Below are 91,959 nucleotides of genomic sequence, written 5' to 3'. Positions count from 1 at the left end.
TCGGGAGTTCGAACCTCTCCACACCCACCATATCGTTAATTATTCCCTATTTATTTTCCTACCTAATCAAAAATCTTATTCAGCTCAAAAATTTACCTTCCTTCGTATTTTTTATGGTAAATCCCTCAAAATTATTTTTTATATTGTAAGTTTATCTATTACTTATCATTATTTTTCCTTTTTAGCCTAATATTGTGTAAATATTGTATTGCGTAAGAAATACTTGCTGGTAATATCAGGCTATGTGCTTCTATACTTGAAGCGTATAAGTGACACAATGATAAAAAATAAAATTTCCAATAAAAATAACAATGGAGCTTATTTATGACTACTTCCTCAAAATTCATGTTTAGAGCAAGTCTTGTTGCGGTCTCTGTGGCAGCAGCGTCATCAGCTTATTCTGCAGGTTTTGCTTTAAATGATCACAGTGCTACAGCTTCAGGTAAGGCCTTAGGTGGTGTAGCGGCTTCTAATGAAGATATTTCTGCCAGCTTCTGGAACCCTGCGCTCTTTGTAAATGCTAAAGAGACAACAGTTTATGCATCGGGTGCTTATGTCATGCCAAGTATGGATGTGACAGTAAATTCTGCATCAGATGCTCAGGGTACAGATTTAACTGCAGATGGCGCGACAAATGATTCTGTTGATAATACTTTAGTTCCTGCTTTCTATTTTGCGAAACCTATTAATGATAAGACTGTGGCTGGCATCTCGTTAAACGTACCGTTTGGTTTGTCGGGTGATTATGGTCAAGATTGGGCTGGCCGTTTTCATGCTACGGAAACAGCAATTCAAGATATTGCATTAAGTTTTGCTCTTGCACATCGTATGAATGATTGGGTGTCATTAGGTGCGAGTATTCAAGTGCATCGTGCGGAAGTTGTCTTAGAATCGTCTGTAGGTGCAGTTAATGCTCCTTTAAGAGAGGGCGTTGGTCGCATTGAGGCGGACGATATAAGTTACGGATATAGTTTGGGTGTGGCATTAGAACCAAGAAAAGGTACACGTGTAGGTTTAGGGTATCGTAGTGAAGTGGATTTTGATTTCAAGGGTGATGTAAAATATACTGATGTGAATAGCGCTTTAGCAGGATATGCTAAACTTTCTGATGCTTCTGTAAGTGACTCAATTACTTTTCCCTCAGTACTGGCATTGAGTGTTGAGCAGGATTTGACACCCAAATTAGTGTTAGGTCTTACTGCTATTAGAACGGGTTGGGGGTCAATGGATGGTATTAATATTGACTTTGATAGCGCGCAAAGTAACTCAGTACTTACTTTTGGTTTTGAAGATCAATGGATGTATTCTGCGGGCTTGACTTACTTCTACTCTGATAAGTTGACCTTACGGACTGGTGTTGCTATGGATAATTCGCCTGTTACTGATGAGTATCGTTCTGCTCGTACACCGGATGGTGATCGTAAATGGATCTCTATTGGCGGGACTTATAACTTCAATGATATGACATCGGCTACCTTCGCCTTTACCCATGTGATGATAGAGGATGTTTCAGTTAATCGTAGTGGTTTAACTGAAGATTCTGCTCGTGGGAAGTTAAACGCAGATTATGAATCCTCAGCCAATGTTGTCTCTGTTGCTATGAACATGGCGTTCTAAGTCATCCCTTCATAGTTATTGCACTTTAAAAAAGCCAGAATTCAATTTGAACTCTGGCTTTTTTGTGTCTGGCATTTGATGATATTTTGAGGAGGGCGTTGTTTTTATTACTTTTGATAAAGTGTCTTAATATACCATGCGCAGTTCTTTTGCTTTGGCGTTATCTCTTTCTGTCCAGTCTGACATAGGGGAAGGTTTGGCAAAGTAATAGCCTTGTAGTGTCTGGCAGCCTAGTGCTGCCAGCAGATTAGCTTGTTCTTTGGTTTCGATACCTTCTGCAATCACTTTCATGCCAAGTGATTCTGCTAGTTGTATGGTGGATTTCACTATATCTACATGACGTTGATCGCCAGGCAAGGGAGAAACAAAACGACGGTCTATTTTGAGAATGTTAGCGGGAATGTCTACAAGCTGTCCCAGTGACGCCTGACCTGTGCCAAAGTCATCAATGGCAATTGAGTAGCCATATTGAGATAAGCTTCTTAAACGCTTGTGTATAAGCGGGTGAGTCATTACTGGGCTGGTTTCTGTAATCTCAAGTTCTAACATATCACTCAACCATGGGTTATCAGCAATCAATGCCATCAACAGAGCAAAAAATGAATCATTCATAAGTTCTTGCCCAGCCAGATTAAAGGCTATTGGAGTATGAATATGCTCTTTATGCCATTCTGTGAGAGTGCTTACGAGTTCGCGTACTAGGTTTTCGGCAAGTAGCGGAAGTAAGCCTAATTTTTCTGCGATTTTAATGAAAGTGGTAGGTGGAACAAATTGTCCATCACATTGCCATCTAGCGAGAGCCTCAAAGGAGCGGATTTGTCCATTTGGCGATACTTGTGGTTGTAGCCATAATACTATTTTTTTATTTTTAATGGCTGTACTCAACTTTAGGCCAAGCTTGTGTTCTTCAATGAGTTTTTGTTCGAGGCTGTGGTTGTAGTATGAGAATCTATCTGTACTTGTCGAATACTCTAATGCCATTTCACAGTGTTCTAATAGTTCTTCTGCCGTTTTACCGTCGGTATGGTAATAGGCTATACCAACTTGATAGTCCATATTTAATCTATTGCCATCAACTGTTATCTGGCTAGGTAGTACAGAATGTATGAGGGCAGATAGGTTTTTTTGAATTAAATAAGCTTGTCCTAATGGTACAAAACAGGAAAATTTTACGCCTCGTAAGCGACCAATAATGGCTTGTTCGGATAGCTTTTTTTGCAGTGTTTTTGAGAAATTGAGAATAACTTTGTTGGCGTTATCTTTACCGTATTGTTTATTTAGTAATTTAAACTGGCTGATACGGATAATGAACATAGCACCAGTTAAGTGATTGTCTTGCTCATCAATGCGTTGATTTACTTGTCTACAGAAGTGTCTATGGTTAGGTAAAAGTGTGAGTAAATCAAAGTGTGCTAAACGACTGTTAGTTTGTTGTGTGTTTTCAAGTTCTTGCTGTATTGCTTTTAATTGAGTCGTGTTTTGCAAATGAAGAACATAATAACCATGTTGGGTTAACGATGCTCTACGTATCTCAATGTGTATGTTTGTTTTTTGCTTTAGTGTGCATTCCGCTATGTTTGATTGCCAAAAAAAACGACCAGTTTCACCAAGAGGAGATAGCCAATCAGTAATGGTTGAATCTGATATGTTTTTTTGTGGGGAATCTGTAAGTAACTCACGAACTAATTGATTAGCTTTGAGGATTTTGCCTCGTTGATCGCAAAGTAAAGTAGGCGTCCCTGTGTTCTCAAAAAATTCCTCATACATGGCGTAATTATCATTAAGTTTTTGATAAAGCAATCGCATGTGAGAGGTGTTGTTTTCGAGAGTTTGAATAATTCTTGAGACTGCGAAAGGTAAGCCAATGTTCAGTGTAACAAACGTGAGTAACTGAAAATAGAAAGAAGATGCGATGTCTATTTGGGTGTTATCACTAGTCACCAAGTAAAAAGGATAGATATTAATAATCATCGCTACTAAGGAGGCTTTAAAGCTGAAAAGCAAGCGAGTAATGAGTGGCAAAGAATATAGAGATACTAAAGCGTATTTTTCAGCATGAAATTCATCGCTGAACGCCAGTAGCAGAAAGCTTGTTGTGATTAGAGTGATAAGAAATAAAACTGCTGTAATCTTTGTGTGTTTTTTACTGAAGTAAAGTAGCCCTCCGAGAAGACATAAATACACGCTATTGATTCCTAAAAAGGAGAGGTCTCTTGGGATAAATAACGAATGTATTTCTGACACTATAAAGATGCAGGTCGTCAGCGCGAGTAAAATTCGTAAAGCGTTTTGCTGGAGTGCTTTTTCATCGCCTCCTGCAGATTGCGCTGAATCAACCAAAAAATAATTTTTAAGAAAATTGATAAACATTAATAAACTTCATAATGCGAAAAAATAAGCCGCAGTTATTTGCGGCTTTCAATAGACAGTACCTAAAAATCAAGAATTTGACTATGCCAGTTTATAATTTAAATTAAAAAATCATGTGTTTATTTGTCGTAAATGATTGTCCCAATGTAAGGTTGTGTATTTTTTGAGCTCTTTGCTGACGTTTTGTACAGGATTGCTTTTTAGTTGAGAGCCAATACCGCTTGTTAGTAAAAATTCATGGGCGTTGTCTGTAGCAACCAGACCGCAAACATCTCGGCAGTTTTCCACTCCTAAGAAGGTTTTTGAGCTCACATGCCAGTAGGCAACTAATCCACCTCTAGGTGTACTTATAGCAAGTATTTCACCTGAGCTATCGAAGCAAACGCTGCCACAGTACTGTTTAAATCTAACTCTCACTTCTTCTGGAATAGGCAGATATTCTAGTTCTAACTGATCAAGACGAGATAGGGCAACTAATGGTACTTGGTCCCACATTTCGCCTTGATATTGAAAACCTAATGCAACGATTCCTTGTTGGTTTACATCAAGGTGTCGGATGCTCAATTGGTGTAAATCATCGCTATTGGCAGACTGATTTAAAATGCTACCATCTTTTAGATTTAGATAAGTAACGTTTGGCTTCATGGTATCCAGATTTAAGATTTTTCGGTCTTCGTCTGGATGAGTCATCAATCCACCATTGGCAATCACTAATACTTGGTCATTTAAAAGAACGGACTCATGAGGGCCAATACCATTACTGTTAAAAGATTGAATCACCTGGCCACTTGGCCAATCGCGCACAAATATTTTACCTTGTCCGGATGGGTAGTGGTTTTCTTGAGTGATTAGGTGTTTGCCATCAGTGGTAAAAAGAGCGTGACCATAAAAATGATGTTCTTTAATAGGCTCGATTCTCGTTATTCTTTGATGAGTCGATACATTAAAGAAATCTATAAAAAAACCAGGCCTTCGGGCAACAATACCAACAATGCTTTGGCTAGGGTGGACAACCGGAGCGTGTGCTCTATCTAAAAGTTGAACATTCCATACTATGTCGCCTTTTTCATCGAATAGACCAAAAAAATGTTCTTGTTTATTCAAGGAATATGCGGAGGCGTAAAGTTTCTTACCTGCATCCTGTTGGGTTAATGTTGCCCATGATGGTGCAGTAATGACTGCGCCACTCATCGCAAGGAAAGACCGTCTTGAAAGCATCTATGGTTAGTCTCCGTCTCTGCTATTAAAGCCTATCTGGAAGCCTAGTTGAGTAACCATACTGGCGAGATAAGACTGGCTATTAGATATCGATTTCACTAAAGGTTTCGCTAGAGCAATACGATCTTCTTGTGTATGGTTTGCATGGAAAAAATCACTCGGTAATTGAAGTGCTAATTTAATATTCTGCGTTAGTTGTACTTCAAACTGTTCAGCTAGCTCAGGATTTTTCTGTTTGGCGATTTCATACAAAGACGGTGAGCCTGCATGATAAATCTCACGATATGACTGCAAATTCTTTTGGATGGCTCTTAAGGAAAGATCGCTTCGGTAAAATTCGGCAAGTTTTAGGTTTTCACGGCTGTTATAGCCTATCGGGGTTTCAAGCTTGGCGTCTTTAACCGCCGACATATGCTCGATCCATTGCTGTAAAAACAATTCTAGTGCGACTTTTTCTGGATCAAAGCCAGTACCTTCTTCGTCAAATACCCAATCTTGTGCTGTTCCGTTTTGCCATTGCTTTGCGACAGCGTCAGCACTTTCTAAGTGATGAGCTGTGACTTTTTCAAGCAAACGACAATGCTCGGCAGATTGTATTGGCTCGAAATCAGGGTGGTAAAGCAAACTTTCGATTGCCGTTAAGCCGCGTACCGCAATACTCGCTGATGTCCAGAATTTTGGTGCATCCATAACTGCAGGATCGCCTTGTGCTAGAGCTCTTAGTTGACGTTGAGTGACGCCTTTTTTGTCGGGCCAATACTCAAAAGCGTAGTAACGCATAAAGTAAGTGACGGGGCCAAAGTTTAGCCACTGAACCTGCTGCCAATCCAACGCATTGGTCTGGAACGCGTCTTGCGCGTCATGAAGTGTTTCTTTAGATGGTGAAGCACAGAGTGCATCTGTGCGTTGTTGTAATGTCTTTGATGATTCAGAATAGGATTCATAGCCTTGTTTGACCACGTTGGCTACGATGCCGTCGAGTGGACCTTCCCACTGACCAGCTAAGGCAAGCAGAGGTGTGGAAGCGCTAATGGCTAGGGCTATTAGCTTAGGAAAATGTTTCATTAAAGCGACTCCAAAAAGTAAATGAGTTTTTTGCGTTGTTCTTTGTTTAGATTCTTATAAAATTCTTTGCTACGTTTAGCTTCTCCGCCATGCCAAAGAATGGCTTCTTCTATTGTTCGAGCACGACCATCATGCAAGAAGCCAACACGGCCTGAGATTTTTTCAGATAATCCAATGCCCCATAATGGCGCTGTTCGCCATTCGCTCGAGGATGCTGAAAAGCTTGGAAATCCACTAGCGAGTTCTGGTCCCATATCGTGTAATAGCATGTCTGTAAAAGGGTAAAAAGTACGATTATTTAATACCGCAAAATCTGAATTATTGCCCGTTTTCATTTTGGGAATGTGACAGCTAGCGCAACCTCCTTCTTCAAAAAAGCGCTTTCCGTCTAAAAAAATGTCGCTGGTTAGATTACGCATTGCTGGAGGTGAAGACAATGATACAAAAAGATCGACCAATCTAGCTTGCTGTTTATCGACTTCCAAATTATCTAAATGTGGACTGTTACCATTTGGGCTTTCCATGCAATCGCGTTGAAAAGCAGTGCAGTCGCCCGACGGTGACGGATTAAGCGGCGTCGATAGTCCTAAATCGGTATTAAATGCAGACTGATTTTGCGCGCTAACACTTGCCACAGAGGCTTTATAGCCAAAACGACCAATGACCTTTTTTTCACCATTGAATATCCAGCTGACACGTCCACTAATGCCATCGTTATTTGTATCGTCAGGATCGGCGCCAGATATAATTATTTCGTCAGGAATGTTATCTAATAACCCCATTCCAACCAAAGCTGGTGATACCAGCATGGTAAAGCCAGTGTTGCTTTCGAAGTCGCCATAATTAAGCTTGCTCCAATGAAGTTTGGGTTTTCTTAGTTTGACTTCTGTACCATCGTCTAGTGTTTCAGTGTACGTACTGTAGGTGAGGTAATAATCGCCTTCAGGCGAAATACCTGGAGAGCTTTGGCCTTGTAACTGATGTCCATAACGTTTGTCGCCAATGTGAGGATAGATTTTATTGGTCTTGTTGTCGTAAGCAGGGTAAGACTTTCCTAGCTTAATTAAAAAAGAAGGAACGGATGCGCCACTTATATTCGCTTCTGGAGCGTGACCACGACCATTATTGACATGGCAATTATTGCACGAGCGAGTATTAAATAGCGGACCTAAACCATCGCTAGCGGTCGTCGAAGAGGGTGCTGGTACCCAAAACTTTTGAAATACACCTTCGCCAATATGAAAGTCGAGTTTGTCTTCAACCTTAATTCCTACAAGAGGTGTTGAATAATCACTGGCTACAGCTGTGTTCTGAAAACAAAAAAAGCTGGCGTAAACGCCAGCTACTAGAAAAATACCATTTCTTACATTTGCTGTCATAAATAGACAAATACCATTAACTGACTAAATGACACATCTTCCTTGGTATCCCATTCGTTAATTTTATAGGGTGGCAGATTATTCTGCTCTCTATTGAAATACCGCACTTGGGTTGTCTAAGCTGTCTGACCCTTCAAGAGCAATACCTTCAAGGTTCAACTCATGAATGACTTCTTCAGTAGTACGTGTTTCATTAACTAATGAATCAACAAAGTTTTGTACCAGTTGATTGCCTTTAGTGTTATTCATCGCAATTAGAACATCAAAGGTCTGGCCTTTTTTAGCGGCATCTACCATTGCCTGTGCAGCAGCTTCTGTTTCGTTTAGCTTTTGCTTCATTTCTGTGTCTAACTGAGGGTTTTGCTTAGCGACAAGATCAGATAGAGATGCACCTTTAACCCAGCTACCGTCTACACGTTTGTACTCACCTAGATAGGCATTTTTGATGCCTTTAGCGTCATAGTAGTGTGACCAATGTGTATTGTCAGAGAAGCAGTCATGTTCTTCTTCTGGGTCGTGCAACATCAAACCAAGTTTAGTTCTTTCGCCACCTAATTCGCCATATGCCAAACTTCCCATACCGGTAAGAATAGTAGATAGGCCTTGTTCTGGTGATTGTTCCAATAATGCAACACGTGCAGCGCCACCTTGTTTCCAATTATTCGCCATTTCTTCTAAATCGGAAATAAGCAAATCGGTAGCCGCTACTAAATAGTCACGGCGACGATCGCAGTTGCCATTTGAACAATTATTTAGATCAAAATCCGTAGCAGGACGTTCGCCCGCTCCAGGATTAGTGCCGTTTAGATCTTGACCCCATAGTAAAAACTCAATGGCGTGATAACCACTAGCGACATTTGCTTCTACGCCATCAGCTTCTTGAAGGCTGTCGGCAATAAGTGCAGGAGTAATATTGGTTGTATCTATTTTCACGCCGCCAATCATCAAACTTGTAGAGGCGATAACATTTGCAGCATAAAGAGGGTTTAAATCGGATTCGGTTCCGTAGCTGTCTGCTGCAACGTAATCGATCAGGCCTTCGTCTAATGGCCAAGCGTTAACTTTACCTTCCCACTCATCCACAATTGGATTGCCGAAGCGATAGACTTCGCTTTGCTGATAAGGAACACGAGCAGCAACCCATGCAGTACGAGCGGCTTTCAAGTTTACTTCTGTAGGATTAGCTAAGAATGTATCAATAGAGGAACGAAGTGTTTTTGCAGTTGTTAAAGAGTCACCATAAACAGCTTCGGCAATATCAGCATAATGAACGACAACTGAATCTGCTGTGATAACGCTAGATTCTTTTTTTACGGTAGCTGGTCCGCAGGCTGTAAGCATCGCACCTGTAACGCAAATTGCGATGGGGGTTAACAATCGTTTCATGTCTGAAGCTCCAATATTATTTTGTTAAAGTATAATATTAGAAATGAAAACGATTATCAATGACTGTCTTTGCACATTTTTTACATTAATAGTGGGGAACTATTAATTCCCACACTGATATTGAAAGGTATTGCCTGCCGTATTGTGAAGATCATATTCACATGCTTTATCTCTTAAAAGATTCTGTCCTTCCCAAGAAACACTCATGCTGATTGGTGATTTGTTCTTATAGCTAGGAATGAATCGATACGCTGCAACTACATCAATACTGCTGTTAGCCCCTAACTGAATTGACTGCCCAATAAGTCGCTGACGAGTTTCAGTGTTATATAAGGTGTAATCCGTAGTGTATTCCTGATCACCGTTTGCGTGAGAGAAATTCAACCAAATCTTACGATAGGTTTGTGGTTCAGACGTCGGATTAGTAAAGCGTAATTTCGTATAGATAATTTGAGAACTGGATAGGCTTGTTTGTGCATTTTGGCTGACTTTAACATAAGAAGAGCTTGCTTCCTGCCAAGGCATATTAGTACCAAATGATGCATCAACAATCTGAATGCTTTCTTTTGCAAAATGTGTTTCTGCAAATTCAACTAGATCCTTTGCTGGCGCGTACAAAGCTAAGGCGATGATGCCAAAAAGTGCAACTTTATGAATAGTATGAGTAGGGCTTATTAGCTTGATCATATCCACATCCTTAAAATATCTTTACTGTTTATTTATACAGTACTGTATATTCAGACAGTGTATTTGTACAGAGTCTTTTTTAAAAATAGTTTGCATTTCTCAAAAAAATTTCTTGGTTTTGGTCTGTTTGATGTTTTTAAAAAAATTAATAAATAATGTTTGATTTTATTTAGTGCATTGAATTTTAAGGGAATATTCATGATTCCCACAGCCTTCTTAACGGTTTCTGTGGACAAGATTTTGTAATTCTTTTTTTGCTTTTATTTGGCGAAAAACACACCCGATTCGATGGTAATAAATGACCCAGACACTATAATGCAGCCACAAATAAGTGATGGGGTAGGTTGTGGATAAAGTTGATGTGATCGTAATTGGTGCCGGAGCGTCTGGTTTAATGTGTGCGGCAACAGCAGGCTACCGAGGTAAAAAAGTGGTGGTGTTGGATCACGCAAATAGAGCAGGTAAAAAAATTCTTATGTCTGGTGGAGGTCGTTGCAATTTTACTAACATGGATGCTGCTCCTAAACATTTTTTATCTGACAACCCATACTTCTGTATTTCTGCGCTACGTCGTTTTTCGTCGCAAGACTTTGTTGATCTAGTGGATCGTCATGGTTTAGATTATGTGGAGAAAACTCCAGGACAATTATTTTGTGAACATTCCGCAAAAGACCTGCTTGATATATTGCTGACAGAGCTTGAATGGTCTGGGGCAGAGTTAAAGTTAAATACAAAAATTCATAATATTGATTTTCAAGACGGGCAGACCGTTATTAAAACTAACCAAGGGGACTTTACTTGCGAATCCCTCGTGGTTGCCACTGGTGGTTTGTCGATTCCAACCATGGGTGCAACAGGCTTTGGTTACGACATCGCTAAACAAGTCGGACACAATATTTTACCAACTCGTGCTAGCTTAGTGCCTATTACGGTACAACCAGATCGTAAAGCACAACTAGCTGAATTGTCAGGTATTGCGTGCGAGATCTCCGCAACAGCAAGTGGTGTGACTTTTCAAGAGCCAATGCTGTTTACTCATCGTGGCGTAAGTGGCCCATCTATTTTGCAAATAACCAATTTTTGGCAACCGGGCGAAGCGCTCAACATTAATATCGCACCGACTTTATCGTTAGACGACTTACTTGCTGTGCGCCAAAGTACTCCGAAAAAAAGCTACGAAGGATTCTTATCAAATTTATTACCAAAGCGATTGGTAGAGCTAATTAAAATAGAATTCCCTTGGTTAACCGAGCGAAGCGCACAAACATCCAACGATCAAATCGACAGCCTGTTTCATTATCTTGCCAACTTTGACATCGCTCCTAATGGTACCGAAGGCTATCGCACCGCAGAAGTAACTCTAGGTGGCGTAAACACCAACGAAGTCTCCTCGAAAACCTTCGAATCACAAAAACAAAAAGGGCTTTATTTTATTGGTGAAGTGCTCGACGTAACAGGTTGGCTTGGTGGTTATAACTTCCAGTGGGCATGGGCGAGCGGGTTTTGTGCAGGACAGTATGTTTAAAAAAAAGCCGACATTTCATTGTCGGCCCTTTGATGCTTATTTAATTATATCTATTAAGCTGTTTTGATTTGTGACTTGCTTTGGCTTTTCACAAACAAGATACAGCCAGCTAATACGAGTAAGGGTAGTACAGGATCGTAGATGCTGCCTAGGCTGCCGAATATTAGGTTCAGGATCATGATAAGTGATCCACCAATAGCCCAAGCTATTGTTGTTGGAACAGTCCAGATCACCAACTGTTTTTTCACTTCAGTAACGCCCATCAAACGGTTAACAATGTGGAATAGGCTGTCATTAAAGTAACCAGCGAACAAACTCCCCATAGTTGCGGCAGACGCAGCAAACAGCATGTTAACGCCTTGCATTTCTGCTAGTACTGGCGCTGAGATAGAGGCTGCAGTAATCATCGACACCGTGCCGCTTCCTTGGATGATTCTAACTAAGGTCGCAATAATGAACGGGATCATGATTGGCGATATAGAAAGAGCAACAATTTGGTTAGCAATTTCTGCACCTGCGCCAGATTCACGTAATACGCTGCCTAATGCACCACCTGCGCCTGTTACCAAAAGAATGATGCCACAAGTAGATATGCCTTCTTCTAGTTTCCGGGTTGTTGTCTCTTTATCCAAATAAGGCGTTAGCGTATACACAGCAAGTAATGTACTGATTGAAAGCGCAATAATAGGATTACCAAGGAAGTTAAAAGCAACACCAACGACGCTAGTAGATAAGCCTTCCATACCAAATTGTTTCTCGGCAAGACTCATAAGCGACTTAATCAAAATTAGGACGATTGGAACCACAATCGGCATGATTGATTTAATCAGCGAAGGAAGTTCTTTTGACTCCTTAGAAGCCATGTAATCATCATGGATTTTCTTAAGATCATCATCAGCGGCTAAAGTTGGTGAAACTGAAAATTCAGGGAAGTGCTTTTCCAACCAGCGAGCATACAAAACAATACCGTATACACAAGGAATGGCGATTAACAGACCAAAACCAAGCATAGAGGCCAAGTCAACATTAAAGATACTTGCTACACCCAATGGGCCAGGTGTTGGTGGAATACAGTGATGGGCAACAACCAAACCACCAGCAAGCGCTACTGTTAAGGTTAAGATAGAGCGATCGGATTTTTTTGCTAAAGACTTAGCAATCGGGTACAAAATTATCAGTGCGCTGTCCACAAAAACAGGAATACTGACGATGTAGCCTGTAATGGCTAAAGCCATTTCCTCTTTTTTCTTCCCTAGCCATTTGATGAAGTGATAGGCAATCGATTCACCGGCACCAGAGGTTTCTAAAATCGCTCCCATCATGACGCCCAAACCGATAACAATACCGATACCGCCTAATGTTCCACCAAATCCTTTACTGATGGCTGACATGGTTTCATCAACACTCAACCCACCGATTAAACCGGCAATGCATGCTGCAATTAGCATGGCAATTAACACATGAACTCTCGTTCTTAATACTAAAAATATTAAAACGAATACAGCTATTATTAAGCCGATTACAGATATAGGTAGCATGGTTTTATTTCCTTTATTTTTATTAGAGATTGTTTTTTATTTTACTGATTCTACATATTCACTGAATATCGAATTGAAGTTGTTATCTTTTATAAAACCTAGAGATAACTCTTTTTCGTTATTAATGGATTTTGGCCAGCTTGAAACGATTTTTTCGATCTTTGAGTCTTTTTCATAAGAAATAAAATCAAGATAAGATTCGCCATGTTCGCTGGAAAGGCACTCAATCATTTCTTTTGGAGATGTTTGTAAGCCCGGTAGATTAATGGTTCTAAATCCATCTAAACGATCTGAATTGATCTGGCTGGCATGAACAATATTTTTAATGACAGTGTTTGGGCTGGATACCCACAGCGGTAGATTTAGATCGACTGGACAGTTGGTTTTCTCATGCTTTAGTGGCTCTCGAATGATGCCACTAACAAAAGAAGACGCTGCTTTATTTGGTGCTCCTGGGCGTATGCAAATGGTAGGTAAGCGCACAGATACAGCATCAACAAAGCCTTTTCGCGTATAGTCATTCACTAATAATTCACAGATGGCTTTTTGAGTGCCATAAGATGAACTAGGTTGCATCGCTGTCATGTAATCGATTTTTTCTGGTAGTTGTCCGCCGAATACAGCAAGAGAACTTGAAAAAACAAAGCGAATATTTGTGTTGGCTTCGCGGCAACGATCCAATAAAAGTTGAGTCGCTTTTAAATTAACCAACATACCAAGTTCAAAATCTTCTTCCGCATGGCTTGATACGATTGCCGCAAGATGAAAAACATGAGTTGTTTCTTTATCAATGATCTTTTTAACTTCTTCTGCAACGGTAATATCAGCAATAATAGATTGGATTCTGTTACTTGTTATCAAACCTGGATTTAATGAAACTCTATCAACAATTTTAATACTGTTTATTGTATGGAAGTTTTCCAATAAATTTTTTAATAGTTCAGTACCTAAAAAACCAGCTCCGCCAGTAATGACAATATTCATATTTTTATCCTTATACTTTTTATTTTGACTTTTTTATAAATAAGGTTTTACCCAAGCTAAGCCACTTTCTGTGGTGTTTTTTGGATTGTATTCACAGCCAATCCAGCCCTTATATCCAGACTCGTCCAATATGTTGAATAAATGCGGATAGTTGATTTCGCCTTCAGATGGTTCATGTCTTTTAGGGACAGAAGCGATTTGAATATGACCGGTGACATCGGCCAGATCTTGGATGAGACGAGTAAGATCCCCATCCATAATTTGGGCGTGATAAATGTCTAATTGAAGTTTAACGTTCGGTCGATCTACTTGTCGGATTAGCTCGGCGGCTTCTCGTTGATGAGCAATGAAATAGTTAGGAATATCACGATTGTTCAAGGGCTCAATCATCAGCTCGATACCGTGTTTAGCAAATTCGTCTGCGGCAAAGCGAATGTTATTGATGAATGTGTTGATGTGTTCTTTACGGCTGAAGTTAGGATCAACAATGCCAGACATAGCATGCACTTTTTTGCAGTTAAGTGCCTGTGTGTAGGCTAAAGCGGTTTCTACACTTTGCTGGAATTCTTTTTCACGACCTGGAATAGCCGCAAAGCCTCGTTCGCCTGCATCCCAGTTACCAGGAGGCATGTTAAACAAAGCCTGTTCAAATCCGTATTGTTGCAATTTAGACGCTAAAACATCAGCGTCAAAAGCATAAGGAAACAGATATTCAACGGCTTTAAAGCCCGCATTATGTGCACGCTCAAAGCGTTCCAAAAAGGGAACGTCAGTGAACAGCATGGTTAGATTTGCTGCAAATTTAGCCATTATTTTCCTCTCCCTTTTAGATCGGTTACTTCATCATCGGTTAAGTAGCGCGTGGGTTTGTTTGCTAATAAAAAAAACAACTTCGCGGTTTCTTCTAGCTCTTCTGCATTATCAACAGCGTCTAAGAAATCGCTGCCAGTGATGATTGGCCCATGATTAGCTAGCAAAAATGCTCGATATTTGCCCGCCAGTTTTGCAAGGTCTTCAGCAATATGTGGGGAGCCTGGGCGATAGTAAGGGACGACCGGAAGCTCACCGACTCGCATCACGTAGTAAGGTGTAAATGCTTTGATGGCGTTACTAGGATCCAGATTTTCTAGACAAGAAAGTGCCGTTAAATAAGTAGAGTGCAAATGCACGATAGCGTTGCAGTTTGGATCTTTCTCATAAATGGCTAAATGAAAAGCCACTTCTTTAGAAGGTCGATTACCAGATAGATGGTTACCGTCTTTATCAACGACAGACAGGTCTTCTGCAACTAAGCGACCAAAAGACGACCCCGTCGGCGTCGCTAAAAAATGACCATTAGGTAATTTCAACGATAAATTACCGGCACCACCTGTTGCGTAGCCACGATCGAACATAGAGCGAGCTAAGTCGACCATCTGTTGTCTCAATTCAGCTTCATTCATTAAAAGTACCCCTGAGCCGTGGTGAAAAAGTTCTCGTCGCCAAAATTGCCAGATTTAAGCGCCAGCGATAAATCTTGATTGATGGCTTTTACCCAAGGCACGCCAGGGGCAATTTGAGGACCGATGTGAAAGCTATCGACTTTTAGGCTTTGAGTTACAACGCCTGACGTCTCGCCACCTGCAACAATAAAATTACGTATGCCGAAATCTTGCAGCTTGATAGCCAACAAACTAAAGAGAGTCTCAACTGCTTGACTGGACGCCTCTGCACCGTATTGCTGCTGAATTGTTTTGAGTTTTTCAGCATCCGCCGTGGCATAAACGATAGGTGCCAATGACTCGTTAGCGTGGCTGATAACCCAATCAAACACTTCGTTGACGTAGTTTTCATTGCTCATGCACTGCTCAATATCAAGGGTAAAGAAAGGCGCTTTGGTTTTATAAAGCTCAACTTGCTTGTTGGTCATGACAGAGCATGAGCCTGAAAATATGACGGTTGGTGCTATGGCTGGGTGACCTGCTTGTTTTGCTTGGGTTTGGTCTTGTAAGTGTTCCCCCCAGTTTTTTGCAATACCTGATGCTAACCCTGAACCGCCAGTTACTAATTTCAATGAGCTAACTGCTTTGCCAATCTCATTAAGGTGTTCCGTTGTAAAAGCATCGACAACGGCGTAACGTTTTCCTTGTGCTTTTAGCTCAGCAAATTCACCAATAATGGCGTCTGCGCCTTGCTCAATACTTTGATGATTAATCAGTCCCGTTTTGCCTTTAGATTGCGCGTCCATCAAATCCATAAGATTAGAATTAGTCATTGGAGTGACTGGGTGGTTACGCATACCTGATTCACTGAGCAACTGACCAAGCACAAAAAGATGGCCGTTAAAAACAGTGCGTCCGTTAACTGGCAGGGCAGGGCAGACAATAGTAAAGTCTTCGCCTAAGACATCCAGAAGCGCATCCGTTACTGGACCGATGTTGCCTTTAGCCGTGCTATCAAAGGTTGAGCAGTACTTAAAATAAAATTGTTTGCAGCCCTGTGCTTGAAGCCATTTCAGAGCCGCAACAGATTGTTCAATCGCTTGTTCGGTCGGGCATGAGCGCGACTTTAAACTAACGACGACAGCGTCTGCATTTATCTCCGTATTTGCTGAAGGGATGCCGTTCACTTGAATAGTACGCATGCCATTTTCAACAAGAAAACCTGCAATATCGGTAGCACCAGTAAAGTCGTCGGCAATAACACCTAATAACATATTACTTCTCCACGCCTGGTAAATTGATTCCATCAAAGATCTTGATAACCGCACTGTCATCTTCTTGGCCGAAACCTGCGTTACTAGCAGAAAGGAACATATTTAAAGCAGTGCTAGATAAAGGAAGAGGGAACTTAAGTTCTTTGGCGGTATCTGCAACAAGGTTTAAGTCTTTAACAAAAATATCCACCATAGATTTAGGTGAATAGTCGCCATCGACAACATGTTTCATGCGGTTTTCAAACATCCAAGAGTTGCCAGCAGCATTTGTGACAACGTCATACATAAGATCAAGCGGGATGTTTGCACGAGCAGCAAGCGCCATCGCTTCTGCACCAGCAGCAATATGTACACCAGCGAGCAGTTGATGGATGATTTTAACCGTCGCACCAAGGCCAATCTCTTCGCCAATGTTGTAGACTTTAGCCGCTGTCGCATCTAGGACAGGCTGTAGTTTCTCGAAGGCTTCTAGCGATCCGGATGCCATGACAGTCATGTCACCTGTTGCCGCTTTCGCTGCACCGCCAGACACGGGCGCATCGAGCATCAATAATTGGTATTGAGAGAGTTTTTGGTGAATGGCTTTAGCATCTTCTGCGGAAATAGTCGCAGACACCATGACGGCAGTTTGTGGTTTTAGTGCGGCGGCTAAGCCGCTGTCAAAAAGTACAGCGTTTACTTGTTTTGCGTTTACAACAAGCACTAAGACAGCGTCTAATTGCTCGGCAAAATCTAAAGCGCTGCTAGAAACTGCTTTAGCTCCTGCTAGGCTTAGTTCTTCCAAGGCTTTAGGGTTTAAGTCAAAACCATAGACGTCCAATCCTGCGTTAATACAAGACTTAGCTGCGCCCATGCCCATTGAGCCTAGTCCGATCACACCGACGGATTTCGCTTTATTTGTCATACAATACCTACTGAATTATTGTTAGTTTATGTTCAGATTTGTGATTTTATAATTGATGGGAATGATTAAAACGCTTTATTTCACATATTTCAACAATATTTAACACTCTGTCTGAAAGGTTTTTGTGTTTTTTGCCTATTTGCTGTGTTGCTACTGTGATTGAGGGCGTGAAAACTAGTGCTTTCATGCAATGTATAGATACTTTTTCACATAAATTCACATGGCGGTTTTTTTTTGTTAAGCTGCAGTGGAAGTAATTTTGCGAATTGAACGGCGGAAAGATGATTCCAGTAGAGCGGCAAAGAAAGATCCTGACATTATTAAAGAATCAAGAAGTAGTGAGTATTTCAGAGCTGGTTGATTTATTTAATGTGTCTCATATGACTATTCGCCGAGACATTGAAAAACTTGAGGCTATTGGCAAAGTTAGTTCAGTTTCTGGAGGCGTGCAGCTAGCAAGAAACATTCATATTGAGCTCTCGCATGATATTAAAATTACTCAGTTTGCCTCTGAGAAAGAGCAAATTGGCAAGTTGGCTTCGAGTATCATTGCTCCAAATATGACGATATACCTTGATGCAGGAACCACAACGTTAGAAATTGCTCATCAAATAACGCAAAGAAATGATCTGCTCATTATCACTAACGACTTTGCTATATCGGCTTTCCTAATGGCAAATTCTGCTAACGATATTTACCATACAGGCGGAAAAATCGACCGACAGAACCAGTCTACCGTTGGATCAAAAGTGGCCGATTTTTTATTAAGCATGAACATCGATATCGCCTTTATCTCGACTTCGTCTTGGAATTTGAAAGGGCTATCTACACCAAATGAAGATAAAGTCATTGTTAAGCATGCTATTGCTAAATCATCGAAAGCTGTCTGTCTGGTTTCCGACACCTCTAAATATGGGAAAATTGCCGCCTTTCATGCATTGGATATGGAGCGAATTGATACCATTATCACCGACTCAGGATTGCCAGAAAGCGCGTTTAATGAATTGAAAGATAAAGGTATAGATATTTTAACTGCTTGATTTCTCAGTTGCCGATCTCTAGCTAGAAAGAAATTTGAAATGAGCGTTCTAGCGTGCATTTTGATTGTGATTTCACTGATTGAAAAGTGTCTTCATTCTATTATATTTTATGAATTTATTTTATATCTATGGTGCCTTGTTATTTATTTATGATTATATCTTGTATGTCAGGCATATTTGATTTGGTAGGTATATCCTTTACATAAGTTATATTATGTAAATAGGCAGTCTGATATGAAAGTCATTAAACATCTAATTAAAATTTTATTCTTATTTTCTTTAATTACTGCATTAGGTGCATGTGTTGCACCTCCTCCGCCTCCTGGGAGTTATGGTGCCTCGAGATATTACCATGCGACACCTCCGCCCGTACTATTGCCGCCACCTCCGCCACCTTTACTCTCACCTCTGCCTCCGAGACGTTATTGAAGTGTACGGGGGCTTAAGTCAAAAGATTACAAAAGACTGTTTAGTCAGTAAATCAGAAGAGAGGGCTAGGGAACTTTGAGTCTTTAGTTAAGCACTGGCCTCAAGCTAGTAATAGGAAAAAAACGTTTCCTGCCCTCTTGAATTGTGACTATTTTTTAATTTTATAAATCGCAGCAATGTCTTCCTCCGCAAAGCCTGCTTTTATTGCTTGTTTAAAGGCTTCGTTGGCAATTGCTGCAGTTGGCAAAGGTTGCTCAAGTTGATCGCCTAGGGCAATCGCAAGGCGCATATCTTTTTGCATGTGTTTAAGCGGAAAGCTGGTGGTGTAGTTCTCATTCAGCAGCATGGCGCCTTTGCCTTTAAACATCGGATTCGACATGGCGCCAGCATCGACGATGTCTAAAATCTGCTGACCGTCTAAACCAGCTTTTTGTCCCAAAGACATGCCTTCGCTGAAAATGCTTAACATGCCGCCCATCATCATATTAACGACTAGCTTCATGTTAGCGCCTTGGCCGACATCGCCAAGATACGGTGACATTTTACCCATCACCTCAAACGCAGGTTTAACATCGTCATAAAGGGATTGATCGCCAGCGGCGAGAATGATCAAAGTACCGTCTTCAGCGGGCTTTTTCGTACCAGAAACCGGTGCTTCCAAAAAACGTCCGCCAGCTTGGCTGATTAAACCAGCAATGGTTTTAGAGGTTGTGTCGTTTACTGTCGACATATCAACATAACCACGACCAGCGCCAATACCTGCTACAACACCATCCGGACCTTGGCAAAGCGCTAACGCAGCTTCAGGATCAGACACCATCGCAAAGGTAACATCGCAATTAGCAGCAACGTCTTTTGGTGTTGAACCTTGGCGAGCTCCCAATGCGACTAACTCAGCACATTTTTCTGAATTGCGATTCCATACCGTCACATCGAATCCAGCCTTAACCAAATTCGCTGCCATCGCCTTACCCATGATGCCTAAACCTAAAAACCCAACACTAGCCATAAAACTCTCTCTTAATCGGTGTTATTTCTGACAGTGTAACAAATAGAAAAGGTGGAGTTGCTCAAAAATGGGATAGGAAATGAAAAATGGCTTAGCTTTTAGATGGCTTCTATCTCCAAACCAAAAAAAACCAGTCATTTATCATGACTGGTTTTCTGGGGGTTCTATTTGCTAAGCGCTTAGTTTCTGTTGTTTAGCGCGGTGCTGCCGTTTTTGTCTACGCTATAGATTGTCCAACGTTCGTTGGCAAACTGTTGTTTGGCGAAGACTTCAGCCACAACTCGACGGTTTAGTTTTCTACCGTCTTCTGTGTCGTTATCTGCGATAGGGCGGGTTGCGCCATAACCAATACCTTTTACACGGTCTGCTTGGATTCTAAAACTATCTACCAGCACGTCAGCAATCGCTGAGGCGCGTTGTTGAGATAACTCTTGGTTTAGCTCTGCTGAACCTTGGCTGTCTGTGTGTCCTTCAATGACCACTGTGCTTGCTGGGTGTTCTTTTAAAAACTTAGCAAGATCTTTCAGCTCAGAATAAAAGCGCTGTTTAATATCAGCTTTACCCGTATCAAATAGAATGTTTAGTTCTACTGAGAGTAGTTTGGTAGTTTGGTTAGGGCAGCCATAGTTGTCTACAGCTGCGCCTTCAGTGGTGCCTGGGCAAAGGTCTCGAGCATCAATAACGCCATCTCGATCTGCATCAGCCAATCGAGACTGTACATTGGAAGCATATAGGCTTTCGGCAGCAGATAGATGCCCGTAAACCAGTAATGTTCCTGTTAGTGCGATGGTTTTAATGAGAGTCTTCATGGCGCTATTGCTACCCTTTAAGTTCTACGATTCTGTTAGCTTAAGAAATACAAGGCAATAAGACTATCGTATTTTTGTAGCGTTGTTTAATAAATCGCTTTTTTTGTAAACTTATGTAATTACCAGCTACCGGTATTTTCCATGGATGCCCATGGTTCAGCGCTTTCAAGGGAGCCATCTTTTTGCAACAATTCGATCGAAATGCCATTGGGATCTTTAATAAAAGCCATATGCCCATCGCGAGGTGGTCGTAAAATGGTTACTCCCATAGATTGTAGCTTTTCACATACTTGGTAAATGTTGTCTACTTCAAAGGCTAGATGGCCGAATTGGTCGCCGCCAGTGTAAGTGCGATCACTCCAGTTATGAGTTAGTTCTACTTCTGGCGCACCTTGCTCAGTAGCGTAGTAGATAAGCGAAAATTGACCTTTCTCACTGTCCATACGTCTTGTTTGAATGAGGCCTAGGCCTTCAGTATAGAAGGTATGACTTTCTTCTGGTTTATCTGTTCTTATCATGGCATGTAGGTATCGAATAGACATGATCACTCCCTATTTTGGTGAAAATATTCGGGAGTATTATTGCAGTATCAGCTTGGCATTTCAAAACAATAGACAGAAGACTCCTTTTTAATTGGAGTGGTAAGTCTTGTTATTCTTCCCAGACCCAACGAAGAGGGTCACCAAAGTCATCATAGATGATTTTTTTCTTAGGGCGCTTTTTGGTTGGTGCTGGTGGAGGGGATTTGCTGTGTTTTCGTTGTTGAATAGCGGCAACAACGTGATTTAATGGTGTGCGATCTTGTTTTGGCTCGTTAAAGCCCATATGGCTCGTGTTATACTTGCCATCAACTAAACCGGATTCCCCCATGTTGACTTGCTGGATCGTTCCGTTTTTCTTGATAAATTGATCTACCAGAGACTCAAGTTCTTTTCGTGTGTCTCTTTTTGTGGTTTTTGGTTTTATCATAGTGTTTTGGTTTGGGGAGATCCTTTAGTAAGTCGATGGGTTAAAAATTGATCGTAATCATCCATATTAAACGTAAGAGGTAGCTGGTGTCTATTAGCAACTTAATTGTGCACGAGATTCAAAAGCATGAAGGCGAGCGTAAAGCGATACTTATTGCGCGTCCAAATGAGAACCCAGTTGATGGGCAAGCCGAAGCCCTGTCTGCTCAGGTGACGAATCTATTTAATCGTTCTGGTATGAATACAGGGCGTTTTGTTAACCCTCAGGGAAGTGAGGAGGGCGCGCAATTACCCGCTCTACTTTTTAAGAATTTTAAAAACGATACCTTTGTGGATTTTGCGGGATTTACCAAAGATTGTGCGGCGGAGTTCCTAAAATATTTAGAGCCTGTTGAAGAAGCCGAAGGTGGTTTGTTGTGGTTTAACCATTACGAGCTTCACGATACGCATTTCTTGTACATAGTGATGCTGAAACGCAAAAAAGGCATAGGCCTTGGTGCGGATCTTAGTTTGTCTCAAATTGAGCAGATTGAGATGGAAAAGCTTCACATGTCGTTGCGTATCAATTTGACAGCGTGGCAAGCTGGCGATGAAGGTCGTTATATTTCGTTTCGTTTTGGTCGTGCGCCAAAATTCGAGAGTGAGTATTTTACTCAGTTTATTGGTTGTGATGAACCTAAAGTCGCGGCAAAAGAAACGCGTAAGCTAGTAGATTTGACGGCGGCGTTTTGTCAGTCAGAAGGGTTTCCCTCTAAGCAGGCGAATGAATTCAAGAAAGTGGTTTCTGAGCATTGTCAGGCGAAAGCGCAAGACCGTGAACCTCTGGCGATTAAAGATATTGCTTCTCAGGTTGAATCTCGATTTTCTGTTGAGCAGGCAAATAAGTTTTTAGAAATTGCCGATTCAGATAGCTTTAAGATGGAAAAAGAAATTTTTGTCGAAAAAGCCGCACTGAAAAAATTGACGCGTTTGTCCGGCAGTTCTCGTGCTTTGACGATTAGTTTTGATAGCGAGCTGCTGGCTGAGTCGATTGTGTTTAATGCAGACTCTGGCACGCTTACTATTAAAGACTTGCCGAAGAGTCTGCTGAAACAATTGCAGGCAATGTCTAACTGATTTTTTGTTAGACAAGTCGAACTAATTTGAATGAACGTTAGAAGGTTTGTTAAAGACCCAACAAGCCTTCTAGTTCTTTCATGGTTTTAAAGCATTCAGTCGCACCTGCGGCAGCTTGCATTTTCTCATCAAGGGTTTCGCTAAAAGCGAGTACTCTCATTCCAGCAGCTAGTCCTGCCGTAATTCCTGCAATAGAATCTTCAATTACTAAGCAATCTTTCGGATCGACATTTAATGCTTGAGCTGCTTTTAGGTAAAGATCTGGCGCTGGTTTGCCATTTGCCACATCTTCGACACAGAAACGAGTAGAAAATCGCTCAGACAATTGAATTTTGTCTAATTTGAAGTTCATTTCTTGGCGTCGTGCATTGGTCGCCATGGCAATGGGGGCTGTTATTTTACTGAGTAAATCTCGCACACCGGAAATAGGTTCTAGATCAGCTTCGATGATGGCATGAAAACGCTGTCTATAATCTTCATCAAAGTTCGCTGGTAATGGCTTACCAAGTAATTTTTCGGCATTGATGAGGTTTTCTTTGTTGGTGAATCCGGTGAATTTTGCGTGCAAAGTCTCGTCGTCGAGTTCAAGGCCGCATTCACTAAGCATGGATTTTAAAATAGTATTGGATATGTTTTCTGTGTCGACAATGACACCATCGCAATCAAAGATTATTGCTTTGTAAGAGTAAGTCATAAAGAAGATATTTTGTTGTGAATGAGTATTGATGATAACGAATTTGAGGGGGGTTAAGGAAGGGAGGGGGTTTTATTATTTTTCTCCCCTTAAAAAGATCTATTTACGATACACTAACACCCAATTATTATGGGCTTATTCTTGTGGAGCTTAGTTACTTGTTTGACCAAGTTGCTGAGGACGAGCGCTTACTTTTTTGATTGCTTTTACAGTTGTTTTAAAGAAAGTAACAACAGCTTTAACACGGCGAGCACGTCTTTGACGGCGAGCGTGGTCTTCAACTGTAGTATCTGCGTAGCCCCATTTTGCTAAAAGTGCTTCGTATTGTTGTTGAGAGTCCATAGTATTCTCCTGATTTGCTAATTAAGAAATGTTGTTTTATTACAACAATACTAATATTAGTTAAGCTTGACCGATTGAACAAACGATCCTTTTTCACTTGTTAGGTTAGTTTTTTTCATCATTTTTTATATCTATTAGATAAGAACACATTTAAGGAAACCTCCTTGTACCAATCGTTAGAACAGTTTTCAAAGAGTTGGATTTTTAAACGTAATGATCCAAAAGTTGAGCCAGAAGACTTGCAAGAAATTCGCTTGTTAAGTGAGCAGCGTGCAGGCCAGATTTGGCGCGATTACATTAGTGATGAACAAATACATCCCGATCATTTTTCGGATCGAGAATGGTTAAAGAAAGCCAGCACACAGGCTCCAGATGGTAAGCTTCAGTGGGAAAAAGCGTGGGATAGTGAACAGGCATCATTGCCGGAGGGGATCTTGGCGCATTTTTCTGCTTGGGGTGATGATACTACGGTGTTTTTTTGCTGCCATAACGAGTTAGTTTTTGAACTTCCTTGGGGCGTTTTTAAACGCACATGGAAAGCATTTTTGTTCCTCGATAATGGGCCTGTTTTGGTCGGTAAAAAGAAAAAACAAGCAGTACAGTTTCATTCTAATGGTTGGGTAAATTTGCTGTTTAGAGAATCTTAATTAGCAGATTCATGTATTTCATTGTTTTGGCAGGCTTTCTTTTTTTGTAATTATCTTTCACAAACGCTCGTTGTTACCACGTTTTCGACTGATCATGCAATGCTCGTTGAACGCTTGGTAGTAGCTAAGTAGCTGTTGACTGTGTTCGCTATGCCCTAGTGCGTCGAACAACATAGCGGTAACTTCAGCGGTGGCAAATTGCATTTGATGGCTTGAGTGTCTAACAAGAAAAGAGCGCTGCGCTTCGCTGTTTATCTCAAAGTGAGGAATGTCTTTTAACCACTCGCTTTGATGAAACATTTTACTAGCCTGCTTCCATGTCCCATCCAAGATAATAAAAGTGTGTTTTTCATCGCCTTTATTTCTTGATGGGGCAGCACTTCTTGTTTGTCTTTTCTGTGCCTGAGCTGTTTCTGTGTTTGGGAATAATATCGTGCAATTCCCTTGTTTGCTTTCTATGTGATCTAGCAACGTTTGTTGTGGCTCGGTTCTGCTCCACAAATAGGCTTGAGTGTCATCTGGATATAAATCAGCGATAAGTCTGCCACTATTGGTGGGTTTGTGGATTTCATCACGATGGAAAAGCAGAATAAATTCTATAGGAGAGGTTTGGTTTTCCCTTAAGTGACAAAAGCAGGCAAATTCCGCCATTAGACAATGAGGGCAGCGAATGGCGTTGGAACCTCTCGCGATGAAGGGCCTCATCGCGTCTGTTTTACACTGCTCGCGCAATGTGTCGACACAGTGTTTGTTTGGCGTAACCTTCATGTGATTTATGCTCTGTTTTTAACGGCGCCATTATCAGCTTTTTGTTTGAAATGTCTAGAGTGAGGCAGATCTCATGTTGATTTTTCATATTTTAGTGGCGTGATTAAAGTAAGAGCTAATATGAGTTAAATGTTTCAAATTGTTAACAAAAACGTCTCTTCTTTAGATGTCTTGCGGAAAACTTTACACAAAATATGCAAATACAAAGGAATGCGTTGAAACAGGCTTGTTGCTCCTGTTCGTTGTCTTCAAGTCGCGATAAGGTGTGAGATATTATTTTTTCGCTATGAGTTGTCTATGAGTCGTTATATCTCTCCGGTTTTATACGTTCTTCTCATGTTAGTAGGGTGTATAGCGTTTATATCTATTGCCGGTGTTCGAGTTGGGATTTTTGAGCCAATAACTGGTTTTTCTATGCTTCGCAAAAGCGTATTTGCCTCTTTAGTTTTATCCTTGCTTGCAGCTGTGTCACTAGGTGTTTGTCGGAAAGAAAAAAATATAGCGTGTCAGAGATTTTTCTTTTTAGTGCTGATCGTATCGTTGGTGTATAGCATTATGTGGATTGGTTTTTATCTGCAGCGCTCTGGTTTACCTGACATAAATGATATTACGACTGATACAGATGTCCCTCCCGCTTTTCTAAATGTTAACTTCATTCGAAAATCTCAAGAAAATGATCTGCGTTATAACAGTGAATGGGCACCTATTCAGCATAAGTATTATCCTGATGTTCAGCCTTTATTTTCTACAAAAAGCAAAACAGCAGTGTATTCAGCTATAACAGCGTTGGTTGAGGAACGTGGCTGGGATGTGGTGGCAACGTATTCCGGAGCCGGTATTATCGAAGCAACGGCTCGTACGCCTATTTTTGGCTTTCGAGATGATGTGGTGATTCGTATTACTCAGATAGAGCCTAAGAAAATTCGAATTGATATGCGTTCCTGTTCAAGGGTAGGTAGTGGTGATTTTGGAGTGAATGCAGAGCGAATCGTGTCCTTTATGACAGATCTTTCTGAGTCTCTAAGTCGATCATCTATGCCTAATCTAAGTTCTATGCGCTAATGTTTCATGTATTAAATTACACTCGTCTTTGAAAATCAGACACGCTAAACTCTCTTAATATCTTACTTAGGGGAATGTTAAGGTGAGTCTTCGTCAGCAACAAAAAGCCAATACGCGATCTAAAATTAAAGTCATTGCCAAGCAAGCTTTTCTGGCTCAGGGCATTGAAGCAACCAGTACTCGTTATCTAAGTGATAAAGCTGGCATTGCAGTCGGAACCTTATTTGTTCATTTTCCCGATAAACTTTCCCTAGTAAAAGATATCTTTTTTGATGAGATGGATGTGGCGCTTCGTGCTGCCGTCGCTTCTCAAAAAGCCAGTTCGTCTCCAATTGATTACCTTCTGCAAATGGCACAAGTGCTGTTTGAGTTTTATGATGCGTACGCAGAATTTACTCGCCAAGTATTGTTGGATAGCTTGGCAAAAGGTGGCTTTCACACTAATCAAATGGCCGTAATTTCAGAAGGCATTATCAAGCGTTTTAAGCAAGTGGGCGTGGACGATAAAACGGCCAGTATTTTTGCGGAAAATATGATTTCTAACTATTGGTTCGTTTTGCTCACGGGGGTGCCAAAAGGTGTTCTTGGGCAAGTTGCGATCGATCATCTGAAGCGTATGAATCTTCCGTTTGAAGTTTCTTATCGTAATGCGCTAAAAAACAAAGGTTGATGAGATTAACTAAGTTCGTTAGCTTTTCGATAGGGGCCTTGGTAGTCGAATAATCGCTCTGTGACTTGCCAGTGTTGTTTTTGCTTCTTAGCGATGACGAAATCGGGCGTTGGAAGGTAAGGTAAAAAGCGTTCTACTTCTTCAAGTTTATCAAATTGAATAGATTGGCTTGCGTTGGCTATTCTGCGCGCAAACAGATCATTAAACGCTTGTCGTGATTTCTTGAAATTAAAGCGGAATGTCTCTGATAGCGTCAATCCGTCCTCATCGTGATAAATAATCTTGATACTTTTCTCTTTCATATTTAATTCTGGCGTAATGCCTGAACAGCGTAGCACTTTGTTGTTTTTTAGGTTGAGCGCACTTCTTAGTAAATCATCTGGATCGATAAGCTTTTCTGCGCAATGCTGGCATTGTCGTGCGGCGATATCATTTTCTTCATTACAATAAGGGCAGCGTTTAAAGCGAAAACGATAGCTGCATTGTTGCTCTTCACCTTGTTCGTTTTCCACTAGGCCATGACAACGGCGCCCAAAATGCTCAAGAATGTTGCCTTCGGCATCTTTTCTTCCCCAAAAAGTATTGGCGAAGTCACAGACTGGGCAATGAATTTGTACGGCGACAGAATCTTGGGTTGGGCGTTTCTCACCAATTTCTGGCTGAAAGATATTGTAGCCGTTATTAGTATAATCCAAGACTAAGCAGTCTTTTTTGCCAGGACTTAAGCGCAAACCACGACCAACGATTTGTTGAAATAAACTGATCGATTGGGTTGGGCGCAATATAGCAATCACGTCCACATGCGGTGCGTCAAATCCTGTGGTTAGTACCGAAACATTAACGAGGTATTTAATATCTTTGGCTTTAAACGCTGCGATCAATGAATCTCGTTGTTTGAGTTTTGTTTTGCCGGTTATTAGTGCGGTTTTATCGGCGGGCAAGTAACTGGCGATTTCTTTTGCATGATCGATGGTCGCAGCAAAAATCATTACGCCTTGGCGATCTTGGCTAAGCTGCAATATTTGTTCGGTGACGGCTTTAGTGACCCGAGGGTGTTTATGAATGAGCTCGTTCAGCGCGATGTCATCGCTGTTTTGCTCGCCATCTAAACTTTCGGTCAGTAGGCTGAAATCATAATGGGCAATAGCCGCATCGTAATGGATTGGCGGGGTTAAATAACCCTTTTTAACCATGTGTTGCAGCGGTAGTTCAAATATACATTTCTTGAATAACGAGTTTGTACAGGTTCGCGTGTAGCCATGGTAATGATTTTGGTAGATCCAGCCGCTGCCTAAACGATAGGGCGTGGCGGTTAAGCCGAGAATTTTTACTTTTGGGTTTAGGGCTCGAAAATGTTCGATGGTTTTGTTGTACTGACCGCTTTCTTCCATGCCAACTCGATGGCATTCATCGATGATTATTAAACTGACTGGCTCGATGAAATCAGCAAGGTTTGCGGAAAGTGATTGAATGCTGGCAAAGGTGGTTTTCTCTGTGCTGGTTTTTTGGCTTAAGCCAGCAGAAAAAATCCCTGCTGAGGAGCCTGTTGCTAGAAACTTAGCGTGGTTTTGTTCAACCAATTCTTTCACATGCGCCAGACAAACAACTCGACCTTTGGCGAGTCGACTAAGTTCTGCAATTACCAAGCTTTTGCCAGCGCCTGTGGGAAGCACAATAACGGCTGGGTCATCGCTATTACGAAAGTGTCCCAAAGAGGCCTCAACGGCTTGAATTTGATAGTCTCGTAATTGAAAGGTTTGGGTCATGGTGTTTTAAATCTATCTGGCGAAATCTTGATGTCTTGTTTGTTGGGCTACAGTATCATAGCTGCTGTAGTTATTTGCCTTTTTACAAGTGATTTTTTATAAGTGACGAACCTATCTATGTCTACTGAAGTCCTGCCTGCTAAGCGTTTATATGTTGAAAACTCTATCCCAGCTTTTAGTCGAGAAGAACCATTTGCTAATTTGCTAATGGACCTGCAGACAAAAGGTTGGAGCGTTCAGGATGACTTTTTTTCAACAGATTTTACTCAAGCTTTGATGGATGAAGCAGAAAGTATTCAAAACGTCTTTATGTTGCAGGCTGGCGTAGGACGAAAACAGGATCATCAAATCGTATTAGATTCTCGTCGTGATTATATTCAGTGGATAGATCCGGATAAGCCCGTTCGTGTAGATTTCTTAAAAATGATGGCTGACTTACGTGTTGCGCTGAATCGTCGTTTGTTTCTCGGTTTGTTTGATTACGAGGCACACTTTGCTCGTTACGAGGAAGGCGCATTTTATGAAAAACACATAGATGCTTTCAAAGGTGAAAGTAATCGTATTTTGTCTACCGTTTTGTATTTAAACGAAGGCTGGCAAGATGGTGATGGCGGCGAACTGGTTATTTATGATGAAAATGATCCTTCTATCGAAGTCGGGCGTTTTTTCCCTAAAAAAGGTCGTTTGGCTGTGTTTCTGAGTGAATGCTTTTATCATGAAGTGATGGTGGCTAAACGAACACGGCACAGTATTGCAGGCTGGTTCCGTGTTAATAACACCACAGGCTCTACACTTGATCCAGGCCAATAAATTTACTCCCTCTTGTTTGTGTGGTTTTTTTGGATTTGGCCTCGAAAAATGGTTTATAACTCTCTATAATGCGCGCCTTGTTTAATTGCTCTGGTTTTACGTTCCAGATCGCATAGGAGAGAGTTATGTCTAAAGTCGTAGTATGTGCCCTTTATAAATTTGTCGCCTTGCCTCATTTTGAGTCCCTTCGTGAACCAATTCAAAAAACCTTAGAAGACAACGGTATACGCGGTACCTTGTTGCTGGCTAGTGAAGGTATTAACGGTACGGTTGCCGGTACTCGTGAGGGTATTGATACCATGTTGGCTTGGTTAGATCAGCAGCCAGGTTTGGATAAGATTGTATCCAAAGAGTCTTATGACGAAGATATGCCTTTCTACCGCACGAAAGTGAAGCTTAAAAAAGAAATCGTCACTATGGGCGTTGAAGGTATTGATCCTAAGCGCGTAGTAGGAACTTATGTTAAGCCAAGTGAATGGAATGCGTTGATCTCTGATCCTGATGTGGTTTTGGTTGATACGCGTAACGATTACGAAGTGCAAATAGGTACGTTCAAAAACGCAGTAAACCCAAAAACCGATACCTTTCGTGAATTTCCAGCGTACGTAAAAGAAAACATGGATCCAGCGAAACACAAAAAAGTTGCCATGTTCTGTACTGGCGGTATTCGTTGCGAAAAATCCACAGCTTATATGCTAGAACAAGGTTTCGAAGAGGTTTATCACCTTGAAGGCGGGATCTTGAAGTACTTGGAAGAAGTACCAAAAGAAGAAACCCTGTGGGAAGGTGAGTGTTTTGTTTTTGATAATCGTGTTTCTGTAAATCATGATCTACAAAAAGGTGAATACGACCAATGTCATGCTTGTCGTATGCCTATTACGGAAGAAGAAAAACAAAGCGAGCATTATATTCAAGGCGTGAGTTGTGTGCATTGTGTAGATAAATACACTGATGAACAGCGCCAGCGTTTTATCGAACGTGAGCGTCAAGTTCAACTTGCTCGTTCTCGTGGTGAAGAACATATTGGTGCAGAAGTATTAGATGCGGTTGAAAAACATCGTGTTGAAAAAGCACTAGAAAAAGAACGCCAGCGTAAGGTCCGCGCAGCGAAAGCGAACTAGCAGAAGGATTTTGTTCGATCTATCACTTAGATTTTCAGGTGATAGATCGGGCGAAAATGTGTTCTAAATTTAAGCTATTGATCTTTATAGCGAAGTTTTTTGTTATTTCTCCTAATTACCTGCTGTCCTGTGCACTAAGAGTGGTTTCGAAATTGCTCGTACTGCCGTACAATAAAAAATCGCTTTTTATCAGCCAGTATCCATCATGAGTTATCAAGTTTTAGCACGTAAATGGCGCCCACAGACTTTCCTTGAAATGGCTGGGCAAGACCATGTACTTCAAGCGTTGGTGAATGCTTTACGCCAACAGCGTTTGCATCACGCCTATTTGTTTACCGGGACACGCGGTGTTGGTAAAACCACTATCGCGCGTATTTTCGCTAAATGCTTGAACTGTGAAACCAATGGCATTTCGCCTGAGCCTTGTGGAACTTGTGATAGTTGCCGAGAAATCGCTGAAGGTCGTTTTGTCGACCTCATCGAAGTGGATGCGGCATCTCGTACCAAAGTAGAAGATACCCGCGAATTATTAGAAAACGTGCAATACGCGCCAACTCGTGGCCGTTTTAAAGTCTACCTGATAGACGAAGTGCACATGTTGTCGACTCATTCCTTTAATGCCTTGTTAAAAACTCTTGAAGAGCCGCCAGCACACGTCAAATTTTTACTAGCAACGACCGATCCACAGAAACTTCCTGTGACGATTTTGTCACGTTGTTTGCAGTTCAACCTTAAAAATATGACCCCGCAACGCGTGGTGGATTATTTGCAAACCGTGCTTACTACCGAAGAAGTTAACTTTGATCAGCCTGCGCTTTGGCAAATTGGCCAAGCCGCAAATGGCAGTATGCGTGATGCGTTGAGCTTGACGGATCAAGCGATTGCCTTTGGTAATGGCACGATTTCGGAATCTGGCGTGACGGCAATGTTGGGCTTGGTGAATCAAGCGCAAGTACTAGATTTATTAGAAAGTGTTGCGTCTAAAAACGCGGCGCAAGTCTTAACTCGTATAGAGCAACTTGCTGACTATCAGCCAGATTTTACGGCTATATGCGGCAGCTTATTAGATGTGTTGCATCGTGTGGCGATAGAGCAACAAGTCCCGGGCGCATTAATGGATCAGCTGGGTGACTTGGCGCGTATTCAAGCTATTGCTGCTAGCGTTAGTTCTGAAGAAATACAAATCATGTATCAGAGCCTATTGATTGGCCGTCGTGATTTGCATTTAGCACATTCTACACGTGCGGGTTTTGAAATGCTGATGCTAAGGCTGATAGCCTTCCGTCCAGTACCGCCAATGGCGGTTAGTCATAATGCGCCGCCTGTAATGAATGCTCAAACAGACACTGTGCAAGTAGCATCATCTGAAACATTGCCTGAAACAATGTACCAAACGGCAGAACCTGACTATCCGTCTTCGCCGATTGCAGAAAAAAAAACATTAGCAGCTGAATCAGAAGAGCCGTTAGTCACTAAGCCTGCTGAGCAAATGATCGAGCCAGAACCTGTGCAAGAGTCAGTTCGGTCTACAGCACCTGCTGAACATCCGCCTTGGGAAGATGCACCGGAACCTGTCGTCGCTGAAGAATATTTTGTTGAACATGTCTCTGTTGACAGCGAAAGCGCTCAGAGTGAGGCTGTTCAGGACCATATTGAAGAAGATGTTGAATCCATCACTTTAGATGATGTTGAAATCGCAGCAGTAGAAAGCAGTGAGCTAGAAAAGTCTATTGATGTAGAGTTGCAGACCGTCAGCATTGCGTTAGAGCCTACTGCTCAGCAAGAGCCAGACATACAGGTAGAGACTGCTAGCAAGCCTGAACTTGAGCCTAAATCTTTTGTTATTGCTGAAGATAGATTCACAAAAGAATTGTTAGATGAAAGTGATGAGGATGAGGACGAAGAAGAAGCTGAAGAACGTGCCATTGCTGATATTGTCGATCCATTTAATCCCGCGGCAGACTTGGTTGATGCCTTAGGTGCGGAACCTATAGAGTCGCCAATCGTCGAAGAAAGCAAAGAACCTGATACGCGTCTAGCAAAAGTACCAGATACCATTGCTCAACCTGCATTAGGTATGCCATTGCCAGAAATGAGCCATTATAATGAGCTAACCATGAAGCTTTGGTGGCTGGTGGCGCCGCGTTTACCTTTGACAGGTTTAGTGCAAAATATTTTAATGAATTCTAGCTTGGTGGATGCAAGTGACCAAGGTATTCGCCTTGAAGTGCCATTAGAATACGGGCATATGTTGAACCAAGTACGTTACGAACAAATACAAGGTGCACTGAGTGATTTCTTTGCAATGACGGTGCCTTTGATTATAGATACAGTGGAAGACACCACAGGTGTTACCGCAGAAGAATTTGCCGCTAGTAAGCGAGCAGAAGCCTTGCAAGTGGCAATTACACATTTGAATTCACATCCAGTTGTGCAAGCTTTGTCGGCAACGATGGGCGCGCAGTTGGTTTACGATACGGTTAAAGTTAAAGCTTAAATTGGAGAGCAAAAGTTATGTTTAAAGGTGGTATGGGTAACATGATGCGCCAGGCGCAGCAGATGCAAGAAAACATGCAGAAAGCGCAGGAAGAAATTGCCAATATGGAAGTAGAAGGCCAAGCGGGTGCTGGTCTAGTTAAAATCCTAATGACAGGTCGTCATGATGTGAAACGAGTTTCTATTGATGACTCTTTGTTTGGTGATGACAAAGAAATGCTAGAAGACTTGATCGCGGCTGCCGTGAATGATGCAGTGCGTAATATTGAAGTGACTCAAAAAGAAAAAATGGCTGCTGCTACAGCGGGTATGTCTTTGCCACCTGGTTTCAAGATGCCTTTCTAGGAGCGAGCCTTGTTTAGTCCCTTAATTAAAGAACTGATTGAATCATTACGTTGTTTGCCGGGTGTTGGACCAAGATCGGCACAAAAAATGGCGTTGTACTTATTGGAACGTGATCATCAAGGGGCAGATAGACTAGCAAATGCATTGCGCGAGGCGCTCGACAAAGTCGGGCGTTGTTCAAGTTGCCGTACTTTGACCGAAGAGTCGGAGTGCGGGATTTGCATAGATCCTGAGCGTGATGCAAAGCATTTATGTATTGTAGAAACACCTGCGGACGTTGTAGCAATCGAATCTGCCGGTAGCTTTTCTGGGCGTTATTTTGTTTTGCTAGGACATTTGTCACCGATTGATGGCATTGGTCCGGAAGAATTAGGCTTAGATCGTTTAGAAACTTTGGTTCAGCATAATGAAGTGGAAGAAGCGATTATTGCCACTAACTCAACAGTAGAAGGCGAGGCGACTTGTCACTATATTGCTGAAAAATTAAAAACATTGAACATCAATGTCAGTCGTATTGCCCATGGAGTGCCTATGGGTGGTGAACTGGAATACGTTGATGGAAACACTCTGGCTTTAGCGCTAGAGGGACGGAAGAAGCTCTAGTATGAATGATCAAGATGATGCTCTGAATGATGATGCTCTGAATATAGTGTGGGTTGCGGATAATGAATCGCTGGCCAGCTGGTGTGATTATTGGGCAGATTTGCCGGTAATTGCGGTCGATACAGAATTCATTCGTCGCACAACCTATTTTCCAATTACGGGGCTCATTCAAATTAGTGAAGGCGAGAAAGCCGTACTGATTGATCCATTGAGCATCGACGAATGGGAACCTCTTCGTAACCTGATGGTGGCCCCTTCGGTGATGAAAGTGTTTCATGCTTGTTCCGAAGATTTGGATGTTTTTGATCGTTTGTTAGGTGTGTTACCTACGCCTTTTTACGATACTCAAATTGGTGAAGCCTATGCTAGCGCGCAATGGTCGCTAAGCTATGTGAAGCTGATTCATGAATATTTGCAAATTGAAGTAGCGAAAGATGAAACTCGTTCAGACTGGGTTCAACGTCCTTTAACGGATGCACAAAAACGTTATGCAGCGCTTGATGTGGTTTATCTGGCAAAAGTCTATCCAATGCAAATTGCCCGTTTAGAAGCGAAAAACATGCTCGAATGGGCAATGGAAGATTGCGATTCATTGAAATGGCAATACCAGATGAACTCTGATCCAGAGCAAAACTGGGATGGCATTAAAACCGCGTGGCGTTTGACGCCAGCTGGTTTAACTTTATTGCGTTTGCTGTTTATTTGGCGTGATGAGCAAGCTCGTAAAGAAGATGTTCCGAAAGGGCAGATCTTAAAAGATCGTACTCTTTGGTCGTTGGCGAAAACCTTGCCGACACATCATAAAGCAGTTTCCGAAGCGGAAGAGCTAACTGGCCGTCAGCACCGTTTGTATGGTGAGGTTATTTTGCAAAATGTCGCTTTGGTGAATGAATTGTCACCTGATGAATATCAATTGCCGTTGGAAATCCCTTTACCATCTCAGGCCGGTGATTTAACGAAAGCAATTAAAGCGTTTATTCGTGATAAAGCTGAGATGTTAAATATTGCGCCGGAAGCTATGATGAAGCGTAAGTTATTGGATCCATTAGTGCGTCATTTGTATGAAGGTACTGAGATTGACTTGCAAAATCCTGCAATGACTGGCTGGCGTCGTGATGTGATTGTTGATCCTATATTGAATAGGTTTAAAAAATAGAAAAATTTAAAAGTCCTAAAATGGCCTTATAGCGCCAAGGGTAAAATATGAAACAGCATTTAATCGTAGAAGTATTTCGTTCCAGCAAGCATGATGGAATGTACTTGTATGTAGAAAAAAGCAAAGGGCTGAAGGAAATTCCTGAAGAGCTTATGACTCGGTTTGGCAAAGGCATCAGTGCGATGACCATGTTGTTGACCAATGAAAGTAAGTTAGCTCGCGCGACACCAGAAAGTGTCACTAAAGGCATTCGTGAAAAAGGTTTTTATTTGCAATTACCGCCAGTGAAGGAAGAGTATTTGTTGGATTTATATAAAACACCGACGCAAGCGGTTTATTAATTACTTGGATTTAGAGAATGATTGCAAAGCGTTACGAGCCTTTTTGGAAAACCACTCCACTGAAGAAAATGTCTCCAGTCGAATGGGAATCTATTTGTGATGGATGCGGTAAATGTTGCCTGCAAAAATTACAAGACGATGAAACCGAAGAGGTGTTTTATACCAATTTATCTTGTCATCAACTGAATATTGGTTCTTGCCAGTGTAAGGTCTATGAAACTCGACAAGATAAAGTATCGACATGTATTACGCTAACACCTGATCAGGTTGACGAATTTCATTGGTTACCTGATACCTGTAGTTATCGTGTATTGTACGAAACCAAAGACTTGCCGAATTGGCACCCTTTGGTGGTTGGTAGTGATAAAGAAATGCTTCGCCAAGGGCTAACCGTTCGCCATTATGCGGTGAATGAAAATACCGTTGATGAAGAAGAGTGGGAAACCCATGTTATTAAATGGGTACATGGTATGCCGGAACCGTATGATGTAATTTGAGATCTCGGCTTAGTTACGGCAAATGGTCGCTAAATTCAGCAAAGTAAAGTAGTTCAAGGAGTTCGCAAACGTGAAGTGGTTGAAAATAAATACTGTGTTGTTAGTGGCTGTTTTATCCTTTTGGATGCCGTTGAGTAAAGCGGACACTCAGTTCCGTGTCATTGTTGATGCCTCTGGCAGTATGTTGATCAGTGATCCTGATAAGCTTACATCTGAGGCGTTGCGTCTTATTTCTAATCTTGCGCCTGAAGAAAAAGCCACACTAGGGATTTGGTTGTTTGGCGAGGAGCCTAGAGTGCTCTTACCAGAAGCCATCGTTAATAAAGCCAATAAAACTAAACTGGCGAGCTATGTAGATAGTTATGTGACGCAAGATGTCAAAACCGATTTAGAAGCCATTATCAAGCTTTTGTTGGAAACACCCGACTCGGGAAACCTAAAGCCTGGCTTTAATCGTCATTGGATTTTAGTTACTGATGGCATGGTAGACATCAGTTTGGAAGAGGCGGTGAACAAAGCTTCTCGTGATCGTATTCTTAATCAATTAACGTCTAAGTTAGAAGAGCGTGGTATTCATCTTCATACTATTTCTATGACAGGTTACACCGACAAAGCGTTACTTGAATCCTTGTCATTGCGCACTGACGCAACACACACTGAAGTCGCTATTCCTGAAGACTTATTGGACACATTTGACCGTATTTTCTCCCAAGCTTCACCCTCGGATGAATTACCATTCGATGGTAATCGTTTTACAGTGGACGATGCGATCCAAGAGCTTACTCTTGTTGTTTTCCACGAAAATGGTATACAGCCTCATATTGTCAAACCTGATGGTAAGTTATTGTCACTGGCTAGCAATGCCGAAGTATCTGTCTCTAGTTCGGATCATTACACCCTAATAACAGTTCGCGGTCCTGCGTCAGGTACATGGCAAGTCAATAATGTTGATCTTGATCGAAGCAGCATTCGCGTGATTACAGATTTAAGCGCGCAAGCAACACCTGTCGCACCCGTGATATTTCAGAATGAACCTATTTATTCAACTGTCGGCTTGTTTCAAAAAAATGAGCTAATCAAAGACGACAAAGTGCTGAATCTACTGGACGTAAAACAAACGTTAGTACGTTTAAGTGGCGAACAAAAAGAGACTATTTTCTCTCAGGATACGGTGAGAACGAATGAGCAATTTAAACAGCGTTTAGACGGCATTAACGAACCGGGCAATTATGAGCTTGTCAGCTTATTAGATGGCAAAACCTTCTCTCGCCAGCTTAGCCAGTTTTTTACCGTTCATCCTGCTATTGAATTCGAAGGTACGAGTCCTGGCGGTAATTTAGTCGCGTTTTCTGCGAAGCCTGTGAACTTAAAACTGAACATGCTGCGTTCTAATGTGAAGCTTGAGTTTACCTACAATAATGGCACCACCGAGACGGAAGAAATGCCCCTTGTTGGGCAAGGTTATTGGGAAAAAATCATTCCAGTTTCTCCGGGCGATAATGTTAATGTCCGAGCTAAGTTGATTGGTATGACTCAAACTGGACAGCGTTTTGATTATTGGACGCCGATGTGGCACTTTGATCGACAAGGAAATGGCGCGCCAATCGTTACTTTGGTGAATGGCGATATGAATAGTTCACTCAATATGTCAGAACCTTCGTCTAACAATGATGTGGCTCCTGTGTTCGTTCCACCATCTGTGTCTATTGTCGACGATGTTGCAGAAACTTCTGATCCATTACCAAAAGAGAGTTCAGCAACAGAAGAGTCTGTAGCTGATCAAGTTTTAGATAAAGCGAACAATCTATCAACATCAGAATGGGTTTTGTATGCCGCACTAAATCTAGGTGGCATTGTGGTGATAGCTGGCGGTATATTTTTGTATCGTCGTATAAAGAAAAATCAATCCCTTAGAAGAGATGATCTAGACGATGTGTGAGTTATTGGGCATGAGCGCCAATGTGCCGACCGATATATGTTTTAGTTTTTCTGGTTTACGTGCTCGTGGCGGGCGTACTGGTCCTCATAAAGATGGCTGGGGAATGGCTATGTATCGTGATGGCTATGTTTGGGCGATCCACGACCCAAGACCGAGTGCTGATTCGGACATGGCGGAAGTCATCAGCAACACATCATTAAAATGCGATATCGTGATCAGTCATATCCGCCAAGCCAACGTAGGTGAGGTGTGTTTATTAAATACACACCCGTTTAGTCGTTTGTTATGGGGTAAAACTTGGACTTATGCTCATAACGGGCAATTAGAAGCAGCGGATTCCTTACCGATTACTTTTCATCACCCATTGGGTAGCACAGACTCCGAGCGCGCTTTTTGTTGGATCGTTGAGCAACTACAAACACGCTTTGGTGATCAGGAACCAAGCTTAACAGAAGTGTCTGAAGCGCTATCGGCATTAGCTTTGCAGCTAAAAAAACGTGGTGTGTTTAACATGATGCTGTCTGATGGTGTGCGCTTATATTGCTTTTGTACCACCAAATTGCATTGGATTACCCGTCGAGCGCCATTTAAGAAAGCCACCTTGTCAGATGAAGATGTCATTATTGATTTCAAAGAAGTCACTACAGACAAAGACGTCGTCACCGTCATCGCCACACAACCATTAACTCATGACGAAACGTGGCAGCAAATGGTAGAAGGCGAGCTATGTGTGTTTGAAGGTGGCGAAGTGGTTTGCCAGATCAAAGCGAACTAAAGTCTATTACCCTTGAAGAAAGGGGAAGACGGAAGATGCGGTTGTTTTCTCATCCGCAAAAGCCAAAGCAATCCCCGTCGCTCGAGTCTATCATTTGACCTCGCTTATGAGATTTGCATCGGCTTTCATCGTTTTATTATTGAAAGCAGGTTGTGGTAATTTTTGATTTTCAAGCTTGTGCCGACAACCTCTCTGGAAATCTACTTTAACTCGCGGTACATTTGCTACATAAAGGAATCAAAAGCAAAGAAATTAATGGACGATTGACCCTTCAAATAACTTCTTTTTATTCTTTTTAAAAGAACACAATACGCACGCTCATTTTTCCGGTTTTATGCTTTGTTGATGTTCCCTGTTGTCATTTCAACTAGGTTGGCGTTCCACTGGTTTATTTAATTATGCTGATGATGAGATACTTGAATACTTCCCTGATAAATTGTGAGGTTATAGTGAGCAACGTCTAATAAGTGGATCAAACTATTTGTTGCGCTTATTGGGACAGGCTGAAGTCTGCCTTTTAACTATTATGTTATGTAAATGGAGGAAACTATGTCCTCAATTCCACAATCAAAAGATGAGTTGCTCTCTGCCATAAACTCGATATTTCCCAAGCTTATGGACGATTACCGGATTGTTCCAGAATCACTTTCACGTAAGTGCGAGCTTGAGGGTAATATAAAAGGAACACAAATTAGTGTTTGTGACACTGTTGCCTACCTTGTTGGTTGGGGGAAGTTGGTCTTGAAGTGGCATAGTTTGAGGTCTCAAGGTCTTCCGGTGGTTTTCCCTGATACTGGCTACAAATGGAATCAGCTTGGTTTATTGGCTGTAAGTTTTCATGTTGAGTACAGTGACTGGAAATACGAAGACTTACTCAAGGAGTTGGACTCAACTATTAACGAGCTTATCTCTTTAGTTTCAAGTTTAAGCAATGAAGAATTGTATGAAACGACATGGTATGAAAAATGGACGTTAGGTCGAATGATTCAGTTCAATACATCATCACCAATGAAAAATATGTGTACTAAAGTTAGGCGATTTAACAAAAGTAACGGCTTAAGCTGATAGTCAGTACATGGTATTTCTAACTTCAGTTAAACATCAGTGTAATCAGTGTACTGCTCACTGCTTAACGGTGCGTTAATGATTGTCATATTTTCTAAATGATCTAAGAAACCTATTAGTGACGTATGAAGAGACGACGTTGAAAGAGCTTGAAGCCGAGTTTCGTTGTTCGGTAGATGAATACCTTTTATCTTGTGAAGAGTTTGGGCGTGACTTTCAACAGCCATGTATAGGCTCATGTAATATTAGAACTGGTGAGGTGTTGCATCGAGAAGCTAATGTGCACGCCCAGAAAACTACCGACATTGTGTAACCAAGATTGAGGTGAGGCATAGAATAGGCATATGAAAACAGGATTTGTGATGTACGCTTCTTCAGTTAGCCGATTGTCTGATTTTTATTCTCACGTTTTCGCGCTTAATAAAGTTGAAGGCGACAATTCATATGCTTTATTGGCGGATGGCGATTTTGAGTTGGTGTTGCTTGAGACAGAGGTTTCTAAAACGGTTTCTGACTTGCACTCTCCAAGAGCGAGTACTCCGATCAAACCAACATTTTTTATTAATACTCCGTTAGAGATAATTAGTGAGGTGATTAAAAACAAAGGTGGTTCTGTCTTTCCTCCAAAAAATTGGGAATTTGGTGGCCGAAAAGTATGTGATGCTCATGACTGTGAGGGCAATATATTTCAGTTGAGAATAGATCAAGATGCATAACAAAGACAAGTTGCTTGGGGGCCTCGTGCGCTGGAGTGTTCTGAGTTTGGTCGCAGTTAGCAATGTTAGGCTTTATAAGGGAGATAAAGGGTGAAGCCAGAAGATATCGGGAAAGCATATAATCAAATCACTCATATTTGGAATAGTGAAGAATTTGATATAAATAATGGGATTTCTCAGCACAAGAAAGCAATTAGTTTTGTTAAGAGTCGAGGCAACGCTTTGGATGTTGGTTGCGGTTGCACTGGACGCTTTATAGATTTACTCCAAGGTGAAGGTTTTACTCCATCAGGTTTAGATATTTCCGATGAGATGCTAAATATTGCGCGTAAAAAGCATCCGGATATTCGCTTTGTGCAAGGTGACATTTGTGAATGCGAACTATCTGAGAAGTACGATTTCATAACAGCATGGGACAGTATTTGGCATATTCCTTTGTCAGAGCAAAGAAATGTTCTTACTAAACTAGTAGAAAGTCTGAATGTCGGTGGTGTGTTGATTTTTTCATTTGGTGGTACTGATGAAGAGGGTTTTCATACTAACAATTTTATGGGGCCAGAAGTTTACTATTCGTCACTTGGTTTAAATGGTTTCCTAAAGTTATTCATTGAGCTTGGTTGTATTATCAGGCACTTAGAGTTTGACCAACATCCTGAACTTCATACTTACCTAGTGGTAGAAAAAGCCTAAAAAAGAGTTATGAGAGATTACTAACGCTCAGCACTTTTGTTGGGCTTCCCATTTTTCTCTCGCTGTGATTACTGTTATTCTAGCGCCATTATTGGTGTAACAGAGTAGAACGAATGATTAATGATAATGATGTAATTGAAACCTTGGACGAACTTGAGACGTTTCTACGTTTGGTTGAGGTGGGTGGTTTAGGTCTGAACAGTGTATCTGGCGTGGCGTTGGCGACGAATAATGCCAATGGTCGTCCATTTGTGGCAGTGCTGGATGATAATCAGCAGTTGGTGTTAGGGCGTTATGTGACCACCGAAGTGTTTGAAAATGGCAAAGACATGGTTCGTTACGGTACGAAAAAAACGCATTAATTGTGCTTTGGGTTAATAAAATAATCCCTCCTCTTGCAAGACATTAGGAGGAGGGATTCGAGTTTTTTGTCGACATTGATGTCGACCTACATTTCGTTTATTACTGAACCAATTCGTTGTCGGTAAATTCACCTTCAAACAAAGCGGTAGACAAGTAACGCTCGCCGGAATCAGGTAATACTACGACGATTTTCTTGTCTTTAAATTCTGCTAGTTTGCTTAAGCGTTCCGCAGCAACGACAGCAGCACCACAAGAAATACCACACAAGATGCCTTCTTCACGCATTAGGCGTTTTGCCATGGCAATGGCGTCTTCGTTAGATACTTGCTCAACTCGGTCTACGATAGAAAGATCTAAGTTTTTCGGTACGAAGCCTGCGCCAATGCCTTGGATTTTATGTGGAGATGGTGTTGGTGTTTCACCGTTAATCGTTTGTGTGATAACAGGCGAGCTGGTTGGCTCAACCGCAACGCTGATAATGGCTTTGCCTTGGGTGTTTTTAATGTAGCGACTCACGCCAGTGATAGTGCCGCCAGTACCAACACCTGCGACGAAAACATCGATTTCACCATTGGTGTCTTGCCAAATCTCTGGGCCAGTGGTTTTCTCATGAATTTCAGGGTTGGCTGGGTTTTCGAATTGTTGCAGCAATACGAAGTTTTCGTCTTGGGCAATTTCTTCGGCTTTGGCAATCGCGCCTTTCATGCCTTTTGCAGGTTCAGTTAGTACTATCGTCGCGCCAAGGGCTTTCATGACTTGGCGACGTTCCACACTCATGCTGGATGGCATAGTGATGGTAATCGGATAACCACGAGATGCTGCAACGAAACACAAGGCGATACCTGTGTTACCGCTTGAGGCTTCAACGATGGATTTACCTTTGCTCAGAATGCCTTTCTTTTCTGCATCCCACACCATGTTGGCGCCGATGCGGCATTTTACTGAGAAAGCAGGATTACGAGATTCGAGCTTTGCCCAAATATTTCCATTTCCGATACGGTTTAAACGTACAAGTGGCGTGTTGCCAATGGTAAGAGAGTTATCTTCAAATACTTGATGAGACATACCATTTCCTTTTTGTTGTTGATCTGTAGTTAGTTGGTCTTTAGAGAGTAATGGCAACATCGTATTAGATGTGCCGCGAATGTTGTTCACTATAACCCTTAGGTTGGGATTGATGTTAGAATTTGCAACTATATAGATAGAGGTTTTTGTACAACAACTCAGCTTCACTTGAAGCGGTGTGCCACGACCTCGAATAGAAACGGCGCTTTATTTATTGCAACTATTTTCTCTGTGCCAAGTAAAAAGGATACAAGTTTACCTATCATGCCGACAAATGCCGTAATGACGCGCGATCGTCATCTAATTGATCAAAAACAAGCGCAGCTTAGTAAACGTCAAAAGGATGGTTTGCCTTTTGATCGTATGCAATCTGAAGTGAATGCTCTTATCGAAAAATCTGAGACTCTGTACCAAGCTCGTTTGTCACGTATGCCAAAGATTACCTACGATGAAAGCTTGCCGGTTGCGGCTCGTGCTGACGAAATCATCAAAGCGATCCAAGAAAATCAAGTCATCATTATTGCTGGTGAAACAGGCTCGGGTAAAACCACGCAATTGCCTAAAATGTGCTTGCAAGCAGGTCGCGGAATCGCGGGTCTGATTGGTCATACGCAGCCAAGGCGAATTGCCGCTCGCAGTGTGGCAGAGCGTATTAGCGATGAGTTGCAAGTTAATCTTGGCGAGCAAGTAGGTTTTCAGGTTCGTTTTAGTGACGAAAGTAATGAAGAAACACTGATTAAGCTGATGACAGACGGTATTTTGTTGGCCGAAATCCAACAAGATAAACGTCTTTATAAATACGACACCATCATTATCGATGAAGCCCATGAACGCAGTCTGAACATCGATTTCTTGCTGGGGTATTTAAAGCAAGTCTTGGCAGCTCGACCTGATCTAAAAGTCATTGTTACCTCGGCGACCATAGACGTAGAGCGTTTTTCTGAGCATTTTGAAAACGCGCCTATCATCGAAGTATCAGGTCGAACTTATCCTGTTGAAGTGCGTTATCAGCCATTGCTCAGTAAGTCTGACTCAGAAGAGCTAGACGAAGACCAAAGTATGGAGCAAGGCGTTTTAGACGCAGTAGAACTGCTGATCGCCGAAGAGCGACAATCCGGCTATCGCGGTGCGGGTGACATTCTAGTATTTTTGCCGGGTGAACGAGAAATTCGTGAAACCGCTGAGATTCTTCGTCGTGCCGAATTACGCAGCACGGAAGTCCTGCCCTTATATGCTCGATTGAGCGCTAGCGAGCAACAACGTATTTTTAAATCCCATTCTGGTCGTCGTATTGTGTTGTCGACCAACGTTGCTGAAACCTCGCTAACCGTACCGGGCATTCGTTACGTGATTGATCCGGGTTTGGCGCGAATTAGTCGCTATAGCGTGCGTTCCAAAGTCCAACAGTTGCCGATTGAAAAAATCAGTCAAGCCAGCGCCAACCAAAGGGCAGGGCGATGTGGTCGTGTGGCGGATGGTATTTGTATTCGCTTGTATGACGAGGAAGATTTTAACAATCGTGCAGAGTTTACCGATCCAGAAATTTTCCGTACCAACTTGGCATCGGTTATTTTGCAGATGGCCAATTTAAAACTTGGTGCGGTTGAGAAATTTCCTTTCGTTGAAATGCCAGAAAAACGCATGATCAACGATGGCTACCGAGCGTTAACCGAGCTTGGTGCCTTGGACAAAGAGCGACTGACGCCGATTGGACGTCAGCTTGCTAAGTTGCCAATCGATCCTAAATTAGGGCGAATTCTAATCGCAGCCGAGCAACACAGTGTGCTCAAAGAAGTGGCGATTATTGTCAGTGCCTTGTCTATCCCTGATCCTCGTGAACGCCCTCAAGACAAAAAAGCTCAGTCCGACCAAGCTCATGCAGTCGATAAAGACGAAGACTCAGATTTCGCTGTGTTCTTGAATTTGTGGGAACGTTTTGAAGAGCAACGCCAAGCCTTATCACAAAATCAATTGCGCCAATATTGCCGTAAGCAATTTTTGAATTTCATGCGCATGCGTGAATGGCGAGATATTCATCGACAAATCATGATTGCTTGTAAGCAGCTTGGCTTTAAAGAAGTCCAGCATGAAGAACGTCATTACGAAGCGATTCACCGTTCTTTGTTAGCCGGTATGTTTACGCAAGTTGCTAATAAAATGGAAGACAGCAAAGAAATGCTTGGCTGTCGCTCGCGTAAATTGGCGATATTCCCTGGGTCCATGTTATTCAAAAAACCGCCACAATGGATTATGGCGGCTGAGTTAATTGAGACCAGTAAATTGTATGCGCGAGTCACGGCGCGAATTGATCCTGTTTGGATCGAAGAGTACGCGGCGCCGTTTGTGAAGCGTCAATACTTTGACCCACACTTTGAGCGTAATCAAGGCCGCATCATGGCCCATGAGCAAGTATCGCTTTATGGTTTGGTGATTGTGGCGAAACGCAGTATTGATTATGGTCATGTGAATCCTGAAGAAGCACGCGAGATTTTTATTCGCTCTGGGCTAGTGGAAGGTGAACTTCGTACTAAACAGGCGTTTTATCGTAAGAACAAAGCGCTGATGGAATCGTTAGAGGCCCAAGAAGCTAAACTGCGCAAACGTGACATTCTGGTTGACGATGAAACGGTGTTTGCCTTCTACAATTCTCGATTACCTGATCATGTTCGCAATCTAAAAAGCTTAGAGCATTTCGTTAAAACTTCGCCTGATGCTTTGTTAATGACTCGTGAGGACTTGATTAATCAAGATGTCAGTGTCGACGATCTTGCCTTTCCTGATTCCTTTGGTTTGAACGGTGTCGCTTTACCGATTGATTATAAATTCGATCCGGGTCAAGCAGCCGATGGCGCGACCTTAAAAGTCCCAGTTGGTTTGTTACGTCAGCTGAGTTTAGAGGATTTAGGTTGGGCTGTGCCCGGCTTTATCAAAGAGCGCTGTGAAGCGTTATTGCGGGCTTTGCCTAAGGCTTTGCGTCGTCGCTTTGTGCCGATTCCGCAGTTTGTTGATCGTGTTTATCCCAACTTGTCGAAAGACAAAGGTGATTTGCTTGAACAGCTTAGTTTGCAGATTAAGCGCGAAACGCTGATTGATATTCCGCTTAATGAATGGAATGCCGATAAGCTAGATTCTCACTTAACCTTGAACCTAGAAGTGGTGGACGAGCGCGGTAAGGTGCTCGGTGTAGGTAAAAATCTTGCTCAGCTTCAAACTCAGTTTAGCGACCTAGTTGAAGAAAGTTTTGCAAAATTTGGTACCAAACAACATGAGCAAGAAGGTTTAACTTCTTGGCCTGAGCAGGGCATTCCTGAGCGTCAGGAGATTAAACAAGCTGGGATTAAGGTCACGGCGTTCCCCGCTTTGGTGGCACAAGGCGATCATGTGTCACTTAAAATGTTTGATGATCAGAACACCGCGCTGGAAAGCCATCGAAAAGGGGTGGTCACTTTGCTTAAACTTACATTGAGCAAAGAAATGCGTTATCTGCAAAAGAACCTACCGCATCTTAAAGAATCTATGCTAATTTTTTCGCCATTAGGTCAAAAAGAAACCTTATTGGATGATTTGCTTAATGCGGTTTTAGACAAGGTTTTCTTGGATGGGCGTGCTTTGCCCCGCACAAAAGCAGAATTTGAAAGTTGCCTAGTGAAAAATAAACCGCAATTGGTGAGCGTGGCGAACGATATGGCGGGACAGCTTTATCGTGTGTTGTCATCTTATCAAGGTGTGGCAAAGAGGATGAAAGGCAGTATTCCTCTGCCTTGGACACGAATTTACGGTGATATTAAAGTCCAACTAGAGCAGCTTATTTACCCCGGTTTTATTGGTAATACACCCTTGTTTTGGTTAGGGCAATTGCCGCGTTATTTTAAAGGTATTGAAGTGCGTTTGGAGCGCTTTCAAAATCATCTGAACAAAGAAAACCAATATGTGTCTGAATTAGAAAGCCTTTGGCAAACTTATTCCAGACAGAAAAAAGCCCATGACGAAAAAGCTTTATATGATCCAGAGTTGATCAAATATCGTTGGATGTTAGAGGAATATCGTATTTCTTTGTTTGCTCAGTCGGTTGGCACGTTAGAGCCCATTTCAGAGAAGCGCTTAAATAAGCAATGGCAAGAAGTCAAAAAATTGGTTTGATTTTATAAATAAGGTTTTTTAGTCAGACGCTGTGCGTGAAGTCTTACAAGTTAAGGATAGTGAAAATGTTTAAAGCAATCGGCACTTTACTTTTTGGCTCTTTGTTGTTGCTTGTGCAATCCTGTGCACAGGTGCCAGTAGAAACCAAAGAAGATCCATGGGAAGGTTTCAACCGCTCTATGTTTACTTTCAATGATGCAATTGATGGTGCTGTTTTAAAGCCTGTTGCTGAGGGATATAAGGCTATTACGCCTAATCCCGTACAGAGAGGTGTGAGCAATTTTTTCTCTAACCTTGGAGAAATCGGCAATATAACCAACAATTTACTACAGGGTAAATGGGATGCAACGGCGTCGTCTACTTTTCGTTTTCTGATAAACAGTACAGCTGGCTGGTTGGGTCTTTTTGATGTGGCTAGCGAAATGGGGCTAAAAAAATACGATGAAGACTTTGGCCAAACGCTTGGGTATTGGGGCGTGTCATCTGGCCCTTATTTGGTATTGCCATTCTTTGGTCCTTCTACTGTGCGTGATGGTTCAGGTTTGGCCATTAAATATACGTACCTTGATGAAACAAGCATTCTCGACTTAAATGATGATGAGGAGCTTGGTTTATTAGCCTTAGACGTTGTGGAAACAAGAGCACGTTACCTCAATGCGGAAGGCATGATTGTTGGGGACAGGTACAGCTTTATCCGAGATGTGTATTTACAAAATAGAGCATATGAAGTTTACGATGGAAATCCACCAAAGAAACAAGCTATCAAAAATACTGATTCAGCAGACGATAGTTGGGGTGATGAAACTGAAAACGATAGCTGGGGTGATGATTCTGCGAGTGATAGCTGGGGGGATGAAGCTGAAGTCGATAGTTGGGGCGATGACTCTGCCGCAGCGACGGATGGCAATATTTCGTCAGAGAGTGATGTCACCGCGGACAGTAGTTGGTCCGAATAACAGAATCTATTTTAATGAATAAGCGGCTGTCGACATCCCATTGGTTTAATGAAAGCCTTTTTAATGAAGCGCTAGTAAAAGGTTTTTTGCTAGTGATAGGCAGTTCTTGCCTTGTACTGATAGTGCTTAATGTAATGGCGGCAAAGTATCAAGTCGCATTGGCAGAAGCTATTCTGCTAATGCTGACCATTTGTGTATGGTTTTGCCCTATACAGTGGCGTCATTACAAGTGGTTTGTTTCGCTTTATGTAGCGTTTATCTTTGCCTGTATTTTAATCGGAATCAGCTTTTCTCCTCTGTATTCTGGTCGACAGGTTTGGGTGCTTATTTTCCCTATGACCTCCTATCTTATGTTGGGTAAACGTACAGGCTTTTGGTTGAGCGCTGTTTGCCTTTGTTTGGTTAGTACTATTCTATTTCTGCGCTTTTATGATGATTTTAAAGACGGTCTAATTAGTATTGTCGTGAACTTGTTTCTAGCCTATGTCTTCTTATGGGGGCTAACTCACGGTGCCGAGCGAGTTCACAAGAAAATGTTATATGCTTTAAAGAAAATAGCATCTACCGACCCTCTTACAGGTCTTGCCAATCGCCGTAATGTTAGTCAAAACTCGCTATATCAGCTTCAACAAGTTACTGGGATGGGCGATGAATTAGCACTTGTTTTGATAGATCTAGATAATTTCAAAAAAATAAATGATATACATGGGCATGAAGTTGGTGACGCGGTGCTGGTGGACTTTGCTGAGCGATTAAGGGCGCATGTTGATGATAACGAGCAGCTATTTCGCTTAGGTGGAGAAGAGTTTTGTGTTTTTATGCCAGCTGCGCAAAGCAAGAACTGGTCAGTCGCATTTTGCCAGTATGTAGATGACTCTCTATTTTATTTTGATGAGCTGGAAATTCATTATACTGTGAGTATTGGCGTGTCTTGTAGTCAGAAAGGGCGTGGTGATTTTAAGCATTTATACAGAATTGCCGACCAGCGGTTATACAAAGCAAAAAGTCTTGGCCGGAATTGTGTTGTTTTAATGGATTAAGAGCTTAGGTGCTTTTGATTAGCTCATTTAATGAATCATTAGACGCTATTAATAGAAACTATGTTTAATTGAGTCCAAAATGAAGGGGCATTGTTAATGCTCCTTAGCTTGCTTTCTTGAGACTACTATCTATTGCTAATGTGATCTTTAATAGCTTTCCAGAGTCCGTACCAATGTACAGCACACCAGCTGAATCCTGAGCAATTGAACGAAGACGCTCATCCAAATGTTCAAGGTAACGAGTTTCTGTTGTCTTGCCATTCTTATCAATTTTGATCTTGTTTAAATGTCTCAAAGCGAGTGCAGTGGATAGGAAATCACCGTTCCAGTTCGAAAACAACATACCTTTGTAACGTATCAAGCTGCTTGGTGCGATAGAAGGAATAAACACCTTAGCAGGGTTGTCTATGCCATCTTTTGTGTTCCCTTCACCGACGCTGATTGGTCCCCAGTATTCTTTGCCATAAGACACAATTGGCCAGCCGTAATTCGCACCTGGGCGTATTAGGTTTATTTCATCTCCGCCTCTTGGGCCATGTTCATTTGACCATAGCGTATGGGTATCTGTATCGTAAAAAAGGCCTTGAGGATTGCGATGTCCATAGCTCCATATCTCATTGCGGATATTGGCATGAGTGACAAAAGGATTGTCTGCAGGTATACGCCCATCTAAATTTAAACGAATAACGCTGCCCGCATGGTTTGTTAAATCTTGAGCATTCTCACGAACACCACGATCACCAACTGAGAAAAAGACATGCTCTTGGTCATCAAAGGCAATACGTCCACCATAGTGCTTGGTTTCGCTGGTCGCTGAGTCTGTGACCAATAAATCATGCCATTCAGTTAGCTTGTTGCCTGCTAATTTAGCTCTGGCTAACGTAGTTTTTGAGCCATCATCGGTTGGCTTTGAATAGGTGAAATATAACCAACCCTGTTCTTTAAACTGTGGCGATTTTGCCACATCTAGTAGACCGCCTTGGCCTCGGTTATCCACTTCTGGAAGGCCTGTCAGAGCTTGTTTTTTGCCAGTGGTTAAATTGACTTTGTAAGCTGTGCCTTTTTTGATTGTGACAATAGCTTCTTGATCATTGATTATGGCAATACCCCAAGGTATGCCATCAAATTGAGTGATTTGATCAATGTTTAGTGAATCGTCAACGATAGCATCCGAGGCGCTAACATTTAGCGCCATCAGGCCTGCTAAAAATAGAATCCAAGTTTTCATAAAGGCGACCTCTTACCGCGAATTTCAGTGAAGTATATAGAAAATAGTCGCAAGATGAGGGTTTTGGAAGGCATTTCCTTAACAATTGCCGATTGCTTGCCTAGTTGGATAAAGTATTCAGCGAAGCGTTAATTAAGGTCTTAAAGCATGTTTTTTGATGGGATCATGCAAATAGTAGCTACTTAAAGTAACTATCTAAATTGAAGATCTAAAGTAACTATCTAAATTGAAGATCTAAAGTGACGATCCGAAGTAGCGTTCGTTTTCAGCTACATTTCTAGTCACCACTGTATTAGCGGCAATAATGGCATTATTGCCAATTTTAATACCGGGTAGGATTTTGGCACCGCCGCCAATCCAGACTTTGTTGCCAATGGTAATAGGCCGCGCAAAGCATTCGCCAGAGGCCCGTAAGTCAGCATCCCTAGGATGATCAACCGTATAAAAGTGAACGCCGGGACCGATTAATACATCGTCACCGATATGAATTTTAGCGCTGTCTAAGAAAATACATTGGAAATTAATGAATACTCGTTCACCAAGATGAATTTGCGAACCATAATCGCATTGAAAGCCCGGTTCAATCACCACACTACCAAATTCTGCAAACAAACGCGTAACATGACGAAGATTGCCCTTACTTGGGTGCGCATTGAATTTAGCACAGGCAAGACGAGCCGTTTCTCTGCGTAGTCGAAGATCTAGGTCGATAGCATTAAACGCTTCGCTATTAACCATTTTTTCAAATTCTGTTGTTTCGGTCATCTTTCGTTCTTCTTGTGAAAAATAAAAAACGCGACCTAGGCCGCGTTTTTAACTTACTTGTTTCTATTTTATAGCATAGACGCTAGAGTAATTTCTAATTTACGTTGATCTGCAGCGAAGTTACGAATGCCTTCAGCTAATTTCTCAGTCGCCATCGCATCTTCGTTCATAGCCCAACGGAATGCTGCTTCTGTGATAGAGGCTGGAGCAGGTTTCACGTCAGTGGTTGGAACCAATTTACGCTCAAGTTTGCCCTCGTCTTTTTTCAACTCTTCAAGCAGGTTAGGGCTGATAGTCAAACGGTCACAACCAGCAAGTTGCTCGATTTCACCGATGTTACGGAAGCTCGCACCCATTACTACAGTTTGGTAGCCGTGCTGCTTGTAGTAGTTGTAGATTTCAGTCACAGATACAACACCTGGATCAGTCTCAGCTGTGTACTCTTGGCCAGTCGATTTTTTGTACCAATCAAGGATACGACCAACGAATGGAGAAATCAGGTAAACGCCAGCTTCAGCACAGGCTTGCGCTTGAGCAAAAGAGAAAAGCAAAGTCAGGTTACAGTTGATGCCTTCTTTTTCTAGCTCTTCTGCGGCTTTGATGCCTTCCCAAGTAGACGCTGCTTTAATCAGAACGCGGTCACGAGACACGCCAGCTTCTTCATAAAGCGCAATCAATTTGCGTGCTTTCGCTAGTGTCGCTTCTTTGTCAAAAGACAAACGTGCATCTACTTCTGTAGAAATACGGCCAGGAACGTATTTTAGAATTTCAGTACCAACAATAACCGCAAGTTTGTCACCTGCGTCTAGAACTTGTTGATCTTTATCCTTGCTTTGTGTTTTTGCCCAAGCAATTGCTTGGTCAAGGAAAGGTGCGTACTCTGGAATTTGTGCAGCTTTAAGCATCAAAGACGGATTTGTTGTCGCATCTTGTGGTAAAAAATCTTTGATTGCCGTTATATCACCGGTGTCGGCCACAATGGTCGTGAACTCTTTTAACTGAGATAACTTATTGCTCATTGCTCTTATCCTTTGCGTTGATGATTTTTGACCAATTCAATGGCCTCTAATAATACATTTACCTGTGCGTCAGCTTTGTGACCATTTTCAGACAAGTAGCGACGGAACTGTTTGCCGCCGGCTTCACCCTGAAAAATACCCAAAATGTGTCGGGTTAGGTGCATCAAGCGTTCGCCTTCTTGCAGCTTGCGTTCAACATAAGGAACGAAAGCTTCTAGTGCCTCGTAGCGATCATTAACCAAAGCTTGACCGCCAAATAATACTTCGTCGACTTGGCTTAAAATCCATGGATTATGGTATGCCTCACGGCCAACCATAACGCCATCTACGTGCGCTAACTGTTCTTTGCATTCATCTAATGTTTTTATGCCACCGTTTATAATGATTTCAAGGTCAGGGAAATCTTTCTTTAACTGATGCACATAATGATATTTGAGCGGCGGTACTTCGCGGTTTTCTTTCGGGCTCAAACCTTCCAAAATCGCATTGCGGGCATGGACAATAAAAGTCGTCACGCCAGTCGTTGCCACATCACCGACAAAATCTCGTACTACGCCGTAATCTTCTTGGTCATCTAAACCAATGCGGTGTTTGATCGTCACCGGAATATCGCAGTTATCCTGCATCGCACGCATGGCATCTTTCACCTTATCAGGGTAAGCCATTAAACACGCACCGATTAAACTGTTTTGTACTCTATCACTTGGGCAACCGACATTAAGGTTAACTTCATCAAAGCCAGCTTGCTGCGCCATTTTTGCGCATTTACCCAAGGCTACTGCGTCAGATCCACCTAATTGTAAAGCAATAGGGTGCTCGCACTCATCATGACGTAAGAATCTTTCAGGATGATTGCCTTGTAGCAATGCGCCAGTGGTCACCATCTCGGTATAAAGCAACGTATTCTTCGTCAATTTTCTAGCGAATACTCGGTAATCGCTGGTCGTCCAATCCATCATTGGAGCGATGGAAAATCGACGATCAAGCTTATTGCTTGGGTTTACTGGGGTTGCCCCGTTATCTAGTGACATGCTTCTACTATCGAATTAATTCAAAAAAGCGTCGCGACATAGGGGAATGCCTCCCAGCGACTGACGGGTCATATTATGTCATAAAATTACAAGATATCTAAGAGTCTGAGGGAAACATTGAGGTTAATAGAGCAAAAGTGACATCAAACTCGCCGCCATCAATAAACAAGCCAAGGCAAAGTGAGTTTTCTTCATGACGCAATTACTCCATGGCACCCGAAAAGGCGAAACTGCCTTAGCCGAATGGCGGCATTTTTGCTTCTTTGTATTTTCCTAGGTTAGCCATGTTTCTATTTAGTAATGTCATCAAGGCCAATAAGATTCAGGTTCTACTCTTTGTTTTTCTGCCGCAATGCGTTTATAAATTTCCTCGCGATGTACCGTCACGTCTTTGGGTGCTGTTACACCGATTCGGACTTGTCCGCCTTTTATGCCTAAAACGGTTATTTGAATGTTATCGCCGATATTGATGGTTTCATTAGAGCGTCGAGTCAGAATTAGCACGTTATATATCCTTACATAGTTTATTTTTACAAATATAAAGTTTAGTAAAATATACTAAATTTTGTCAATAAAAATATACTGCGATTGAAATAGACAAAAACATAAATACTGGAGACGTGAAATTAAGCGGGCTGACTGCCCGCTAAAAGAGGTATTTGGCTTCTACAACGACGCCAATAATTTGGCATTCATTATTAAACTCAGTAGGGCGATAATCTGGGTTTAATGGTTTTAAATACGTTTGTCTGGCATCAATCACCAGTTTTTTGAAAGTGATGTCACGGGTATTGTTGAATTTTGCTACGACAAAACAATCGTTCTTAGTAGGAAGTTGTGGATCTACTAAAATCAAATGGCCTTCACCAATACTTGGACCATTAGGTGAGATCATGCTGTCACCAACCACTTCTAGCCAAAATGCTTGCTGGCTTACAGTAGATGGACCATGCTCCCATAGTACGTCTTTCCCTAAAGACGAATGATTACTGTCATTATCCCATGTAAAAGCCATTTCATGGCTAATAACGGGTATCAGTTTAGTGGTTGATTGAGTGTTCTCGTGTGAGAGGTTCAACGTATGTGCATTTCTTGGTGTAGCGGTGATGCCTGAAAATAACCAGTTTGCATCACAATGTAGCGCCTTTGTGAGAGATACAATGTACTTTCCGCCAGGCGAAGAAATACCGTTGAGCCATTGACTGACAGACCCTTTAGTCGCACCCGTCATTCTCGCTATGTCGACGGCTTTTAGATTTTGCTCCGTCATTTTTTGTCTGATTCTATCTGAAATATCCATGTTAAGAATACTAAACTATCTTGAGTTTATTTTTATTTACTTGTAGTGTTTATAAAAGTGAACTTTTGGTGGTTTTTCGTAAGGATTGGTTATGTATAAGGAAAAAGTGATTAAACACTTTGGGAGTCAGCGGCGTTTAGCGCAGTCATTAAACATTACTCGAAGCTCTGTTTCTCAATGGGGGGCAGTGATTCCAGAGAAGCAAGCTCTGAGAATAGAAAAGCTAACTCGTGGCGTATTGAAATACGATGCCAAGCTTTATTCGCGTTAAGCCTAGTCAATCATTAGAAAAGGTGCTTTTTTTGTGTTTGCAGGAAAGAAGACCGTGAGCGAGCTGCTTTTGGGCATTCAGGCTGATCCAAATATATTACGTACAGCTAAAGCCTTATCAAGATTAAGTAGCGAATGCTCATCGACTATTCGTGAGTTTTACCGTGCCGGTTTGCAAGAGACACCAAACTGCCAACAGCTTGTTACTACCTTGGAGCTAATAGACAACGCCATGAAGGATATAGGCACACTGAAAACGGCATCTCATATCCTTAACGCCCTCACGGCGGATATCCAATTTCATCATCTTAACTTTGATGTACAGCTTGCCATGCGCGTCCGTGAACAGTTTTTAAGGCGGAAAAGCGGTGCTTAATAACGAAGAAAGTGCTTTAACGCCTTAGTTGGTAGCGTAAGACAAGACCTTCCCGGCTAAGCGGATGCTTTCGTCTGGCCAAATATGTCTAACTCGCTGGCGGCAGGCGAAAAGACGCGACCGCAGGCGACATGGCAGGGGCTTGGGTGGCGCGGCCATTGGTTCCGTCGTGCCCATTATAGGTACCGCCATTGGGGACATTGTCGGCTCTATCGCAGGCGGTATGGGTGGCGGTTTTGTAGGGGAGAGCTTGGGCGAATGGATAGGCGGCAAAATTGGCGGATGGTTTGAAGACGACAAAACCGACCAACCCGCACCAGACGCCATCGCAAAGCAAAGCCAACAGCTACAAAACAACAACAAAAGCATGACCTTCGCGCCAACCATCCACCTAACACCAACAGGCAACCCAAGTTACGACCAACAACTCAGCGACCAAGTGATAGAAAGACTCAAAGCCGAATTTGCACAGGGCATGATGGGCAATATGGACGTCGCCACAAGGGCCGATGGGAGCTTGACGGATAAGCGAACGAGTTAATGTCTAAGTTGCTTATGCCGCGATAAGCTGACCTACCGTTTTGGTAGATCAGGTCAGCTCTTTCTTAGTGGAAGGGAGCCCTGAAACAGGGCGCCCCTAAGTCTCTTGTGTCGTGGTAAATGGGGGTCGGTGAAATGCAGACCCCTATAAAGTCTTATAAGGCGCGCGTGCAGCCGTAAGGTATCAAGGGAGGGAACGAATCGTTCCTCCTTGAAACCATAGGCACAAGGAATAATGGGTAACATGGACGTAGCGGCTTGGGCGATGGGAGTTTGGAGGAAAGGAGGGAGAGTTAGGTTTGATAGCTGTCATTGGTTTGTAAGGTTTTTCTGGTGTTGAAGAGGTAAGAGTTTTAAGATTAGTAGATAAATTTCACGTATAAATACGTAACTTGATTTACAAGTTAGTGCTAGTGAAATATTTAAATATAATCATTTGAAAAGGAAGTTGAATTGAATAAATTTAAAGGCACCGCTGAAATAACTGATGAAGGTGTAAAGAAACACTTTAAAAACTTTGAACCAGCCAACGCTATTTTTGAGTATGTGTGGAATGGTTTTGATGCAAATGCTCAAAGTGTAGATATCAAAACTATATTCAATAATATGGATGGATTAGAGACTGTAGAGGTTTTTGATAATGGTGATGGTATTGATCTTAATAGCCTAAAGAATAGTTTTGAAAAGTTTAATGAGTCAACCAAAAAGAATAATGATGATAAGCATGGTTCCCATGGAAAGGGGCGTCTATCATTTCATCGGATGTGTACTTCAGCTAGTTGGTATACAAAAAAAGCTGACTATAATGCTAGGATAGATGTTAATACAAGAGCCATACGTGATTATGAAGGTGATTACTTATCAGATGATGAGCAGCATAAATCTTTAATAAAAATTGGCTCTGGGACTTGTGTTGTTCTTACGGATTTTACTGTAAATAAATTCCCTAATGATGATGTTTTAATGAATGTTCTTAGTAAGGAATTTGGTTGGTTTCTTGCTTTAAATGCTGATCGTAAAGTGACTCTTAATGGAAAGGAAATTTATATTCCAGAACACGATCTTCATGAAAAGAATGTAGCAATAAGTGGCATTGATTTTACTATAAAAGTGATTAGATGGAATGATAAGCCAAGCTCCGAAAAATCATATAATTATTTAGTCACTAGTTTAAATAGAGTTATCGAGAAAGGTTTAAGTAGATCAAATAATAAAGTTACTTTTTATACTAGTGCATTTGCTTTTTCTGATTGGTTAGATAATTATGATTCTGAAGCTTTGGAAATTGACCCTACATACTATGAATCAAAGAAAATAGTTAAAAAATTATTTCAAGAAATGACTGATTATCAACGTGTTATATATAAAGATTACCTTAGATCTTTTGTAAATGATGAGATAGATCGTTTTGATAAGGAAGGTTATTTTCCTACTTATAAAGGTTTGGATAGTAACTATGCAGGGTGGAGGAAAGAGAATACAAAAAAATTTGTTAAAGATATGTATCTTTCTGACCCGCAAATATTTAATAAGGTTAATCCGAAGACAACTAAAATTCTTATTAGGCTTTTAGATAAGATTTTAGTTTCTAATGAAAATGATACGCTTTTTGATGTTTTAGAAGGTGTATTAGATTTAAGTTCAGAAAACGTTAACCGTTTGGCAAATCAGCTTAAAAGTACAACATTAGAAAATATCGTTAGTACTATCGAGTCTTTACAAAGGCGACATCAAACGATTCATCAACTAAGAGATATAATGGATAATCGTTTTTCTGAGATACTTGAAACGCCAGATCTCCAAAAAATCATAGAAAATAATACTTGGTTATTTGGGCCTCAATACGCAACTCTGGGTGCAGAAGAAGATACATTTACTGTAATCTCAAAAAAACTCAGAGATGAGGTGAAAGAAATAGATAAAATATCTGAATCTGACATTGAAGAGGGGTTAAATGTTGAAGGTGTAAATCGACAGGTTGATTTATTTCTTGCTCGTAAAGTTCCTGCTTTTAATGGAGATGGACGTCAAATTTTTAAATGTATAATCATTGAGATTAAAAGGCCAAGCATATCTTTAAATAAAAAGCATCTGAGTCAGATAGATGATTATTGTGAAATAATTTCAAAACATCCTGCCTTTGGTAGTTCGAAAATGGTTTTTGAAATAATCTTAATAGGTAGAAAAATTTCGAAAGATGACTTTCAAATTAAACAAAGAATGAATGGTCTTAAAGATAAAGCTGAATTTGGTTTGGTTTCACATGATGATAAAATGAAGTGCTATGTTAAAGATTGGTACACAATATTTGATGAATTTGAGCTTTCAAATGATTACCTTCTAGAAACACTTAACACAAAGCTAGATAGTTTATCTGCTAAGAATACAAGTGATATGGTAAAGGAACTTCAAGGTTTCGATGCTAAAGATAGAATTATTAAACACTAAATAGGGCTTACATATTGATAGTTGATATTCCTAGTTCAGAAGACTTTGTTAGTGCTGGAAAAGCTCAGTTTGATTTTTCTTGGGATATAGCAATCTCATTTATAAAACTGTTTGATGGCGCTGGTGAATATTATGCAGATGTTAAGGAGGACGAACACGAATTCTGGGAATCAGCAAAGCAAAGAATTCAAACTGCTATAGCTATAGCTCAGCAAGGTGTTGAACTTATATTGAAAGGTAAGATAATTGAGATTAGTCCCTATTTACTTATATCTGGTTCCCCTTCAGATTGGCCAAAAAATAATACTACAATAGGTGTTAGTTTTTCTGAATTTCGGACGATTGATGCGCAAGATTTAATTAAGGTTTATAATCTTTTTTCAGAAGATCAGCTCAGTCAGGATTTCGTTGATAAATTTAATGTTCTAAGAAAACTTAGAAATCAAGTTATGCATACGGTAGACAATACATTAAAAATTTCTGCACTGGAGGTTGTTGTCAAAATACTTGAAATGCATGAAACATTATTTCCAAGTGAATACTGGGTTAATACAAGAAATGATTTTTTGATAGAATCTCCAGAATCATTACTATTCACATCAGAGGGAGTGGAAGCACAAGTAGCTTGGGAGTTTTATCTTGTTTTTTCATTGCTTACCCGCTCTCAGGTAACACAGTTTTTCGCAGTTGATAAACGCCAAAGAAATTATATTTGCCCTGAATGCGCTTATCAATGTGAAAAATTTAATGAAATTGAGCCAAAACACGCGCTTTTAAACCCTAATGCTCCAACCTCAACAGAGCTATATTGCTTTGTCTGTGGTACCAATTACGCCATAACGAGACAAGCTTGTAGTGATGTATCATGCAAAGGTAATGTAATTAGTGATGAATATCTTATGTGTTGTTCATGTGGCTTAGCACAGTAAAAGTATTACAAATTTTCATGGAATATTGACCCCGCCTGCATCCTGATCTAACATTGTTCTTGAGGCGTCGAAACCTCTTTGCACAAGTCGGAAAGCCCCAACCCCGTAAGCGTTGGTTTTTTTGTGTCTGCAATTTATGCAGTTACAAAGGCGCATTATTGCGTCGGGAGGGCGAGGAATAAAATACCCGCAAGGGAAATAACTCCGCCTGAACTTGTGCAGGTTTCGAACCTCCCGACACCCTTCTTCGAAAAAGGGTGAAATTCGAAATAAACACAAGGAGGCCAGACATGGCTACGGACATTATCTCAAGCAATGAAGCACCTGTTGTACAAATCATCAACAACCAAATCAGCACCACCTCGACTGACATTGCCAAGCATTTTGGTAAGCATCATAAGAACGTACTTCGTGAAATAGAAAGCCTTGAATGCAGCGCAGATTTTCATGCGCTCAATTTTGAGCCGATGATAATTGATGTGGAAGTTGGCAAGGGCGCAACTCGCCAAGAAAGAGCATATCGCATCACCCGCGACGGCTTCGTCTTCTTGGCCATGGGCTTCACCGGACCAAAGCCGCCCAATTCAAAGAAGCCTACATCAACGCCTTCAACCAAATGGAAAAACAGCTCAACGAGCAAAAACAACTTCCCGCCACCACAGACAACCTAGCACTAGCGGAAACCGACAAGTACCAACTGCTCAACAACATCGTCAAATCCATGCAGATACAAAGCGACCCCGTCGTCATTCCATCAAAAGAACTCATCGACCTAATACAAGCCGTCCGCATGTACCAACAACAAGTAGCACGACTACAAACACCCGACTGGGTAAACGACAACATCACCCGCGTCAAAGACTTCGCCCAACGCAACTTTGTAGACTTCTAAGCGACAAGCAACTAAAGCCCCGATGTGGGCTTTAGTTGTTGTTTTTCATGGGGTAAAGGGATAGGTTTAGATCAATTATAATCATCTATTTAAAACGGAAATGTGTAATCCTAGTCTTTATATTTCACGGAGGTACAGATAATGGCTATTAATCAAGTGGAGCGTGCGTTCCGAGCTTGGCCAGTATTGATTCAGGTGGCTAGAAATCGAAAAACCATCACATATGGAGAGCTTGGAGCTGCTATAGATGTTCATCATAGGGCTGTTCGTTATGTGTTGTCAGTAATTCAAGATTACTGTCTTGAAGAAAAGCTACCACCATTAACTATTCTCGTAGTTAATAGTTCTGGTCTACCAGGAACTGGTTTTATTGCACATAACCTAAATAATTTCCAACAAGGGCTTGAAGAAGTCTGGTCGAAAGATTGGCTATCTATTACAAACCCATTTGAATTTTCTCAATTCGGGAATTCTTATGAATCACTAATCTCGTCTTTATTGCAAGAACCTGAATCATCCGAGGAAATATACAGACTTGTAAAGTCTCGTGGTATAAAACAGCAAATATTTCGTGACGCACTTCGCAAAGCATATAAGCACGAATGCGCATTTACTGGGCTTTCTTTTCTCTGTGGCCTAGAAGCTTGCCATATTGTTCCTTGGCATGCGGCATCTGACTCTGAGCGTTTAGATGTAAGGAATGGCATTCTACTGAATAGCTTTCATCATAAACTGTTTGATCAAGGATTTATTACTATTTCAACAAACCATGAAATAGTATTTTATGATTCAAGACAGGAGGATGGAGCATATTCAGAGCTTGATAGTGCTCTTACTTCGAAACTTCACGGTCAAAAAATGCGCTTACCATTCAGACTAAACCAACGTCCTTTACCAGAATACATATCTCGTCATCACGATATACTTGGTTGGGAACTTTAAGTTTGGGGTCAGGTGAATAAAAAGAATAGCTTTTCATTTAACCCAAACAGACTAAATTAATATATGAAGTTCAAATTATGAAATTACAGATTCATTACGACAATAAATTCTCCACGGAAGAGCTCGATAAGCTGAATAGCTTTGAGCCGGTTCTTAGAGAGAATTGGATAGAAAAGTCAAATAGTACATCTTCATTAATATGGGAGATTGTTATAGAGGCTAAAGAACCTAGAATTTATGCCTTACTCAAGGCACAGTCAAATAATAAGCAAATCTATAAAGCGACTTGCGCATCAATTCTAAATATGAGTTCAGAGTCATTTGAGAATGAGTTTGTCGAAGCTGCGATTAATTTTACGGTCAGATGAAAACTATAATAGATTAATTTTTCATCTGACCCGAAATAGCTAAAATCTTTTAGTATCAATGAATCTTTAAACGCTCATAAGCACGATCAAACTACTAGGTACAAAATGAAATCAAGAGGCTACATTAGTAATGAGTTAGTTCATTGGACTGGAAGAAACCAGTCTGCCGATAGTGCATTCTCTGCATTGAAAGCTATTTGTGAAGAAAAAATTTTACGCCTTACCTATTGCCCTAATTATGTAAATAGTGAATACAATCCAAAATCAGCCATGGTGTGTTTCACTGACATACCACTTAATAAAGGCAAGGAGCATTGTTCAAAATTTGGGAAATTCGGAGTGGGTTTCAATAAGAAAAAGATGATTGGCTATGGAGCCAATCCAGTGTTTTATACAACGGGGGTTCACTTCAAAAGAATAAAGCAAATTAGTAATTTGTTGGCTCGAATGGAAAATTTAGAAAAAGATCGTGAATGGAAGGAGCCATGTGAGCCATATGATTTTACTGAAGATGAAACTGCTGCCTTTCAGGAGGTAACTGACTTTTTACAAGAATATTCATATAAAAATCAAGATGACTTAGATTATGTAACATATTATCAACGTGAGTGGCGAATCACATTTAGATCATTGCCATATGCAGGTGATAAAGAACATGAGATTGGAATGAGTTGCCATTACATTAAAAATCATAATACGTATAGTATTTTTAAGTTTGATGAAGGTGATATTGAATACTTAATTGTTCCAATCAGATATTGGTGGCGTACAAGAAAACTTGCCAAACAACTAAATTGCGTATTAAAGATATATGAATTCAGCGTTCGAAACTGTATAAAATATGCACTTTAACAGTAATAATCACCATTCCTTCGTTGATTTTATGTTTAATTCAATAATTTAAGGTTTTATAAATTTAAAAGGAATTAATTAATATGTCTGGTCAGAATCATCATTATCTTCCTCGAGGAATTCTAAAAAAATTTGGGGTTGGAAAAAAAAGGAACAAGTTTTTTTTATAAATAAAGATAAAACTTTAAAACCTATAAAAACAAATTTGAAAAACGTTGCTTGCATTAATCATTTCTATAAGTTTGAAGATGGTTCTGGTTCTCTTGAAGAAAAATTTTTTAGTGTGATAGATGATAAAGCTCCGAAAGTAATTAAAAAAATTATTTCTAAGGAGTATGATTCAAAATTAAATGATGAAGATAAAATTAACTTAATTAAATATATTTCTTCTCAAATAATTAGAGTTCCATTTCATTTTGAGAGCATTGAAATTTTCGATTCTGCTTTTAAAAAACAAATAACTGATGGAGTTAGCTTATTTGAAGAAGGCGTTAAGTCAAAGTTTCTTCATTCAATAATAGAAAGTACGAAACAATATACAGATATTTTATGTAAGTTATCCATGAAAGTTTTAAAAAATAGCAGTTGTGAGTTCGTTATTGGTGATAACCCTGTTATGGTCTTCGAGCACAACAATAATGTAGTTTCAAATGGTGAAAGTGCTGCTTCCATAAATGGTAAAATATTCATGATGCCACTGTCGCCAAATGACATGTTGATTTACTTTGATCCATTATTTGAAAATGAAATTTCAGCCTATATGAAAGTTAGTAATTATGTTCAATTCTCTCAGTCATCACAGCTTGTGTTTGGCAGAAATGCAGAATTATTAGAGCTTAAACTGAAAGAGTACTATAGTTATTCATATGATTTTATACGTAATACTTCACCTGATTTATTGTTAGAAAGTAAAGTGAAACGAGGAGATCCAATATCTATATGTAAACCACAGTACGTTTTTGAGGGTCAGGCTTTAGAAGTGTTGAAAGAGTTTGCTAACAGAAAATTAACCTAGCGTTATAAGGTGGATTCCTATTTCTTTAATTTAGGAGCAGTTTTTAAATAACTATTAACCTCTCAAACCCCAAAACAACACCCCCAAGCCCATCCCTCGATGGGCTTTTTCGTTTCTGTTCTTCCATTTTTATCTAAGGAGTAATCATGCGTCAGATGATGTCGCTCGGTGGTTTTGTGTTTTCGCTCAGCGAAGGCACGCCATACGAGGGTTTGCAGCGCACTAGCGACGGCGGTTGGGTCGCGGTGGCGCGATACGGTCAAAAGCCCATGAGCCAAAACACGGGCCAACAGTTGGAAAACATCACGGTCACAGGGACGTGGTTTCAAGGCGATGGCATGGCGAATCTCAACGCTTTACGCGCCTTACAAAACCAGCGAGCGCCGTTGGTGCTGGCTGATGGCTACGGCAATAACTTAGGCCAATGGACGATCAAACGCTTGCAAGAGAAGCAAGACAAGATCATCGACGACGGCACCGCCTTCGTCCTCGCCTTCACCCTAGAGCTAGAAGAGTACGCCAATGACAACCATCCGTAGCCGCGACGGCGACACCATTTCCAACATTCTGTGGATCGCCCTAAAACGCAACGACAACCCAACCACCGCCCAACAAGCCTGTCAAGACGACCTCATCAAAAGCCAACGCCAAGGCTCCAGCGTCACACTCGACGCTCTTCTTGGCTAGATACGGGCAACCAAACTCGTCGCAGAAGGCATCCTCACCCTAAACGACACCTTCCCACCCGAAATGAAAGGCAACTGGTCCATCGACAAAGTCACCGCCCGAGGCGACAGCAAAGCAGGGTACAGGTGTTCTGTAGTGGCGAGTGAGGTGGTTTAAGTGTTTATGGTGCCATTATGGCAACACATTGACATTGAATTATGGGTGGCGTCATAATGGCACCAAGCAGTATTTTTCTGCTTTACAAGGAAAATACAAAAATTTGACTGAATTATATGTTGGTCAAGGAGAAAGCGATGACTATATCTCATGTACAAGAAAATGTGCGGCTCGTTGCCAGAGCGCCAAAAGAGGTTCAAGAGATCATTATTCATGCGGCGGAATTATCCGGTGCTTCAATGTCTCAGTTTATGATTGACGCCGCCTTAGATAAGGCGAGACAAGTGGTAGAGCGCAATAGACTATTAAAATTGTCGATGGAAGGAGCGGATCGATTTTTTGATGCATTAGACAATCCGCCAGAGATTCAACATCTTGATGATGCTTACAAAGCGCTAAAGGATTATGAAAATGGCTCTGTCACCTTTGAAAGAAAGCCATAATCGAAAACGCTTTGATTGTGGCAATGAGCGAATTAACAAATTTCTAAAAGAGTCTGCGAACAATGCGGCAAAACGAAACCTATCTAGGGCGTTTGTTCTGGAAGGGAACGATGAAACAGACATTGCGGGCTTCTACTCGCTCAGTAATATTGAGGTCAAAGTTCCTGTTCCTCATAAACTGTACAAGAAATACCCTAACCCATTGCCAGGCGTGACGTTAGCCAGGATGGGCGTGGATGAAGGTTACCAAGGGCAGGGCATCGCCAAAATCATGGTAATCGATGCAATGCGGCGAACTTTGCTAATAAACGAGAATATGGGAGTTGTTGGATTATTTGTAGATGCCAAAGACGATGATCTCGTTAAATTTTACCAGAATCGCGGCTTCATTTTCCTTCAAAGGGAAGAACATACCTCCAAACTTTGGGTGCCAATCGACTCCATTGTAAAATTCTTCAAAGATCGAAAATAACCGAATTTGGGGAAGGCAATCGAGATGGTATTTGGTCTATTACCGTGAACGGGAATTGGCGTATTACTTTCGAATTTATTGATGGTAATGCTTACATTCTCAACTATGAGGATTATCACTAATGAATATGCACAACCCGCCGCACCCAGGCGAATTTATTTACGATGTTTATCTTGAGCCAGCGGGTTTGAGTTGCCGCTTTTTAGCCAAGCAATTGGATGTCGCATCGTCCACGTTAAGTCGTGTACTGAAAGGGCAGAGCGCTGTCTCACCTGAAATGGCATTGCGTTTATCTAAAGCGCTTGGTAGAACACCAGAGAGTTGGCTGGCCATGCAAGATGCCTACGATCTTTGGAAAGCCAAACAGTATCTAAATTTAACGAATGTTCATCCCGTTAATTTTGCATCGGCCTAGACCAAGCCGTCCGCATGTACCAAACCGCCCAACGTAGCTTCACAGACTTCTAATTGATAGATCGTGTTTACTGGTTAAATTAACGCCCTTAATTTTGAGCTGGTTGAATGTAAGGACAGAAAAGGGGAGTTTCACGCTTTTGATCGCATTATCGGCGGTATGTACTAGGATTAGATTTCTCTTCTAAAGGCTTCGGCTTCGCGGCCAATCAGTTCCATCAAAGGCATGTCTTCTTGTTTCTCGTGGGCTGGCGGATCAAGAATAGCAATCAGTAGATAATGATTTTCATCGAAATAGCCAGGGCAATAGATAAGACACTTGTCGCTTGTACGTGCTTGCTGATTACGGATTTGGTGAAGTGAATAGGTAGGTGGGCTAGGTGTATGTGCCAGACATTCTCTTCTCTGCAAATCGTGGGGCGGTTATTGTCACCGTCTCTGCCAAAATGAAGGGGCGGAATGCCTGTTGCTTTATACAGGGCAAAGTCTTTGGCTAAGTCGCTTATATCTGGGTGATAAGTAAGGAAAGAGCTAACACTGACTTGTATTTGAGAGGACATTTATTAGATAACGCGAACCCAGCCAGGCGTTGTTTTGTCTTTTGTGGCGGCTTTAAGACCTTCGCGTGATGCTTTTTCAAGCCCAGCAATATCATAATGCTTCATTTCTTTAGCATCTTTGCTAGCTTGCTTAGTCTTGTTGTGACGAGATAAAGACATCGGAGTGGATGGCTTATACTCTGCTACGGTATTCATGGTTTCACCTAAAAATGTAAAATTATATTACAGCCGTATTTATAGATAAGTTTGACGAGATCGTCAAACTTATAACGTGATCAAATGTTAACCAAATAATGATTTTCTGAGTGAATGCGTGATCACTGACTTGTTTGTAAGGCTCTTCTTAACTCATCCTGAAGCGCTTCTAAACGCTCTGCTACGATGTGCTGATTGGCTTCAGGTATCGCTGAAATATCAGCAAGGGAAATACATTCTAGTTCGGTGAGAAGTGGCTGTCAGTTTTCTCAGGTGGTTTTGGAATGTAATATCCTGATGCGAGCCAATTGTCAGCTTAAGAAATGAGTATGCATTTGTGTCAGTGTTTTTCTTCCCAATTTCATTTTTCCTAAAACAAACACCTAATATCCAGTAAATATGCAAACTGGCCGTTTGGGGTTTCATCCTTGTCTCATGTCCTTATAGTGGTAATTAAGACTCTAAAGCGATACGTGTTTGTTTATGCTTTTCGCTGTTTAAAACGTTAAAAGGAGGCAAGTTATGAGTAAAACTCTTGTTATAGGTGCGAGTGGTCAAATTGGCCAATTGATAACCAAGACACTTGTTGAGACGGAAGAGGATGCCCGTGCTTTGGTACGAGACAAATCTAAGTTGGATGATTTAAAAGACAGTGATCTAGAAATTGTCGAAGCAGATTTAGAAGGTGACTTTAGTCAGGCTTTTGATGGTATTGATAATGTGATTTTTGTTGCTGGCTCTGGTGGTTCAACAGGTGCTGATAAAACCTTGTTGATTGATTTATGGGCAGCTAAGAAAGCCGTGGATTATGCAAAAGCAGCCAATGTTAAGCAGTTTATTATGGTCAGCAGTATTGGTGCTGATGATCCTGAGGCAATAGAGTCAGATATCAAGCCTTATTTGGTTGCTAAGCATATGGCAGATCAATATTTGATGGCGTCAGGTGTGCCTTTTACTATTGTTCGTCCTGGCCCTTTAACGAATGATGAAGGCCAAGGAAAAATCACTATAAAAAGACCAAATAGCAGAGAGGAAATGGCGATTCCGCGAGCAGATGTTGCTAAATCGGTTTTATTTATCCTAAGCAAGGATGACTTGAATGGTAAGATATTCGAGCTGTTTGGTGGTACTTATGATGTTGATAATGTTCTTGTCTAACAGTGTGGGTTTATTCGAATAGCCAAAAGGGCCCTAATGTAACGTGATCCCGAATAGTTGGTAAGACTGCATTGGGGCTCTTTTGTATTTGTTGCTTTTATGTGGTTTTTGTTGAGAGTTTAAGCTTCTTGGCAAAACTTTCTAAGTGGGTTGGTTTTCTTTGACCTGCTCACTGTAAGTTTCCAGTAGTTTTTCTGCTTGAATACGTTTGTAAATTTCTTCTCGATGAACGCTTATTTTTTGCGGGGCTTTGATGCCGATGCGAACTTGAGTCCCTTGTACCCCCAATACGGTAACTTCCGTGTCATCGCCGATATTAATGGTTTCACCGGGGTGTCGAGTAATGACTAGCATAATTCCTATCCTTTGGTTGTTGTCGACACTTTTAAAATACAATTTATGTTGTTAATGTGTCAACAGCTTAAGGTGCTTTTCTTGTTTAATAGGCCAAACGTTACGTTAGTATGAAGCAGGGGGGTTGTAAATGGTCTAAAACAAGATTCGGGCTTGGGTGACAACACCTATGACTGTTAGGTCATTGGGGACTTCAATTGGTCTATAGTTCGGGTTGAGTGGTGTTAGATAAGTTCGGCCAGCGTCGATGACTAATTTTTTAAATGTCACGTCTTTGCTGTCTGCTACTTTTGCGATGATCAAATCACCATTCTTGGCTGTTAAGCTAGGTTCAACCAGAATTAGGTAACCTTCGGGAACGCTTGCGCCAGAAGGTGACATCATACTGTCTCCTATGACATTTAGCCAAAATGCTGATTTCGATGTGGATTCTGGTGTTTCTATCCAGTCAAATTTTCTTTCGTCTAATTCAGCAATATTCGGCCATTGAGCTGCTTGTTGCGTTGTAATTATAGGTCTTAAATTAGTTTTTAAGGATTGTGAAGAGCTGTTGTTATTGGTGTAGCTAGAAGCACTTTCTCTTACTTCACTGGCTGTTCCCAGTAATAACCATTCTGCATCACAATGTAATGCCTTGGCTAAATTGAGTAGCCTACGTGGATTTTGTGTTCTGCCGTCTTCAATTTTTTGCAGCGACTGTTGGGATATGCCAACGAGCTTCGCTAACTCGGCTTGGGTCAGTCTTAGGTCTGTTCTTTTTTGTTTAACGCGTTCTGCAATAGTCATAAGCGAATAATTACAACTTTATCTGTATTTGACAAACAATAAAAACTGTCATCAAATACAGTAAAGGTTGTTAAGGAGGTTATATGTCAGCCATTGCAAAAGCAGTCGAAATTGTAGGAAGCCAAACTGCACTCGCGCAAATTTTAGGAGTTAAACAAGCGCATGTCTGGAATTGGTTACATATCCATAAGCGTTCACCTGCGAAATACATACGGCGTATCTCGTTGGCGACGGCAGGGGAGGTCAGTGAAAGTGATTTGCTTAGGGATCATGAGCTCTAGTTTGATGTTTGTTATAGGAGATTAATCTCTCGTCTTTACAAAAATTTGCTAGTTTATTCGCGTGCTTTAAAACATACTGTACGAATATACAGTTTGGGTGTTTTTACTATGCGCGTTTCTTATCTTGGTACTTCTGAGTCGGCTGCTTTCATTGCGGCAAACAGTGTTCGAATTCCACTTTATTCTGAGCCAGTGAAACCTTCGGATCTCAGTAAGCAGCCTGAAGACAAGTCTGTGGATCTGAATGCTTTGTGTATTCCTAATCCTACAGCAACTTTTTTTGTGCGTGCTCAAGGTGAGCCGATGGAAAGAGAAGATATTCAAACAGGTGATGTACTGGTTGTGGACCGATCATTAACTGCGCGTCATGGAGACATTGTGATTGCATTTGAACATGGAAAGATGGCGGTAATGACGTTGGAACTAAAACCAGACGTGCTGCTTCGTCCTAAGAACAAAGCTTACGCTGCAAAAAAAGTTACGCCAGTTGTTGAAAATGAAGTATCTAGTTTAGAAGTATTTGGTGTTGTAACGAGTGTGGTGCGTCAATTAGAGCGTGGTGAATAACTTCGTTTTTGATAGCTCTATCTATTAGTTCTACTTCTAATAGTTCTATGTCTAGTAGTTCTATGCCTAATAGATAATGTTAGTTAATAAAAAACGCCTTTCACTACTTAATAATGAAAGGCGTCGTGGCCATCCGGCCTAGTGTTTTACCGTCACCTTAGAGCCATCTAAGGTGACGGTCTGGTCATCCGTCGCTCGGTTGTTCTCCTGGTGGTATTTGAGCTTTTCCTTTCAGATCACTTTCTAAGTCTTTGTTACCAGCTAATGGACGAATGTGTCCGTTATCGCGGTAGAAACCAATATCTTTTAAGTAATGGTCATCAAGCTGACGAAACAATTGATTGGTGCGACGAGCTTCAAAATATTCTTTAGCGGCGTTGAATAGGGCGATGATACTCATAAGTTTTCTCCAAAATAATAGTTTTGGCGGAACTTACGGGGTGATTTCTTACAGAGGTGACCGCGTAAATTCCGCGGTCAATGGTGTATTACACAGGCATTGAACGCGTGGACAAAGTTTTACGTACTCGATTATTAATGCGAATAGCCATAGGGGAAGTAGAATGATTTAGCGTATATGTAGTCATCTTGCTTCTCCTTAACTTTGTGTTCTATTGGTTGCGTTATGCATTGTGTAATTTTTGCTCTTTTTAGAGCTTTTTTATTGAGCCTTTTTTTGTGACTTATGTCAATCATTTATATTGATATATCTTTTATTTTTTTTACATTACCAATGCCTTCATGATGTGAAAAAAACAGTTTGTTTGTAGCGGTATTGTCGGTGTTTTTTGCTGTACAATTCGTCGCGATTTTCTTGTCCTTTTTTGTAGTTAATAATGTAGTAAGTGACCCCATGGCGACGAAAGCAACAATTTATAAAGCATCGGTTCAAGTGTCCGATATGGATCGAAACCATTACCAAAGTTATGAATTGACATTGGCATTACATCCTTCTGAAACTGAAGAACGCATGATGGTGCGTTTAGCGGCGTTTGCTTTATTGGCTGACGAGAAAGAAGGCGGCGAGCAATTAAGTTTCAGCAAAGGCATTAGTACCGAAGACGAACCAGATCTTTGGCAGAAAAATTACTCTGACGAAATTTTGCTTTGGGTAGAATTGGGTCAGCCTGACGAGAAGCGTTTACGCAAAGCTTGTGGTCGAGCTCAGAAAGTGATCGTCGTTAATTACAACGATAAGTCCGATATTTGGTGGGAACAAAACAAAGGCAAAAATAGTCGTTTTGATAACATGCGAGTCTTGCAGTTCCGCGAATCTCAAGTTGAGGCGTTGGCGAAGATCTGTACTCGATCTATGCAATTGAACGTCACTATTCAAGATGGCGAAATGTGGATCTCTGGTGAGCTAGGCGAATGCGCAATGACGCCAATGTGGCGAGGCGAGCAATAAGCTCACCTCGTTTCGGTCGATTGATTTGCTTTTTTAGCTAGGCTTTATGCAAAGTACGTTGAAACAAAGCCACCGCTTTGTTGTAGCATTCTAAGGCGAGAGCTGGATCGTAACGATCGCCTCCGTCGCGCATGAAAGCATGCTGGCCGTTGAATTCATGCCAAGTGAATAGGCGGTCAGTATCGATCAATTGCTGATAAATCTTCTGACGTCCTTCTGTTGATACATGGGGATCTTGTTTGCCCCATACCATCGTCAATTCCCCTTGAATTTCTTTCGTGCGAGTAAAAGAATCATTGCCTTCGTCGCAAGGAATGGTATTCGAATGAATGTCAGTAGCGTACAAGCAGAAAGATGCTTGAATACGAGGGTTTAAGGCTGCACGATAAGCCAAATGACCGCCCAAGCAAACGCCCATGGAACCAAATTGACCAGTGCAATAATCTTGCTGTTCGAAATGTTCGAGCATAGCTACAGTATCGCTGTCATGAGCTTCTAGTGTTTTAGTGAATTTATCTGCGTTGCCTTTGTCTTTGCCTTCATCGTCATAGCCTAATACTGTGCCGATTGGGTTAAGTTCATGAAACACTTCTGGCACAATAACCACAAAACCATGGCCCGCCATAATGGCGGCAGAGCGTGCAATCGGTGCGGTTTGTTGGAAAATTTCAGAATAAAAAAAGATACAAGGAAAGCGCCCTTCGGCCTGAGGACGATAAACGGTGCAGCGCATAGTGCCTGTTGGCGTGTTAATATCTTGATCGTGACGTTGAATGATCATGGTTTTCCTTAAAGTGATTTGTAATTTTCCTACATGATATTCGACCCAATCATGATGAGCCAGCCACAAAGCTCTCAAATAGACCCAAAAGTTCCCAAATATAGACAAAAGCCAAATTTAACCAACGAGTAGAAAGAACCCGTGCGAATTTTATTGATCAGTGCCTACGAAGCCAGCAGCCATAAAGCTTGGGCAAATACCTTGATGAATGGTTTAAGTCAGCATGATTGGAGTTATTTGTCTTTGCCTGCTCGGCATTTTGCATGGCGGATTCGTGGTAATGCCATGAGTTTTGCTTTTGACCCGAAATTTAAGCCGATACTGGAAAAGCCTTATGACTTGGTTATTGCCACGTCAATGACGGATTGTGTTGGTCTAAAAGCCTTTTGCCCTGATTTGCAAAACCTACCTTGGTTGCTGTATTTCCATGAAAACCAATTTGCCTATCCTGCGAGTGATAAACAGCAAGGTCTTATCGAAATGCAAATGGTTACTTTGTACAGTGCCTTGGCGGCTGATTTGTGTGTATTTAACAGCCAATTTAACAAAGCCTCGTTCTTTGCTGGTGCTCGCGCCTTGTTAAAAAAACTGCCTGATTATGTCTCACCAGATTGGTTAAATGGCGCTGAAGCAAAATCTCAAGTTCTTCCTGTACCTTTGGATATGCTTGTTTCTGTGGCGGCTTTGGTTTCGGCAGAAGAAAGCACGAACTCGAAATCACAACCAGGGCGAATAAAGTTAGTTTGGTCGGCACGTTGGGAATTCGACAAAGGGCCAGATCGACTGCTGGCTATTTTAGAAGAATTAGAACATCGCAAACTAGATTACGAAATTGCCATTTTAGGCGAGCAATTTCGTTCCACGCCAAAAGAATTTAATCAGATTCAAGCCCAATTTTCCCATCGTATTAGCCAGTTCGGTTTCGCACCAAGTCGAGCGGATTATCTGCGCTTTCTTTCATCATCAGACATTGTGCTCTCTACCGCTTTACATGAATTCCAAGGTCTTGCGGTACTAGAGGCGGTTACTCTTGGTTGTGTGCCAGTGTTACCAAATCGGCAGGTTTACCCAGAGCTGTTCGGCAAATATCAGAACGGGAAGCACCACAACGAAAAGGACCGGAACGAAAAACAATACCTTTATCAAAGTGATCTAAACAACATACCGCAAGAAGCAAAGAACGCAGTGGATTTGATTCAATATATTGTTGCAAATGATGTAAAAGCCCCGGATGTGAGCCAGTATCAAGCTAAAAATTTACTGGTGAAGTATGACGAACTGGTTGAAAAGAAGGGTAGTTCAACTTGTCTATAAGAGTTCTGATATGGCGTTAGGATAAAGCTATATTGGTTGCGCAATTTTCATGCTATGTATAGACAACCTTTCTTTGGTTACTCTTATTCAAATTTCTTTTTCCTATAAGTATGCCTATCTATTTTGGATTGATATGATTCAAAATAGCGCATAAGTCTTTATGTTGCGCTTATTCTGTGCGATATTTGCTCTGTTAGCGTTGAAAAATAAAAACAAACTTATCTTAATCTCAAGTGAATAGGCTTTATTGCGATATTTTAATATGTATATACATGTTGGTATGTATGTTGCTATTTATCTTGTGATTAATAACGTTCTCATAGGAAGTCCTCATATGAATGCTACAGATTCAAAGTCCGGAGTTGTGTCTCCGTTGTCTCTTCTTAAACTCATTGCTTATAGTTGTATTGGTATTTTTGTTTTTTTCATTCCGATCAGTATTGGTGGAAAAGAAACGATCCCGCTTGATCATATTGTGTCGTGGCTTAGAAATGATTACGGTCAAATGGCCGAGGTTTACGCTATTTTGGTAGTCTTAGCCGGTGGTGCTTATCCTTTTATTTCGGGTAACTGGCGTACAAGTAAAACTCAAACCGTATTGTCTATTTTTAAAGTGTTGGGTGTTGTTACTGCTGTAATGGCATTTTTCTCTGTTGGCCCAGCCTTCTTATTCGAGAAAGACATGCTGCCTTTCTTGTTCAGTAAGTTGGTTGTACCTGTTGGTTTGATCGTGCCTATTGGTGCGGTATTCCTCGCATTTTTGATTGGTTACGGGCTGCTTGAATTTGCAGGTGTGCTTTTACAGCCGATTATGAAGCCGTTGTTTAAGACGCCGGGTAAGTCTGCGATTGATGCGGTTGCATCGTTTGTAGGCAGTTATTCTATTGGTTTATTGATTACCAACCGAGTTTATAAGTCTGGTCAATATTCCGCGAAAGAAGCGGCGATTATTGCTACTGGCTTTTCCACTGTGTCTGCGACTTTCATGGTGATTGTGGCGAAAACATTGGGTTTGATGGATGTTTGGAACGTATTTTTCTGGGCAACCTTGTTGATTACCTTTGTGGTAACGGCAATCACTGTACGACTTTTCCCGCTTAGCAAAATGGATGACACAGCAGAAAGTCGTGAAGTGGAAAAATTCCAGCATTCTCGTTTCAAACAGGCTGCCTTAGAAGGGCTTGAAGTTGCGAGCAATGCAAATCCACTTGCTCGTAATATCCTGCAAAACATCAAAGAAGGCATGTTAATGGCAATGAGTATTTTGCCTTCTATCATGTCTGTTGGTTTGTGTGGTTTGTTATTGGCGAAATACACACCAGTGTTTGAATGGATTGGTTACCTGTTTTACCCATTCGCGTGGATCGCACAATTGCCTGATCCAATGATGGTTGCTACCGCGTCGGCTACTGGTTTGGCGGAAATGTTCTTGCCAGCTTTGATCGCGGCGAAAAGCGTATTTGTTGTTAAGTTTGTGGTTGGCGTGGTGTCGATCTCATCCATACTTTTCTTCTCTGCGTCGATTCCTTGTATTTTGTCGACCGAGATTCCGTTGAACATTAAGCAAATGCTGATTGTTTGGTATCAGCGAGTCGCTTTGACAATTCTGCTAGCCTCGCCAGTGGCGTTTTGGGCGGAGCAATTTATTAAGTAAATACTTAACTAAAAAAAGCGAAATAAAACACGCTGAATTGACGGCATTTCATCAATTTGGTGTGTTTTATTCTTTCTTGCAAAATGTCGAATTTCTTCAATTAATACAGGCCTGCAGTCGTTAGGATTGAGCTTCAAATTTATTCTTTGGAGGTCTCATTATGTCAAAACGCATTAATTATTATGCTGTTGCACCACAAGCGTTTGAGCTTTTGCTTAAGCAAGAAGAAGTCTTAGGTCAGCAATTTGCACAGATACCAAGCCTAGGTAAGACTATCTTGGAGCTAGTGAAGCTTCGCGTATCACAGATTAACCAATGTGCCTTTTGTTTGGATATGCATAGCACGCAAGCATTAGAAATGGGCGAGACGTATGAACGAATGATTGCTTTGAGTGCATGGCAAGATTCTCCATTATTTTCAGATCAAGAACGTCAAGCCTTGGCTTGGGCGGAGCATCTTGTTGCAGGTCATTCAGTTGATGATGCTCATTACGAAGAAATGCTAGCCAATTTTGGGGAATCTGGATTAACCTATTTAACCATTGCTATAAATGCTATTTCTAGTTGGAATCGAATTGTAAAAGTCTTTAAACCTGAGGTTGGTAGTTTTCGCTAAATAAGCTGTTTCTGCTTACCAGTAAGTTAGAGGATTAACATGTCATCGCCCTTGTTGTTTGATATCCATTTTCCTCAAGGGCATCTTGCTTTGTGGTTGCAAGCTATCTGGTCGGCACAGGTTCCAATAAATCAGCAAGGTGTGACTCGCCGTTTGGTTGCGGATGCCGGTAGTGGCATCTTGTTTAATCTTGGAGTGCCAGTGCTGATCGATCAGCAAGAATTCCAAGATCAGGTGATGTTCCAAGCAACTAATCAACGTGCTCATCTCATTCATTTATCATCTGGAACAGATCTAATTGGGGTGCGTTTTCAGCCCGGAATGGGGCGCTTATTTCAGACAAAATTGGCAAAACAAGAAGACACGACTGGTCCACTGCAAACGTCTGAATTTATTCAATCTTTATTGGTGCAATTAAAAGACTGTTTGAATGCTCAAAAGCGTATAGATTTATTGGATAAGGCTTTTTACCAAAGGGTTTCTAGTATGATCGATATCCATGATCCTGTGCGGAAAGCCGTAGAGTTGTTACAACAATCTTCCCGAGTTGATTTGTTAGATGTGCTTCCACTTAGCCAGCGCCAAATGGAGCGCCAGTTTCAGCACCGCTTGAGTATGTCGCCAAAATACTTCCAACGATTGAGAAGAGTGCGGGCTGTTTTGCTGGCTTTAAAAGAAGGGAAAAATCACACCCGACTAGCGGAGCTTGCTATCGAATACGGTTTTTCTGATCAAGCTCATATGACGCGTGAATGCCAGTTAATCGCAGGGATTACGCCAAAGCGTTATATTAATCGTAAGCTATTACCGTAAGTAGTTTGTTTTTGATGGTGTCAGTCGTTAAGTTTATTTATCATTTGCAAATGATTTCAAAACTCCAATATAAATCCATCTATATCCCTGTGCTTTTGATGCTCTGGTTTGGTTTGTTCATTGACAGCCAGTCATTAGCTGAGCAGGTTCATTACAGTCAATGGATCACCAATGGTTTAGTACTGTTGTGCTTTGCTTGGGTGTATTTACGCGTGACCAGTAAAATCAAAAAGCTGATGTTATATGGTGTTGTCTTGGCCTTATTTGGTGAGGTAGTGTTTTCCCTTCTTTTGGGTATGTACGAATATCGTTTAGAAAACGTGCCGCTTTATGTACCTCTTGGTCACAGTCTTATTTATGCCGCCGTGTTTTATATTCAAAAAGAAAAAAGCATCCAACACAACAAAGCGCGGGTTGTTTCGATTTTGTATTGGGGAATGATCGTCTATTCAAGCCTTTGGTTGCTACTTGACCAAGATAGATTGGGCTTTCTTTGTATGCTTGGCGTTGTGCTGTTTTTGAAAAAAAAGCCGGGCAACGAGTTGTTCTTTCTCATCATGTTTTTCATGGTGGTGTATTTAGAATTGCTGGGAACCTATTATCAATGCTGGGCGTGGCCTGATACATGGTTTTCAACGGTTTCTTTCATCACCAGCAGTAATCCACCAAGTGGTATTAGTGTGTTTTATTTTGGGTTTGATATTGGTTGTTTGTGGATTTATAAAAAGCTGAATAGGCAAAAGTGGAGCCGGATGAAATCGCTTAGGCTGCTTAGAAACTCTTAGATAAAAGCTTATAAAAAACAAAACGAGCCACCATTTTCATAGTGGCTCGTTTTATTTATAGATCTGTTTAGTCTGAAAGCTTATAGATCAGCTTCAATGACAGCAACAAGCGCGTCATCTTTAGGCGTCACATCTGGCGAGAAACGAACCACTTTGCCATCTTTGGTGATAAGGAATTTTTCAAAGTTCCACACCACTTCTGGAGCTTTGGTCGCTTCGATTTTATGGCCGGCCAACATGGTAACCATGGCGTCACGATTCGGCGTAACCGGTGCTGCTTCAATCAGGCTTTTGTATAAAGGATGCTTGTCTTCACCAGTAACAACAATCTTGCTGAACATTGGGAAAGTCACATCGTAAGTTAGGCTGCAGAACTGTTGAATCTCTTCATCGCTACCAGGTTCTTGTCCCGCGAAATCGTTTGCAGGGAAACCAAGGATTTCTAAACCTTGCTCGTTGTATTTCTTGTACAAGGCTTCAAGGCCTTCGTACTGAGGCGTTAAACCACATTTAGACGCAACGTTAACAATCAAAACCGTTTTGCCTTGGTAAGTAGATAGGTCAACGCTTTCGCCTTGGATGTTTTTAACGCTGAGATTTAGTGGATGACTCATAAAAACTCCTTATCAATTTATATTCGATGCAAGGATCTTAGCGGTTTGTTGCTTAAACAATGCGGAAAGATTGCATAACCTTAGAGTAGATTTATTTTTAGCTTTTTAAGGGGCCGCCTTGATCTAACAGCAATTCGCGTAGTTTGCAGAACACCTCTGTAGATTGACGAACGCCGTCGTGTTCGTAGCTATTAGTCAGCCAAACTTGCGTGTTGGCAACTTGTTTCGCCGTTTTTAGTGACAGCTCACGAGGCACGTACATATCGTTGTGATACACCGCCGCGACCACAGGCACTTTGTTTTGTGCGAGCTTCTCCAGATCGTAAAGCAGCTTATAGTCTTGGTAATCCGCTAGGGAATTTGCAGCATCAGCAAAAGGACGTAACGAAGTAATTTGTTCAAACATCCATGGATAGATCATTTCGCCCGTTAACATCAAAGGCGAGTGTGACGCGTCAAATTCACTAAACTGATCTCGCAGCTGTTGTGCGGCCCAGCTAGTGCTTTCATTAGGTCGGCCATAAATGCTTTCATGGATGACGGCGAAAAGTGGCCCTTCATGGTAGCTGGTGTGGTTCATCACTTGTTCTAAAAATACATCACTGAGTTTGTTCTTGTCGCTGCCAGCAAAGGCTTCATCGACCAACCAATGCAGCTGATCAATCCCTGGTCCCATGCCCAGTAAAATACCGATGCTTTGGAATCGTTCTAAAGTAAGTTGGTCGCCATCAGGCAAAAGCACTTTCTCGTTTGTTAGGTATTGTGCGATCTTCGCCATGACCTTGGCGTCTTCTGGATAACAAGCATAATAGTCTTGGTTTTTTTCGATCACCCTCTGATAAGTTAGCTGGTAAACCTCTTGTGCCGATTCCTCTAAACCTGCCAATCCGCCCGTTATATAACACGCGGCTAGACCTTCAGGGGCTTGGGATAAATAAGTCAGAGTGATAAAGCCACCGTAGCTTTGTCCCAAAGTTTCAAATAAACGACCACCATAGACCGTTTTACGTAAGTGTTCGCAGTCGGCCACTATGCTGTCGGCACGGAATTTAAGTAGATAATCTCGGCCGTCCTCCGCAGACAATTTACTGATCAGGTTAGTATCAATTCGGCTGCTGCGACCAGTACCACGTTGATCGATTAAAATGACACGGTGCGTTTTTAAGGCTTCCGCCATCCATGACGGCGAACCTGGCATTGGGCGAGGGGATTTGCCGCCAGGACCACCCTGTAAAAAGAGTAACAAAGGCAGCTCATCTTCAGCGCGGTTTACGTCAACCACTTCACGAGCAAACAGCGTAATCATTGAACTGCTGTCAGGGTTTTCATTAAGACCCTTGTTAGAGCTCTTTTTAGGGCTCTTGTTAAAGGAACGCCAATCCAACGGAACCTCTAGTTCGTGATTGGTGATGAGCATTCCTTTCATTTTGTACTGTTGGCTGACTATGTTCATATTTCCCCGTTACCTTGGCATAGCGATTTAAATCATTTGCCACTTTAGCACTGTCAGACATTGTAGTTCGAATGCTTTTATCCATCAGGATTGATTATTAAGATGTTTTTGCGTCAGCTAAAAAATAACGCAGAACCTTTTACAGCATTGTTCCCCAGACTTGAAATTGTTATTTTTAGTAGCAATCTATTACTCTAAGCAAAATGATTAGATATGCTTATGGATAGACACGATCCATACTAGATTTACGATAAGATAGCGCTACGGAGTGCCTTTATATGAAAACACTAGATTTTTACTCAACAACAGAAATTGATGAATTGGCTTGGCCTGAAGAAAACTACGACTTAACAATTGATTCTTCGGCATTGCTATTTTTCACAGATTTTAAAAACAACAAACCTTTGGTCGTTGAATCCACAATACCTGTTCTCACTGCCAAAGAGTTGATGCAAAAAGAACACGTACGTTTGAAATTTGTTATCGATGAAAAGAAGCATTTTATTGGTGTGGTTAGCTCTGACGATATCATCGAGCGCAAAATAGTACAGAAAGTGTCTGAAGGCTTGGAGCGAGCTGAAATTGTTGTAGCTGATTTGATGACGGCTAAAAAGAACCTAAAAGCATTGGATTGGCAGGATATTTCTAAAGCCACCATTTCTGATGTAATTACCGCGCTTAAAAACAACGGTGAACGTCACTGTCTTGTTCTTGATCGTGAGAATCATGAGATTCGTGGTATTTTCTCTGCCAGTGATATTTCTCGTAGATTGCGCCTAAATATCGATATCCAAGAAAAAACCAGCTTCTCTAAAGTATTTACAGCCACACTTTAAAGTTCAAATAAGACTTTTTTGTCTGACACTTCCATAGCCCCTTATTGCTCGTTGTTCATAGGCAATAAGGGGCTATTTGGTTTAATGCAGTTCACTTAATCAACTTTTCGATAACATGGTCAAATACATTTACATGCAAAGCCATGCTGTCTCCTTCCTATGAAAACAGTTCTCTCAACATTGGCTCAGGGTTATTTAAGAAGGCTTTGGTAACTCCGTAATGTTCAGTGTCTTCGTATTTTACTGGGTAAATGCCTGTTTTATCGATTTGGTAAATTTTCGCTCCAGGATACGCCATAAGAATCGGTGAATGTGTTGCTATGATAAATTGAGACTGATTTTTTATCAGTTGATGCATTCGACTCAATACAGCGAGTTGTCTTGTTGGTGAAAGCGCGGCTTCCGGCTCGTCAAGGAGATAAAGCCCGTTTCCGCCAAAGCGTTTCAACATAAGTGCTAGAAAAGATTCGCCATGGGATTGCTGATGTAGTGACTTTCCGCCATAACTGTCTTTAATAAATGGCGCTGGTGCAGGGTCCTCATCTAATTCATCAATATTAGTGGCAACGTTATAGAAGCTTTCTGCTCTCAGAAAAAAGCCGTCCCGGTAGCGTTTAAAGGATTTCGAAAGGCGAAGGTAGCTATGTAGATCCGAATGAGTACTGCGTGTACCGAAGTTGAAGTTTTTTGTGCCGCCTTCTGCGTTGAATCCCAGACTGACCGCAATGGCTTCGAGTAAAGTGGATTTGCCGCTGCCATTTTCACCAACAAAGATAGTCACTGCTTTATCGAACTCAATAAAATCCAGTTCCTTTACCGCAGGGATAGAGAAAGGGTAAACGTCAAAAGAGTCGATTAAATCTCGTTTAAGTTCGATGGTTTTTAAATATGGCAGCGGTTCCATGCTCATTACTCTTGTTACTTTTTTTAAGGGTTGTTCACATACAAAAAGAGCCTCAAGGGAGGCTCTTTTGATGAGTTTTAACATAATAGCAATATAGCGCTAAGCAATCCAAATCTGTTGTACGTTGACAAATTCGCGTATGCCTTGTGGGCCAAGTTCACGACCATAGCCGGATTTGCCAATCCCGCCAGAGGGCAGTCTTGGGTCGCTTTTCACGATGCCGTTTACGGCAATTTGTCCTGATTCCAGTGTCTCAATAGCTCGATCTATGGCCACTTGGTTACTGGTCCAAATGCTGGCACCTAAGCCGTATTCGGTATCGTTCGCCAGCTCTAGCGCTTGATCAATCGTATCAATCGGCGTCACGCTGAGCACTGGGCCAAAGGTTTCTTCTTCAAACACTGTCATGCCGGGTTTTATGTCGACCAATAAAGTCGGCGGATAAAAGAAGCCCGAGCGAGATGGCAAATCGCCTCCCGTTAAACAGCGAGCACCGGCGTCGATGCTTTCTGATACTTGGCGATGCAGTTGATCTCGTAAGTCTTCTCTTGCTAATGGACCGAGATTATTGCTTTCGTCTCTTGGGTCGCCACACTTCAGTTTGCTAAAGCGTTCTCGCAGTGCTTCACAGACTTCGTTATAAATTGATTTCTCGACAAACAAACGCTTCACTGAGATGCATGATTGCCCCGCATTGACCATGCGCGACAGAGTAATTATATCGAGGGCTTTTTCCAAATCCGCATCGGCCATCAGAATACAAGGATCAGAACCACCAAGTTCTAATACGGCAGGTTTTAATCCTGCTGCGGCTTGCGAGGCAATGAATTGCCCCGCCTTACTTGAGCCAGTAAAAGACACGGCTTTGACTTTTGGGTGATCGATCATTTTACTCGCTACCGAGTTTGCTACGGCTAAGTTTGCAACCACGTTTTCTGGTACGCCAGCTTGATAAAAACATTCGACTAACTTGTTTGCCGTGGCAGGCACATTAGGATCAGCTTTTAGCACGCAAGTATTGCCCGCCATTAAGGCTGGCGCCAGAAAGCGCAATGCCAACCAAACAGGCGCGTTCCAAGGCAAGATACCCAGAACCGTTCCAAGAGGAGGGTATTGCACGTAGCTATGGCTCGCGTCTGATTCTAACGTTTCAGGTGTCAGGAATGCTTCGCCATTGTCAGCGTAATATTCTGCGCACCATGCGCTTTTCTCAACCTCGGCAACGCCTTCTTTAATTGGCTTGCCCATCTCCAGTGCCATCAAATCGGCCAGCTCGTGTTTGTTTTCTCGCATCGAAGCGGCAACGGCTTTTAATATAGCTGCACGTTTTGGGTAGCTTGTGGCTTTCCATCCAGCAAAGCCAGCTGCCACTTTATCGATGGCAGAACGTGCTTCGTCTAGCGTCAAGGCTTCACAAGAAGGTAAAGCTTGTCCCGTCGTCGGGTTAATGCTTTCAAGCGTTGCGGTTTCTAATTTCGCTGCTGTTAACATGGTCACCTCCTATTAGCTGGCCGCTTTTTCGGCTTGCTTGGTGTTCGATTTGGTTTTCTTGGCTTCCTCTTTAACTGGCATGGTGCTGGACTCTTTAACAGGTACGCTGCTGGGCAGCTCGATGGCTTTTTTTTCCTGAGGTACCGCTACACCGGATTTCACTGTGAAGTCACGATCCATGCTAAAGAAAGAGCGGCAACCGTCTTCGGTGATCTCGATGGTGTCTGAAATACCACAGGTTTTATCGCCTTCAATGCCCCACATCCATGGAATCATGTGAAAGGTCATGCCCGGTTTTAGTACCGCAGAATTACCTTGTTTCAAGCTGATTATATAGCCTTCATCCCAGCTTGGCGGGAAGGCGATACCGATAGAGTAGCCAGAGCGAGTAATCAAACTAGCACCCACTTGGTTGTCCATAATGATATTGCGCACCATGTTATCCACGTCCGACACTGTCATTCCAGGCTGTACCACTCGATGAATTTCATTGAGTGCGCGTTTCATGATTTCTTGGGATTGATACATGGCATCAGACAATTCGCCAAGAATCACAGTGCGCATCATGGCCGTATGATAACGACGATAACAACCACCCACTTCGAGAAAGACATGCTCGCCGGGTAGAACGGTACGACCTTCGAATGTTGCGTGACCAATCATGGTTCTTGGGCCAGAGGTGACGTAAGGCATCACGGCTGGCGTTTCACCACCAGCTCGGAACATAGCCGCAGCGATTTCCGCACCAATTTCATTTTCAGTAATACCGGGACGACAAATCTCGATGCCTGCTTTCATGCCTGCTTCTGTGGCGAGCGCCGCACGACGCATTACCATGATTTCTTCTTGAGACTTGCAGATCCGACCTTCTTCGACGATGCCGAAGCAATCCATCAATTTGGCATCTCGCAAGGTGGTGTGAATGCAATCCTGCTGATAAGCAGGGAAGAAGTAACTATTGCGTTCATAACCAATACGTTTGTTGCCTAAACCAAATTCACGCAACGCATCCACCAGCATCTGGATGGCATCGCCCGTATCAGGGTAAGGTCGTGTGACCTCTACCCAAGTACGCGCAATCACGTTGGATTCCTCCAACGCGCGGGTGATCATAAACGGCTCTTTTTCGAGCGGAATGACCAGCGCCTGAAAGAAGGAATAACCTGTCGTTTGGTAATCAGTTAAATAAGTAATGTTTTCTGGATCGGTGATCACAATCGCATCCAAGCGACGCTCGGCAATGCGAGCGCGCAATTCACCCAACCGACGCTGATACTCAGCGAAAGTAAATGTCATATCATCGCGTTCAATCATGCGGCTTCCTCCATTACAAAACGTACAGCGTCTTTCAAAATATCCAAGCCTTCTGCAAGATCTGCTTCTGGGATGGTCAATGGTGGAATAATCTTCAACACTCGACCGCCACTGCCGCAAGCGCCAAGCATCAAGCCGTTATGGAAACAACGTTGTACGACTTTCGCTGCCACTTCACCGCTACCCATGTCCAAACCTAGAATCAGACCTTTGCCGCGCAGTTCTTTTGCACTGTTTTCGCTAACCAGTGGCTCTAGTACATCGCGTACCGTTTTGACTTTTTCCATGACTTCGTTCATCAGCTTGTCATCGTCAAAGTAGCTCAAGGCGACTTCGCCCGCGACAAACGACAAGTTTTGTCCACGGAAGGTGCCAGTGTGTTCACCTGGTGACCAATGCTTATCCAAATCTGGATGTACCAGATTCATTGCCATTGGCGTACCCGCGCCACCAATGCCTTTGGCTAAGGTGACGATGTCTGGATTGATTCCCATGTTATCAAAACTGAAATAAGAACCTGTGCGGCCGCAGCCCACTTGAATGTCATCGACGATCAACACAGAGCCAAATTCTTTGGCGAGTTTTTCTAATTTCTGCATCCATTCTTTGCTGGCAACGTTAACGCCGCCTTCCGCTTGGATAGTTTCTACCATAAAAGCTGCTGGTGGCTTGATGCCGCTGGATGGATCACGATACTGACTCGCCAATGCATCTAATGCCGCAAGTGAAGCTTCTTGATCGTGTTCTTGATCGAACAACTCATGGCTGACATGCAATAAAGGCACGCCAGAAGCCTGACGAAAATATTCGTTTGCCGTTGCAGCCAATGCACCTAAAGTCATGCCGTGAAAGCCTTGGCTAAAGGCGACAATGTTGTGTCGTCCAGTAGCGTTACGCGCTAGCTTCATCGCTGCTTCTACCGCGTTGGTGCCAGTTGGCCCCATGAATTGCATGCGATGAGGCATGTTTCTAGGAACAAGAATGACATCGGTAAATTTCTGCATAAACTTGGCTTTGGCTTCAGTTTGCATATCCAAACTGTGAAGCACGCCATCTTTTTGCATGTAATCGATCATCGCTTCTTTCATGTGTGGGTTGTTATGACCAAAGTTAAGCACCCCAGCGCCAGCGAAGAAATCAATGTATTCCTTACCATTTTCATCAATCTGACGTGAGTTTTTTGCCGTAACAAAAACCGTTGGGTACGTGCGAGCGTAAGCTCGAATGTTGGATTCTCGTTGTTCGAAAATAGTCATGTCGTCTCCTTATGAAACTTCTGTTCACTTGCTGTTTTGTGGTTATGCTTTTGGTTTTATCGCTTTGGTAATGATTGATCGGTAAGGCCTGCGAGTTGGCAAAACCAACGGCAGACATCGGCAATCAATCGATCATTGAAATCATAATGTGGACTATGACAAGCCACGTTGTGACCTTCGCCATCGTCACTACCAATCAAGGCAAACGCACCGGGAATAGCTTGCAAATAGTAGCTAAAATCTTCCGACGCCATGATCGGCAAGGCTTGTCCATGATTAAGAGTTTGTTCGCCATAAAGCGATTGCCAAACCTCGCGTGCATGAGTGGCTTGGTTCTTATGATTGATGGTTGCTTGATAGCGCATGTCGTGTTGTACAACGCATGCCACGTCATAAGCTGCCGCAGTTTGCGTGGCGACATCGGTAATATGTTGGTTGATTAGCTGCCGAGTCGCTTCGTCAGGCACACGAATGCTGCCGCTTAGCGTCGCTGTTTCTGGAATCACCGTTGGCGCGGTTCCGCCATGTATTTGCGTGACGCTGATCACTGCTGTGGCTTGTGGTGCAATACGTCGACTGACGATTTGCTGTAACGCCACATTCACCGCGCTCGCGGCTAACAATGGATCGGCGCATAGTTCTGGTTGGCTGGCGTGACCGCCGCGACCTTTGAATGCCATGCTGAAGGTGCCATTGCCGCACATCACAATATCGTCTGGGCAAGCGATCGTGCCATATGGCAGAGCAGGCCAGTTGTGCCAACCGTAAATTGCGCCGACGTTTTCCAAAGCTCCGTCTTTGATCATTTCGCGGGCACCATGAAAGCCTTCTTCGGCAGGCTGGAAAATCAACACCACAGGCTGAGGAAGTTCTGCTTCAAACTGTTTCAACCATCGTGCTGTTGCCAACAAGGTGGCAGTGTGACCATCATGACCGCAAGCGTGCATACAGCCTTGGTTTAGTGATTGCCATGCTTTGCCTGTCTGCTCGTCAATCGGCAAGGCATCCATATCACCGCGCAAAGCAATCGCATTACCTTTGGCAGCTTTGTTCAGCCATGCGATGGTGCCAGTATCGGCACAGGTGCGCCATGGAATATCCATCGCATCAAGTTGGCTGCGAACCAATGCCGCTGTGTTTTTTTCTTGCCAACTAAGCTCGGGATGAGCATGCAATTGCTTACGTATGTTTTCCGCATAGATAATATTTTCTTGCCATAGATCCTGCATAATGACTCCCTGAACATTATCAAAATAAAGTCTGAATATTTTGGAGAACTTCATACAGTAGTAATTAATTAATAGCGGGGTTGCAAGTAGTCAAAATTAAAATAGCTGCGAGAATGAGCGTAAATAAATTAAATATGATCCAAAAGAACCAAAAAAAACGCTCAAAACAAATAGATAGGAAAATAGGAAAAAACTTCAAAAAAATATGAAAATTCACATTTCAAACAAGAAAATAAACGTTTTTAAGAGGCACCAAAAATGCACGTATTGCTCTTATTTTGGGCGTTTAGCGGTGTAAGTATATATAGCTTTAAGTTGTCACATCTAATGATTAGTTATATAAATTTTTTATTATTTAAATTTAGAGGTGTAATTATTTTTTAGTTATTTATTTGTTCTCAAAGTTTTTTATCGTTTAGGTTTTTTGATTTAAAAAATAGGTTAGATATTTTTATTGTTGGCTAAATGGACTGGCTGAAAATGTTCTGGCGCTATATAAAAACATAGCGCCAAAAATAATGAGGATTACTGTAACCAATGAAAGGATTTTTTTAAAAAACTGACGGCGTTTTTTTGAATCCATTCTCCATGGGCAAGAATTATTTTGTCTGGCTGCCAATTTATCATGGTTTGTAGGCAGTCTCTTGCTGCTTCTTTTCGTCCTATAAAAGTCATCCGCCAATCGATGGGCATTTTGCCATTTGGGCTTATGATGCCAGTCATTTGTGCTAGCAGCTTCTTAATGCCTTTGAAGTGATCAGGGTGAAAGTTTTCAATTAAATCTGTCACGATTAGGGTCTTCGATTCTCTGTGGAAAAAGATCACCTCTTCCATGACCTTACTGCCTTTGAAAATCAATTGCTCTATTTGTTCTTGCCACTCAGGTTCAGGTGCATCTTTCAGTGCACTATCAAAGTGTAAGTCTGGGCGCTTTTCTTCTAAACCTGGGGGAGCGTAGGACTTCGCTTCAGGGTATTGTTGCATCCACTCTTGCATGAACAAGTGATGAATTTTATTCGGTGAGACAAGATAAGATACCTTGCCCAGAGCGTTCACCTCGCTGATTAGCTCGTCACTGATTTTTGCTGGTGAATGAATCCATATCTCCCCAGAATTTAAGCGAATGACGGTCATTCTAGTGGTGTAGGGCATGGTGTACCAAGAAACAGTAGCACCATCATGGATCCAAATATTGTCTCCGATTTGTTGTAGCATTTTCATGATTATCCTTAGCAAAACAAGTAGTAGATGAGTAACTCATTGTTTCCAAGCAGGATAAAAATAACACATGAATATTGTGTTAAATAGATTAAGGTCTTAAAAATAGGTTGAACTTTGATCTGCCTCCAGAAAACGTACAGTTTTCGGATATAGATGAAAAGCTTGAAGTGATGAGCAGTGGCCATTGTTTAGGCTATTTTTTGCAGAAAGGTGAGGTTGCAAATAGGGCTTTTTTCATCTCGGCGTGGCTCAAAGAAAGGAAGATTTCAAAGGTTGCTTGAAAAATGGGCTTCTGAAGCTGCTATTTTTATCGCATATTTGTTGGAAGTTAGGCTAAGGTAGATTCGTCTTTTTATCTTTTCTCAGGTGACTTATGCATAAACTCCCGCCTCGTGCGTTGGAATACCTTAATGCTATTGCTCGGTATAAAACATTACGAAAGGCTGCCGCTAGGCTGAATGTTGATCCTTCTGCTGTAAGTCGTTTGTTGTCACAGTTAGAGGAAAGTTTGCTATTACCTATCTGGGACAGAACGAATAATCGTAACCCAATTACTCCAGCAGGAGAGGAACTACTTCAGTATTATCGAAAAATGTCTGCAAGCGAGCAGGCAACTTTATCGAGAATCGATGACTTACTGAACCTACGAACTGGCGAAGTCCGCATTGCGGTAGGTGAGGGGATTTTAGGTGATCTTATTTCATCTTCATTGCAGTCATTTTTGGAAAAGCATAAAGGGATTCAACTTTCGGTAGAAATGGCCGGAGCACAGGATGCGGTACAGTTACTGCAGGAGGAACATATTGATTTTGCGTTAACCTATGCGTCGGTGAATAACCCTAAACTATATTGTCATTTAGAAACCAGCCATCCTCTTGAATTAATAGTACCGCCGAGACATGCTCTAACCAAGCAAGAAAACCCTGTTACTTTCCATTCTGTTGCCGAGTATCCTTTTGCGTTGCTTGATAAATCTACTGGTATGGGGCGTTTGGTCACACTTGCAGAAGAACTAAATCATTTAAAATTAACACCGCGTTTGCGAACCAACTCAGTTGCGGCGTTGAAGAATTTTGTGATGTCGGGCCTTGGTATTACTTTTATGCCGTTGTTAACAGTACGTGAAGAAATTAAACAAGGAAAAATCGTCGTTATTCCTATGGAAAGTAATATTTTTTCCCAAGCAAAAGTTCAAGTTTTAAGCATAGAGAGTAGAGAGCTAACTTTGGCTGCTCAGGCTTTATTGAATCATCTTAGCGAAACAATGGAATTCTTAGCTCTTAAATAGTGCGATAGGTTTTGTTTTGCCTTACGTGTTGACTTAATTGCAACGCTTTGATGCTTGTGATGTCAACAGCTCAAGTTTAAGTTGGTTGTGTGGATAATAAAATGATAGAAAAATCACATGACTCTAAAATCATAAAGGAACTCAAAAATGACAGTTATCAATCAAGTATTAGGCAAAACTCGTTTGTTTAAAGCAATGGCATTGGGAGCGGCGATTTCATCCATGTCGTTTGCCATCCAAGCTCAAACAATCAACCTAAGTTATAACGGTGCGGCTGATGTAGATAAGAATGCCGTACATTTATTTGCGACGAATCTGCAAAAATTAGTCGATCAGAAAACCAATGGTGAGCTGACCTTAAAGCTTTATCCAAATAGCATGTTGGGTGAAGAGGAAGAGCGCATGGAGCAGGTATTAAATACGCCAAGTCTAAACGTTGCTTCTTTTGGTGGTGTTTCTCCTTTATTTCCTGAAATTTTTGTCAGTGCAATTCCTTTCCTATTCAGTGATTTTGATCAAGCCCGTCAGTTTTTTGATGAAGGTAGTTACTGGAAAGCAGTTCAGAGCGAGTTTTATAAGCGTACTGGTGGACACCTAATGGCCGTAGTTGAAGAGGGCGGTTTTCTTGCCTTTACCAATAACAAGCACCCAATTAAATCTCCGAAAGATTTTGAAGGTCTTCGTTATCGTGCCATGGATAAAAGTCAGGTTGCTCTTTACAACGCATTTGGTGCGTCTGGTACACCAATCCCTTGGACAGAAGTTTATCTTGCACTAAAAACAGGTGTTGCTGATGGTCAGATGAATCCGCCTATGTACATTATTTTAGGCAGTTTATTTGAGGTGCAAAAATACGCAACTTTGGCAAATATCCAATATTCAGACCAGTTTTTAGTAGGTAATGATGAATTGCTAAAAAGCTTATCAGCTAAAGACAAAGCGGCTTTGTTAGAGGCTGTGAAAGAGGCTAATGATATCAACAGAAAAGCGGTGCAAAGTCAGGTTGAGTCTCGTATTGCTTTCTTGGAAGAAAAGGGGATGGAAGTATATCGCCCTACGGCTGCAGAGTTAGAAGAGTTTCGTACAGTAGGTCAACCTTCTTACTTTAAGTGGTTAGAAGAGGAAGGTATTGATCAAAAATGGGTAGATTTAGCATTAAAAGATGTAGGTTTTAAAAAGTAAATCCCATTTAGTTCGGCGCCTTCGGGCGCCGTTACGAGGCAATTATGACTCTGAATTCTATACGTGCATCAGCGTATCGCTTGTTGTTGTTTATATCTGCATCCATTCTCGCTATGAATGTATTGCTTATTTTGTATAGCGTATTTACTCGCTATATTTTAAATCATTCGCCTATTTGGTCGGATGAACTTTCTCGGTATGGAATCATTGCCAGTGTCATGTTGGCGATGTCTTGCGCTTATGTAGACTCACGGCACATGAGAGTCTCTTTTGTCGAACAAAATGTCGGTCATACTGCTCGTCAGTTGATTCGTATGTATCAATGGTTGGCCGTGCTGTGCGTCTCGTTATTTTTTACTTACGTAAGTGCACGTTACTCAATATCCATGGGTAAGTTTGCCAGCATGAGTCTTGGCGTGAGTAAATCGATTCCTTTGTTATCTGTGCCTATTGGCTTTGGTGCATTATTTCTGATGGTATTTATACAAGGGCCATTCCCACAGAATCAAGAGAGGAATGAAGCATGTTGATTGCTATTGTTGTTACCTTTTTAGTGAACATATTATTAGGCGTGCCATTATTCATTTGTCTTTTATTGGCATCATTAATCGGCTTTTATTTTGTCGATTTTTCGTTAGCTTATCGCATGGTTCCACAACAGTTTTTTGGCGGTATTAATTCCTTTGCTTTAATGGCCATTCCGCTCTTTATCTTTGCCGGTAACTTGATGAATTCCTCAGGATTGACGTCACAATTGATTCGTTTAGCGAACTCATTGGTCGGACATCTACGTGGTGGCTTGGGTTACGTTAATGTGGTCTCTAGCGTGTTTTTTGCCGGTGTGAATGGTTCAGCCGTGGCAGATACCTCTGCTCTTGGGTCGCTGCTGGTTCCCGCGATGAAAAAAGAAGGCTATTCAACTAGCTATGCAGCAGGTTTAACCGCAGCCAGTTCTTTGATTGGACCTATTATTCCACCTAGTATTTTCATGATTCTTTATGCGTCTTTGACTAATACATCAGTGGGTGATTTGTTTCTTGCAGGCGTCATTCCTGGCCTACTGCTTGGCGGTGCATTTATCGTTATGAATTATCTGTATGCCAGAAAAGCTGGTTTACAAAGTCAAACAGAAAGGTCCAGCTTTAAAGGTATTTTGCAGGCTTTTTGGTATTCGGCTCCAGCCTTGATTGCGCCTTTTATCATTGTCTCTAGTATCGTTTTTGGTTTTGTTACGCCTACTGAATCGGGTGCTTTAATTGTAGCTTACGCTTTGTTGCTGGGTTTGTTGAATCGTAGCTTATCCTTTACCAAGCTTCGTGAAGCTCTGGTTGATACAGCTATTTTGACTGGCACCATCTTTGTCATTATTGCTGCGTCGTCTGTAGTTAGTTGGTTATTGGCTTATGCACAATTACCTTCTCAGCTCGCTGTATATCTGGAGCCTTTTAAAAATAATCCGACGGTTGTGCTTTTGATTCTTAGCCTGATTACTTTTTTTATCGGTATGTTGATGGAAGAAGTATCTGCGCTGATGTTACTTACGCCGGTATTTTTTCCAGTGGCGATTGCCTCAGGTGTTGATCCTGTGCATCTTGGTGTGGTTATCACCATAAATATCACTATTGCATTGATAACACCGCCAATGGGAGCATGTGTCTTTGTGGCTGCTGCGGTGAGTAAAATTGAGATTACTGAGATGTTTAAAAGTATTTGGCCGTTTGTGATGGTGGCCGTTTTTGCTCAGATCTTTGTTATTTGCTTTCCAAGCTTAACCTTACTACTACCGAGTATTTTTAATTGATATGAGCAGTTACAGACTACAAAATCAGATTCCTCCGTCAAATGATTTTTCTTGGGATAATTACAGGCAAATTTGCATTGAAGATAACGGGGAAGTATTGATACCGTTGAGTACATCGAACCGGTTAGTGACTTATCCTTTCTACGCAAAAATGGGTATTGCCAATGCTATTCCAGAGTGTTTTGTGCGGGAAAGTGTGTTTGATAAATTACACCAAGTAACCAAGCTTATGCCGTCTGGTGTAAGGCTAGTTGTGCTAGATGGTTGGCGTCCTTTTTCGGTACAACAATATTTGTTTGATACTTTAATTAACATCTTGAAAAAGTCGTTTCCGAATCATGCTGAAAGTTATTTGCATGAAAAGGCAAAAAGTCTGGTTTCACCACCAAGTACCGATGTTAAAGCCCCCAGTCCGCACCTTACTGGCGGATCGGTCGACGTGACCTTATGTGACGATATGGGGCGCTTTTTAGATATGGGTACTCACTTCGACGAAGCTAGTCAGTATTCATGGACTGATGCGCTTGAAACTCCCAGTTGGAACAATAAAGGGCCGCAGGATAATCGTCGGATTCTTTATAACGCAATGATCGAAGTAGGTTTTACTAACTTGCCTAGCGAGTGGTGGCACTACGACTTTGGAAATCAGCTGTGGGCGTATCGCTCTGGAAGTAAGAAGGCGATCTATGGTGTTACTCGACCAAGAGACATCCTTAAGCAATGGGAAAGTGAAATAATAGATAACGGTTTTATATAGTTTTCTGTTGGCTATTCGGGTACAGACTAAAAACTAAGTTGCCCTAGATAATATTTGTTATCTAGGGCAATCATTTCAAATAAACTGCTACAGTTTAGTTGTTCAAATACTTGTACATTAACATTGTCTTTTTTAATTAAACGAATGACTCTATTCATTTTTGTATTGCATCATTTGGGTTTATCGAACCGCTGATTCATTGATATACCAAGTGTCATTTTTTCGGTGGATACCAATGACGATCAGCGCTTCGCGTTTCTCGTAAATGCCTTTCCACACAAAACGAAAGCAACCGTCATGATCGTCATCCCGATAGCCTTGTAAAGCCCCAAAATACTCGTAACCCACGTTTCGACCATTTCTGGCTTGCATGTGTTTGATATCATGC

98 protein-coding genes and 1 pseudogene are annotated in these 91,959 nt (G+C 41.7%); 56 read left to right on the top strand and 43 right to left on the bottom strand.

All coding sequences use genetic code 11. The features are described 5' to 3' along the window. Nucleotides 1-324: 324 nt before the first annotated feature. Nucleotides 325-1,617 carry an OmpP1/FadL family transporter gene (locus TY87_RS17390; protein ID WP_100188055.1) on the top strand — a complete coding sequence of 431 codons (1,293 nt, stop codon included), beginning with the start codon at nucleotides 325-327 and terminating at the stop codon, nucleotides 1,615-1,617. Between the two features lie 126 nt (nucleotides 1,618-1,743). Here the strand turns inward: TY87_RS17390 and TY87_RS17385 are convergent, their stop codons facing one another. From TY87_RS17385 to TY87_RS17360, 6 genes are all read right to left on the bottom strand, one after another. Further along, complete coding sequence (locus tag TY87_RS17385) at nucleotides 1,744-3,987, bottom strand: GGDEF domain-containing phosphodiesterase (protein ID WP_100188054.1); 2,244 nt, start codon at nucleotides 3,985-3,987, stop codon at nucleotides 1,744-1,746. A gap of 111 nt (nucleotides 3,988-4,098) precedes the next feature. After that, nucleotides 4,099-5,205, bottom strand: coding sequence for a DUF1513 domain-containing protein (locus TY87_RS17380; RefSeq protein WP_100188053.1), 1,107 nt, complete (start codon nucleotides 5,203-5,205; stop codon nucleotides 4,099-4,101). 6 nt (nucleotides 5,206-5,211) lie between these two features. Beyond that, nucleotides 5,212-6,270, bottom strand: a complete 1,059-nt coding sequence (locus tag TY87_RS17375) for an imelysin family protein (protein WP_100188052.1) — start codon at nucleotides 6,268-6,270, stop codon at nucleotides 5,212-5,214. After that, nucleotides 6,270-7,649 (bottom strand): di-heme oxidoreductase family protein, encoded by a 1,380-nt coding sequence (locus tag TY87_RS17370; RefSeq protein ID WP_100188051.1) that lies wholly within the window; start codon nucleotides 7,647-7,649, stop codon nucleotides 6,270-6,272. Before TY87_RS17370 ends, TY87_RS17375 begins: the two co-directional genes overlap by 1 nt. 90 nt (nucleotides 7,650-7,739) lie before the next feature. Then, nucleotides 7,740-9,035, bottom strand: a complete 1,296-nt coding sequence (locus TY87_RS17365) for an imelysin family protein (protein ID WP_100188050.1) — start codon at nucleotides 9,033-9,035, stop codon at nucleotides 7,740-7,742. Nucleotides 9,036-9,137: 102 nt separating this feature from the next. Beyond that, entirely contained in the window at nucleotides 9,138-9,722 is a 585-nt protein-coding gene (locus TY87_RS17360; RefSeq protein ID WP_100188049.1) for a hypothetical protein, read from the bottom strand. A 346-nt stretch (nucleotides 9,723-10,068) separates the two neighbouring features. On the opposite strand from TY87_RS17360, the gene TY87_RS17355 reads away from it, so the two are divergent. Continuing rightward, nucleotides 10,069-11,247, top strand: coding sequence for a BaiN/RdsA family NAD(P)/FAD-dependent oxidoreductase (locus tag TY87_RS17355; protein ID WP_100188048.1), 1,179 nt, complete (start codon nucleotides 10,069-10,071; stop codon nucleotides 11,245-11,247). 53 nt (nucleotides 11,248-11,300) lie between these two features. Here TY87_RS17355 and TY87_RS17350 read toward each other — a convergent pair whose 3' ends face one another. Genes TY87_RS17350 through ltnD form a run of 6 tightly spaced genes read right to left on the bottom strand, consistent with a single transcriptional unit; the run spans nucleotide 11,301 to nucleotide 17,368 of the window. After that, a complete protein-coding gene (locus TY87_RS17350) occupies nucleotides 11,301-12,785 on the bottom strand; it encodes a GntP family permease (protein WP_100188047.1) in 1,485 nt (494 codons plus the stop codon). Between the two features lie 36 nt (nucleotides 12,786-12,821). Beyond that, nucleotides 12,822-13,769, bottom strand: coding sequence for a D-erythronate dehydrogenase (gene denD / locus TY87_RS17345; protein ID WP_100188046.1), 948 nt, complete (start codon nucleotides 13,767-13,769; stop codon nucleotides 12,822-12,824). 33 nt (nucleotides 13,770-13,802) lie between these two features. After that, nucleotides 13,803-14,579 (bottom strand): 2-oxo-tetronate isomerase, encoded by a 777-nt coding sequence (gene otnI, locus TY87_RS17340; RefSeq protein WP_100188045.1) that lies wholly within the window; start codon nucleotides 14,577-14,579, stop codon nucleotides 13,803-13,805. Then, nucleotides 14,579-15,211 carry a 3-oxo-tetronate 4-phosphate decarboxylase gene (otnC, locus tag TY87_RS17335; protein WP_100188044.1) on the bottom strand — a complete coding sequence of 211 codons (633 nt, stop codon included), beginning with the start codon at nucleotides 15,209-15,211 and terminating at the stop codon, nucleotides 14,579-14,581. Before otnC ends, otnI begins: the two co-directional genes overlap by 1 nt. After that, on the bottom strand, nucleotides 15,211-16,464 hold the full coding sequence (gene otnK, locus TY87_RS17330; RefSeq protein WP_100188043.1) for a 3-oxo-tetronate kinase: 1,254 nt from the start codon (nucleotides 16,462-16,464) through the stop codon (nucleotides 15,211-15,213). Before otnK ends, otnC begins: the two co-directional genes overlap by 1 nt. A 1-nt stretch (nucleotide 16,465) precedes the next feature. After that, the gene (gene ltnD / locus TY87_RS17325) at nucleotides 16,466-17,368 is read right to left on the bottom strand and encodes an L-threonate dehydrogenase (RefSeq protein WP_072839714.1); all 903 of its coding nucleotides are present in this window, start codon (nucleotides 17,366-17,368) and stop codon (nucleotides 16,466-16,468) included. A gap of 281 nt (nucleotides 17,369-17,649) precedes the next feature. On the opposite strand from ltnD, the gene TY87_RS17320 reads away from it, so the two are divergent. Next, nucleotides 17,650-18,408: a DeoR/GlpR family DNA-binding transcription regulator gene (locus TY87_RS17320; protein ID WP_100188042.1), complete on the top strand. Its 759-nt coding sequence runs from the start codon at nucleotides 17,650-17,652 to the stop codon at nucleotides 18,406-18,408. A 577-nt stretch (nucleotides 18,409-18,985) separates the two neighbouring features. On the opposite strand, the gene TY87_RS17315 is transcribed toward TY87_RS17320, so the two are convergent. From TY87_RS17315 to TY87_RS17300, 4 genes are all read right to left on the bottom strand, one after another. Further along, nucleotides 18,986-19,846 (bottom strand): NAD(P)-dependent oxidoreductase, encoded by an 861-nt coding sequence (locus tag TY87_RS17315; RefSeq protein WP_100188041.1) that lies wholly within the window; start codon nucleotides 19,844-19,846, stop codon nucleotides 18,986-18,988. A gap of 179 nt (nucleotides 19,847-20,025) precedes the next feature. Beyond that, complete coding sequence (locus TY87_RS17310) at nucleotides 20,026-20,655, bottom strand: OmpA family protein (protein ID WP_100188040.1); 630 nt, start codon at nucleotides 20,653-20,655, stop codon at nucleotides 20,026-20,028. Between the two features lie 119 nt (nucleotides 20,656-20,774). Further along, a complete protein-coding gene (locus TY87_RS17305; protein ID WP_100188039.1) occupies nucleotides 20,775-21,197 on the bottom strand; it encodes a VOC family protein in 423 nt (140 codons plus the stop codon). Between the two features lie 109 nt (nucleotides 21,198-21,306). Next, the gene (locus TY87_RS17300) at nucleotides 21,307-21,624 is read right to left on the bottom strand and encodes a hypothetical protein (protein WP_100188038.1); all 318 of its coding nucleotides are present in this window, start codon (nucleotides 21,622-21,624) and stop codon (nucleotides 21,307-21,309) included. Between the two features lie 86 nt (nucleotides 21,625-21,710). Here TY87_RS17300 and TY87_RS17295 point away from each other — a divergent pair, with 86 nt between their 5' ends. Continuing rightward, a complete protein-coding gene (locus TY87_RS17295; protein WP_100188037.1) occupies nucleotides 21,711-22,739 on the top strand; it encodes a nucleoid-associated protein in 1,029 nt (342 codons plus the stop codon). A 49-nt stretch (nucleotides 22,740-22,788) separates the two neighbouring features. On the opposite strand, the gene TY87_RS17290 is transcribed toward TY87_RS17295, so the two are convergent. Then, nucleotides 22,789-23,433 (bottom strand): HAD family hydrolase, encoded by a 645-nt coding sequence (locus TY87_RS17290; RefSeq protein WP_100188036.1) that lies wholly within the window; start codon nucleotides 23,431-23,433, stop codon nucleotides 22,789-22,791. Between the two features lie 150 nt (nucleotides 23,434-23,583). Continuing rightward, nucleotides 23,584-23,775 carry a hypothetical protein gene (locus TY87_RS17285; protein ID WP_100188035.1) on the bottom strand — a complete coding sequence of 64 codons (192 nt, stop codon included), beginning with the start codon at nucleotides 23,773-23,775 and terminating at the stop codon, nucleotides 23,584-23,586. A gap of 164 nt (nucleotides 23,776-23,939) precedes the next feature. On the opposite strand from TY87_RS17285, the gene TY87_RS17280 reads away from it, so the two are divergent. Beyond that, entirely contained in the window at nucleotides 23,940-24,422 is a 483-nt protein-coding gene (locus tag TY87_RS17280) for a DUF2947 family protein (protein ID WP_100188034.1), read from the top strand. 57 nt (nucleotides 24,423-24,479) lie between these two features. On the opposite strand, the gene TY87_RS17275 is transcribed toward TY87_RS17280, so the two are convergent. After that, nucleotides 24,480-25,190 (bottom strand): tRNA-uridine aminocarboxypropyltransferase, encoded by a 711-nt coding sequence (locus TY87_RS17275; RefSeq protein ID WP_100188033.1) that lies wholly within the window; start codon nucleotides 25,188-25,190, stop codon nucleotides 24,480-24,482. Between the two features lie 297 nt (nucleotides 25,191-25,487). Here TY87_RS17275 and TY87_RS17270 point away from each other — a divergent pair, with 297 nt between their 5' ends. Continuing rightward, nucleotides 25,488-26,252, top strand: coding sequence for a DUF1499 domain-containing protein (locus tag TY87_RS17270; RefSeq protein WP_100188032.1), 765 nt, complete (start codon nucleotides 25,488-25,490; stop codon nucleotides 26,250-26,252). 82 nt (nucleotides 26,253-26,334) lie between these two features. Continuing rightward, on the top strand, nucleotides 26,335-26,922 hold the full coding sequence (locus TY87_RS17265) for a TetR/AcrR family transcriptional regulator (RefSeq protein WP_100188031.1): 588 nt from the start codon (nucleotides 26,335-26,337) through the stop codon (nucleotides 26,920-26,922). A 5-nt stretch (nucleotides 26,923-26,927) separates the two neighbouring features. On the opposite strand, the gene TY87_RS17260 is transcribed toward TY87_RS17265, so the two are convergent. Then, nucleotides 26,928-28,688, bottom strand: a complete 1,761-nt coding sequence (locus TY87_RS17260; RefSeq protein ID WP_100188030.1) for a DNA repair helicase RadD — start codon at nucleotides 28,686-28,688, stop codon at nucleotides 26,928-26,930. A 117-nt stretch (nucleotides 28,689-28,805) separates the two neighbouring features. Here TY87_RS17260 and TY87_RS17255 point away from each other — a divergent pair, with 117 nt between their 5' ends. The 11 genes from TY87_RS17255 to TY87_RS17200 all read left to right on the top strand — a co-directional run bounded on the left by TY87_RS17255 (nucleotide 28,806) and on the right by TY87_RS17200 (nucleotide 39,836). Continuing rightward, complete coding sequence (locus tag TY87_RS17255) at nucleotides 28,806-29,498, top strand: 2OG-Fe(II) oxygenase (protein WP_100188029.1); 693 nt, start codon at nucleotides 28,806-28,808, stop codon at nucleotides 29,496-29,498. A gap of 125 nt (nucleotides 29,499-29,623) precedes the next feature. Then, nucleotides 29,624-30,619: an oxygen-dependent tRNA uridine(34) hydroxylase TrhO gene (trhO, locus tag TY87_RS17250; protein WP_100188028.1), complete on the top strand. Its 996-nt coding sequence runs from the start codon at nucleotides 29,624-29,626 to the stop codon at nucleotides 30,617-30,619. A 205-nt stretch (nucleotides 30,620-30,824) separates the two neighbouring features. Continuing rightward, nucleotides 30,825-33,116, top strand: coding sequence for a DNA polymerase III subunit gamma/tau (dnaX, locus tag TY87_RS17245; protein ID WP_100188027.1), 2,292 nt, complete (start codon nucleotides 30,825-30,827; stop codon nucleotides 33,114-33,116). A 17-nt stretch (nucleotides 33,117-33,133) separates the two neighbouring features. Beyond that, nucleotides 33,134-33,460, top strand: coding sequence for a YbaB/EbfC family nucleoid-associated protein (locus TY87_RS17240; protein WP_012070231.1), 327 nt, complete (start codon nucleotides 33,134-33,136; stop codon nucleotides 33,458-33,460). A gap of 9 nt (nucleotides 33,461-33,469) precedes the next feature. Further along, nucleotides 33,470-34,063, top strand: coding sequence for a recombination mediator RecR (recR, locus tag TY87_RS17235; protein WP_100188026.1), 594 nt, complete (start codon nucleotides 33,470-33,472; stop codon nucleotides 34,061-34,063). 1 nt (nucleotide 34,064) lies between these two features. Then, on the top strand, nucleotides 34,065-35,219 hold the full coding sequence (rnd, locus tag TY87_RS17230; protein WP_100188025.1) for a ribonuclease D: 1,155 nt from the start codon (nucleotides 34,065-34,067) through the stop codon (nucleotides 35,217-35,219). A 47-nt stretch (nucleotides 35,220-35,266) separates the two neighbouring features. After that, nucleotides 35,267-35,560: a YcgL domain-containing protein gene (locus TY87_RS17225; RefSeq protein ID WP_072839732.1), complete on the top strand. Its 294-nt coding sequence runs from the start codon at nucleotides 35,267-35,269 to the stop codon at nucleotides 35,558-35,560. A gap of 17 nt (nucleotides 35,561-35,577) precedes the next feature. Beyond that, nucleotides 35,578-36,057: a YcgN family cysteine cluster protein gene (locus tag TY87_RS17220; protein WP_100188024.1), complete on the top strand. Its 480-nt coding sequence runs from the start codon at nucleotides 35,578-35,580 to the stop codon at nucleotides 36,055-36,057. A gap of 70 nt (nucleotides 36,058-36,127) precedes the next feature. Then, entirely contained in the window at nucleotides 36,128-37,996 is a 1,869-nt protein-coding gene (locus tag TY87_RS17215) for a VWA domain-containing protein (RefSeq protein WP_100188023.1), read from the top strand. Next, entirely contained in the window at nucleotides 37,989-38,771 is a 783-nt protein-coding gene (locus TY87_RS17210; RefSeq protein ID WP_100188022.1) for a class II glutamine amidotransferase, read from the top strand. Before TY87_RS17215 ends, TY87_RS17210 begins: the two co-directional genes overlap by 8 nt. 549 nt (nucleotides 38,772-39,320) lie before the next feature. After that, nucleotides 39,321-39,836: a ClbS/DfsB family four-helix bundle protein gene (locus TY87_RS17200; RefSeq protein ID WP_100188021.1), complete on the top strand. Its 516-nt coding sequence runs from the start codon at nucleotides 39,321-39,323 to the stop codon at nucleotides 39,834-39,836. A 29-nt stretch (nucleotides 39,837-39,865) separates the two neighbouring features. Here the strand turns inward: TY87_RS17200 and TY87_RS22630 are convergent, their stop codons facing one another. Further along, a complete protein-coding gene (locus tag TY87_RS22630) occupies nucleotides 39,866-40,063 on the bottom strand; it encodes a hypothetical protein (protein WP_198432126.1) in 198 nt (65 codons plus the stop codon). Between the two features lie 117 nt (nucleotides 40,064-40,180). Here TY87_RS22630 and TY87_RS17190 point away from each other — a divergent pair, with 117 nt between their 5' ends. The 3 genes from TY87_RS17190 (at nucleotide 40,181) to TY87_RS17180 (ending at nucleotide 41,604) form a co-directional block, all read left to right on the top strand. Further along, complete coding sequence (locus TY87_RS17190; protein WP_100188019.1) at nucleotides 40,181-40,552, top strand: hypothetical protein; 372 nt, start codon at nucleotides 40,181-40,183, stop codon at nucleotides 40,550-40,552. Between the two features lie 90 nt (nucleotides 40,553-40,642). Beyond that, on the top strand, nucleotides 40,643-41,242 hold the full coding sequence (locus TY87_RS17185) for a class I SAM-dependent methyltransferase (protein ID WP_100188018.1): 600 nt from the start codon (nucleotides 40,643-40,645) through the stop codon (nucleotides 41,240-41,242). A 113-nt stretch (nucleotides 41,243-41,355) separates the two neighbouring features. After that, nucleotides 41,356-41,604, top strand: a complete 249-nt coding sequence (locus TY87_RS17180) for a hypothetical protein (RefSeq protein WP_100188017.1) — start codon at nucleotides 41,356-41,358, stop codon at nucleotides 41,602-41,604. 100 nt (nucleotides 41,605-41,704) lie between these two features. On the opposite strand, the gene cysK is transcribed toward TY87_RS17180, so the two are convergent. Next, on the bottom strand, nucleotides 41,705-42,670 hold the full coding sequence (gene cysK, locus TY87_RS17175; protein WP_072839881.1) for a cysteine synthase A: 966 nt from the start codon (nucleotides 42,668-42,670) through the stop codon (nucleotides 41,705-41,707). A 264-nt stretch (nucleotides 42,671-42,934) separates the two neighbouring features. Here cysK and hrpA point away from each other — a divergent pair, with 264 nt between their 5' ends. From hrpA to TY87_RS17160, 3 genes are all read left to right on the top strand, one after another. Further along, on the top strand, nucleotides 42,935-46,810 hold the full coding sequence (gene hrpA / locus TY87_RS17170; RefSeq protein WP_100188016.1) for an ATP-dependent RNA helicase HrpA: 3,876 nt from the start codon (nucleotides 42,935-42,937) through the stop codon (nucleotides 46,808-46,810). A gap of 65 nt (nucleotides 46,811-46,875) precedes the next feature. After that, on the top strand, nucleotides 46,876-47,766 hold the full coding sequence (locus tag TY87_RS17165) for an MlaA family lipoprotein (protein WP_100188015.1): 891 nt from the start codon (nucleotides 46,876-46,878) through the stop codon (nucleotides 47,764-47,766). A 14-nt stretch (nucleotides 47,767-47,780) separates the two neighbouring features. Then, nucleotides 47,781-48,806, top strand: a complete 1,026-nt coding sequence (locus TY87_RS17160; RefSeq protein WP_232617177.1) for a GGDEF domain-containing protein — start codon at nucleotides 47,781-47,783, stop codon at nucleotides 48,804-48,806. A 103-nt stretch (nucleotides 48,807-48,909) separates the two neighbouring features. On the opposite strand, the gene TY87_RS17155 is transcribed toward TY87_RS17160, so the two are convergent. From TY87_RS17155 to TY87_RS17130, 6 genes are all read right to left on the bottom strand, one after another. Continuing rightward, a complete protein-coding gene (locus tag TY87_RS17155; protein ID WP_100188014.1) occupies nucleotides 48,910-50,034 on the bottom strand; it encodes a PQQ-dependent sugar dehydrogenase in 1,125 nt (374 codons plus the stop codon). A 234-nt stretch (nucleotides 50,035-50,268) separates the two neighbouring features. Further along, entirely contained in the window at nucleotides 50,269-50,799 is a 531-nt protein-coding gene (locus tag TY87_RS17150; protein WP_100188013.1) for a sugar O-acetyltransferase, read from the bottom strand. Nucleotides 50,800-50,867: 68 nt separating this feature from the next. Beyond that, complete coding sequence (tal, locus tag TY87_RS17145) at nucleotides 50,868-51,818, bottom strand: transaldolase (protein ID WP_100188012.1); 951 nt, start codon at nucleotides 51,816-51,818, stop codon at nucleotides 50,868-50,870. Between the two features lie 5 nt (nucleotides 51,819-51,823). Next, nucleotides 51,824-52,849 carry a tRNA dihydrouridine(20/20a) synthase DusA gene (gene dusA, locus TY87_RS17140; RefSeq protein ID WP_100188011.1) on the bottom strand — a complete coding sequence of 342 codons (1,026 nt, stop codon included), beginning with the start codon at nucleotides 52,847-52,849 and terminating at the stop codon, nucleotides 51,824-51,826. Between the two features lie 306 nt (nucleotides 52,850-53,155). Beyond that, entirely contained in the window at nucleotides 53,156-53,353 is a 198-nt protein-coding gene (gene csrA / locus TY87_RS17135; protein WP_100188010.1) for a carbon storage regulator CsrA, read from the bottom strand. 142 nt (nucleotides 53,354-53,495) lie between these two features. Then, nucleotides 53,496-54,119, bottom strand: coding sequence for a LexA family protein (locus TY87_RS17130; protein ID WP_198432125.1), 624 nt, complete (start codon nucleotides 54,117-54,119; stop codon nucleotides 53,496-53,498). A 121-nt stretch (nucleotides 54,120-54,240) separates the two neighbouring features. Between TY87_RS17130 and TY87_RS17125 the strand changes: the two genes are divergently transcribed. From TY87_RS17125 to TY87_RS17050, 17 genes are all read left to right on the top strand, one after another. Further along, on the top strand, nucleotides 54,241-54,420 hold the full coding sequence (locus tag TY87_RS17125; RefSeq protein WP_100188008.1) for a Cro/CI family transcriptional regulator: 180 nt from the start codon (nucleotides 54,241-54,243) through the stop codon (nucleotides 54,418-54,420). Between the two features lie 54 nt (nucleotides 54,421-54,474). Next, complete coding sequence (locus TY87_RS17120; RefSeq protein WP_157789915.1) at nucleotides 54,475-54,795, top strand: hypothetical protein; 321 nt, start codon at nucleotides 54,475-54,477, stop codon at nucleotides 54,793-54,795. A 64-nt stretch (nucleotides 54,796-54,859) separates the two neighbouring features. Next, nucleotides 54,860-55,336 carry a hypothetical protein gene (locus TY87_RS17115; RefSeq protein ID WP_157789914.1) on the top strand — a complete coding sequence of 159 codons (477 nt, stop codon included), beginning with the start codon at nucleotides 54,860-54,862 and terminating at the stop codon, nucleotides 55,334-55,336. Between the two features lie 452 nt (nucleotides 55,337-55,788). After that, nucleotides 55,789-57,783, top strand: a complete 1,995-nt coding sequence (locus TY87_RS17110; RefSeq protein WP_100188005.1) for an ATP-binding protein — start codon at nucleotides 55,789-55,791, stop codon at nucleotides 57,781-57,783. Between the two features lie 14 nt (nucleotides 57,784-57,797). Then, nucleotides 57,798-58,712 carry a hypothetical protein gene (locus TY87_RS17105; protein ID WP_100188004.1) on the top strand — a complete coding sequence of 305 codons (915 nt, stop codon included), beginning with the start codon at nucleotides 57,798-57,800 and terminating at the stop codon, nucleotides 58,710-58,712. A gap of 290 nt (nucleotides 58,713-59,002) precedes the next feature. Next, complete coding sequence (locus TY87_RS22810; protein WP_232617176.1) at nucleotides 59,003-59,383, top strand: Rha family transcriptional regulator; 381 nt, start codon at nucleotides 59,003-59,005, stop codon at nucleotides 59,381-59,383. 50 nt (nucleotides 59,384-59,433) lie between these two features. Further along, entirely contained in the window at nucleotides 59,434-59,604 is a 171-nt protein-coding gene (locus TY87_RS22805) for a hypothetical protein (protein WP_232617175.1), read from the top strand. 141 nt (nucleotides 59,605-59,745) lie between these two features. Beyond that, entirely contained in the window at nucleotides 59,746-60,546 is an 801-nt protein-coding gene (locus tag TY87_RS17095; RefSeq protein ID WP_100188003.1) for an HNH endonuclease, read from the top strand. 77 nt (nucleotides 60,547-60,623) lie between these two features. Then, nucleotides 60,624-60,914: a hypothetical protein gene (locus TY87_RS17090; RefSeq protein WP_100188002.1), complete on the top strand. Its 291-nt coding sequence runs from the start codon at nucleotides 60,624-60,626 to the stop codon at nucleotides 60,912-60,914. A gap of 105 nt (nucleotides 60,915-61,019) precedes the next feature. Then, complete coding sequence (locus tag TY87_RS17085; RefSeq protein ID WP_100188001.1) at nucleotides 61,020-61,766, top strand: abortive infection system antitoxin AbiGi family protein; 747 nt, start codon at nucleotides 61,020-61,022, stop codon at nucleotides 61,764-61,766. Between the two features lie 130 nt (nucleotides 61,767-61,896). Continuing rightward, nucleotides 61,897-62,781: a DUF4238 domain-containing protein gene (locus TY87_RS17080; RefSeq protein WP_100188000.1), complete on the top strand. Its 885-nt coding sequence runs from the start codon at nucleotides 61,897-61,899 to the stop codon at nucleotides 62,779-62,781. Nucleotides 62,782-62,927: 146 nt separating this feature from the next. Next, nucleotides 62,928-63,320, top strand: a complete 393-nt coding sequence (locus tag TY87_RS17075) for a phage tail protein (RefSeq protein ID WP_024022801.1) — start codon at nucleotides 62,928-62,930, stop codon at nucleotides 63,318-63,320. Continuing rightward, nucleotides 63,304-63,468 (top strand): hypothetical protein, encoded by a 165-nt coding sequence (locus TY87_RS22800; protein WP_232617174.1) that lies wholly within the window; start codon nucleotides 63,304-63,306, stop codon nucleotides 63,466-63,468. Before TY87_RS17075 ends, TY87_RS22800 begins: the two co-directional genes overlap by 17 nt. 293 nt (nucleotides 63,469-63,761) lie before the next feature. After that, the gene (locus tag TY87_RS17065) at nucleotides 63,762-64,067 is read left to right on the top strand and encodes a type II toxin-antitoxin system TacA family antitoxin (RefSeq protein WP_157789913.1); all 306 of its coding nucleotides are present in this window, start codon (nucleotides 63,762-63,764) and stop codon (nucleotides 64,065-64,067) included. Continuing rightward, nucleotides 64,036-64,539, top strand: coding sequence for a GNAT family N-acetyltransferase (locus TY87_RS17060; protein ID WP_157789912.1), 504 nt, complete (start codon nucleotides 64,036-64,038; stop codon nucleotides 64,537-64,539). Before TY87_RS17065 ends, TY87_RS17060 begins: the two co-directional genes overlap by 32 nt. Next, on the top strand, nucleotides 64,491-64,661 hold the full coding sequence (locus tag TY87_RS22935; RefSeq protein ID WP_269777518.1) for a type II toxin-antitoxin system RelE/ParE family toxin: 171 nt from the start codon (nucleotides 64,491-64,493) through the stop codon (nucleotides 64,659-64,661). The genes TY87_RS17060 and TY87_RS22935 overlap by 49 nt, the downstream gene beginning before the upstream one ends. Further along, nucleotides 64,661-64,954, top strand: coding sequence for a HigA family addiction module antitoxin (locus TY87_RS17050; protein WP_100187996.1), 294 nt, complete (start codon nucleotides 64,661-64,663; stop codon nucleotides 64,952-64,954). The genes TY87_RS22935 and TY87_RS17050 overlap by 1 nt, the downstream gene beginning before the upstream one ends. A 170-nt stretch (nucleotides 64,955-65,124) precedes the next feature. Here TY87_RS17050 and TY87_RS23015 read toward each other — a convergent pair. Further along, nucleotides 65,125-65,513 (bottom strand): annotated as a pseudogene (locus TY87_RS23015) (type II toxin-antitoxin system YafO family toxin). A 3-nt stretch (nucleotides 65,514-65,516) separates the two neighbouring features. Then, on the bottom strand, nucleotides 65,517-65,708 hold the full coding sequence (locus tag TY87_RS17040; RefSeq protein ID WP_100187994.1) for a hypothetical protein: 192 nt from the start codon (nucleotides 65,706-65,708) through the stop codon (nucleotides 65,517-65,519). Between the two features lie 522 nt (nucleotides 65,709-66,230). Here TY87_RS17040 and TY87_RS17035 point away from each other — a divergent pair. Then, nucleotides 66,231-66,866 (top strand): SDR family oxidoreductase, encoded by a 636-nt coding sequence (locus tag TY87_RS17035; protein ID WP_100187993.1) that lies wholly within the window; start codon nucleotides 66,231-66,233, stop codon nucleotides 66,864-66,866. A 141-nt stretch (nucleotides 66,867-67,007) separates the two neighbouring features. Here the strand turns inward: TY87_RS17035 and csrA (TY87_RS17030) are convergent, their stop codons facing one another. Further along, nucleotides 67,008-67,220: a carbon storage regulator CsrA gene (gene csrA, locus TY87_RS17030; protein ID WP_012070172.1), complete on the bottom strand. Its 213-nt coding sequence runs from the start codon at nucleotides 67,218-67,220 to the stop codon at nucleotides 67,008-67,010. Between the two features lie 135 nt (nucleotides 67,221-67,355). Then, nucleotides 67,356-68,006 (bottom strand): LexA family protein, encoded by a 651-nt coding sequence (locus tag TY87_RS17025; protein WP_100187992.1) that lies wholly within the window; start codon nucleotides 68,004-68,006, stop codon nucleotides 67,356-67,358. An 83-nt stretch (nucleotides 68,007-68,089) separates the two neighbouring features. Between TY87_RS17025 and TY87_RS17020 the strand changes: the two genes are divergently transcribed. Next, nucleotides 68,090-68,287, top strand: a complete 198-nt coding sequence (locus TY87_RS17020; RefSeq protein WP_100187991.1) for a helix-turn-helix domain-containing protein — start codon at nucleotides 68,090-68,092, stop codon at nucleotides 68,285-68,287. A 108-nt stretch (nucleotides 68,288-68,395) separates the two neighbouring features. After that, nucleotides 68,396-68,854: a S24 family peptidase gene (locus TY87_RS17015; protein WP_072839777.1), complete on the top strand. Its 459-nt coding sequence runs from the start codon at nucleotides 68,396-68,398 to the stop codon at nucleotides 68,852-68,854. A 184-nt stretch (nucleotides 68,855-69,038) separates the two neighbouring features. Here TY87_RS17015 and TY87_RS17010 read toward each other — a convergent pair whose 3' ends face one another. Beyond that, nucleotides 69,039-69,254, bottom strand: coding sequence for a DUF1127 domain-containing protein (locus TY87_RS17010; RefSeq protein ID WP_100187990.1), 216 nt, complete (start codon nucleotides 69,252-69,254; stop codon nucleotides 69,039-69,041). Nucleotides 69,255-69,707: 453 nt separating this feature from the next. On the opposite strand from TY87_RS17010, the gene TY87_RS17005 reads away from it, so the two are divergent. Then, entirely contained in the window at nucleotides 69,708-70,262 is a 555-nt protein-coding gene (locus TY87_RS17005) for a YaeQ family protein (protein ID WP_012070169.1), read from the top strand. Nucleotides 70,263-70,299: 37 nt separating this feature from the next. Here the strand turns inward: TY87_RS17005 and TY87_RS17000 are convergent, their stop codons facing one another. Beyond that, nucleotides 70,300-71,043: a dienelactone hydrolase family protein gene (locus tag TY87_RS17000; protein WP_100187989.1), complete on the bottom strand. Its 744-nt coding sequence runs from the start codon at nucleotides 71,041-71,043 to the stop codon at nucleotides 70,300-70,302. 141 nt (nucleotides 71,044-71,184) lie between these two features. Here TY87_RS17000 and TY87_RS16995 point away from each other — a divergent pair, with 141 nt between their 5' ends. The 5 genes from TY87_RS16995 to TY87_RS16975 all read left to right on the top strand — a co-directional run bounded on the left by TY87_RS16995 (nucleotide 71,185) and on the right by TY87_RS16975 (nucleotide 76,225). After that, a complete protein-coding gene (locus TY87_RS16995) occupies nucleotides 71,185-72,357 on the top strand; it encodes a tRNA-queuosine alpha-mannosyltransferase domain-containing protein (protein WP_100187988.1) in 1,173 nt (390 codons plus the stop codon). Between the two features lie 334 nt (nucleotides 72,358-72,691). After that, nucleotides 72,692-74,011 carry a YjiH family protein gene (locus TY87_RS16990; protein ID WP_232617173.1) on the top strand — a complete coding sequence of 440 codons (1,320 nt, stop codon included), beginning with the start codon at nucleotides 72,692-72,694 and terminating at the stop codon, nucleotides 74,009-74,011. A 160-nt stretch (nucleotides 74,012-74,171) separates the two neighbouring features. Beyond that, nucleotides 74,172-74,627 carry a carboxymuconolactone decarboxylase family protein gene (locus TY87_RS16985; RefSeq protein ID WP_100187986.1) on the top strand — a complete coding sequence of 152 codons (456 nt, stop codon included), beginning with the start codon at nucleotides 74,172-74,174 and terminating at the stop codon, nucleotides 74,625-74,627. A gap of 39 nt (nucleotides 74,628-74,666) precedes the next feature. Beyond that, nucleotides 74,667-75,440: a helix-turn-helix domain-containing protein gene (locus TY87_RS16980; protein WP_100187985.1), complete on the top strand. Its 774-nt coding sequence runs from the start codon at nucleotides 74,667-74,669 to the stop codon at nucleotides 75,438-75,440. 50 nt (nucleotides 75,441-75,490) lie between these two features. Beyond that, nucleotides 75,491-76,225 (top strand): hypothetical protein, encoded by a 735-nt coding sequence (locus TY87_RS16975; RefSeq protein ID WP_232617172.1) that lies wholly within the window; start codon nucleotides 75,491-75,493, stop codon nucleotides 76,223-76,225. 80 nt (nucleotides 76,226-76,305) lie between these two features. Here TY87_RS16975 and TY87_RS16970 read toward each other — a convergent pair whose 3' ends face one another. Then, nucleotides 76,306-76,839 (bottom strand): glutathione peroxidase, encoded by a 534-nt coding sequence (locus tag TY87_RS16970; protein ID WP_072839784.1) that lies wholly within the window; start codon nucleotides 76,837-76,839, stop codon nucleotides 76,306-76,308. A gap of 97 nt (nucleotides 76,840-76,936) precedes the next feature. Continuing rightward, a complete protein-coding gene (locus TY87_RS16965; RefSeq protein WP_100187983.1) occupies nucleotides 76,937-78,292 on the bottom strand; it encodes an alpha/beta fold hydrolase in 1,356 nt (451 codons plus the stop codon). 278 nt (nucleotides 78,293-78,570) lie between these two features. On the opposite strand from TY87_RS16965, the gene TY87_RS16960 reads away from it, so the two are divergent. After that, nucleotides 78,571-79,128: a CBS domain-containing protein gene (locus TY87_RS16960; RefSeq protein WP_072839786.1), complete on the top strand. Its 558-nt coding sequence runs from the start codon at nucleotides 78,571-78,573 to the stop codon at nucleotides 79,126-79,128. Between the two features lie 157 nt (nucleotides 79,129-79,285). Here the strand turns inward: TY87_RS16960 and TY87_RS16955 are convergent, their stop codons facing one another. From TY87_RS16955 to TY87_RS16930, 6 genes are all read right to left on the bottom strand, one after another. Then, nucleotides 79,286-80,032, bottom strand: a complete 747-nt coding sequence (locus TY87_RS16955; RefSeq protein WP_232617171.1) for an AAA family ATPase — start codon at nucleotides 80,030-80,032, stop codon at nucleotides 79,286-79,288. 99 nt (nucleotides 80,033-80,131) lie between these two features. Beyond that, on the bottom strand, nucleotides 80,132-81,523 hold the full coding sequence (locus tag TY87_RS16950; protein WP_100187981.1) for an NAD-dependent succinate-semialdehyde dehydrogenase: 1,392 nt from the start codon (nucleotides 81,521-81,523) through the stop codon (nucleotides 80,132-80,134). Between the two features lie 12 nt (nucleotides 81,524-81,535). Continuing rightward, a complete protein-coding gene (doeA, locus tag TY87_RS16945; protein WP_100187980.1) occupies nucleotides 81,536-82,837 on the bottom strand; it encodes an ectoine hydrolase in 1,302 nt (433 codons plus the stop codon). Next, entirely contained in the window at nucleotides 82,834-84,093 is a 1,260-nt protein-coding gene (locus TY87_RS16940) for an aspartate aminotransferase family protein (protein ID WP_100187979.1), read from the bottom strand. The genes doeA and TY87_RS16940 overlap by 4 nt, the downstream gene beginning before the upstream one ends. A 56-nt stretch (nucleotides 84,094-84,149) precedes the next feature. Beyond that, nucleotides 84,150-85,322 carry a N(2)-acetyl-L-2,4-diaminobutanoate deacetylase DoeB2 gene (gene doeB2 / locus TY87_RS16935; protein ID WP_100187978.1) on the bottom strand — a complete coding sequence of 391 codons (1,173 nt, stop codon included), beginning with the start codon at nucleotides 85,320-85,322 and terminating at the stop codon, nucleotides 84,150-84,152. Between the two features lie 525 nt (nucleotides 85,323-85,847). Further along, entirely contained in the window at nucleotides 85,848-86,543 is a 696-nt protein-coding gene (locus TY87_RS16930) for a DUF4336 domain-containing protein (protein ID WP_198432124.1), read from the bottom strand. Nucleotides 86,544-86,916: 373 nt separating this feature from the next. Here TY87_RS16930 and TY87_RS16925 point away from each other — a divergent pair, with 373 nt between their 5' ends. From TY87_RS16925 to TY87_RS16905, 5 genes are all read left to right on the top strand, one after another. Continuing rightward, nucleotides 86,917-87,831 carry a LysR substrate-binding domain-containing protein gene (locus TY87_RS16925; protein ID WP_100187977.1) on the top strand — a complete coding sequence of 305 codons (915 nt, stop codon included), beginning with the start codon at nucleotides 86,917-86,919 and terminating at the stop codon, nucleotides 87,829-87,831. A gap of 147 nt (nucleotides 87,832-87,978) precedes the next feature. Continuing rightward, on the top strand, nucleotides 87,979-89,013 hold the full coding sequence (locus tag TY87_RS16920) for a TRAP transporter substrate-binding protein (protein WP_072839793.1): 1,035 nt from the start codon (nucleotides 87,979-87,981) through the stop codon (nucleotides 89,011-89,013). A 44-nt stretch (nucleotides 89,014-89,057) separates the two neighbouring features. Continuing rightward, complete coding sequence (locus tag TY87_RS16915) at nucleotides 89,058-89,543, top strand: TRAP transporter small permease (protein WP_072839794.1); 486 nt, start codon at nucleotides 89,058-89,060, stop codon at nucleotides 89,541-89,543. Beyond that, on the top strand, nucleotides 89,537-90,814 hold the full coding sequence (locus tag TY87_RS16910) for a TRAP transporter large permease (protein ID WP_100187976.1): 1,278 nt from the start codon (nucleotides 89,537-89,539) through the stop codon (nucleotides 90,812-90,814). Before TY87_RS16915 ends, TY87_RS16910 begins: the two co-directional genes overlap by 7 nt. Before the next feature lie 106 nt (nucleotides 90,815-90,920). Then, nucleotides 90,921-91,571, top strand: coding sequence for a M15 family metallopeptidase (locus TY87_RS16905; RefSeq protein WP_232617170.1), 651 nt, complete (start codon nucleotides 90,921-90,923; stop codon nucleotides 91,569-91,571). A 180-nt stretch (nucleotides 91,572-91,751) separates the two neighbouring features. On the opposite strand, the gene TY87_RS16900 is transcribed toward TY87_RS16905, so the two are convergent. Further along, on the bottom strand, nucleotides 91,752-91,959 hold a 208-nt coding region (locus TY87_RS16900; RefSeq protein ID WP_232617169.1), incomplete at its 5' end, for a hypothetical protein.

It is taken from the genome of Marinomonas sp. BSi20584, assembly GCF_002792415.1.
GTDB lineage: Bacteria > Pseudomonadota > Gammaproteobacteria > Pseudomonadales > Marinomonadaceae > Marinomonas > Marinomonas polaris.
The sequence above is the reverse complement of the archived record's forward strand: the minus strand, read 5'-3'. Positions and strand labels throughout refer to the sequence as shown.

What these genes read in the sequence shown, in the direction of transcription:
- TY87_RS17040 (WP_100187994.1), bottom strand. Translation starts at nt 65,708, where the DNA reads ATGAATACCGTAGCAGAGTATAAGCCATCCACTCCGATGTCTTTATCT.
- hrpA (WP_100188016.1), top strand. Translation starts at nt 42,935, where the DNA reads ATGCCGACAAATGCCGTAATGACGCGCGATCGTCATCTAATTGATCAA.
- csrA (WP_012070172.1), bottom strand. Translation starts at nt 67,220, where the DNA reads ATGCTAGTCATTACTCGACACCCCGGTGAAACCATTAATATCGGCGAT.
- TY87_RS17160 (WP_232617177.1), top strand. Translation starts at nt 47,781, where the DNA reads ATGAATAAGCGGCTGTCGACATCCCATTGGTTTAATGAAAGCCTTTTT.
- TY87_RS22630 (WP_198432126.1), bottom strand. Translation starts at nt 40,063, where the DNA reads ATGGCTGTTGAAAGTCACGCCCAAACTCTTCACAAGATAAAAGGTATT.
- cysK (WP_072839881.1), bottom strand. Translation starts at nt 42,670, where the DNA reads ATGTCTCATCAAGTATTTGAAGATAACTCTCTTACCATTGGCAACACG.
- TY87_RS17380 (WP_100188053.1), bottom strand. Translation starts at nt 5,205, where the DNA reads ATGCTTTCAAGACGGTCTTTCCTTGCGATGAGTGGCGCAGTCATTACT.
- TY87_RS17310 (WP_100188040.1), bottom strand. Translation starts at nt 20,655, where the DNA reads ATGAAGACTCTCATTAAAACCATCGCACTAACAGGAACATTACTGGTT.
- TY87_RS16950 (WP_100187981.1), bottom strand. Translation starts at nt 81,523, where the DNA reads ATGTTAACAGCAGCGAAATTAGAAACCGCAACGCTTGAAAGCATTAAC.
- doeA (WP_100187980.1), bottom strand. Translation starts at nt 82,837, where the DNA reads ATGATTGAACGCGATGATATGACATTTACTTTCGCTGAGTATCAGCGT.
- TY87_RS16925 (WP_100187977.1), top strand. Translation starts at nt 86,917, where the DNA reads ATGCATAAACTCCCGCCTCGTGCGTTGGAATACCTTAATGCTATTGCT.
- TY87_RS17180 (WP_100188017.1), top strand. Translation starts at nt 41,356, where the DNA reads ATGATTAATGATAATGATGTAATTGAAACCTTGGACGAACTTGAGACG.
- TY87_RS17260 (WP_100188030.1), bottom strand. Translation starts at nt 28,688, where the DNA reads ATGACCCAAACCTTTCAATTACGAGACTATCAAATTCAAGCCGTTGAG.
- TY87_RS22805 (WP_232617175.1), top strand. Translation starts at nt 59,434, where the DNA reads ATGCAGATACAAAGCGACCCCGTCGTCATTCCATCAAAAGAACTCATC.
- TY87_RS17095 (WP_100188003.1), top strand. Translation starts at nt 59,746, where the DNA reads ATGGCTATTAATCAAGTGGAGCGTGCGTTCCGAGCTTGGCCAGTATTG.
- TY87_RS17125 (WP_100188008.1), top strand. Translation starts at nt 54,241, where the DNA reads ATGTATAAGGAAAAAGTGATTAAACACTTTGGGAGTCAGCGGCGTTTA.
- TY87_RS22810 (WP_232617176.1), top strand. Translation starts at nt 59,003, where the DNA reads ATGGCTACGGACATTATCTCAAGCAATGAAGCACCTGTTGTACAAATC.
- TY87_RS17190 (WP_100188019.1), top strand. Translation starts at nt 40,181, where the DNA reads ATGAAAACAGGATTTGTGATGTACGCTTCTTCAGTTAGCCGATTGTCT.
- otnI (WP_100188045.1), bottom strand. Translation starts at nt 14,579, where the DNA reads ATGGCTAAATTTGCAGCAAATCTAACCATGCTGTTCACTGACGTTCCC.
- TY87_RS17385 (WP_100188054.1), bottom strand. Translation starts at nt 3,987, where the DNA reads ATGTTTATCAATTTTCTTAAAAATTATTTTTTGGTTGATTCAGCGCAA.
- TY87_RS17165 (WP_100188015.1), top strand. Translation starts at nt 46,876, where the DNA reads ATGTTTAAAGCAATCGGCACTTTACTTTTTGGCTCTTTGTTGTTGCTT.
- TY87_RS17005 (WP_012070169.1), top strand. Translation starts at nt 69,708, where the DNA reads ATGGCGACGAAAGCAACAATTTATAAAGCATCGGTTCAAGTGTCCGAT.
- TY87_RS17220 (WP_100188024.1), top strand. Translation starts at nt 35,578, where the DNA reads ATGATTGCAAAGCGTTACGAGCCTTTTTGGAAAACCACTCCACTGAAG.
- TY87_RS17150 (WP_100188013.1), bottom strand. Translation starts at nt 50,799, where the DNA reads ATGACCGAAACAACAGAATTTGAAAAAATGGTTAATAGCGAAGCGTTT.
- TY87_RS16915 (WP_072839794.1), top strand. Translation starts at nt 89,058, where the DNA reads ATGACTCTGAATTCTATACGTGCATCAGCGTATCGCTTGTTGTTGTTT.
- TY87_RS16970 (WP_072839784.1), bottom strand. Translation starts at nt 76,839, where the DNA reads ATGAGTCATCCACTAAATCTCAGCGTTAAAAACATCCAAGGCGAAAGC.
- dusA (WP_100188011.1), bottom strand. Translation starts at nt 52,849, where the DNA reads ATGTCACTAGATAACGGGGCAACCCCAGTAAACCCAAGCAATAAGCTT.
- TY87_RS17360 (WP_100188049.1), bottom strand. Translation starts at nt 9,722, where the DNA reads ATGATCAAGCTAATAAGCCCTACTCATACTATTCATAAAGTTGCACTT.
- TY87_RS17290 (WP_100188036.1), bottom strand. Translation starts at nt 23,433, where the DNA reads ATGACTTACTCTTACAAAGCAATAATCTTTGATTGCGATGGTGTCATT.
- doeB2 (WP_100187978.1), bottom strand. Translation starts at nt 85,322, where the DNA reads ATGCAGGATCTATGGCAAGAAAATATTATCTATGCGGAAAACATACGT.
- TY87_RS17130 (WP_198432125.1), bottom strand. Translation starts at nt 54,119, where the DNA reads ATGACGGAGCAAAATCTAAAAGCCGTCGACATAGCGAGAATGACGGGT.
- tal (WP_100188012.1), bottom strand. Translation starts at nt 51,818, where the DNA reads ATGAGCAATAAGTTATCTCAGTTAAAAGAGTTCACGACCATTGTGGCC.
- TY87_RS17350 (WP_100188047.1), bottom strand. Translation starts at nt 12,785, where the DNA reads ATGCTACCTATATCTGTAATCGGCTTAATAATAGCTGTATTCGTTTTA.
- TY87_RS17320 (WP_100188042.1), top strand. Translation starts at nt 17,650, where the DNA reads ATGATTCCAGTAGAGCGGCAAAGAAAGATCCTGACATTATTAAAGAAT.
- TY87_RS16960 (WP_072839786.1), top strand. Translation starts at nt 78,571, where the DNA reads ATGAAAACACTAGATTTTTACTCAACAACAGAAATTGATGAATTGGCT.
- TY87_RS17010 (WP_100187990.1), bottom strand. Translation starts at nt 69,254, where the DNA reads ATGAGTATCATCGCCCTATTCAACGCCGCTAAAGAATATTTTGAAGCT.
- TY87_RS17090 (WP_100188002.1), top strand. Translation starts at nt 60,624, where the DNA reads ATGAAATTACAGATTCATTACGACAATAAATTCTCCACGGAAGAGCTC.
- TY87_RS17085 (WP_100188001.1), top strand. Translation starts at nt 61,020, where the DNA reads ATGAAATCAAGAGGCTACATTAGTAATGAGTTAGTTCATTGGACTGGA.
- TY87_RS16965 (WP_100187983.1), bottom strand. Translation starts at nt 78,292, where the DNA reads ATGAACATAGTCAGCCAACAGTACAAAATGAAAGGAATGCTCATCACC.
- TY87_RS17315 (WP_100188041.1), bottom strand. Translation starts at nt 19,846, where the DNA reads ATGGCTAGTGTTGGGTTTTTAGGTTTAGGCATCATGGGTAAGGCGATG.
- otnK (WP_100188043.1), bottom strand. Translation starts at nt 16,464, where the DNA reads ATGTTATTAGGTGTTATTGCCGACGACTTTACTGGTGCTACCGATATT.
- denD (WP_100188046.1), bottom strand. Translation starts at nt 13,769, where the DNA reads ATGAATATTGTCATTACTGGCGGAGCTGGTTTTTTAGGTACTGAACTA.
- TY87_RS17375 (WP_100188052.1), bottom strand. Translation starts at nt 6,270, where the DNA reads ATGAAACATTTTCCTAAGCTAATAGCCCTAGCCATTAGCGCTTCCACA.
- TY87_RS17000 (WP_100187989.1), bottom strand. Translation starts at nt 71,043, where the DNA reads ATGATCATTCAACGTCACGATCAAGATATTAACACGCCAACAGGCACT.
- rnd (WP_100188025.1), top strand. Translation starts at nt 34,065, where the DNA reads ATGAATGATCAAGATGATGCTCTGAATGATGATGCTCTGAATATAGTG.
- TY87_RS16985 (WP_100187986.1), top strand. Translation starts at nt 74,172, where the DNA reads ATGTCAAAACGCATTAATTATTATGCTGTTGCACCACAAGCGTTTGAG.
- TY87_RS22800 (WP_232617174.1), top strand. Translation starts at nt 63,304, where the DNA reads ATGACAACCATCCGTAGCCGCGACGGCGACACCATTTCCAACATTCTG.
- TY87_RS16980 (WP_100187985.1), top strand. Translation starts at nt 74,667, where the DNA reads ATGTCATCGCCCTTGTTGTTTGATATCCATTTTCCTCAAGGGCATCTT.
- TY87_RS17285 (WP_100188035.1), bottom strand. Translation starts at nt 23,775, where the DNA reads ATGGACTCTCAACAACAATACGAAGCACTTTTAGCAAAATGGGGCTAC.
- TY87_RS17240 (WP_012070231.1), top strand. Translation starts at nt 33,134, where the DNA reads ATGTTTAAAGGTGGTATGGGTAACATGATGCGCCAGGCGCAGCAGATG.
- TY87_RS16955 (WP_232617171.1), bottom strand. Translation starts at nt 80,032, where the DNA reads ATGGAACCGCTGCCATATTTAAAAACCATCGAACTTAAACGAGATTTA.
- TY87_RS17035 (WP_100187993.1), top strand. Translation starts at nt 66,231, where the DNA reads ATGAGTAAAACTCTTGTTATAGGTGCGAGTGGTCAAATTGGCCAATTG.
- TY87_RS17225 (WP_072839732.1), top strand. Translation starts at nt 35,267, where the DNA reads ATGAAACAGCATTTAATCGTAGAAGTATTTCGTTCCAGCAAGCATGAT.
- TY87_RS17015 (WP_072839777.1), top strand. Translation starts at nt 68,396, where the DNA reads ATGCGCGTTTCTTATCTTGGTACTTCTGAGTCGGCTGCTTTCATTGCG.
- TY87_RS17270 (WP_100188032.1), top strand. Translation starts at nt 25,488, where the DNA reads ATGAGTCGTTATATCTCTCCGGTTTTATACGTTCTTCTCATGTTAGTA.
- TY87_RS17020 (WP_100187991.1), top strand. Translation starts at nt 68,090, where the DNA reads ATGTCAGCCATTGCAAAAGCAGTCGAAATTGTAGGAAGCCAAACTGCA.
- trhO (WP_100188028.1), top strand. Translation starts at nt 29,624, where the DNA reads ATGTCTAAAGTCGTAGTATGTGCCCTTTATAAATTTGTCGCCTTGCCT.
- TY87_RS16930 (WP_198432124.1), bottom strand. Translation starts at nt 86,543, where the DNA reads ATGAAAATGCTACAACAAATCGGAGACAATATTTGGATCCATGATGGT.
- TY87_RS17200 (WP_100188021.1), top strand. Translation starts at nt 39,321, where the DNA reads ATGTCCTCAATTCCACAATCAAAAGATGAGTTGCTCTCTGCCATAAAC.
- TY87_RS17115 (WP_157789914.1), top strand. Translation starts at nt 54,860, where the DNA reads ATGCTTTCGTCTGGCCAAATATGTCTAACTCGCTGGCGGCAGGCGAAA.
- TY87_RS17210 (WP_100188022.1), top strand. Translation starts at nt 37,989, where the DNA reads ATGTGTGAGTTATTGGGCATGAGCGCCAATGTGCCGACCGATATATGT.
- TY87_RS16940 (WP_100187979.1), bottom strand. Translation starts at nt 84,093, where the DNA reads ATGACTATTTTCGAACAACGAGAATCCAACATTCGAGCTTACGCTCGC.
- otnC (WP_100188044.1), bottom strand. Translation starts at nt 15,211, where the DNA reads ATGAATGAAGCTGAATTGAGACAACAGATGGTCGACTTAGCTCGCTCT.
- TY87_RS17255 (WP_100188029.1), top strand. Translation starts at nt 28,806, where the DNA reads ATGTCTACTGAAGTCCTGCCTGCTAAGCGTTTATATGTTGAAAACTCT.
- TY87_RS17305 (WP_100188039.1), bottom strand. Translation starts at nt 21,197, where the DNA reads ATGTCTATTCGATACCTACATGCCATGATAAGAACAGATAAACCAGAA.
- TY87_RS16920 (WP_072839793.1), top strand. Translation starts at nt 87,979, where the DNA reads ATGACAGTTATCAATCAAGTATTAGGCAAAACTCGTTTGTTTAAAGCA.
- TY87_RS17025 (WP_100187992.1), bottom strand. Translation starts at nt 68,006, where the DNA reads ATGACTATTGCAGAACGCGTTAAACAAAAAAGAACAGACCTAAGACTG.
- TY87_RS17155 (WP_100188014.1), bottom strand. Translation starts at nt 50,034, where the DNA reads ATGAAAACTTGGATTCTATTTTTAGCAGGCCTGATGGCGCTAAATGTT.
- TY87_RS17365 (WP_100188050.1), bottom strand. Translation starts at nt 9,035, where the DNA reads ATGAAACGATTGTTAACCCCCATCGCAATTTGCGTTACAGGTGCGATG.
- TY87_RS17300 (WP_100188038.1), bottom strand. Translation starts at nt 21,624, where the DNA reads ATGATAAAACCAAAAACCACAAAAAGAGACACACGAAAAGAACTTGAG.
- TY87_RS16975 (WP_232617172.1), top strand. Translation starts at nt 75,491, where the DNA reads ATGATTTCAAAACTCCAATATAAATCCATCTATATCCCTGTGCTTTTG.
- TY87_RS17275 (WP_100188033.1), bottom strand. Translation starts at nt 25,190, where the DNA reads ATGAAGGTTACGCCAAACAAACACTGTGTCGACACATTGCGCGAGCAG.
- TY87_RS17370 (WP_100188051.1), bottom strand. Translation starts at nt 7,649, where the DNA reads ATGACAGCAAATGTAAGAAATGGTATTTTTCTAGTAGCTGGCGTTTAC.
- TY87_RS17065 (WP_157789913.1), top strand. Translation starts at nt 63,762, where the DNA reads ATGACTATATCTCATGTACAAGAAAATGTGCGGCTCGTTGCCAGAGCG.
- TY87_RS16990 (WP_232617173.1), top strand. Translation starts at nt 72,692, where the DNA reads ATGAATGCTACAGATTCAAAGTCCGGAGTTGTGTCTCCGTTGTCTCTT.
- dnaX (WP_100188027.1), top strand. Translation starts at nt 30,825, where the DNA reads ATGAGTTATCAAGTTTTAGCACGTAAATGGCGCCCACAGACTTTCCTT.
- TY87_RS17050 (WP_100187996.1), top strand. Translation starts at nt 64,661, where the DNA reads ATGAATATGCACAACCCGCCGCACCCAGGCGAATTTATTTACGATGTT.
- TY87_RS17060 (WP_157789912.1), top strand. Translation starts at nt 64,036, where the DNA reads ATGGCTCTGTCACCTTTGAAAGAAAGCCATAATCGAAAACGCTTTGAT.
- ltnD (WP_072839714.1), bottom strand. Translation starts at nt 17,368, where the DNA reads ATGACAAATAAAGCGAAATCCGTCGGTGTGATCGGACTAGGCTCAATG.
- TY87_RS17075 (WP_024022801.1), top strand. Translation starts at nt 62,928, where the DNA reads ATGCGTCAGATGATGTCGCTCGGTGGTTTTGTGTTTTCGCTCAGCGAA.
- TY87_RS17390 (WP_100188055.1), top strand. Translation starts at nt 325, where the DNA reads ATGACTACTTCCTCAAAATTCATGTTTAGAGCAAGTCTTGTTGCGGTC.
- TY87_RS16910 (WP_100187976.1), top strand. Translation starts at nt 89,537, where the DNA reads ATGTTGATTGCTATTGTTGTTACCTTTTTAGTGAACATATTATTAGGC.